At 72.3% G+C, this 114,171-nt stretch carries 100 protein-coding genes (2 of these 100 only partly in view); 56 read left to right on the forward strand and 44 right to left on the reverse strand.

The features are described 5' to 3' along the window. The 3 genes from ASE15_RS16220 to ASE15_RS16230 form a co-directional block, all read left to right on the forward strand. Window positions 1–1,097, forward strand: partial view of a CaiB/BaiF CoA-transferase family protein gene (locus tag ASE15_RS16220; RefSeq protein ID WP_056764414.1) — the 3' portion only. Its footprint begins 112 nt before the window's first position; only the last 1,097 of its 1,209 coding nucleotides appear in the window; its start codon lies beyond the left edge, outside the window; the stop codon is at window positions 1,095–1,097. Continuing rightward, window positions 1,094–1,930, forward strand: coding sequence for a CoA ester lyase (locus ASE15_RS16225; protein ID WP_056764416.1), 837 nt, complete (start codon window positions 1,094–1,096; stop codon window positions 1,928–1,930). The genes ASE15_RS16220 and ASE15_RS16225 overlap by 4 nt, the downstream gene beginning before the upstream one ends. Before the next feature lie 94 nt (window positions 1,931–2,024). Further along, entirely contained in the window at window positions 2,025–4,544 is a 2,520-nt protein-coding gene (locus tag ASE15_RS16230; RefSeq protein ID WP_056764418.1) for an alpha/beta hydrolase-fold protein, read from the forward strand. A gap of 85 nt (window positions 4,545–4,629) precedes the next feature. Here the strand turns inward: ASE15_RS16230 and ASE15_RS16235 are convergent, their stop codons facing one another. Beyond that, window positions 4,630–5,604, reverse strand: a complete 975-nt coding sequence (locus ASE15_RS16235) for a glycoside hydrolase family 19 protein (protein WP_056764425.1) — start codon at window positions 5,602–5,604, stop codon at window positions 4,630–4,632. Between the two features lie 167 nt (window positions 5,605–5,771). Between ASE15_RS16235 and ASE15_RS16240 the strand changes: the two genes are divergently transcribed. After that, window positions 5,772–6,314 (forward strand): nucleotidyltransferase family protein, encoded by a 543-nt coding sequence (locus ASE15_RS16240; protein WP_235534489.1) that lies wholly within the window; start codon window positions 5,772–5,774, stop codon window positions 6,312–6,314. Next, window positions 6,311–6,583, forward strand: coding sequence for a HepT-like ribonuclease domain-containing protein (locus ASE15_RS16245; protein ID WP_056764427.1), 273 nt, complete (start codon window positions 6,311–6,313; stop codon window positions 6,581–6,583). Before ASE15_RS16240 ends, ASE15_RS16245 begins: the two co-directional genes overlap by 4 nt. 183 nt (window positions 6,584–6,766) lie before the next feature. On the opposite strand, the gene ASE15_RS16250 is transcribed toward ASE15_RS16245, so the two are convergent. Next, window positions 6,767–7,309: a hypothetical protein gene (locus ASE15_RS16250; RefSeq protein WP_157277255.1), complete on the reverse strand. Its 543-nt coding sequence runs from the start codon at window positions 7,307–7,309 to the stop codon at window positions 6,767–6,769. Window positions 7,310–7,495: 186 nt separating this feature from the next. Between ASE15_RS16250 and ASE15_RS16255 the strand changes: the two genes are divergently transcribed. The 4 genes from ASE15_RS16255 (at window position 7,496) to ASE15_RS16270 (ending at window position 10,928) form a co-directional block, all read left to right on the forward strand. Beyond that, the gene (locus ASE15_RS16255; RefSeq protein ID WP_056764431.1) at window positions 7,496–8,584 is read left to right on the forward strand and encodes a C2 family cysteine protease; all 1,089 of its coding nucleotides are present in this window, start codon (window positions 7,496–7,498) and stop codon (window positions 8,582–8,584) included. 9 nt (window positions 8,585–8,593) lie between these two features. Continuing rightward, the gene (locus ASE15_RS16260; RefSeq protein WP_157257679.1) at window positions 8,594–8,866 is read left to right on the forward strand and encodes a hypothetical protein; all 273 of its coding nucleotides are present in this window, start codon (window positions 8,594–8,596) and stop codon (window positions 8,864–8,866) included. A 91-nt stretch (window positions 8,867–8,957) separates the two neighbouring features. Next, a complete protein-coding gene (locus ASE15_RS16265) occupies window positions 8,958–9,797 on the forward strand; it encodes a VOC family protein (RefSeq protein WP_056764433.1) in 840 nt (279 codons plus the stop codon). A gap of 327 nt (window positions 9,798–10,124) precedes the next feature. After that, window positions 10,125–10,928, forward strand: coding sequence for a restriction endonuclease (locus ASE15_RS16270; protein ID WP_235534491.1), 804 nt, complete (start codon window positions 10,125–10,127; stop codon window positions 10,926–10,928). Window positions 10,929–11,058: 130 nt separating this feature from the next. Here ASE15_RS16270 and ASE15_RS16275 read toward each other — a convergent pair whose 3' ends face one another. After that, a complete protein-coding gene (locus ASE15_RS16275; protein ID WP_056764437.1) occupies window positions 11,059–11,955 on the reverse strand; it encodes an HNH endonuclease in 897 nt (298 codons plus the stop codon). A gap of 222 nt (window positions 11,956–12,177) precedes the next feature. On the opposite strand from ASE15_RS16275, the gene ASE15_RS21685 reads away from it, so the two are divergent. The 4 genes from ASE15_RS21685 (at window position 12,178) to ASE15_RS16295 (ending at window position 15,016) form a co-directional block, all read left to right on the forward strand. Next, window positions 12,178–13,506 carry a carbohydrate-binding protein gene (locus ASE15_RS21685; RefSeq protein WP_200960565.1) on the forward strand — a complete coding sequence of 443 codons (1,329 nt, stop codon included), beginning with the start codon at window positions 12,178–12,180 and terminating at the stop codon, window positions 13,504–13,506. A gap of 80 nt (window positions 13,507–13,586) precedes the next feature. Next, entirely contained in the window at window positions 13,587–13,817 is a 231-nt protein-coding gene (locus tag ASE15_RS16285; protein ID WP_056653009.1) for a hypothetical protein, read from the forward strand. Next, window positions 13,814–14,230 (forward strand): type II toxin-antitoxin system VapC family toxin, encoded by a 417-nt coding sequence (locus ASE15_RS16290; RefSeq protein WP_082618515.1) that lies wholly within the window; start codon window positions 13,814–13,816, stop codon window positions 14,228–14,230. The genes ASE15_RS16285 and ASE15_RS16290 overlap by 4 nt, the downstream gene beginning before the upstream one ends. A 114-nt stretch (window positions 14,231–14,344) precedes the next feature. Beyond that, window positions 14,345–15,016, forward strand: coding sequence for a hypothetical protein (locus ASE15_RS16295; protein WP_056764447.1), 672 nt, complete (start codon window positions 14,345–14,347; stop codon window positions 15,014–15,016). On the opposite strand, the gene ASE15_RS16300 is transcribed toward ASE15_RS16295, so the two are convergent. Next, window positions 15,000–16,394 (reverse strand): exonuclease domain-containing protein, encoded by a 1,395-nt coding sequence (locus tag ASE15_RS16300; protein WP_200960566.1) that lies wholly within the window; start codon window positions 16,392–16,394, stop codon window positions 15,000–15,002. The two genes, ASE15_RS16295 and ASE15_RS16300, sit on opposite strands and share 17 nt — an antisense overlap. A 136-nt stretch (window positions 16,395–16,530) precedes the next feature. On the opposite strand from ASE15_RS16300, the gene ASE15_RS16305 reads away from it, so the two are divergent. Beyond that, window positions 16,531–16,821: a hypothetical protein gene (locus ASE15_RS16305; protein WP_056652996.1), complete on the forward strand. Its 291-nt coding sequence runs from the start codon at window positions 16,531–16,533 to the stop codon at window positions 16,819–16,821. A gap of 128 nt (window positions 16,822–16,949) precedes the next feature. Here the strand turns inward: ASE15_RS16305 and ASE15_RS16310 are convergent, their stop codons facing one another. The 4 genes from ASE15_RS16310 to ASE15_RS16325 all read right to left on the reverse strand — a co-directional run bounded on the left by ASE15_RS16310 (window position 16,950) and on the right by ASE15_RS16325 (window position 22,043). After that, window positions 16,950–17,780, reverse strand: coding sequence for a cohesin domain-containing protein (locus tag ASE15_RS16310; RefSeq protein WP_056764451.1), 831 nt, complete (start codon window positions 17,778–17,780; stop codon window positions 16,950–16,952). 48 nt (window positions 17,781–17,828) lie between these two features. Further along, the gene (locus tag ASE15_RS16315) at window positions 17,829–19,637 is read right to left on the reverse strand and encodes an amidase family protein (protein ID WP_056764453.1); all 1,809 of its coding nucleotides are present in this window, start codon (window positions 19,635–19,637) and stop codon (window positions 17,829–17,831) included. Between the two features lie 198 nt (window positions 19,638–19,835). Further along, window positions 19,836–20,975, reverse strand: coding sequence for a Fic family protein (locus ASE15_RS16320; RefSeq protein WP_056764456.1), 1,140 nt, complete (start codon window positions 20,973–20,975; stop codon window positions 19,836–19,838). Window positions 20,976–21,056: 81 nt separating this feature from the next. Next, the gene (locus ASE15_RS16325) at window positions 21,057–22,043 is read right to left on the reverse strand and encodes a hypothetical protein (protein ID WP_056764457.1); all 987 of its coding nucleotides are present in this window, start codon (window positions 22,041–22,043) and stop codon (window positions 21,057–21,059) included. A gap of 191 nt (window positions 22,044–22,234) precedes the next feature. Here ASE15_RS16325 and ASE15_RS16330 point away from each other — a divergent pair, with 191 nt between their 5' ends. After that, window positions 22,235–23,167 carry a hypothetical protein gene (locus ASE15_RS16330; protein ID WP_056764459.1) on the forward strand — a complete coding sequence of 311 codons (933 nt, stop codon included), beginning with the start codon at window positions 22,235–22,237 and terminating at the stop codon, window positions 23,165–23,167. 187 nt (window positions 23,168–23,354) lie between these two features. Then, a complete protein-coding gene (locus ASE15_RS16335) occupies window positions 23,355–24,200 on the forward strand; it encodes an SDR family NAD(P)-dependent oxidoreductase (protein WP_056764461.1) in 846 nt (281 codons plus the stop codon). Between the two features lie 254 nt (window positions 24,201–24,454). Here ASE15_RS16335 and ASE15_RS16340 read toward each other — a convergent pair whose 3' ends face one another. From ASE15_RS16340 to ASE15_RS16365, 6 genes are all read right to left on the reverse strand, one after another. Beyond that, on the reverse strand, window positions 24,455–24,874 hold the full coding sequence (locus tag ASE15_RS16340) for an Hsp20/alpha crystallin family protein (protein ID WP_082618517.1): 420 nt from the start codon (window positions 24,872–24,874) through the stop codon (window positions 24,455–24,457). Between the two features lie 117 nt (window positions 24,875–24,991). After that, complete coding sequence (locus ASE15_RS20940; protein ID WP_235534492.1) at window positions 24,992–25,786, reverse strand: excalibur calcium-binding domain-containing protein; 795 nt, start codon at window positions 25,784–25,786, stop codon at window positions 24,992–24,994. A gap of 148 nt (window positions 25,787–25,934) precedes the next feature. Beyond that, window positions 25,935–26,510 (reverse strand): bifunctional 2-polyprenyl-6-hydroxyphenol methylase/3-demethylubiquinol 3-O-methyltransferase UbiG, encoded by a 576-nt coding sequence (locus ASE15_RS16350; RefSeq protein WP_056764742.1) that lies wholly within the window; start codon window positions 26,508–26,510, stop codon window positions 25,935–25,937. Window positions 26,511–27,062: 552 nt separating this feature from the next. Continuing rightward, window positions 27,063–29,114: a hypothetical protein gene (locus ASE15_RS16355; protein ID WP_157277256.1), complete on the reverse strand. Its 2,052-nt coding sequence runs from the start codon at window positions 29,112–29,114 to the stop codon at window positions 27,063–27,065. 127 nt (window positions 29,115–29,241) lie between these two features. Beyond that, window positions 29,242–29,880, reverse strand: coding sequence for an SDR family oxidoreductase (locus ASE15_RS16360; protein ID WP_056764465.1), 639 nt, complete (start codon window positions 29,878–29,880; stop codon window positions 29,242–29,244). A gap of 83 nt (window positions 29,881–29,963) precedes the next feature. After that, window positions 29,964–30,386 carry an organic hydroperoxide resistance protein gene (locus tag ASE15_RS16365; RefSeq protein ID WP_056652969.1) on the reverse strand — a complete coding sequence of 141 codons (423 nt, stop codon included), beginning with the start codon at window positions 30,384–30,386 and terminating at the stop codon, window positions 29,964–29,966. A gap of 187 nt (window positions 30,387–30,573) precedes the next feature. On the opposite strand from ASE15_RS16365, the gene ASE15_RS20465 reads away from it, so the two are divergent. From ASE15_RS20465 to ASE15_RS16400, 7 genes are all read left to right on the forward strand, one after another. Continuing rightward, on the forward strand, window positions 30,574–31,671 hold the full coding sequence (locus tag ASE15_RS20465; RefSeq protein WP_082618518.1) for a DUF1524 domain-containing protein: 1,098 nt from the start codon (window positions 30,574–30,576) through the stop codon (window positions 31,669–31,671). A 375-nt stretch (window positions 31,672–32,046) separates the two neighbouring features. Then, window positions 32,047–32,385 carry a hypothetical protein gene (locus ASE15_RS16375; protein WP_157277257.1) on the forward strand — a complete coding sequence of 113 codons (339 nt, stop codon included), beginning with the start codon at window positions 32,047–32,049 and terminating at the stop codon, window positions 32,383–32,385. Beyond that, window positions 32,382–35,165, forward strand: coding sequence for a hypothetical protein (locus ASE15_RS16380; protein ID WP_157277258.1), 2,784 nt, complete (start codon window positions 32,382–32,384; stop codon window positions 35,163–35,165). The genes ASE15_RS16375 and ASE15_RS16380 overlap by 4 nt, the downstream gene beginning before the upstream one ends. A 17-nt stretch (window positions 35,166–35,182) precedes the next feature. Beyond that, complete coding sequence (locus tag ASE15_RS16385; protein ID WP_056764472.1) at window positions 35,183–38,530, forward strand: tubulin-like doman-containing protein; 3,348 nt, start codon at window positions 35,183–35,185, stop codon at window positions 38,528–38,530. After that, window positions 38,527–41,403, forward strand: a complete 2,877-nt coding sequence (locus ASE15_RS16390) for a hypothetical protein (RefSeq protein WP_157277259.1) — start codon at window positions 38,527–38,529, stop codon at window positions 41,401–41,403. Before ASE15_RS16385 ends, ASE15_RS16390 begins: the two co-directional genes overlap by 4 nt. A 131-nt stretch (window positions 41,404–41,534) precedes the next feature. Continuing rightward, window positions 41,535–43,019 carry an amino acid permease gene (locus ASE15_RS16395; RefSeq protein ID WP_082618519.1) on the forward strand — a complete coding sequence of 495 codons (1,485 nt, stop codon included), beginning with the start codon at window positions 41,535–41,537 and terminating at the stop codon, window positions 43,017–43,019. Between the two features lie 78 nt (window positions 43,020–43,097). After that, window positions 43,098–45,221, forward strand: a complete 2,124-nt coding sequence (locus ASE15_RS16400; RefSeq protein ID WP_056764476.1) for an MMPL family transporter — start codon at window positions 43,098–43,100, stop codon at window positions 45,219–45,221. Window positions 45,222–45,295: 74 nt separating this feature from the next. Here the strand turns inward: ASE15_RS16400 and ASE15_RS16405 are convergent, their stop codons facing one another. Both ASE15_RS16405 and ASE15_RS16410 read right to left on the reverse strand, forming a co-directional pair. Continuing rightward, window positions 45,296–46,243 carry a lysylphosphatidylglycerol synthase transmembrane domain-containing protein gene (locus tag ASE15_RS16405; protein ID WP_056764478.1) on the reverse strand — a complete coding sequence of 316 codons (948 nt, stop codon included), beginning with the start codon at window positions 46,241–46,243 and terminating at the stop codon, window positions 45,296–45,298. Between the two features lie 140 nt (window positions 46,244–46,383). Beyond that, the gene (locus ASE15_RS16410) at window positions 46,384–47,736 is read right to left on the reverse strand and encodes an NAD(P)/FAD-dependent oxidoreductase (protein ID WP_056764480.1); all 1,353 of its coding nucleotides are present in this window, start codon (window positions 47,734–47,736) and stop codon (window positions 46,384–46,386) included. Window positions 47,737–48,034: 298 nt separating this feature from the next. Between ASE15_RS16410 and ASE15_RS16415 the strand changes: the two genes are divergently transcribed. The 3 genes from ASE15_RS16415 (at window position 48,035) to ASE15_RS16425 (ending at window position 52,164) form a co-directional block, all read left to right on the forward strand. Beyond that, on the forward strand, window positions 48,035–48,988 hold the full coding sequence (locus ASE15_RS16415) for an ATP-binding cassette domain-containing protein (RefSeq protein WP_235534495.1): 954 nt from the start codon (window positions 48,035–48,037) through the stop codon (window positions 48,986–48,988). 91 nt (window positions 48,989–49,079) lie between these two features. Beyond that, the gene (locus ASE15_RS16420) at window positions 49,080–51,410 is read left to right on the forward strand and encodes a YhgE/Pip domain-containing protein (protein ID WP_056764482.1); all 2,331 of its coding nucleotides are present in this window, start codon (window positions 49,080–49,082) and stop codon (window positions 51,408–51,410) included. Between the two features lie 22 nt (window positions 51,411–51,432). After that, entirely contained in the window at window positions 51,433–52,164 is a 732-nt protein-coding gene (locus tag ASE15_RS16425) for a TetR/AcrR family transcriptional regulator (RefSeq protein ID WP_235534497.1), read from the forward strand. Between the two features lie 300 nt (window positions 52,165–52,464). Here ASE15_RS16425 and ASE15_RS16430 read toward each other — a convergent pair whose 3' ends face one another. Continuing rightward, window positions 52,465–53,202, reverse strand: coding sequence for an MIP/aquaporin family protein (locus ASE15_RS16430; protein WP_056652954.1), 738 nt, complete (start codon window positions 53,200–53,202; stop codon window positions 52,465–52,467). A 249-nt stretch (window positions 53,203–53,451) separates the two neighbouring features. Here ASE15_RS16430 and ASE15_RS16435 point away from each other — a divergent pair, with 249 nt between their 5' ends. Then, a complete protein-coding gene (locus ASE15_RS16435) occupies window positions 53,452–55,185 on the forward strand; it encodes a M20/M25/M40 family metallo-hydrolase (RefSeq protein WP_235534499.1) in 1,734 nt (577 codons plus the stop codon). 250 nt (window positions 55,186–55,435) lie between these two features. Here the strand turns inward: ASE15_RS16435 and ASE15_RS16440 are convergent, their stop codons facing one another. Continuing rightward, window positions 55,436–56,983, reverse strand: coding sequence for an APC family permease (locus tag ASE15_RS16440; RefSeq protein WP_056652949.1), 1,548 nt, complete (start codon window positions 56,981–56,983; stop codon window positions 55,436–55,438). 98 nt (window positions 56,984–57,081) lie between these two features. Here ASE15_RS16440 and ASE15_RS16445 point away from each other — a divergent pair, with 98 nt between their 5' ends. After that, window positions 57,082–57,783 carry an MOSC domain-containing protein gene (locus ASE15_RS16445; protein ID WP_056764484.1) on the forward strand — a complete coding sequence of 234 codons (702 nt, stop codon included), beginning with the start codon at window positions 57,082–57,084 and terminating at the stop codon, window positions 57,781–57,783. Between the two features lie 72 nt (window positions 57,784–57,855). Here the strand turns inward: ASE15_RS16445 and ASE15_RS16450 are convergent, their stop codons facing one another. Then, window positions 57,856–58,377: a PH domain-containing protein gene (locus ASE15_RS16450; protein ID WP_056764748.1), complete on the reverse strand. Its 522-nt coding sequence runs from the start codon at window positions 58,375–58,377 to the stop codon at window positions 57,856–57,858. 18 nt (window positions 58,378–58,395) lie between these two features. Then, window positions 58,396–59,016, reverse strand: a complete 621-nt coding sequence (locus ASE15_RS16455; RefSeq protein ID WP_056764486.1) for a histidine phosphatase family protein — start codon at window positions 59,014–59,016, stop codon at window positions 58,396–58,398. Window positions 59,017–59,181: 165 nt separating this feature from the next. Between ASE15_RS16455 and ASE15_RS16460 the strand changes: the two genes are divergently transcribed. Then, window positions 59,182–59,376: a hypothetical protein gene (locus tag ASE15_RS16460; protein ID WP_056652938.1), complete on the forward strand. Its 195-nt coding sequence runs from the start codon at window positions 59,182–59,184 to the stop codon at window positions 59,374–59,376. Between the two features lie 11 nt (window positions 59,377–59,387). On the opposite strand, the gene ASE15_RS16465 is transcribed toward ASE15_RS16460, so the two are convergent. Continuing rightward, on the reverse strand, window positions 59,388–60,035 hold the full coding sequence (locus ASE15_RS16465; RefSeq protein WP_082618521.1) for a GNAT family N-acetyltransferase: 648 nt from the start codon (window positions 60,033–60,035) through the stop codon (window positions 59,388–59,390). Between the two features lie 208 nt (window positions 60,036–60,243). Here ASE15_RS16465 and ASE15_RS16470 point away from each other — a divergent pair, with 208 nt between their 5' ends. The 4 genes from ASE15_RS16470 to ASE15_RS16485 all read left to right on the forward strand — a co-directional run bounded on the left by ASE15_RS16470 (window position 60,244) and on the right by ASE15_RS16485 (window position 65,032). Next, window positions 60,244–61,542 carry an ROK family transcriptional regulator gene (locus ASE15_RS16470; RefSeq protein WP_056652935.1) on the forward strand — a complete coding sequence of 433 codons (1,299 nt, stop codon included), beginning with the start codon at window positions 60,244–60,246 and terminating at the stop codon, window positions 61,540–61,542. A gap of 142 nt (window positions 61,543–61,684) precedes the next feature. Further along, entirely contained in the window at window positions 61,685–63,079 is a 1,395-nt protein-coding gene (locus ASE15_RS16475; RefSeq protein ID WP_082609092.1) for an extracellular solute-binding protein, read from the forward strand. A gap of 2 nt (window positions 63,080–63,081) precedes the next feature. Then, window positions 63,082–64,089 carry a carbohydrate ABC transporter permease gene (locus ASE15_RS16480; protein WP_082609046.1) on the forward strand — a complete coding sequence of 336 codons (1,008 nt, stop codon included), beginning with the start codon at window positions 63,082–63,084 and terminating at the stop codon, window positions 64,087–64,089. A 1-nt stretch (window position 64,090) separates the two neighbouring features. Beyond that, window positions 64,091–65,032, forward strand: coding sequence for a carbohydrate ABC transporter permease (locus tag ASE15_RS16485; protein ID WP_056652932.1), 942 nt, complete (start codon window positions 64,091–64,093; stop codon window positions 65,030–65,032). Between the two features lie 400 nt (window positions 65,033–65,432). On the opposite strand, the gene ASE15_RS16490 is transcribed toward ASE15_RS16485, so the two are convergent. Continuing rightward, entirely contained in the window at window positions 65,433–67,298 is a 1,866-nt protein-coding gene (locus tag ASE15_RS16490; RefSeq protein ID WP_056764488.1) for an FAD-dependent oxidoreductase, read from the reverse strand. Between the two features lie 74 nt (window positions 67,299–67,372). Between ASE15_RS16490 and ASE15_RS16495 the strand changes: the two genes are divergently transcribed. From ASE15_RS16495 to ASE15_RS16505, 3 genes are read left to right on the forward strand one after another with little or no spacing between them, the layout of a single operon-like run. Beyond that, window positions 67,373–67,558 (forward strand): hypothetical protein, encoded by a 186-nt coding sequence (locus ASE15_RS16495; protein ID WP_056652926.1) that lies wholly within the window; start codon window positions 67,373–67,375, stop codon window positions 67,556–67,558. Next, entirely contained in the window at window positions 67,555–68,046 is a 492-nt protein-coding gene (locus ASE15_RS16500) for a hypothetical protein (protein WP_056652923.1), read from the forward strand. The genes ASE15_RS16495 and ASE15_RS16500 overlap by 4 nt, the downstream gene beginning before the upstream one ends. After that, on the forward strand, window positions 68,022–68,282 hold the full coding sequence (locus ASE15_RS16505; protein ID WP_056652920.1) for a metal-sensitive transcriptional regulator: 261 nt from the start codon (window positions 68,022–68,024) through the stop codon (window positions 68,280–68,282). The genes ASE15_RS16500 and ASE15_RS16505 overlap by 25 nt, the downstream gene beginning before the upstream one ends. Here ASE15_RS16505 and ASE15_RS16510 read toward each other — a convergent pair. Both ASE15_RS16510 and bla read right to left on the reverse strand, forming a co-directional pair. Further along, window positions 68,279–68,857 (reverse strand): hypothetical protein, encoded by a 579-nt coding sequence (locus ASE15_RS16510; protein WP_157257677.1) that lies wholly within the window; start codon window positions 68,855–68,857, stop codon window positions 68,279–68,281. The genes ASE15_RS16505 and ASE15_RS16510 overlap by 4 nt on opposite strands. Beyond that, window positions 68,854–69,786, reverse strand: coding sequence for a class A beta-lactamase (gene bla / locus ASE15_RS16515; protein WP_056764490.1), 933 nt, complete (start codon window positions 69,784–69,786; stop codon window positions 68,854–68,856). The genes ASE15_RS16510 and bla overlap by 4 nt, the downstream gene beginning before the upstream one ends. Before the next feature lie 72 nt (window positions 69,787–69,858). Here bla and ASE15_RS16520 point away from each other — a divergent pair, with 72 nt between their 5' ends. From ASE15_RS16520 to ASE15_RS20945, 5 genes are all read left to right on the forward strand, one after another. Then, the gene (locus ASE15_RS16520) at window positions 69,859–70,794 is read left to right on the forward strand and encodes a LysR family transcriptional regulator (RefSeq protein ID WP_056764491.1); all 936 of its coding nucleotides are present in this window, start codon (window positions 69,859–69,861) and stop codon (window positions 70,792–70,794) included. After that, on the forward strand, window positions 70,787–71,689 hold the full coding sequence (locus ASE15_RS16525) for a serine hydrolase (RefSeq protein WP_157257676.1): 903 nt from the start codon (window positions 70,787–70,789) through the stop codon (window positions 71,687–71,689). Before ASE15_RS16520 ends, ASE15_RS16525 begins: the two co-directional genes overlap by 8 nt. A 122-nt stretch (window positions 71,690–71,811) precedes the next feature. Then, window positions 71,812–72,420, forward strand: coding sequence for a DinB family protein (locus tag ASE15_RS16530; RefSeq protein WP_056764493.1), 609 nt, complete (start codon window positions 71,812–71,814; stop codon window positions 72,418–72,420). A gap of 115 nt (window positions 72,421–72,535) precedes the next feature. Next, complete coding sequence (locus ASE15_RS16535; RefSeq protein ID WP_056652905.1) at window positions 72,536–73,207, forward strand: DsbA family protein; 672 nt, start codon at window positions 72,536–72,538, stop codon at window positions 73,205–73,207. A 218-nt stretch (window positions 73,208–73,425) separates the two neighbouring features. After that, window positions 73,426–73,587, forward strand: a complete 162-nt coding sequence (locus ASE15_RS20945) for a hypothetical protein (protein ID WP_157257675.1) — start codon at window positions 73,426–73,428, stop codon at window positions 73,585–73,587. 81 nt (window positions 73,588–73,668) lie between these two features. Here ASE15_RS20945 and ASE15_RS16540 read toward each other — a convergent pair whose 3' ends face one another. The 7 genes from ASE15_RS16540 to ASE15_RS16570 form a co-directional block, all read right to left on the reverse strand. After that, window positions 73,669–74,580: an ABC transporter ATP-binding protein gene (locus ASE15_RS16540; RefSeq protein ID WP_082618522.1), complete on the reverse strand. Its 912-nt coding sequence runs from the start codon at window positions 74,578–74,580 to the stop codon at window positions 73,669–73,671. Between the two features lie 2 nt (window positions 74,581–74,582). Beyond that, window positions 74,583–75,662: an iron chelate uptake ABC transporter family permease subunit gene (locus ASE15_RS16545; RefSeq protein WP_235534501.1), complete on the reverse strand. Its 1,080-nt coding sequence runs from the start codon at window positions 75,660–75,662 to the stop codon at window positions 74,583–74,585. Further along, the gene (locus tag ASE15_RS16550; RefSeq protein ID WP_056764496.1) at window positions 75,659–76,717 is read right to left on the reverse strand and encodes an iron ABC transporter permease; all 1,059 of its coding nucleotides are present in this window, start codon (window positions 76,715–76,717) and stop codon (window positions 75,659–75,661) included. Before ASE15_RS16550 ends, ASE15_RS16545 begins: the two co-directional genes overlap by 4 nt. A gap of 13 nt (window positions 76,718–76,730) precedes the next feature. Further along, on the reverse strand, window positions 76,731–77,792 hold the full coding sequence (locus tag ASE15_RS16555) for an iron-siderophore ABC transporter substrate-binding protein (RefSeq protein ID WP_056652900.1): 1,062 nt from the start codon (window positions 77,790–77,792) through the stop codon (window positions 76,731–76,733). 287 nt (window positions 77,793–78,079) lie between these two features. Continuing rightward, entirely contained in the window at window positions 78,080–79,069 is a 990-nt protein-coding gene (locus ASE15_RS16560) for a DNA-3-methyladenine glycosylase (protein ID WP_235534502.1), read from the reverse strand. Between the two features lie 216 nt (window positions 79,070–79,285). After that, entirely contained in the window at window positions 79,286–79,876 is a 591-nt protein-coding gene (locus tag ASE15_RS16565; RefSeq protein WP_082618523.1) for a ribonuclease H, read from the reverse strand. A gap of 279 nt (window positions 79,877–80,155) precedes the next feature. Continuing rightward, the gene (locus tag ASE15_RS16570; protein ID WP_056652896.1) at window positions 80,156–80,533 is read right to left on the reverse strand and encodes an FKBP-type peptidyl-prolyl cis-trans isomerase; all 378 of its coding nucleotides are present in this window, start codon (window positions 80,531–80,533) and stop codon (window positions 80,156–80,158) included. 153 nt (window positions 80,534–80,686) lie between these two features. Between ASE15_RS16570 and ASE15_RS16575 the strand changes: the two genes are divergently transcribed. The 3 genes from ASE15_RS16575 to ASE15_RS21245 all read left to right on the forward strand — a co-directional run bounded on the left by ASE15_RS16575 (window position 80,687) and on the right by ASE15_RS21245 (window position 84,536). After that, window positions 80,687–81,775 carry a VIT1/CCC1 family protein gene (locus ASE15_RS16575; protein ID WP_056652893.1) on the forward strand — a complete coding sequence of 363 codons (1,089 nt, stop codon included), beginning with the start codon at window positions 80,687–80,689 and terminating at the stop codon, window positions 81,773–81,775. Between the two features lie 107 nt (window positions 81,776–81,882). After that, window positions 81,883–83,037, forward strand: a complete 1,155-nt coding sequence (locus tag ASE15_RS16580; RefSeq protein ID WP_157277260.1) for a hypothetical protein — start codon at window positions 81,883–81,885, stop codon at window positions 83,035–83,037. A 92-nt stretch (window positions 83,038–83,129) separates the two neighbouring features. Next, window positions 83,130–84,536: a hypothetical protein gene (locus ASE15_RS21245; protein WP_056764500.1), complete on the forward strand. Its 1,407-nt coding sequence runs from the start codon at window positions 83,130–83,132 to the stop codon at window positions 84,534–84,536. 278 nt (window positions 84,537–84,814) lie between these two features. On the opposite strand, the gene ASE15_RS16590 is transcribed toward ASE15_RS21245, so the two are convergent. Together ASE15_RS16590 and ASE15_RS16595 are read right to left on the reverse strand one after the other, a co-directional pair. Next, the gene (locus tag ASE15_RS16590; protein ID WP_056764502.1) at window positions 84,815–86,227 is read right to left on the reverse strand and encodes a gluconate:H+ symporter; all 1,413 of its coding nucleotides are present in this window, start codon (window positions 86,225–86,227) and stop codon (window positions 84,815–84,817) included. Next, window positions 86,224–86,889: a gluconokinase gene (locus ASE15_RS16595; protein WP_200960567.1), complete on the reverse strand. Its 666-nt coding sequence runs from the start codon at window positions 86,887–86,889 to the stop codon at window positions 86,224–86,226. Before ASE15_RS16595 ends, ASE15_RS16590 begins: the two co-directional genes overlap by 4 nt. A gap of 134 nt (window positions 86,890–87,023) precedes the next feature. Here ASE15_RS16595 and ASE15_RS16600 point away from each other — a divergent pair, with 134 nt between their 5' ends. From ASE15_RS16600 to ASE15_RS16615, 4 genes are all read left to right on the forward strand, one after another. Further along, window positions 87,024–87,710 (forward strand): FadR/GntR family transcriptional regulator, encoded by a 687-nt coding sequence (locus ASE15_RS16600; RefSeq protein WP_056764504.1) that lies wholly within the window; start codon window positions 87,024–87,026, stop codon window positions 87,708–87,710. A 124-nt stretch (window positions 87,711–87,834) separates the two neighbouring features. Next, a complete protein-coding gene (locus ASE15_RS16605; RefSeq protein ID WP_056764505.1) occupies window positions 87,835–89,214 on the forward strand; it encodes an MFS transporter in 1,380 nt (459 codons plus the stop codon). A gap of 157 nt (window positions 89,215–89,371) precedes the next feature. Next, entirely contained in the window at window positions 89,372–90,007 is a 636-nt protein-coding gene (locus tag ASE15_RS16610) for a hypothetical protein (RefSeq protein WP_157277261.1), read from the forward strand. Window positions 90,008–90,089: 82 nt separating this feature from the next. Continuing rightward, entirely contained in the window at window positions 90,090–91,577 is a 1,488-nt protein-coding gene (locus tag ASE15_RS16615; RefSeq protein ID WP_082609042.1) for a sugar porter family MFS transporter, read from the forward strand. A gap of 95 nt (window positions 91,578–91,672) precedes the next feature. On the opposite strand, the gene ASE15_RS16620 is transcribed toward ASE15_RS16615, so the two are convergent. Both ASE15_RS16620 and ASE15_RS16625 read right to left on the reverse strand, forming a co-directional pair. Then, window positions 91,673–92,392 (reverse strand): response regulator transcription factor, encoded by a 720-nt coding sequence (locus ASE15_RS16620; protein WP_056764509.1) that lies wholly within the window; start codon window positions 92,390–92,392, stop codon window positions 91,673–91,675. Further along, complete coding sequence (locus ASE15_RS16625) at window positions 92,389–94,197, reverse strand: histidine kinase (RefSeq protein ID WP_157277262.1); 1,809 nt, start codon at window positions 94,195–94,197, stop codon at window positions 92,389–92,391. Before ASE15_RS16625 ends, ASE15_RS16620 begins: the two co-directional genes overlap by 4 nt. A gap of 126 nt (window positions 94,198–94,323) precedes the next feature. On the opposite strand from ASE15_RS16625, the gene ASE15_RS16630 reads away from it, so the two are divergent. Both ASE15_RS16630 and ASE15_RS16635 read left to right on the forward strand, forming a co-directional pair. Then, complete coding sequence (locus tag ASE15_RS16630) at window positions 94,324–95,139, forward strand: GAP family protein (RefSeq protein ID WP_056764514.1); 816 nt, start codon at window positions 94,324–94,326, stop codon at window positions 95,137–95,139. Between the two features lie 110 nt (window positions 95,140–95,249). Next, window positions 95,250–95,945, forward strand: a complete 696-nt coding sequence (locus tag ASE15_RS16635; protein ID WP_082618526.1) for a bifunctional 2-polyprenyl-6-hydroxyphenol methylase/3-demethylubiquinol 3-O-methyltransferase UbiG — start codon at window positions 95,250–95,252, stop codon at window positions 95,943–95,945. A 12-nt stretch (window positions 95,946–95,957) separates the two neighbouring features. Here the strand turns inward: ASE15_RS16635 and ASE15_RS21575 are convergent, their stop codons facing one another. From ASE15_RS21575 to ASE15_RS16655, 4 genes are all read right to left on the reverse strand, one after another. Beyond that, a complete protein-coding gene (locus tag ASE15_RS21575; RefSeq protein WP_056764515.1) occupies window positions 95,958–96,509 on the reverse strand; it encodes a DivIVA domain-containing protein in 552 nt (183 codons plus the stop codon). 118 nt (window positions 96,510–96,627) lie between these two features. Then, a complete protein-coding gene (locus ASE15_RS16645; RefSeq protein WP_056764517.1) occupies window positions 96,628–98,115 on the reverse strand; it encodes a flotillin family protein in 1,488 nt (495 codons plus the stop codon). 155 nt (window positions 98,116–98,270) lie between these two features. Next, the gene (locus ASE15_RS16650; RefSeq protein WP_056652860.1) at window positions 98,271–98,741 is read right to left on the reverse strand and encodes an NfeD family protein; all 471 of its coding nucleotides are present in this window, start codon (window positions 98,739–98,741) and stop codon (window positions 98,271–98,273) included. 236 nt (window positions 98,742–98,977) lie between these two features. Further along, a complete protein-coding gene (locus ASE15_RS16655) occupies window positions 98,978–100,066 on the reverse strand; it encodes a phosphotransferase family protein (RefSeq protein WP_056764520.1) in 1,089 nt (362 codons plus the stop codon). A gap of 158 nt (window positions 100,067–100,224) precedes the next feature. On the opposite strand from ASE15_RS16655, the gene ASE15_RS16660 reads away from it, so the two are divergent. Further along, entirely contained in the window at window positions 100,225–100,719 is a 495-nt protein-coding gene (locus ASE15_RS16660) for a hypothetical protein (protein WP_056764523.1), read from the forward strand. Then, complete coding sequence (locus tag ASE15_RS16665; protein WP_056652850.1) at window positions 100,716–101,018, forward strand: transcriptional regulator; 303 nt, start codon at window positions 100,716–100,718, stop codon at window positions 101,016–101,018. Before ASE15_RS16660 ends, ASE15_RS16665 begins: the two co-directional genes overlap by 4 nt. A gap of 145 nt (window positions 101,019–101,163) precedes the next feature. On the opposite strand, the gene ASE15_RS16670 is transcribed toward ASE15_RS16665, so the two are convergent. Continuing rightward, on the reverse strand, window positions 101,164–102,951 hold the full coding sequence (locus ASE15_RS16670; RefSeq protein WP_056764525.1) for a pyruvate dehydrogenase: 1,788 nt from the start codon (window positions 102,949–102,951) through the stop codon (window positions 101,164–101,166). Between the two features lie 282 nt (window positions 102,952–103,233). Continuing rightward, window positions 103,234–104,529, reverse strand: coding sequence for an MFS transporter (locus tag ASE15_RS16675; protein WP_056764527.1), 1,296 nt, complete (start codon window positions 104,527–104,529; stop codon window positions 103,234–103,236). Between the two features lie 146 nt (window positions 104,530–104,675). On the opposite strand from ASE15_RS16675, the gene ASE15_RS16680 reads away from it, so the two are divergent. Next, window positions 104,676–104,975: a GNAT family N-acetyltransferase gene (locus ASE15_RS16680; protein WP_068623464.1), complete on the forward strand. Its 300-nt coding sequence runs from the start codon at window positions 104,676–104,678 to the stop codon at window positions 104,973–104,975. Window positions 104,976–105,055: 80 nt separating this feature from the next. Here the strand turns inward: ASE15_RS16680 and ASE15_RS16685 are convergent, their stop codons facing one another. Both ASE15_RS16685 and pgm read right to left on the reverse strand, forming a co-directional pair. Further along, window positions 105,056–105,766 (reverse strand): hypothetical protein, encoded by a 711-nt coding sequence (locus ASE15_RS16685; RefSeq protein WP_056764529.1) that lies wholly within the window; start codon window positions 105,764–105,766, stop codon window positions 105,056–105,058. 210 nt (window positions 105,767–105,976) lie between these two features. Further along, entirely contained in the window at window positions 105,977–107,659 is a 1,683-nt protein-coding gene (gene pgm / locus ASE15_RS16690; RefSeq protein ID WP_056764531.1) for a phosphoglucomutase (alpha-D-glucose-1,6-bisphosphate-dependent), read from the reverse strand. Window positions 107,660–107,774: 115 nt separating this feature from the next. Between pgm and ASE15_RS16695 the strand changes: the two genes are divergently transcribed. The 3 genes from ASE15_RS16695 (at window position 107,775) to ASE15_RS16705 (ending at window position 110,109) form a co-directional block, all read left to right on the forward strand. Continuing rightward, window positions 107,775–108,098, forward strand: a complete 324-nt coding sequence (locus tag ASE15_RS16695) for a rhodanese-like domain-containing protein (RefSeq protein ID WP_056652836.1) — start codon at window positions 107,775–107,777, stop codon at window positions 108,096–108,098. 42 nt (window positions 108,099–108,140) lie between these two features. Next, entirely contained in the window at window positions 108,141–108,965 is an 825-nt protein-coding gene (locus ASE15_RS16700) for a DUF5926 family protein (RefSeq protein WP_056764533.1), read from the forward strand. Between the two features lie 265 nt (window positions 108,966–109,230). Beyond that, window positions 109,231–110,109: a glycosyltransferase gene (locus ASE15_RS16705; RefSeq protein WP_369800633.1), complete on the forward strand. Its 879-nt coding sequence runs from the start codon at window positions 109,231–109,233 to the stop codon at window positions 110,107–110,109. A gap of 48 nt (window positions 110,110–110,157) precedes the next feature. On the opposite strand, the gene ASE15_RS16710 is transcribed toward ASE15_RS16705, so the two are convergent. Further along, window positions 110,158–114,171: the 3' portion of a hypothetical protein gene (locus ASE15_RS16710; RefSeq protein ID WP_056764535.1), read on the reverse strand. It continues 813 nt past the right edge of the window; only the last 4,014 of its 4,827 coding nucleotides appear in the window; its start codon lies off the right edge, out of view; its stop codon occupies window positions 110,158–110,160.

Genomic DNA, 114,171 nt, shown 5'->3' on the forward strand with positions numbered 1-114,171 from the left:
CCGACGTGATCAAGGTCGAGCACCCCACCAAGCCCGACCCCTCGCGCGGGCACGGCGCCTCGAAGGACGGCGTCAACCTCTGGTGGAAGACGCTCGGGCGCAACAAGCGCGCCGTGACCGTGAACCTGTCGAGCGACGGCGGGCGCGAGGTCTTCCTGGCGCTCGCGGCCGAGGCCGACGTCGTGATCGAGAACTTCCGCCCCGGGACCCTCGAGCGCTGGGGCCTGGGCTACGACGAGCTCTCGGCCCGCAACCCGCGCCTCGTGCTCGCGCGCATCAGCGGGTTCGGGCAGGTGGGGCCGTACCGCTCGCGGCCCGGGTTCGGCACGCTCGCCGAGGCCATGAGCGGCTTCGCGGCCATGACGGGCGAGCCCGACGGCCCGCCGACCCTGCCGCCGTTCGGCCTCGCCGACGGCGTCGCGTCGCTCGCGACCGCGTTCGCGGTCATGGTCGCGCTCCAGAGCCGCGAGAACTCAGGGCGCGGCCAGGTCGTCGACACCGCGATCATCGAGCCCATCCTCGCGATGCTCGGCCCGCAGATCACGCGGTGGGACCAGCTGCGGACCGTGCAGCCGCGCACGGGAAACCGCTCGGCCAACAACGCGCCGCGCAACACCTACCGGACGCGTGACGGCCAGTGGGTCGCGGTCTCGACGTCGGCGCAGTCGATCGCGGAGCGCGTCATGCGGCTCGTCGGGCACCCCGAGGTCATCGACGAGCCGTGGTTCGCGGTGGGGGCCGAGCGCGCCCAGCACGCCGACGAGCTCGACGCGGCCGTGGGCGGGTGGATCGCCGAGCGCACGCGCGACGAGGTCGTGGCCGCGTTCGAGGAGGCCCAGGCCGCGGTCGCGCCCATCTACGACGCGCAGGACATCGTGGGCGACCCGCAGTTCCAGGCGCTCGGCACGCTCCACGAGATCGAGGACCCCGAGCTCGGTCCGATGCTCATGCAGGGCCCGCTGTTCCGGCTCTCGGACCACGACGGCGTGATCGGGTTCACGGGCCGCCACCACGGGGCGGACACCGACGAGGTGCTGGGCGAGCTGGGCTTCGACGCGGCCCGGGTCGCCGCGCTGCGGGAGGCGGGGGCCGTATGAGCACCCCGCCGCTCACGCTGCTCTACGCCCCGGCCGACCGCCCCGACCGGGTCGCCAAGGCGCTCGCGACGTCCGCCGACGTCGTGATCGTCGACCTCGAGGACGCGGTCGCCCCCGCGGGCAAGGAGGCCGCGCGCCGCGAGGCCGTCGCCCTGCTCGCGGCGACCTCGCGCCGGGTCCAGGTCCGCGTCAACCAGCGCGGCACGCCCTGGCACGCCGACGACGTCGCGGCGGTCGCGAGGCTGCCTCTCGCCGTGGGGGCGCGCGTGCCCAAGGTCGAGTCGGCCGACGAGGTCCGCGGGCTCGCGGCCGCGCTGCCCGGGCGCGACGTGCACCTGCTGATCGAGTCGGCGCTCGGGGTCGAGCGCGCGTTCGAGATCGCGTCGGCGTCGCCCCAGGTCGCGTCGGTCGGCCTCGGCGAGGCCGACCTGCGCTCGGACCTGCGCGTGGACGACGACGGCGCGCTGGCCTGGGTGCGCAGCCGCCTCGTGGTCGCGGCGCGGGCCGCGGGCCTGCCGTCGCCGTCCATGTCGGCGTACACGCACGTCAAGGACGTCGACGGGCTCGTGGCCTCGTGCCGCGCGGGCCGCGCGCTCGGCTTCCTGGGACGCACCGCGATCCACCCCGTGCAGCTCGACCCCATCCGCGAGGCGTTCCTCCCGAGCGCCGAGGAGGTCGACCGGGCGCGCGAGGTGCTCGACCGCGTCGGCGCCGCGGCCGCGCGCGGGGTCGGGGCGATCGCGCTCGCTGACGGCACGTTCCTCGACGTCGCGATGGTCGAGCGCGCGCGCTCGGTCCTCGCGGTCGCGGGGGACCCCCAGCCCCATCGCTGAGTGCGGAGTTTCTTGTGCGACACGCCGGGCGTGTCGCACAAGAGCTCCGCACTCAGCGGCTCAGTGAAACAACTGCTTCTCAAAGGAGAGAACCATGACCTCAGCCCTCCCGGCGACGCCCCCACGCGTCCCTCGTTCGCGGCGGCGGATCGCCGCCCTCCTCGCCGGGGTGGTGGGAGCGGGCGGCGCCGTCGTCGGGCTGCCGCTCGTCGCGGCCGGGCCGGTCGCGGCCGCGGAGCAGGGCACGCTCGTGCCCGGCAGCGCGCCCTCCGAGGCGCTCGGCGCGGGCGGGGCCGTCGACTACACGGTGTACCTCCCGCCGGGCTACGACGAGGACGCCGAGCAGCGCTACCCGACCGTCTACCTGCTGCACGGGCGCGGCGACACGCAGGCCGCGTGGCAGCGCGTCGCGACCGACCTCGACGAGCTGATCGGGACCGAGGCGATCCAGCCCCTGGTCGTCGTCATGCCCGACGCGCCCTGGAACGACCGGGGGAGCTGGTACACCGACTCGGCCTACGAGGGTTCCGCGGACTCCGGCACCGGCGCAGGCTTCCAGGTCGAGACCGCGCTCACGCGCGACCTGGTCGGGCACGTCGACGCGACCTACCGGACCGTGGCCGACCGCGAGGCGCGCGCCGTGGGCGGCTACTCGATGGGCGGGGCGGGCGCGCTGCGCCTGACGCTCGCGCACCAGGACGAGTTCTCGGCGGGCATCGTGCTGAGCCCCGCGGTGTACGTCCCCCAGCCACCTGCGGACTCGTCCGTCCGTGACCACGGGGGCTACGGCGTCGGGCACGAGCTGTTCTCGCCCGAGCGGTACACCGAGCTCTCCTACCCGGCGGCGCTCGCCGCGCTCGATCCTGCCCTGCCCGTGCACCTGTTCGTCGCGGTCGGCGACGACGAGTGGGCCAACCCCGACCCCGCCGAGGCGAGTCACGACATCGACTTCGAGTCGGCCCGGCTCTACAACACCGCGCGCCGCGTGCCGGGAGTCACGGCCGAGCTGCGGGTCATGAACGGGGGCCACGACTGGGACGTCTGGCAGCCCGCGTTCCGCGAGGCGATCGTCGACGTGTCCTCGCGCCTGCGCACCGAGCCCACGGTGCCGTGGGACGCCGAGCTGCTCGGCTCCGCGGGCGACGACCGCGCGGGCGGCATCCTCGCCGCGCCCGACGGCGGCACGACCGTCGCCCTCAACCTCGCCGGGGCCTGGGCCGGGTCGCAGCCCGCGGGCGGACTCGACGTCGTGCTGGCACGCCGCGACGCGGACGGGGCCACGCTGTGGCAGCACCCGGTCGCGACGCCCGCCGACGAGCGCGCGTACGGCGTGGCCGCCGGGCGGGCCGGGACGACCCTCGTCGCCGGGTACACCAAGGGAGACCTCGACGGGAAGCACGCGGGCTCGACGCGCGACGACGGGTTCGTGGCGGCCGTGACCGCCGCGGGAGAGCGCGCCTGGACGCTCCAGACGGGCGACCCCGCCGCAGCCGACCGCTTCTACGCCCTCTCGTCCGACGGGGCCGGCGGCGCGTACGTCGCCGGGTACACGAGCGGGACCATCCCTGGCGGGACGAGCGCGGGCGACAAGGACGCGATCGTCGGGCGCGTGTCGGCGACCGGCGAGCTCCTGTGGCTCCGCCAGGTCGGCGGGCCGGGCGAGGACAAGGCGCTCGCGGTCGCTCCCGGGCCCGACGGGTCCGTGTACGTGGGCGGGGTCGCGGGGCAGGGCATGCCGGGCGCGCAGGCGGCCGGGGCCAACGACGGGTGGGTCGCGCGGTACGACGGCGCGGGCTCGCTCTCGTGGATGCGAGGGGTCGCCACGTCGGCCAACGACCAGGTGAGCGGGCTCGTGGCACGGGCCGACGGGTCGGTCGTCGCCGTGGGGCACACGCGCGGGGCGCTCGGCGGGGCGTCCGCGGGGGACAACGACGTGTTCGCGCGGGCGTTCGACGCCCGCGGCGAGGTCCTGTGGACGACGCAGACCGGCACGGCGACCGACGACCGCGGCGTGACGGGTGTCGCGGGTGCCGACGGCACGGTGCTCGTCGTGGGCACGACGTACGGGGCGCTCGGCACCCCGGTCGGCGGCGTGGACGTGTTCACGCTCGCGCTCGCGGCCGACGGTACGCCCGGGGCCGTGAGCCAGCTCGGCACGAGGGAGCGCGACGGGGCCGACGAGTGGGACGACGCGAACCTGTTCGCCGCGCCCGGGGTCGACGGTGCGTGGCTGAGCGGTCTGACGTTCGGGGCGCCGTTCGGCGCGGTGAACGCCGGGGCCGGGGACGTGTTCGTGACCCGGGTCGACTTCGCCACGGGGCCGGGCGTGCCCACGACCGCGGTGGGCGTCGAGGCCACGGCGCGCTGCGTCGCGGGCCGGGCGCAGGTCTCGGTGCGGGCGCTCAACGGTGGTGACCAGGCGGTGAGCCTCGAGGTGTCGACGCCGTTCGGGACCAAGTCGTTCGCGGGGGTGGCCGCCGGCAAGAGCGCGCAGCAGACGTTCGCGACGCGGGTGGCCGCGATCGAGGCCGGCGAGGTCACGGTCACGGTGCAGGAACCGGCGGGGCCGGTCGAGGTCGTCGCGCGGTACGCGGCGACGGACTGCGCGGCCTGACGGGTCGCGCCCTCTGCCCGCCCGACGACGGAGCGCACCTTCCCTGCGGAAGGTGCGCTCCGTCGTCGGGCAGCAGGGCAGGGGCTCAGCAGGTGAGGTTGGACCCCGTGGTCGTGCCGAGGATCTGCGCGAAGCGCTGGAACGCCGCGATGCGGCTCTGCACCTGCGCGGGGTTGCCGCCGTTGCACTCGAGCGTGCCGTTGATCGAGCGGATCGTCTCGCCGAAGCCCGCGCCGTTGACGATGGCCTGGTGGCCCGACATGGTGCCCGGACCCGACTGCGTGTTCCAGTACCAGAGGCCCGTCTTCCAGGCCACGGCCGGGTCGGTCTCGACCAGGTACGGGTTGTTCAGCAGGTCGATGCCCAGGGCGTCACCGGCAGCCTTGTAGTTGTAGTTCCACGAGAGCTGGATGGGGCCCTTGCCGTAGTACGCGGACTGGCCCGCGGGGCAGCCGTAGGACTGGCTCGGGTCGCAGTAGTGCGAGTAGTTCGCGGTGTTGCTCTCCTTGACGTAGACCAGCGCGCCCGTCTCGTGGTTCACGTTGGCGAGGAAGGCGGCGGCCTCGCGCTTGGCGACCTCGGAGCCGCCCGACGTGGCGAACTGCGGGTACGCGCTCAGGGCGTTGACCAGGCCCTGGTACGTGTAGAACGGGTTCCGGTTGGGGAACATCTGGTTGAACTGGGCCTCGGTCACGACGAAGCCGGTCTGGTTGCCGCCCCCGTTGTCACCACCCGTGGTGCCGCCGGTCTCGCCCGTGGTGCCGCCGGTCGAGCCGCCGCACGTGCCCTGGTCGCGCCACACTCCCCACTGGCCCGTGGTGCCGGGTGTCTCGCCCTGCGTCCACCAGCCGGCCTTCCAGTTGTGGCCCGCGGTCGAGACGACCGCGCCGCCCGTGTAGACCGCGGACGCGCTCCACGGTGCGGCGCAGGGCTCGGCGGCCGAGGCGCGGGGGGCGAGGACGGTCGCGGTGACCGACAGCGCCGCGAGGGCGGTCGTGAGGAGCAGGGCGAGCAGGGCCAGCGTCGTCGCTGGCCGTCGGATCGTGTGCGCGGTGCGCATGTTCGTACCTCTCGTCGATGACAGGGGACGACTGCGAGCCTGACGGGGGATTTGTCCGATGGTCAACGCACGTAGGGGGTACTACGTAGGTGAGGGGAGGTCGGTGGCCGACGGTGCTTCTTGTGCTTCGGTCTGCCTGATAGGTTCTCCTATCAGGAGGTGGTTCCATGGCCGAGGTGTCCGAGTCGCAGGTCGAGCGAGCCTTCGCCGCCCACCTCGGGCGAGTGGCGGGGCGCGCGGATGCGGCGCGCGACGAGGCGCGTCGAGCGCTCGTGCGTGCTGTCGAGCAGGCCACCTCCCTCGGGTGGAGCCAACGCAGGATCGGAATGGCGATCGGGCGGAGTCAGCCAGAGGTTCATCGCTTGCAACGGATCGCGATCAAGCAGGCGGATGACTCGTCCGGCGGCACTCCGGGGGGCCACGAGGTCACGCTCCTTGATCGTGTGATGGAAGAGCGAGCCGCGGTGGTTCGCGTCGCGGCGCGGTACGGGGTGGCGAACGTCAGACTCTTCGGGTCGGTGGCGCGAGGCGAGGACAGCGTCGATTCGGATGTCGACCTCCTGGTCGACCTCGACCCTCAGGTCGGGCTGTTCACCCTGGCGGCGTTGGAAGCCGAGCTCGGGGAGATGCTCGGGCGCACGGTCGACGTCGTGCCGGCACGGTCGCTCCGACCTGAGGTCGCGGCGACCGTCGACTCGATCGCGCTGTGAAGCGCGGAGATCGAGAGCTGGTCCTCGACGCGGTGTGCCTGCGCCTGGCGGCGGCCATCGATGCCGTGGCTGGGCTGAGTGTCCCGGTCCGGGAGCAGGCGTTCGGTCGTCGCTGGCAAGTGATCTGGGCGACGAGGAACCGGATCGTGCATGCCTACACGGTCGTCGATCCTGCGATCATCGCGGCCACGGTCAAGCACGACCTCGAGGGTTTCGAGTCGGCCCTGCGGTCGATCGAGCAGAAGCTCCGTCCGTCAGGGATGTCGTAGAGCGTGGCGTGGACCGGACACGCTCGGTGTCTGGGTGAGGGAGTGTTTTCTGCGCAGCCACCACAATTGTGGTGGCTGCGCAGAAAACACTCCCCTGGGTAGTCGCGCCCTGCGGGTGGGGCGACATGGGCCCGGGCCGCGGTGCGAAGGGCTCAAGCGTCGCGCCGCCTGAGCCATACCACCCTAGGACCGCCCGAGCTCCGCGTCGTCGCACGTCTCCGACAGCACCGGAGCGTTCAGGCGGACGACGGACGTCTGCTCGGACGAGACGACGAGCTCGGCCCCTGCGTCGTCGGTCGACGACACCTCGACCGCCCCACCGTCCGCGAACACGGTCTGACCCAGCGCGGCGAACCCGTGCTGCGCGAGGACCGGGTCCAGCGCCGCGCGGACCGCCGCGAAGTCGTCGCCCTCGACGTAGAGGTACTGCGCCGAGCCGGCGGCCGGCAGGACCAGGGTGCACGCCGAGCCCTCCTCGGAGAGGGAGGCCGTCCCGCTCGACTCCCACGGCGCGGCCGGGTCGAGCGACGACAGCGCCGCGAGGACGTCGTCGCGCACCACCGTGTACGTGTCGAGCGCCTCGGCAGGGCTCGCGCCCGGCGTGCTCGCGGTCGGAGCCGCGGCGGGAGAGGTACCGCACCCTGCCGCGAGCTGCCCGACGACGACCACCACCAGCAGCACCCCCGCGGTGCGCAGCCGCTTCCTCGACGATCCGGCGTCTCTCACGCGGTGCCCCCTCGCTGGGTCGGTCGACGCGCAGGGTGCGCGGCGTCGTCGAACCTAGCAGCGACGAGGCGCCCGCCGGGTGACGTCGCATGGGGACCGCTGCCCATGGCCTGCCCGCCGCGTGGTCGATAGCGTGGGTCGGCGACGCACCGGGACCAAGGCGGTCCCGCAGCCACGAGGGGGGACATGCGCACCATGTTCGGCGCCGACGTCGAGGCGCTCGCAGGGCTCGGCAGCAGCTTCGTGGAGAGCGCCGAGACGCTCGAGACGGCCCGGCGGCAGGTCGACGGGATCGTCGCCGCCGCGGGCTGGGTGGGGCCCGACGCCGAGGAGTTCCGGCAGGACTGGTCCCGGCGGCTGGCCCCCGCGCTCGCCTCCTGCCTCGGTGCGCTCCGCGACAACGCCGAGGTGCTCCGGCGGAACGCCGAGGACCAGGCCCGCACCAGCGCGGCCGACGGTGGAGCGGGACCCAGCCTCGACCGGGGCGGTGCACCGGGGGCCGGGGATGGCGGCGACCGCTCCGGCGACGGTGGGAAGGACCGTCCGGGCAACCCTGACCTCTCGGGCCACGGACCGTGGGTCGACGTCCCGCCCACGATCCCGCTCGACGACGCGGCGCTCGACCCGAACATGATCAACCAGCAGGGCCTCGGCGACTGCTGGCTCCTCGCGGGCCTGGGCGCGGTCGCCCGCGACGACCCCCAGTTCATCCGCGACCACATGAGGCTCAACGCCGACGGGACCTGGACCGTGACGATGTACAAGGACGGCGATCCCGTCGAGATCACGGTCGAGCCCGAGGTCGCGCAGGACGGCGTCATGGACCCGAGCGGGAACCCGAGCTGGGCGTCGATCTACGAGAAGGCGGCCGCCGAGTACTGGGGCGGCAGCTACGACGACATCGACGGGGGCTACTCGAGCGACGCGTTCGCGGCGATCACCGGTGCGACCCCCTCCAAGACCGGCGAGGGGAACCTCTCCGACCTGAAGGACCGCCTCGCTGACGGCCCGGTCGCGCTCGGGACGGAGGACGAGCCGTCGTGGTGGCCGTTCGGCGACGAGGTCGACGACTCCCGGGTCGTGCCCAACCACGCGTACATCGTCGACAAGGTCGAGGAGCGCGACGGCGAGCTCAAGGTCCACGTCATCAATCCGTGGGGACCCGGCGCCCACCTCCAGAACGACGGGTCCGACAAGGTCGGCGACATGTGGCTCACGGAGAAGCAGTACAAGGAGAACTTCGACACCGTCTACGCCGTCCCCTCCACTCGATAGGACCCACCTGTGACAACGGTCAGGAATGCTCGGCAGGGCTCGCAACCCACCTTCGGGGTGCTGCGGGTCGGGATCATGCGCGTCGGCCTCGTCGACGGCACGCCCCTCGCGCAGCTCGCGCTGCGCACCCCCTCGGACGAGGCCGTCGTCGTGCTCGACGAGGGAGACGCGTTCGAGCTCGACGGCGTCGGGACGCTCCACCTCGACGAGATCCGGGCGAGCGAAGGCACGGTCCGTGGCGAGGTCACGCTGCGGTTCGAGGAGATCGACGACGCCGACTGACCGGACGGTCCTCCCCGGAGGCCGGTGTCAGCGGCGGCTGGGAAGGTGGAACGCGGGAGGCCTCGCACCCGGCGGGGCCGGGAAGGCAGAGATGAGCTCACCGACGCAGCCCCGCACGTACCCGCACGGGGTGCCGTGCTGGGTGGACACCGAGCAGCCCGACGTCGACGCCGCCACCGCGTTCTACGGCGCCCTGTTCGGATGGACGTTCACCGACAAGATGCCGCCCGACGCGCCCGGGCGCTACGTCGTCGCCTCGCTCGACGGGCAGGACGTCGCGGCGATCGCCTCCCCGCCCGAGGGCGGCGACGCGCCACCCGAGTGGATCACCTACGTCGCGGTCGACGACGTCGGTGCGACGGCCGGGGCTGTCGCAGCCGACGGTGGCGTGCTGCTCTCCGGACCTGAGACGGTCGGCCCGCCCGGACGCATGGCGTCCGTCCAGGACCCACAGGGTGCACGGTTCCGGCTGTGGCAGGCGGGCACGCGCCTCGGGGCGCAGCGCGTCAACGAGCCGGGCACCTGGAACTTCAGCAACCTCCTCACGCCGGACCCGGACCGGGCCCTCGACTTCTACGGACCGCTGCTCGGCTGGGAGCTCGATCCCGCGCTCGGCGCCGGGATGTTCCGCGTCCCGGGGTACGGCGACCACCTCGCCCACACGATCGACCCCGGGATCTTCGAACGGCAGGAGTTCGCGCCGCCAGGGTTCGCCGACGTCGCTGCCGGGCTGGCGCGCGTCGAGGGGCCGGCTCGGTGGGACGTGGCGTTCTCCGTCGCGGACCGTGACGAGAGCGCAGCCGCGGCCGAGCGGGCCGGTGGGATCGTGCTGTCGACGAGCGAGAACGAGTGGACGCGCGAGGCCGTGGTGCGCGACCCGCAGGGAGCGCAGCTCACGCTGTCGCAGTTCGCGCCGCAGGAGTGGGGGTAGGCGAGAGGCACTGCGGGTTGGGTGGACACGCGCAGGCCCGGGTACACGTCCATCCCGGGAAAACCTGGGACCCTCTGCACGGGAGGTGTCATGGTCACAGCGTGGGTTGTCCGTGCCGGTAGGTTTGGTGAGCGAGACCAGTGGGCTCTGGAGAACGGGGTGTCTGGAGGAGGCTGGAGAGAACTGCCCGATCTCACGCCTTGCCGGACACGCAAGGACGTGGCGGGCGTTATCGCTCAGACATACCCGGATCTCGGAGCTCCCGCCCAGGCGAACTACACCGGGCAAACATGGGCGCTCCGTGCCCGAATTCAGCCAGGTGACCTGATGGTCATGCCTCTGAAGACGACGAAGCAGATCGCCATGGGGCACGTGGCCAGCGGCTATGTCTACCGGTCAGGGGAGCTAGAGCCGGACAAGCGACATGTCGTCGGGGTCGACTGGAAGGTCACCGACGTTTCGCGTGCAGCCGTCAAGCAGGACTTGCTGTACTCACTAGGTAGCGCGCTATCCATCTTTGCGCCCACGAAGAGCCACGCCGTTGAGCGCCTCCAGAGGCTGCTGGAGGTTGGTGAGGATCCCGGCACAGCTCCATTCAGCTCTCCGGTCAAGCTCGCTGGGCTGACCTCAGACGATGACGTTGACGAACCGGAGCTTCACGCCGACATCGTTGAAGTGGCCAGGGATCGCATCACGGCCCGCATCGCCGAGGAGTTCGCCGGACACGAGTTGGCTCTGCTGGTGACCGCAATCCTGGAGGCCGAGGGATTCGTGTGCACCATGTCGCCTCCGGGCGCAGATCGGGGGATCGATATCGTCGCAGGCCGGGGAATCCTGGGGATGGACTCTCCTCGACTGATCGTCCAGGTGAAGTCCGGCGCGCAGATCTCGGACATCGTGGTTCGGGATCTGAGCGGCGTCATCCACTCACAAGGAGCGGAACAAGGCCTGTTGGTCGCGTGGGGAGGGCTGACCAAGCCCGCCCGAGACTCGGTGTACGGGCAGCAGTTCCGGATTCGGGTATGGACCGCCGAGGATGTCGTCGATGCCGTGACCCGGGTCTACGACGATCTACCCGAGGAGATTCGATCGCGACTTCCGCTCAAGCGCGTATGGATGATGGCCGAGTAGACGTATCGCGCCACGAGTAGGAGCGTGACAAGGCCTGCTGCTGGGTCCAGAACGGATTGGGTACCTCCGCCAGCTCCCACCTTCCCGCGGCCCGGTTGCTCGAAATAATGGCAAGCTACGGCGTCGAGCGTCAGATGCTCGGGTGTTGTCCGAAGCGTTCGAAGCGTGAGGCGAGGAGCTCGGGATCCGGGCGTTCTCCGCGTCGTCGCGGAACGGTGATCTGGCGTCCGTGCATCTCCTGAAGGCCATGTTTGAGCATGGGGCCGTCGATCTCTTCGAGGAGATCGACGGCAATGCGGACTTCGTAGTCCGGCGTGACACCGAGCATGTTGTGGTCGTACGCGGCGTGGTGGATCTTGCACAGAGCGAGACCGTTGCTCACAGTGGGAAGGCCACGTTCGTCGCTGTCCGGGATGATGTGAGCGGCATCGAGGAGTGCGCCGTGCTTGAGATTGCAGACGGCGCACTGGGTCTCGTAGGCGACGAGCACGCGCGTGCGGAATGCCGGCTGGTGCAGTCGCTGTTTCGCAAGCCGAAGCGCATACGCACGTTGGGGTGCCGTCAAGTGGCCAGGATCGGGGATGAATTTGAATGCCTCATCGAGGGCGATGAGGAACTGGCGATTCTCGGGCTCGTCGTCGACGACGTAGACCGGGGCAACGGGCGTGTAGATGTTCGGGACTTCCTTGCGGAAGAGGATCATCGGCATGCCAGTCTCCATCGCGTGTCGGAGCTTTCGGTTGTCTCCCGTCCATGGGTCGCCCGCGCGATAGGCGTAGTGGAGCAGCCCATCGTCGGACTCGGCATCGTCGTACGGGCCGTCTGCGACGCTCACGATCGACAGCGTTGAAGAGAAGGTCCTTGGGTTGCGGATCCCGCGTGAATAGTCGATGACGGGGAGCTTCCCGCCGTCGATGTGGAAGTCGAGCAGCTCGTCACGATGAAGGAAGCCACCGTTCATGTCTGCTCGCTGGTGGACCCACTGGATGATTCGCGCTCGGAGGGCGGCTTCGACGGCTGAGTCCATGGCGGAAGCTCATCAGCCCCGCGACGCACTTTCAAGCTTCAGAAGGGTGAAGTATGGGCGGAACGTCCAGATCATCGGTGACCACGATGCATGGGCGGTGCGAGTCGGAGGCCGACCCGCGAACGGGAGGCACCGCCGGACCGCACCGGCGCACTACGTAGTTCCCACACTCTTCCGGGCAACCCGTTGACCACCCGCCAACGGCGCGAGCATCCTCCACGCATGACCACACCGCCCGCGTGGCAACGGCGCCGCGCTCCGCTCGCGACCCGCCGCGCTCCACTCACCGCGCTCACCACGCCCACCATCACCACCAACACGGTCGCCCACCGCAGACGGGCCCTCGCCGCAGCCGCCACCGCTGCGACCCTCGCCCTCCTCGCGGTCACCGTCGCGTCACCCCGGCAGGCGGCCGCCGCCGAGACCGTCTCCGTCTCGACCGCGGCCCAGCTCAAGTCCGCCCTCGCGGCAGCCGCCCCGGGCCAGACCATCCACCTCGCCGACGGTGTCTACACGGGCAACTTCAAGGTCACGGGACGCCCGGCCACGGCATCGGCCCCGATCAACCTCGAGGGTTCCGCGAACGCCGTCCTGCGCACCTCGAGCGGCGGCGGCAACGTCCTCCAGCTCACCGACGCCGACCACTGGACGGTCCGCGGCATCACGGTCCAGAACGCCCAGAAGGGCATCATGGTCGACTCGTCCGACCACGTCACGATCGACGGCGTCACGGTCCACGACCTCACCATGGAGGGCGTGCACTTCCGCACGTCGAGCAGCTACGGCGTCCTGCAGAGCTCGCGCATCTTCGACACCGGGCAGGACGGGCGCGGCATGGGCGAGGGCGTCTACGTCGGGTCCGCCAACACCTACAGCGACACGTCCGACCACGTCCAGATCCTCGACAACGTCATCGGCCCGCTGGTGCGCGGCGAGAACGTCGACATCAAGGAGGGCACGCGTGGCGGCCGCATCGCGGGCAACACCTTCTACGGCGACGGCCTGACGGGCGCCAACTACGACGACTCGTGGGTCGACATCAAGGGCAACGGCTACGTCGTCGAGGACAACGTTGGCATCGGGACCACCAGGTCCGGCTTCCAGACGCACCAGCAGTCGCCCGGCTGGGGCTGCGGCACGACGTTCCGGAACAACTCCTCGGACCTGAGCGGCGCCGTCGGGCCCGGGCGGTACGCGATCGAGGTGACCGTGTACGACGCGGCGACCTGTCCGGTGACGGTGACGAGCGACAACACGGTCGTCGGGGGAGACGGCCTGGTCAACCCGGGCATCCCCGTCTCGCCGCTGGGCGGCGGCCCGGGACCGGAACCGAGCCCGACGCCGGAGCCCACCCCGAGCCCGACGCCCTCACCCTCGCCGAGTCCCACCACGCCCGCGTGCACCGCTCCGGCCTGGAGCGCGAGCGCCGTCTACACGGGCGGAGCCACGGTCTCGCACGCCGGCAGCACCTACACGGCCAGGTGGTGGACCCAGGGCGAGACGCCCGGGACGTCGCAGTGGGGAGCGTGGGCGGTGGTCGGGACCTGCTGATCGGCTTCCAGCATCCGGTGTGTCTCACCCTGTCGTCCCACGTGCTGCTAGATCAGCAGCATCAGCAGTAGAGTGCAGGCATGGTCTCGATCACGATCCGCGACGTCCCGCAGGAGGTGCGCGACGAGCTCGCCTCGCGTGCGGCCGCCTCAGGGCGATCGCTGCAGGAGTACCTCGCCCAGGCCCTCGACGACCTGGCGGCCAAGCCGTCGCTCGAGGGCGTCCTCGTCGACATCCGTCGCAACGCCCGGGGCTTCCCTGCGCTCGAGATGGACTCGTTGACCGCGGACCTCGCCGCCGACCGCCGGTGAGTCAGCACCGTCAGGGCGGTCTCGTCGTCCCGGATGCGTCGGCGGTCGTCGTGCTGCTCATCGACCCGTCGACGCGGGGCGATACGGTTGCCCAGCTGCTCCGTGGCGCCACGTTGTTCGCTCCGTCGCTCCTTCCGTACGAGGTCACGAACGTGCTGCGCCGTCGCCGCGCAGCAGGACTGCTGTCGGACGGCGAGGCGCGCATCGCGTTCGACGCTCTGCGTCGCCTGCCCGTCGAGCTCTGGCCCTTCGAGGTGCTGGCCGCCCGAGCCTGGGAGCTCGGCCCCAACCTGAGCACGTACGACGCCGCCTACGTCGCGCTCGCGGAACATCTCGACGCCACCCTCGTCACGACGGATGCGCGGCTCGCGCGCGCGCCCGGCCCCCGCTGCACGATCGAGCTCGTCGCGTAGGACGGGCCATCGGCCCCTGTGGACAACCCTGGCTCCGCCCCTCGACGCCGACACGATGGTCCCGGTCGATGCAGCGCGCACCCGGCGCGATGCGATCGAGCAGGGGGAGTCAGCATGGGCAGGGTCGTCACATGGCTGTGGGGCGTCGCGGGCGCGGTCCTCGCAGCTTTCGTCGTCGCAGGTGCCCGCACGGTCCTGGTGTCGTGGATCGTGGGTGTGGGGCACGGTGACGAGGACCTCGCGTATCACGGGGCGGTCAACGCGATGGCGCTCGCGGTCTACCTGCCGTGGTTCTTCACGCACTACTGGGTGCGACCGACCCTGCCCTGTCTGCTGCTGCCGTTCGTCGGTGTGCTGCTCGCTCCGTACCTCCTCGTGCTCCTGTTGTTGTTCACGATGGAGACGCCCGGGGTCACGGAGCACCTGCGGACGGTCGCGTTCGGCACCATGGTCGCCGCCACGATCGCGGGGCCGGTGTGGTTCGTGGCACGGTGCCGCCGCCGGTGGGCACGCATGGTCGCGCTGGCCGCGACGGTCCAGGGCGGTCGGGTCGTCGAGGTCGTCGAGTCCGTCCACCACGGGCAGTGCACCGCGGTCTGCCTCGTCGACGTCCGGACCGGTGAGCGGGAGCAGACGCCTCTGTGGGGGCACTTCAGCCGAGGCGACGTGTGCGTGGTCGACGGCTCGCTCACCGTCCTGGATCACACCGCCGCGATCGTCCGGGGGTTCGGCGCGCCACGCGTCCGGATCCGCCCGACGACGCACGACATCACCGCACCCCGGTGACCTCGACCCGCCCCAGCAGCTCCTCGAGCACGCTCTCGCTGACCACGGGGATCCCGTACCGCCGCGCGGTCCGGGCCTTCCCTGACAGCGAGTCCGGGTCGGCCGCGATCACGACGCGCGTGCGCTTGGTGACGTTCGGCCAGGGTGCCAGCCCGGCCGCGCGCGCCTCGCGCTCCCAGTCCTCGCGGGGCCGCGTCATGGCCCCGGTCAGCACGATCTCGTCGCCCCGAGCCAGCGCGAACCGCGGCCGCGCGGCCACGGTCGCGACGGCCCCACCCAGCGCGGCGCCCCGGGCAGCCCCACCCAGCGCGTCAGCCCCGCTCAGCGCGGCGGCTCCACCAGCTTCGCCATCCCCACGCGGCCCGACGGCGCCGCTCGCCTCCGCGCGCAGGTGCGCTCCGTCGTCGGGCAGAGAAGCGAGCACCGGACCAGACGCCGCGCGCTCGACCGCTGCCGCGACGTCGTCGGCGTCCATGCCGAGCTGGCCGGCGACCTCGTGGAGGTCCGCGACCTCGGCGTCCGAGAGCATGCCGTCCTCGAGCGCGACCCGCGCGAGCGCGTCGAGGTACCCGCGGTGCAGCGACTCGACCTGCGCACGGCCGAGCCCGGCCTCCTCGGCGGCGGCGAGGAGCGCGCCGCGCTCGGTGAAGGACACGTACCGGTCGAGCAGGGCCAGGTCGAGGAGCGCGAGGTAGTCGTCGGCCTCGACGGGGAAGGGCACGCGGTCGAGTCGGTCGGACAGGCCCGAGAGCCAGTGGCCCGTGGGGCGGCTCGCGCCACGCAGCACGGGGGAGAAGCCGTCGGGGACCGCGAGGCCGGGCCACGAGTGCGTGGCCGACGCCTCGTGGGCCTGGGCCCAGAGCGGGTCGGCGTCGTCGAGCCCCAGGTAGTGCTCGAGGAGACCCGCAGTGGCGCGGGCGTCGCCGAGAGCCGAGTGGGCGCCGTCGTGCACCACGCCCGCGAGCTCGCAGCAGATCGCGAGCCCGCGCGGCGCCGACGGCAGGAAGGTCCCTGCCAGGCGCATGGTGCACAGGCACGCGAGCGGGTCGATCCCCACGGGCAGGCCCACGCGCCCGAACTCGGCGCGCAGGAAGCGCGTGTCGAAGCTCGCGTTGTGGGCGACGATCACGCGCCCCTCAAGGAGCCGCGCGAGGTGCGGCGCGACGACCGCGAACGTGGGCGCGAGACTCACGTCGGCCGCGCTGATGCCGTGCACGTGCTGCGGGCCCAGGTCGCGCTCAGGGTTGACGAGCGTGCACCACTCGTCCTGGACGCGGCCGGCGGTGTCCGTCAGGACGACGGCGACCTCGGCGATGCGGTCGTGCTGGCGGGGCGAGAACCCAGTGGTCTCGAGGTCGATCACGGCGAATCCGGGCACGGGGACCAGGGTGCCAGGTGGGGCGCGAGACGACGAAGTCGTCCACAGGGTTCGTGGGTGCGGAGGGCGTTCGACGCGCGCGTCCGTCGAATCGTTTCTAACCTGGACAGGCATACCAACTCAGGGGAGATCTGCTGTGCGTACTGCTGCCATCACGGCCAGCGTCCTGGTGTCCGTCGGACTGCTCGCGGGGTGCAAGGGAGGCACGGGCTCGGGTCCCGCGTCACCCTCACCGACCGCGACCGACCCGTCACCGACCGACCCGTCCACCGAGCCCACGAGCCCGCCGCCGGTCGACCCGACCGACGGGCCGTCGCCCGAACCGACCGACACAGCCACGACGGCACCGTCCGAGTCTCCGGACCCCGGTGACGTCTCGATCGAGGTGTACATCCCGGAGCGCACGGCCCCGCCGTCGAGCGACTGAGGCCCCGGAGCGGCACGACGCACGACGGGCCGGACCTCGTCTCCGAGGCCCGGCCCGTCGCTCCGTCGAGCACGCCCCCCACGGGCGCGCTCCGCGCTCCTACCCCTGTGCCGGGGGCGGGAGCGGCGCTATGCGGCGCCGCCCTCCGACCGGCGGGCGCGGTGGCGGCGCGCCGCGAGGACGAGCCCGACGCCGACCAGCAGCGCGAGGAACGCCGCGCCGGCGGCGAGCCCGACGGTCGCACCGGTCGAGGCGAGCGAGCCCGTGCCTCCCGTCGACCAGGGGTCCGACCCACCGTCCGAGTCGACGAGCGTCGCGTCGTCGGTGGGCTCACCGGCGCCCGGCTCGTCGGTACCCGGGCCGCCCGTCCCCGGGTCGTCCGTGGGAGGGTCGGTCGGCTCGACGGCCACGGCCGTCACGGTGATCGGCGCGGTCCCGAGGTCCGTGACCTCGGTCGCCTGGGTCGCGGCGTCGACGAGCGTGGCGCGCTCGGCGGTCACGCCCCCGTCCCCGGCGCCCACGGCCACGAAGTCGAGGGTCGCGAGCGTCAGGTCTCCCTCGGCGGCCGGCGAGGTGCCGAGCCTGGTCTGCGTGAGCACGACCGAGGACCCGTCGGGACCGAGCGTCGCCTCGTGGAACCCCGGGATGTCGGTGGTCCCGCTGCCGTCGACGTACTCGAGCACCTCGGGGTCGAAGCCCACCGTGAGCTCGTACGCGAACAGGTCGCTGACCCCGGTGGCGGCCACGGTCACCGAGACGGTGTCGCCGACCTCGACCGCAGGGGCCGAGGCCGTGACCGTGTACGAGCCGACGGTCGTCGCGGCGCTCGCCGCTCCGGCGCCGCCGAGGAGCGTCGCCCCCGCGAGCGTCAGCGTCGCCGCACCGGTGACGACCCGCCGGGCGGCGCGCCGCCCTGCGCCGGCCCGCTGCGGTGCCCGTGATCCAACGGCTCGGTCCATGGTGGTCGTCCTCTCGAACAGTGAAGCAGGTGTCGTGATCCGCACGGCTCAGCCCTCCAGCTCGGGGAACAGCGCGGGTGCGTGGCGGTTGAGCGAGCCCTGCTCGTACCCGTAGGCCAGGCCGAGCAGCGTCCCCTCGTCGTAAGCACGGCCGATGAACTCGAGGCCGATCGGTGCGCCGTCGCTCGTCGAGCCGTCGAGAGCGGCCGACGCGAAGCCCATGGGCACGGTCACGGCGGGCAGGGCCGAGAAGGGGCTGAGGCGGTTGTTGGAGCCGCTCGAGTATCCGGTCGGCCCCGAGGTCGACGGGTAGATGATCGCGTCGACGTCGTGCGCGTCCATGGTTCCCTCGATGGCCCGGCGGCCGAACGCGATCTCGCCGTCGTGCTGGGTCCTCCAGGCGTCGTACGTCTCCTGGGTCACGAGCGAGCGGGTGCGCAGGGTGCCCGCCAGCGCGGGGAGGTAGTCGCCGTCCGACGCCACGATGTCCTGGAGCGACCGGTACGGCACGGCCGGGGCGGCGAACTTCGTCAGGTACGCGTTGAGGTCGTGGCCGAACTCGTTGGTGCTGCCCGAGGACCAGGTCTGGATCGTCGCCATGTCCGTGATGGCCAGCGGCACGACCTCGGCCCCGCGGGCCTCGAGGTCGGCGACGGCGTCGGTGAACAGGCGCTGGGCGGTCGCGTTGGTGCCGATCGTCGTCGGGTCGTAGCCGATGCGGGCGCCGTCGAGGCTGTCGGCGTCGAGGAACGAGGTGTAGGAGGCGGGCCGACGGGAGTCGGTCAGCGCGGTCGCGGCGTCCTCGGGGTCGGAGCCCGCGACGGCGTCGAGCGCGATGGCCGCGTCGGTCACGGTGCGGGTCATGGGGCCGCCCGTGTCCTGGGACAGCGCGAGCGGGACGATCCCGTCGCGGCTCGTGAGCCCCACGGTCGAGCGCACGCCCACGAGCGCGTTCCACGACGAGGGGATGCGGATCGAGCCGCCCGTGTCCGTGCCGAGCCCGATCACCGCGAAGTTGGCGGCGATCGACGCCCCGGACCCACCGCTCGACCCGCCCGAGGTCTTGCCGGGCGCGTACGGGTTGGTCGTGGTGCCGCCCAGCGAGCTGTCGGTCGTGGTGCTGACCGCGAACTCGTAGAGGTTGGCCTTGGCGAGGATCACGGCACCGTCGGCCCGCAGGTTCTCGATCATCTGGGCGTCCGACGACGTCTGGTTCGCCCGGAGGCACGTGCACCCGGCCGTGGTCGGCATGTCGACGGTGTTGTAGTTGTCCTTCGCGATCACGGGGATGCCGTGCAGCATGCTGCGCGGGCCGCCCGCGGCGCGTTCCTTGTCGAGCTCGGCCGCGATCTCGAGCGCGTGCGGGTTGACCGTGATGATCGAGTTGATCTGGTCGTCGTACGCCTCGATCCGGTCGAGGTACATCTGCGTGAGCTCGACCGCGGTCAGCTCGCCCGAGGCCATGGCCTTCTGGATGTCCACCGTGCTCGCCTCGAGGAGCGTGAAGGCGCCGTCGTCGTAGAGCATGCGCTGGGACAGGGCCGCGACGTCGGTCACGTCGATCGTGCCGCTGCCGTCGAGGTCGGCGGCCGCGACGTCGGACCAGCCGGCGTCGGTGCTCGTTGTCCCGACCGCCGCGACGAGCAGCGACAGGTCGTCGGTGTCGACCGCGCCGTCGCCCGTCAGGTCGGCCTCGGTGTAGAAGGGCGCCCCGAACGCGAGCCCGGTCGAGGCCTGGTCGGCGGGAGCGCCGACGGCGGTGGTCGCGGTCAGGCCCACGGTGATCGGTGCGACGAGCGCGACCAGGGCGACGGGAGCGGCGGCGAGGAGGCGCCGTCGTCGTGCGTGCGTGTTCACGGAGTTGTCCCTTCCGAGTGCGCCGAGGGCAGGGCGAGGCACGCCGACGGCGGCGGTTGATCTGGGGAGGGCGCGCACCCCCGTGCGCCCACAGCGAGGCTGCCACCCGCGTGTTTCGGCGTGGTGTCGCGGCAGTTTCGACCGCTGCGCGGTCACTCAGAACCGTGTCTCGTCTACTGCCCGACCATGGTCGGCGTCCTACGAGTAGAGGCTCGCGCGGAATCCGGGGTAGGGATCCACGGTCTCGGCAGCGGACCTGCGGACGGCGACCACGGCGTCGAGTGCCGGCCCGGCGACGTAGTGCCGCCCCTTGGTGCTACCGACGGCGCGCAGCAGTGCGACGTCGGTCAGCAGCTTGAGGTCGCGGCTCGCCGTGCGCTCGTCGATCTGGGCTTCACGCACGTACGGCCCTCGCCGGACCCGCATGCCGAGTGCCGCCGAGTAGAGGACGTCGAGCGATCGATCCGGGAGCCGCTGGCTCGCCCCGAGATCGTCGAGCATGCTCCAGACTCTTGAGGCGCGCGATACGCGGTCGAGGACGGCCTGTGCCTGGAGATGGTGCGCGCGCAACGAGAACGTCACCCAGGTGGAGGCATCGTGGCCCGGGCTCCAGGTGCCGTTACTGGATCGCGCCAGGACACGGTAGTAGTCCTCGGTGTTCGCCCCGAGCCACTCCTCGATGCTCGACAGCTCGGGAGCACTCAGGCCTGCTCGGGTCAGTACCAGCGTCTGCAGAGCGCGAGCCATGCGGCCGTTGCCGTCGCGGAAGGGATGGATCATGACCAGGTTGAGATGCGCCATCGCACCGCTGACGAACGGATCGAGGTCCGGATGGTCGGCGGTCCATCTCATGAGCTCGTCGACGAGTTCTGCAACGAGGTCGGCGTCAGGCCCGGCGTAGAGGTGACGGCCGGTCGTCTCGTCCGAGACAAAGATCTCCCCGCGGCGGTACTGACCGGGGCTCTTGTCGAGAGCGTGGGACAAGAGCATGTAGTGCATGGAACGGAGGATCGATGCGTCGAGCGTGAAGTTCTCGTCGCCGGCGGTCGCCAGGATGAACCCGAGCGCCTGGCGATAGCCGGCGATCTCACGGAACGTCTGGACGTCAGCGCTGATCGGTTCGTCGCCCTCGATCGCGGCGTCGGCGTCGTCGAGGGCGACGTTGTACCCCTCGATGCTGTTCGACCCTTGGATCGCCCGTGCGACGGCCGTCCTACGAAGCCTCCCTACCCACCGCCGGGGCGTGCGGATCTGATCGGCGAGCGCACTGCGCATCGTCGAGAGCTCGCCGAGGACGCGTTCGTCGTCGGCAGTCAGTACGGGGAGGGGGTAGAGCATGACCCAATGTCCTTAATCTAGAGACACACGGTCTCACGCAACACGCCGTGTCGCAAGAATTGAGACATCGAGACATCCTGTTCACGCTTGTGCGCGCAGCGCCCGACGGCGTCGCCTCGCCTCCTCGGCGCGACCCTCCGCGGCCTCGAGGTCGGCGTCCACGCCGGCCAGCTCTTCCTCGGCCGCGGCGAGCGCCGCGCGCGCCTCGTCGAGCGCGCGGTGCGCGTCGTCGCGCTCGGCGGTCAGCCGGGCGATCTGCTCGTCCAGCGCGGCCAGGCGCGCATCCAGGGGCCCGACGGCGTCGCTCGCCTCCCGCACGGAGTCGGCGGCCTGGTCGCGGCGACCTTCGAGCCGGTCGATGTCCGCGGCCGCCTCGGCGACCATGCGCTCGGCGGAGTCCAGGGCGGTATCCGATCCCGGGTGCTCGCCGTCGGACGACGCGTCGGCGGGCGCCTCGACGTGAGGCTCCCCGGCGCGTCCCGGCGGCTCCGCAGCCGCAGGACGCCGCGCACCGGAACCCCTCCGGGCCTCGCGCTCGGCGCTCAACGACACGACGTCGGCCGTCTCGCCGCTCTCGTCGACGATCCCGAACCCGACGTACTGGAGCGCCTGCGTGAGTCGCCCGGCTCGGACGAGCGCCCCGGCGTCGCGGTCCATGACCGCCGCGGTGAGGGTCTCGCCGAGCCGGCGCGCCGCCTCGCCCGACACCGACCTGCCGCCCACGCCTGCCGACGACACCTCGGCGACCAGGGCGTCGACCTGGCGTCGGCGCTCGCGGTCGAGCTCGGTGAGCCGCGCGCGGTCACGGTCCTCGGTCGCGGCGCGCAGCTCGTCGCCGAGCGCCACGAGGTCGTCGATCGCCTGCCCGTGCGCGCGGGCGACCTGGTTGACGACCCACGCCGCGACGGTCGGCTTGGCCAGCCCGCGCAGCCGGGCCGCGCCCACGGAGTCGCCCGCCGCGGTGGCCTGCTTGGCAGCGACGTTCCTGGCCGCGACGAACTCGTCGAGAGGCAGCGCGAACAGGTGATCGACCGCCTGCTCGCCGCTCGCCGCGGGGTCCTCGCTCATCGGTCCAGCGTCGCACCGTTCCTCAGGCCGTGCCGAGCATGCGGTTGTCGTCCAGGATCAGGCCGGATCGGACGATAACCGCATGCTCGTGGAACGACAACCGCATGCTCGGCACCTCCGATAGTCTCCGGAGTCGAGCGCACCGGGCACACGGCCCGGGAGCGCGGATCGCCGCCGACCCAGGGGAGCCCGTGGACAAGGACCTATCGCTCGGCTCGACCGCGGCCTCGGCACCGGACGTCGCAGCCGACCCGGCCCCCACCGACACCGACGCCTCGCCAGACCCAGCCACCGCCTCCGCTGCACCCGCCGACCCGACCGGAGCGCCGCCGTCGGGCCTCGCGGACACCCCCGCGAAGCCCGGGCTCGACGACCTGGTCGCGGGCTGGGTGGGCCGCGCCCTGGACGTCTATCCGCGCCCGGGCCTGCCGCTCACCGCGCACTGGGACGCCTCGGCAGCGGGCCTCGTGCGCCAGGTCCCGTACGTTCCGCGCTTCGCGACCAAGCCCCTCGAGCTGCTCGACCGGTTCGGGGCCGTGCACGTGGGCCCGCGGGAGGTCGGGTTCGACGGCGACGCGGTCGACTGGGACCGTGTGATCGAGCTGCGCACGCACCCCGCCTGGTCGAGCCTGTCGGCTGACGCGCTCGAGGCGAACTTCGCGCAGTACCTGAGCGTGATCCCGCGCCTGCCGGGGCGCGGCTGGGTCCTGGGCAAGGTCTCGGAGCTGCTCGTGTCGCTGTACCTGGCGGTCGTGCCCCTGCCCGACGACGTCGCGCGCCTCCTCGAGGTCGGCGACACCTCGGACGACGACACCGAGGAGGGGCCCGAGGAGGTCGCGGAACGCGACCTGTTCACCCGGCGGACCGTGACCGAGATCGTCTACAAGCGTCGCTTCGGCGAGGGCGAGCGGCAGGCGTGCACGACGTCCGTCCTGCTGCAGCTCGCGTTCCCCGAGTCGACCGACGCCATACTGGCGCTCGCGGCCGAGCGGGGGGTGCGGGTCGTGCACGTCCCGGTCGACGAGGGCGAGATGGGCGCGACGATCAAGCGCGCCGCGTCGTGGCGGTCGGCCGCGCTGGGGCTGCGGGAACGCTTCGCACGCGCAGAGGGCCCGACGGCGTAGGTCGCCCGGGCGGCGATCGTCTCCGGGGCGACGGGGGAGGGGAGACGCGGCGGTCCGTGCCGTCACGCGGTCCGGTTCCCGCGCGCGGTCTACGCTCCGAGGGGACCGCGTGGTGGGCGAGGGCCGGCCGCACGGCGAGGGCGCGCCGGGACGAGCGCCGGCGGCACGACACGAGGCGAGGCAGCACATGGCACGCAGGACCATCGTCATCACCGGGGCGAGCGACGGGATCGGCGCGGCCGCGGCCCGGCAGCTCGCGGCGGACGGGCACCGGGTGGTGGTCGTCGGGCGCTCGCCCGAGAAGACCGCCGCGGTGGCCGGGGAGGTCGGGGCTGACTTCTTCGTGGCCGACTTCGCGCGCCTGGCCGAGGTGCGGGCGCTCGCCGCCGACCTGCGCGAGCGCTACGAGAGGATCGACGTCCTCGCGAACAACGCGGGCGGCATCATGGCCGACCGCCAGGTCTCCGAGGACGGCCACGAGCTGACGTTCCAGGTGAACTACCTGGCGCCGTTCCTCCTCACCACGCTGCTGCTCGACCGCTTGGAGGAGAGCCACGCGAGCGTCATCAGCACGAGCAGCGCCGCGCACCGCCTGTTCAGCGACTTCCACCTCGACGACCTCGAGGCCGAGCGGTCGTACGCGCCCAACGCCGCGTACGGGAACGCCAAGCTCGCGGTCAACCTGTTCACGCGCGAGCTCGACCGCCGGTACCGCGCGTCGGGGATCTCGGCCGCGGCCTTCCACCCGGGCGTGGTCGCGACGAACTTCGCGGCCACGTCGACGAGCGGTATGCGGGTCATGTACCAGACCGTGCTGAGCCGCTTCCTCACGTCGTCGGCCAAGGGGGCCGACACCCTGGTCTGGCTCGCGACGACGACCCCGGGCGTCGACTGGGAGCCGGGGAACTACTACGTCAAGCGCAAGATCGCGACGACCCACCCGCTCGTGGGCGACGCGCGGCTCGCGGCCGAGCTCTGGGACCGGAGCGTGGAGATGGTGGCCGGGGCCGACGAGCCGGGGACGGCGGCCTGACGGAGGCGGCCTCTGGGCTCTGGACCTCGGCGGATCGGGCCTCACCCCTTCGGTGCCGACCATGCGGTTGTCGTCGGTTTCGTCCGCGTTATGAACGCCCACCGCATGCTCGAGTGACGCCGACCGCATGCTCGTGAGCGCCGCGCGTCCCCGGACAGCACGACGGGCCCGGTGCTCTCGCAACCGGGCCCGTCGATCTCACCGCGCCGCAGGCCGAAGGGGGGTGACCTGCGACGGGGAGGCTGGGAGGACCGTCAGGACGCCGAGGTCGTGACCTCGATGCGCTGCGGCGTCGTGCCGGCGTAGACGCCGGCGACGGTGACGGTCAGGACGCCTGCGTCGTACCGGGCGCTGATCGCGTCCGCGCTGGTGGCCTGGGGGAGCGTCACGACGCGGTGGAACGCGCCGTAGCGGACCTCGCGGACACGGCGGCCCTCGGTCTCCTCGGCCCGCTCGTCCTTGCGCTCGCCGCGCACGACGAGCTTGCGGCCCTCGACCTCGACCGTGACGTCCTGCGCGGGGTCGATGCCCGGCAGGTCGAAGCGGGCGACGAGGTCGTCGCCGTCCTGGAAGACGTCGGCGTGGGCCGGGACGCCCGCCACGGGTCGGGCGGTGAGCAGGTCGCGCAGGGCGCGGTCGAAGGTGGGGGCGGGGGTGGTCAGGGTGGTCGTCATGGTGACTCCTTCAGTCGTGATGGAACCTCTGACGGATACAACTTGAGTCACCCACGCTCAATTCCGGAACCGCGTTCGCCCTGGACGAACGACCGCGCCCGTGGGGCGGGGCTCGGCCTACTCGCAGCCCACCCCGTCGCCGTCGCGGTCCAGCTTCTTGCTGTACCCGGGCTCGCCGACGCGGATCGGTGCCTTGCCCGCCGCTCGGACCGCGTCGCAGTTCGCGTACGAGACGTTGCCGCCGCCCCCGCCGACGATTCCCGCCGGGGCGTCCTGCGTCGTCTCCTTCGGGGTGCTGGACGAGGTCCCCGAGCGACCTGCTGCCGCACTCCGGGCCTGGAGGTCGGCCTCGGCGGTGGCGACCGCGCTCTCCCGGCCTTCCACCACGGTCAGGCGAGACTGCAGGTCGGTCTCCGCGGCCGCTGCAGCGGACTCGCGGGTCACGAGCTCGGCCTCCTTGGTCCCCACGGCACCCTCCCGCTCGGTCACCGTCGCCTGGGCCGCGGTGAGGTCCTCCTGAGACGTGAGGAGCTCCGCCTTGTCCTCCTCGACGCGGGCTCGCTCCGCCTGCACCTCTTCGAGCGTGGTCTCGGCGGCGGCGAGCTGCGCACCCGCTCGGCCCTTGCCGAGGAGGAGGCCGAGGACCAGGAACGCGAGGCACAGGAAGGCGATGAGCACGATGCGCCGGGTGCGGTTGTCCTGACGAGCGCCGGTGGTCGGGCCGACGCTCGAGAGTCCCGCGAGCGGCAGGAGCATCGTCTCCTCGCGCGGCTCGGTCACCGTGTCGTCGATCCACATCGGCCACCCGGCAGGAGGTGCCGGCCAGCTGGGATCGGGTTCCCAGGTCGAGTCGGGGATCCATCCGGCGGGCGGGACGGGCCAGCCGGGAGGCGGGTTGAAACGAGCGCTCATGGCACTGCTCCTCGTCGAGGTGGCACACGCGCGGTGGCGGTGCCGAGCACGGCCGTCCATCGGCCGACTACCCCGGAGGGTAGGGGAGCGGCTGCGGCGGGGCAGCATCCGCAGCCGGGTGAAATCCGCCGCGGACGCTGCCGCGTGCTCAGGCCTGGGGTGCTCCCAGGACCGCGACCAGGAAGTCGCCGCCCTCGGTGAACTGCCGCAGGTCCCACGTCGACAGCGTGAGCTGAACCTCGAGCCCGGCCTCGGCGGCGTCGGAGAAGAAGGCGTCGAACGCGTAGCCGCGCCCCGCGCCGAACCCGACGACGGCCCGCCCGCCCGGTGCCAGGTGGGCCCGGAAACGGCGCAGCACCTCGACCTCGGTCCCCGGCGCCAGGAACGTCACGACGTTCCCGGCGCACACGATCAGGTCGAACGGTTCGTCGACCCCCATCGTGGGCAGGTCGAGCTCGGCGATGTCCGCGACGAGCCACGTCGAGCCGGGATGGTCTGTCTCGGCGGCCTCGATGAGGACGGGATCGACGTCGACCCCCACGACCGTGTGCCCGCGCGCCGCGAGCTCGGCGCCCACGCGACCCGGGCCACAGCCGGCGTCGAGGATCCGGGCCCCGCGCGGGAGCATGGCGTCGACGAGCCGCGCCTCGCCCGCGAGGTCCGCGCCCTGCGCAGCCATCGCGCGGAAACGCTCGACGTACCACGTCGAGTGCGCGGGATTCATGGCGGTCTTCTGCTCCCAGCGCGTGGGGTTGGCCTTGCTCACCGGTGCTCCTCGGGGTCGGGCGGGGGTGTGATGGGTCGGACGGGCCGTGCGGGTGGAGAGGTCGGGCAGGTCTGGCGGTCCGGTCGGGTCGGCGGGCGCGTCCAGGGCCGGCGGGACGGTCCGACGAATCAGCTGACTGGCTGGCTGACTGACCGGCTGGCCGGCTGACCGGCCGACCTGGCGCGAGCCTCGACCGTACCTCTGCGGCGACCGCTGTCGGCAGCGGTCCAGGTCCGGGGCGACGGGGTCTCAGCGGCCGGGACCGACGGCGCCGGCCGGACAGGAACGACCCGCTGCCCACGCCGCCCGGCCCCGCTGCCGGCTTTCTGGACCGACGACCCGCCGACCACGAGGTTCCGTGCAGTCGAGCACGAGGTTGAGTTCGCCAACAGCTCCATAACGACCGCAACCTCGTTCTCGGCACGCACCACCCGGCACCACCGAGCCCTCGGCACCAGCCGCCGTACCAAATCAGGATCACCAGCCCCGCACCGACCCGGAAAGGAACCCCTACGGCTCCACGTCGTCGTGCAGCACCACGCGCGACAGCTCGATCCGGTCCCCGCGCTTCCAGTAGTGCAGCCTGCGGGCCGACGCACGCTTGCTCTGGAGTGAGGCCCGCCAGCACGTCGCGCCGTCCTCGCGCACGATCGCGGGGCTGCTGCCGCCCTCGTTGACGCGCAGCGGGTGCAGCTCGCGGCCTGCGATGTGCTCGGCGTCCCCGGTCAGCACCTCGACCACGACGTCGACGACCTTGGCCCGCGAGACGCCTTCGATCGTCGCGAGCGACGGCAGGAACCTGTCCCCGAGCGCGTACGGCGCGAGCGGCTTGCTCGCCTTCTCGGCAGCCGGGACGCGCCGGACCCATGCGAGCTGGACCTCGAACCGGAACTGCTCGACAGGGTCGAGGAAGACCGCGCCGTCGTCGGGGGCCGGGCCGCCGTGGCTCGCGGCCTTCTCGGCCTTCTTGAGCTGCTGCCGGCTGAGGTCGGCCTTGCGGTACCGGGTGCGGAAGTTCTCGGCCCGGGTGAGGGCCTCGGCCAGGTCCCGGTCGAGCTCGGCCGCACGCAACCGCAGCCCGCCGAGCTCGACCGCGGTCGCCTGCGCGGACGCGCGCAGCAGCCCGACCTCGGCGGTCGCCGCAGCGAGGTCCGCCTCGAGCGTGCGGGCGCGGGTGCGGCTCGCCTCGAGCGCGAGGCTCATGTCGCGCAGCGCTCCCCGGGAGGGCGCAGCGGGGGCGTCGCGTCGCGGCGCGTTGGCGATCAGGTCCAGCGGGGTCCGACGGCGCAGCCCGCCCTCGGCGCTAGGCCCCGGCTCGGCGGTGCCCTGCTCGGCATCGGTGAGCACCTCGGTGGGCGCCTCCGTGAGCATCTCCGTGGGCGGCCCCTCGACCGATCCCGCCTCGGGGGGCAGCTCGGGCAGGCGCAGCGGCGGCAGCACGGGCAGCGACCGGGGCGGGGCCGGGCGGCTGAGGTCCGGGAGCACGAGCCACGGCGGGCCGCCGTCGAGCAGGCTCGGGGCGGGCACCGGTGCGTCGTCGCTGTCGGAGTCGTCGTCGACGTCGTCGAGCCGCAGCCGCCACGGCGCGGTCGACACGACGCGCGCGAGCACGACCTCACCCATGGTGAAGAGGTCGGTCAGCTCGTCGGCGGGGTTCCCGGTCACGTCGTCGCGCGGCACGACGACCTCGAGCCCGGGGACGAGCCGCAGGTGCACGGTCGCGGGGGCGACCGCGGTCACGTCGGCGAGCACCACCTGCCCGACGGCGTACCCGCCCAGGTGCGTGTCCTCGCCCGGTGACGTGGCGCCGTCGGGCACGAGGAGCGCACCGCGCACGTCCAGCCGGCGGCTCTCCCGGTCCAGCGTCCCTGCGACCCGCTGCCCGACGACCAGCAGCCGCGCGAGCGAGACCCCCGGGACGGTGAGCTCCTCGGCGATGCTCGCGAGCGAGTCGTCGTCGAGGGTCACGAACGCGCGCGGCCCGAGGATGGACCGGACCGTGCCCTCGACGAGGGGCGCGTCGGGGTCGTGCGACGTCCCGAGCAGTCCCGCACTGAGGGCCGCGGTCAGGGTGTCGTGCGTGAGGTGGTCGTGCAGGCGCCGTGCGTCGGCGTCCGAGTAGGCGAAGCGCAGCTTGCTGCGCCGCGGCAGGCCGACCCACTCGTGGTCGACCGGGTAGACGCGCGCAGCCCCGCCGTAGACCTGCGTCGAGGGGGGCATCACGGCCGAGAACGCCCATGAGGCGTCGCCCGTGGGCAGGACGACGACCTCGGCCAGCCCCGAGACCTCCTCGAGCAGGCCGTCGAGGTCCACATAGGGGGCGTCGTGCCCTGCGGCGACCGAGATCGCGACCACGGGCCAGGGACGGCCCGGGGTCAGGAGGTGCGCGGCGAGGACCCGTGCGCCCTCGACGTCGGTGACCCAGCGCGCGCCGGACGGCGGCCTGCGGGGAGCCCCGCGGCGTGGGGCCGGAGCGTCGCCCGCGGGGCCGTCCGGAGCGCTGCCGGGCGCCGGGGAAGAGCCCGCCCTGGCCCGTTCCTTCGTCCTGTTGCGTCTGACCACGTGCTCACCTCCTCGTATGCCGTGGGGCACACCGTAACGGCTGGCGCCCACGTCGGGGCGCAGGTGCTGTGGTGTGGGGGCGACGGGAGCGGACGAGGCGCGCAGGGAGGGATCGGCAGGGCGACTGCTAGCGGCCGAACACCTCCAGGACGGGTGTGGCGCCGTCGACGAACCGGATGAACTGACCCACGGTCGAGGGGGACCGCAGGACCTGCGCGGCCACCAGCGCGACGTTGCCGCGCGACGTCTCGCCGTTCTCGGCGTCGACGTCGATCGTGCCGGTCGCCGCGTGGTTCGTCAGGGTTCCGGGGCCCAGGATCGTCCAGTCGAGGTCGGTGCCGCGCAGGTGGTCGTCGGCTGCGAGCTTGGCGTCGGCGTACGGGAAGAAGCTGTTGTCCTTCGCGATGCCGTGGTCCGGCACCGAGCCGATCCACGACACCATGACGTAGCGCGAGACCCCTGCGGCCGCGGCCGCGTCCATCGAGCGGATCGCGGCGTCCCGGTCGATCGCGTAGGTCCGTTCGGGGTCCCCGCCGCCGGCGCCCGCGGACCACACGACCGCGTCGTGCCCGCGCAGGGCCTCGGTCATCTCCTCGGTCGAGGCCTGCTCGATGTCGAGCAGGACCGGCGTCCCGCCGAGCTCCTCGACGAGCGGGAGCTGCGACTCGAGGCGCACGATCCCGCTCACGGCGTTGTCGTGGTCCGTGAGGATCGGGACGAGCAGGCGGCCCACCTTGCCGTGGGCTCCGATCAGGGCGACGTTCATGGTTCTCCTCGGTTCATCGGGTGCGGTGCTCCCTCCACGGTGCACCGAGGAGGCGCGGGTCGCCTGCTGGGGGATCGGGCGGGCTACTCCTCGACGACCGCCACGGTCACGTCGATGTTGCCTCGCGTCGCGTTCGAGTACGGGCAGACCTGGTGCGCTGCCTCGACGAGCTCCTGGGCGACGGCGCGCTCGACGCCGGGCAGGCTCGCCTCGAGGTGCACCGCGAGCGTGTAGCCGCCGGCGTCGAGCGGCCCGATCGAGACGCTCGCACCGATCGCCGAGTCCGCGACCGAGACCTTGCGCTGGCGTGCGACGCCCAGCAGGGCCGAGTGGAAGCAGGCCGCGTAGCCCGCGGCGAAGAGCTGCTCGGGGTTGGACCCGTCGCCGCTGCCGCCCATCTCCTTGGGCACGGCGACGTCGAGGTCGACCCGCCCGTCGGTCGAGCGGACGTGGCCGTTGCGGCCCTCTCCGGTGGCGAGTGCTTCGGCGGTGTAGAGAACCTTCATCGTGCTACCTCCAGGGTCGGCTGACGGACGAACCCCTCGAACGTATGTCGCTCCGGGCAACTGTGCGTGGTCGGTTCGCCCAGGGCGCAGCGACGTCCGACCGGAGGCCCGTCCCCAGGTACCGTGGAGGCCCCGTACTTCTCACCGAGGGACCCCAGGTGCAGCCTCTCGACCCCCATCGATCGACATGCGGTTGACGCCGCGACCCAAGCGGGTCGCGGGCTGGTATGTCGACCCGCAGACGCCGATGGTCGAGCGTCGTTGGGACGGATCGTCCTGGACCGATGAGACACGGCCGCTGCTCGATCTCCACGACGCGCCGCCGCCACTGATCGACTGGTCGGAGCGTACGTCGACCGACCACGAACCCGACGGCGGGGTGGGGGCGCCGAGCGCCCTCTTCGACGACAGCCCGCGCACTGGTGCGGACCTACCGGGTCTGACAACGCGCTCGACCTGGCGTCGGCGCGCACTCCTCGGGGTGTCCGGCGCCATCCTGATCGCCGGGGCCGCAACTCTCGTGGTGGGCCGCCCGTCGCCGGACGGGCCCGCCGAGGTGGCAGGAGGCGGCTCGCCTGCGCCCTCGGTCACGCAAGAGGATGTCGCCCCGATCCATGAGCCCGAAGCGCCGCCCGACCTGGTACCGACCCCGGGACAGGGGGGAACCGGGGATCCGCCCGCAGACGATGACGGCCCACCCACGACCGGTGCGGGGTGGCTCTCGGTGCTCGCAACCCTTCAGGTCGATGGACGGGCTCCTCTGACCGGGTACGACCGTGAGCTCTTCGGACAGGCATGGTCGGACGTGGACCGTAACGGGTGCGACACCCGCAACGACATCCTCCGGCGGGACCTGACCGATGTGGTGCTCAAGCCCGGCACCTCGGGCTGCGTGGTCCTGAGCGGGCGCCTCGTCGAGCCGTACAGCGGCCTCGAGATGATTTTCGAGCGTGGTCAGGAGACCTCAGGCCTGATCCAGATCGACCACGTGGTTGCGCTCGCCGACGCGTGGCAGAAGGGTGCGCAGGGGTGGGATGCTGCCACCCGCGAAGCGTTCGCCAACGACCCCCTGAATCTCGTCGCGGCCGACGGGACGCTCAACCAGGAGAAGGGTGCCGGCGACGTGGCGACGTGGCTCCCGCCCGACCGCGACATCTGGTGCGGGTACTCGGCGCAGGTCGTGGCGGTCAAGAGCCGGTACTCGCTGACGGTGACGCAGGCCGAGGCCACCCGGCTGAGTGAGATCCTCTCGGACTGCAAGGACGTCGCGCTGATCGCGAGGTGAGGGGCCTCATAGGGTGAATGTTCGCGTGGCCATCGGGTGAAATCGAGGATGACCAAGCGCGGGAAGGTCCGAAGGCGCAGGGAACTCGCGAGTGCCCCTCGGACCGGCTTCCAGGTCGCGCATTTCCCCAATGCAGTGGAAAGTTGGGCCAGAACTCGACATTCTGCCCGAGAGATCCTCTCCAACGAGTCAATCAGAACCCTTCTTCGGCCCAGTGCGATGAACGAACTCGGCGTGGGACGGTCGCGGCCAGGAGTTGGTACTTCCGAGCAGAAACTGTGGGATCGGTCATAAAGTTCGGAAGCACGCATCACCTGCGCGCTTCGAACGAGCGTGCATCGGTCTCGCTGCTCGCCAGCCGACCCGGAGGTTGGTATGGATTTCTCCGCACCGTCCGCTGCACGAACCCAGGCCCCGCGCTGGCCGGCCCTGGCCATGGCGGCCGTCGTACTGACCGCCGTCGGGCTGCTCGTAGCTCAACGGGTCGACGACGGTCAGGTCCGACTCGTGGCGGCCATCGTGGGATACGCGCTCGGAGCGCTCGCAGCGACTGCCCTCGCGAGTGTCTACCGGGCCGGGGCGAACACGGCGCGCCTGAGCACCGAGTTCCGCCCGATCCCCTGGCTGGACCGCATGGTGACGGCCCTGCTGGTCCTGGGTCTGGTCGTCGGGCTTGCCCAAGCGTTCTTCATCGCGACGGAGATGGCCAAATGAGCATGAACGGCAACGGCGGGGTCGTCAGGCGCAGGCGCGTCGCGACCGCCTCCGTGGCGACGGTCTCACTCCTCGCGACCGCCCTGCTCGTCGGGACGATGACCGCACCCGGCGCGGTCGCGTCCACCGGGGACCTCAGCGACGCGGGCGCTCGTGGTTTCGCCGATGTCGCGAGCTGTGCGGCAGGTGCGGACCATCTGCTCGCAGCTGTCGTGGTCGACGAGTCGGGCAGCCTTCAGCAGACGGACCCGGACGACCTGCGCGTTGGTGCGATCCTGACTGCGCTCGACTCGCTCGCCGGCCTGCAGACGTCGGCGGGGGATCGCATGAGCGTCGAGGCCAATCTCGGCGTGTTCGGGACGACCTACAGCGAGCTGGTCGGCTGGGGGCCGGTGACAGGGCCCCACGGGGACGAGCTCGCGAGTGCCGCCGACGAGCAGATTCCCTCCCGGAACAAGGCGAAGACCACGGACTACCGCGCGGCTCTTCGCGGCGCCCAGGCTTCGCTCGATGCGCGTGGATCGTCCCTCGGGGGCGAGACGTGCAAGGTCGTCCTGTGGTTCACCGACGGCAAGCTCGATCTGGGAGACATCAGCAAGGACGGGCTCGCCGGACCGGCCACCGAGGCCGCCAGGACCGAGCTCTGCTCTGCGCAAGGAATCGCTGACGTGCTGCGTGGTGACGGGATCGCCATCGTCGCGCTGGCCCTGTTCACCGAAGGGGCGGGCAGCACGGTCACGGAGCTGGACCGTGAACAGCTCCGCGCCGTGGCCGAGGGGACAGGAGGAAGTGGGACCTCGTGCGGGACAGTTCCGGTGTCGGCCCACGACACCGGCGGCGCCTACCTGCGTGCCGATCAACCCGATGCTCTGCGGAGGCTGTTCGCAGGGGCCGGGGCGCTGATCGAGGGCGGGACTCCGGGACTCTCGGTCAACTGCCCGGACGCGCTCTGCGTCGACGGGGTGCTGCCCATCGCGACCGACATCGGTGTCGGTCGCTTCCGCGCCGTCCTCGAGGTGGCTACCGGTGCGCAGACGCCCACCCTGTTCGCACCGGACGGGTCACAGGTCCCCTTGGCGGCCGGGACGTCACAGCTTGCTGGAGCGGATGTCGTCACCACCTCTCGTGACGGTCTCATCACGGTGGACGTGGTCTTTCCCGGCCACGGGTCGGCAGGGGGCCAGTGGCGTCTGACGACCGATCCAGCGACATCGACCGTGATCGACCTGTACTACTTCTGGGGCATCGCTCTCGACGTCCAGGCTCCCGACGGCTTGGTGATCGGTGAGACGCACGATGTGACGGTCACCCCGCGTCACGGTGACGGTGAGCCGGTGGACCCGACGATGCTCGGAACGCTCGATGTCTCGCTGCTCGTGGACGGGAGCGACGTGCCGCTCTCCGGGCGAGACGACGGCACGTTCGTCGCATCGGTGGCGATCCCCGGAGGGGGTGCGGCATCAGAGATCGCGGTCGAGGCGACCGCGAGGGCGACCACCGTCCCGAGCAACATCGCGCTGGGGCCCGTCACAACGTCGATCACGATGCCGACGGCTCTTCCGCCGTCGTACCCCTCCGTCACACCCACGAGCCTCGTACTCCCGGCCATGGTCGGTGACGAGGCGGCGACCGGGACCATCACCTTGACGGGGAGCGATCGAGGCGACACCCGGGCGTGCTTCGGGGCGTCGGCACTCGAGGGGCCGCAGGACGCGGGAACCGTCACTGCATCGGCCGACGAGCCGTGCGTCGACGTGCCTTCCGGCGAGACGGTGACCGTCGGCGTCTCGCTCAGTGCGGAACATCCGGCTGATGGTCGCGTGCAGGGCGTCCTGCCGGTCACCCTGACGGGTGTGGACGCCGCGCAGGACATCACGGTGGACCTTGCCGTGTCGTCGTCCATGGTCCGACCGGTCGACGAGGGCAAGCGATGGGGCTTCACTGCCGGGCTCGTCCTGCTCGCGCTGCTGATCGCCTACCTGGTGGCACATCTCAGTCGGTTGGTCTCCGACCGTTACTCCCTCGGTGGCATGCCTCATGCCGCGAGCATCCCGGTGACGGTGAGCAACAGCGGTGTCGTGCGGAGTGACGAGCCGACGGCGGACCTGCCGGGCGTCGACGACTTCCATCGGTTCCACGTTGCAGGACGAACCGGCCGGTTCGACATCGCTGGACTGCACTTCGGCCGTTCGTTCTCGTGGGTCAACCCCTGGTCGTCCGCGAGGTGCTTCGTCCGCGGAGCGAGCGGGGACATCGTCGTGACGAACGGCCGAAACGGATACGTCGACGACGAGTACGCGACGCGGGCACCGGTCACCCTCCCCGGCGTCCGCCAGTTCTATCTGGTCGTCACTCCGGGACGTCCTGATGCGTCGACAGTCGACGCCCGCCTGGTCCTCCTCGTGGACGGGACTCGGGGGCTAGCCGAGCCGAGCGCGGCATGGAGGGAGCGACTGGCGGACTATCCGTCCTGGCCGGAGGTCTTCTCGGCGATCGTGACGGCGCGGGCGGCCCGTTCGGAGCGTGCCGCAGAGGCTCGACCTGGCCGCGCCGACGGCGCCAGGAGTCCGGCCGGGACTGCGGGTTCCCCTGCTCCTGCCCCGGCGATGGACCGCACGGCGGCTCCACCGTCGATCTTCGATTCCTCGAGTGCTGGGCAGGTTGATCCCCCGCCGGGCGCTCGATCCGACCGGTCGAGCACAGCACCTCTTGGTCCACCGGGTGGCACGGAGCTCTCGAGCGACGACCGTCGCCCACCTTCCATCTTCGACAACGACTGACCCAAGGACGGCACATCATGCTTCGCCCCTTTCTTCTGATCGGCGTCGGTGGTTCCGGCGGCAAGACACTCCGCGTCGTCCGGGAGGACCTGGTCCGGCGACTCGCCCAGGCCGGATGGACGGGGGGACTGCCACAGGCCTGGCAGTTCATCCACATCGACGTGCCGACGCATGCGGACGGCAACGACCCGGACCTCCCTGAACAGCTGCCGGATGCGGACTATCAGGGTCTCGTGGCCAGCGGCGTCGACTACCGCACGATCGATGCCGCCCTCGTCCAGAGCGGCGGCGAGCACCTCCGTGACGGCATCGCGACGTGGAGGCCCGACCCGAACAGGGTGAACATCCCGGCGAGCAAGGGGGCCGGGCAGTACCGCACGCTCGGTCGCATCATCACGATCGCGGGGCTCGACAGGATCAACGGGGCCCTTCAGCAGGCACGGCGATCGCTCTCAGGGGCGGAGGTCGTCGGTGAGCTCGCCGAAGCGACCCGGGTGCTCGGCGGCAAGCCGTCGGGCAAGATGCCCGACCCGACGGTCGTCGTGGTCTCGTCGATCGCCGGAGGATCGGGATCGGGTGCCGTCGTTGACGTATGCGACGCGGTGCGCGCCTTTCCCGAGAAGTGGGCGGACGAGATCGTCGGGCTGCTCTATGCACCCGATGTCTTCGACTATCTCCCCGAGGAGGCGCGGCGTGGTGTCCGGCCCAACTCCCTCGCTGCCCTGGCAGAGATTCTCAGTGGGTTCTGGAACTCGAACGGACCGTCGGACTCGACCAACGAGCTCTTCCAGCGGTACGGCATCACGGTCAGCGCTGCCCGCCGTTCCGGCCCTCGATACCCGTTCCTCGTGGGTAGCCGCAACAAGGACGTGACGTACCAGACGCAGAACGACATCTACCGGGCGCTTGGCCGTTCGCTCGCCTCGTGGGTCGGCAGCCCGGCGCTCCAGGACCGCATCACGGGCTACCTGCAGGGCAACTGGTCGCAGTCGGCCTCGTCCGTACCCGACCGTCTCCCCCTCCACATCTCCGGCACCGAGACCCCGTTCTCGGCGCTGGGTTCGTCGAGAGTGGGGCTCGGCAGGGACCGTTTCCTGGACTACGCCTCCGAACATCTCGCACGCTCGGCCGTCGAGCGCTTCGCTGACCACCACCAGCGGCAGAGGCTCGCGGGCGACGACCGTACGGAGTCCGAGCTGGTCCGTGACACCTCGGACACGTTGTTCGGCGGTTTCCTCCGGTACTCGCACCTGGACGAGCGCGGTGAGGACAGGAACGACGTCATCGACGCCCTGCGGCCGGTGAACCAGCGAGAGGACGCTCTCGCGCTCTCACGTGAGATCGAGACGCGTGTCCGGGAGGGGATTCCTGCGAAGGGGGAGAAGGTTGAGCGAGTCCGACAGATCGTCGTGCACACCGTGAACGACAGATCGGCAGCGTTCCTCTCTGCGCAGCGCGAGGCACGGTACGCGCGTGCACGCGTCTGGGTCGGTGACATCCAGGAGCACCTGACCTCGCAGGCGGCTCTTCAGGTCTCGTTGCACGGCGCCCCGGTCACGGCACAGCTCTTCCACAAGCTTGTCGCCGAGCTCGCATCGGTGCGCGAGGAGCTGCAGAACGAGGCGACCCAGCATCGTCGATGGGCCGCCTCGATGGTGGACGAGGTGGCGAAGGCGTTCAACGACCCCGACGGCGTGACCGTCATGTCCACGACCGACTCGATCCGCTCCGGCGTCCAGCGTGCCGTCCAGACCCTGCACTGGCAAGCGGAGGCCGAGGTGCGTGAGCTGGCGATCTCGCTGCTCCCCGACCTCGTGGAGAACGTCATCGAACCACTGGTGACAGCCGTCAAGTACTCGTCCGAGTCGGTCAGCCAGGAACGGAGCTCCGTCGTCGACGGTCGACGCGCTGCGATCGCCGGATGGCCAGAGGGCGACGAGGTACCGATCCGCCTCAAGGCGGCGCCGAACGAGTTCCTCCTGGATCCCACGGACGACTACCCCAAGATCCTCGACCAGCTCGTCGTCAGGTCCGTGAGCAGCGCGAGCTCCAGCGAAGCGCGCCAGGAGGCCGAGGTGCAGATCCTGCTCGGTGCGGTGGACGGTGAGGGCGTGCGGCAGACGCTGGTCGAGCGGTCGAAGGACTGGGTCCCACGGGACCACTTCGTGACCTCCTCGGTGACTGCGGTCCCGTCGCGGGCCACCTTCCGGATCAACGCCAAGGCAGACCAGGTGCTGCAGCGCTCGTCCGCCTGGCTGACCAAGGAAGGCACGGCGGTCGGGCGCTACATGGCCGAGGGGCTTCGTGACCACCTGAACCCCGAAGAGGTCTCACCGGCCGAGCACGACCGCAGGCTGCGTCGGTTCGAGGGGCAGCTCGTCGCTGCGCTCAACGCCGCCGCGCCGCTCGTGAGCATCAACTCGTCCGTCCTCGTCCAGGTGCACAACAAGCACGAGCCGCTCTCTCAGACGGCGTTCTCCGAGATCCCGATCTCCGAGAAGTCGCCGGCCTATGGTGTCGTCCGTCGGGTGCTCGAGGGGCGCGGCCAGTGGAACGAGCAGGTCGCGCAAGCGTTCAGTGACGGACGCGGTGGATTCGTCGACATCTTCACGCACCTCGGTGAACCCTACGAGCCGGTGGTCTTCGACAGCTTGATGCGCCCGATCGCGAGTGACTGGGCGCAGAAGTCCAAGGCTGCAGACTCCCGAGCGGAGTTCTGGCGCTGGCGGAGGTCCCGGACCTTGACGGAGTTCCTCCCGATGTCCCCAGACGTCCTCGACGCGATGATCCGAGGCTGGTTCGTCGCAGGCACGCTCCAGCACCTCGAGCTCACGGAGACGGACGCGAAGATCTTCGTGCCCGCTGAGGTCGGCACGGGCGGAAACCTCTTCGAGTTCCCGAGCCCGACGCTGCGCAACATCGAGCTGAACGGGCCCGAAGGGCTCGCGGTCATTCTCGAGTCGATCGTGCTCGCCCTGGTCGACATCAACACCAAGGAGTCCCTCGACCCGATCAAGGCGTACACCCGTCTTGCTGACCTCGGCGGCACCTCGGGTTCGGCCGGCGACGACGACCTGCGCAGCGGTGAGCTCCGCCGCTGGATCCTCGACGGTGTGAACACCAAGCCGGGGGTCACCGCGTCGTCCGCCGATCAGGAGACTCGGCGCGAGAACGCGTTGCTTCGGTTCTCCCAGCTCGAGACCCAGTACAACGCGTACTTCACCAAGGTGGCGAACCGTGCCGAGATGATCGAGTTCCCAGTGAGCTTCGACCTGCGGCACCAGATCATCGCAGCGCTGGGTGACCTGCGACGGTTCGTGGAGGACATCGAGACGAGCGCCGGTGGGATCGAAGGATGGGCATGAGCGACCTGACGGTCTTCGTCGTCGGTGACGGCGAGCGCGGACGAGCGGTGCGGGACCTGGTCACGGCCTGGACGGCCGAGGGCATCTGCGACAGCTCCGTGTGGGTCAGCCCCCACGGGATCACCCAGCTGGACTCGGGCCCCCCGCGGGTCGTCGCGCAGGTGGTCTCAGCCGACGGGATCGACGACGACGACCTCTTCCGGGTCGTCGGGCGGCGCCGCCTCGAGGTGGTGCGTGTCGTCGTCGGACAGCTGATCCTGCTGGGCGACGAGCCCGACCTCGAGCTCGTCGAGGCCGGGCGAATCGTCGCTGACCAGATCCAGCGCTCCTTGCCGCGTTCGAACCACGACGCCGAGGCCCGCAACACCCGGCTTCACCGAGCGAACGTCATGGTGCCGGTCAGCGGCGCTGTCTCGCTCGACCCTCAAGCCGTCATCGGCGGGTGGGACGTCAATGCGGTCGTCTCCGCCGAGGACCGCCCGGACATCGACCGCGCGAGCGTGTACGTGCGCCATCCGGGCAACTTCGACGGACATGCAGCGGCCGCTCTCGCCGCCGTGGGGGCTGTGCTGCCCGGGATCCCCGAGGGTGCGCTCGAAGCGATCGAGACCGATTCGACGACCTTCGAGGACGACCTGGTCCTGGCGCGCTTCTCGGTGCGCGCCGTGATCGGGGACGACACGGTCCGACGGCTGGCCGCGAAGGCGTTGGAGACCACGTCGACGGACCCCACCGGCGCGACGGGATTCGTGACCTGGGGGCGGCCCGCGGCGGACCCGAACCGGCTGGTCGAGGACGTCGTGGGTCACCTCACGACCTCGACACCCTGGGTTTCCGGGGATCCGCTGGAAGTGCCCTCTGCGCATCGAAGGGTGCAAGGCTTCGCGGAGGCGTTCGCCGACGGCGCGCGATTCAACCTGCGCACCTTCGGGACGGTCGCCGGTTGGGCGTTCGGTGCGAGCCGCTCCAGCCTCGAGGAATCGGCGACAGGAGCGCTCGTCGGACACCAGGGGGACACGCTCGTTCGGCTCGCTCCCCAGACACCGGCCGAGATCCATGCGGAGTCCGTGCGCTGGCTGGCGGACAAGAGCGCGATCGTCAGATCCTCGGAGCTCGAGCGAGAGGCCGCGGCTGTCTCGATCCCCGACCCGTCGACGTGGAAGGCGCTCCGCGACGTAGCCTTCGCCGTTGCGGACGGCAGTGCCCTGCCGGACACGATCCCCGAGCCGCAGTACGCAGGGGTTCGTGAACTCCTCCCACCCGTCTTCGTGGCGCCTGACCCGCAGCAGGCCTTCGAAGTCTCCTCGGGCAAGGTCCTCGTGGCCGGCGATCCGATCGCGGTACGTACGTACGACCGAGAGCTGGGAACGAAGATCTCGCAGGCTCGCGAGGAGGTCGCGAAGGCCGAGGTCGAGATCGCCCGTGCAGTCGCCCCGGTCGAACAGGCGGCGGACCGGTCTGCCCCGGATGCGACGACCACTGCCACCGGGAAGAAGGAAGGCGCAGCGTCGGACGCCACGACGAGCCGCCAGACCGGGCTCGACCCCAAGGACGTTCGCTTCCAGGCCCGTCAGCAGGCGCAGCGTCGGCTCGCCGACCTCCAGGGAGAGCAACGTGCGCTCGCGACCTGGGTCAAGGGGACGTCTCGTTCGGTCCTCTGGCGGCTCGCGGACGACGTCGGGCGCAGGATGTTCGATCTCCAGGACCGGCACGACGCGGCACGCTTCGACGGGTCGCTCGAGGCGCCCCCGCACCAGGAGCTCGTCGCTGCGCAGAGGAACCTCGTCCGCTGGTGGAGAGGAACGCTTCTCGCGTGGGTGGTGGCGACACTCGTCGCGGTGGCGTTGCTCTTGTCGAACGACGCGGACGCCATGGCGTGGAGCGTCACTCTCGTCGCCCTGGTGGTGCTCGCGGTCGTCGTCCTCGTGACGGCGAACCACGCGTTCTACAAGGCGACTCGAAAGTACGAGTGGGACGTGGCGAGCGTGCTCGACCGCCGACGGAGGGCCTCGGAGGAGTTCGTCTTCTCGGGTCGCGAGTCGGCGCGTCTCGGTCAGCTCTACGGCACGCTCGTCGACTGGTCGCAGATCATCGGCTGGGTCCTGCATCATCCGTGGAGCGCGGTGTCGACCGAGTTCACCGAGATGCCGGACGAGGTGATCGAGTCGCTGCCTGCCGCGATGGGCGTCGCTCAGCCGCTCGACCTCGACGAGATGCTTCCTCCCGCCACCGTGGTCCAGGCTGTCCGGCTGCTGCACCGCAAGGGGTGGAACACGACGAACTTCGAGCGTGCGTACGAGAGGTTCCGCGAGACCCACACGATCGACGACGACGCCGGCTATCTCGCCGTCGACCTCGACACGCTCGACAGCCCGTTGAGCCCCCGGCGGCTTCTCCAGGACTTCTGGGCAGACGGACGGGCCGCAGAGGGACTCACGTCCAACGCTGTGTCGTCGGTCCGAGGGGCGGTCGACGAAGGAGCGCTCGAGCTCTCGACGCGACGTGTTCGACGGGTCGGCCAGTACGGTGACGGAGAGACCCTGTCCGAGGTCGAGTTCTTTCATGCCACGGTCGGCGAGGCCACCTCGTTCGTCACCGACATGTTCTCGCCCAGGGGGCTTCAGGGCCGGAAGCACTACACGAACCGCTCGACGGCTTGGGTCCCGAGAGCAGCAGGGTCAGCGACGAGGGCGGACGTGACGGTTCGTGACGCCGAGAGCTACGTGGCGTTGCGAGTCGACCTCTCCCGGCGAACAAGCCCGACGGACCTGGCCCTGTTCCATGGTGCGGGGGCGTCGCCAGACTCCGGCCCGGCGGTCTCGCCGGTCGAGCGGGAGCCCGACACCAGCGCGATCGCCGACACCTGGCACTGACGTCGCCTGCGGTAGGAGGTCCAGGAGCGGCCTGGACCTCCTACGGCTGACGATGCGGCCGGTGCAGTGCAGGTACCGTGGAACGTCGCCGTCTCGGCGTCCTTCCTCGACCACGGAACGACCGCACCCCCATGACCAACGCACCTTCGCCGTCGGGCACCCCTGACGGCTCGTCCTCCTCCCTGCCCGACGGCGCCACGCACCCTCCCGCGTCCCTCGCCCCCGAGGGCGAGCGGCTGGCGCACGGCCTGCGCACCCGGCACCTGACGATGATGGGCCTCGGCTCGGCGATCGGAGCGGGGCTGTTCCTCGGCAGCGGCGTCGGGATCGCGACGGCCGGACCGGCCGTCCTGGTCTCGTACGCGGTCGCGGGCCTGCTCGTGATCCTCGTGATGCGGATGCTCGCGGAGATGGCTGCGGCCGTGCCGTCGAGCGGGTCGTTCTCCGTCTACGCCGAGACCGCGCTGGGCCGCTGGGCGGGCTTCACGCTCGGCTGGCTGTACTGGTTCACGCTCATCATGGTGCTCGGCGCGGAGATCACGGGGGCCTCGCAGATCGTCTCGGGGTGGGTCCCGGGCGTGCCGCAGTGGGTCGTCGCGCTCGTGTTCGTCGCGGTGTTCGCGGTCGTGAACCTGTGGGGCGTCAAGCACTTCGGCGAGTTCGAGTTCTGGTTCGCGTTCATCAAGGTCGCGGCGATCGTCGCGTTCCTGGTGATCGGCGTCCTGCTCGTGCTGGGCTGGCTGCCGGGCACCGACCCGGTGGGCACGACCAACATCTTCGGCGACCCCGCCTCGCTCGCGGGCTTCGCACCCCACGGGCTGCCGGGCATCGCGGCCGGGCTGCTGGTCGTGGTGTTCGCGTTCGGCGGGATCGAGATCGTGACGATCGCGGCGGCCGAGGCGCGCGACCCGCAGAAGGCGATCGTGACCGCGACCCGCTCGATCGTGTGGCGCATCCTGTTCTTCTACGTCGGTGCGGTCGCGATCATGGCGCTCGTGCTGCCGTGGGACGCGCCCGAGCTGCTGAGCGGCCCGTTCGTCGCGGTGCTCGACCTCGCGGGGCTGCCGAGCGCGGCGCGGCTCATGGAGGCCGTGGTCGTCGTGGCCCTGCTGTCGGCGTTCAACGCCAACGTCTACGGCACGTCGCGCATGGCGTTCTCGCTCGCGGGCCGCGGAGACGGCCACCCGGCGCTGACCAAGGTCTCGCCGACCGGCGTCCCGTGGGTCGCGGTGCTGCTCTCGGTGTTCTTCGGGCTCGTGTCCGTGGGGCTCAACTGGCTGCTGCCGGGCGAGGTCCTGGGCATCCTGCTCAACGCGGTGGGCTCGGCGCTGCTCGTGATCTGGGTGTTCATCGCGGTGTCCCAGCTCCGGCTGCGACGCCGCCTCGAGGCCGCTGCGGGCGGCGCGGACAGGATGACGCTGCGCATGTGGGCGTACCCGTGGCTCACGTGGGCGACCCTGGCCGGGCTCGCGGGGCTGATCGTGCTCATGCTGTTCGACGACGCCGCGCGCGTCCAGCTCGTGTCGACCGTGGTGCTCGTGGGCGTGATCGTCGCGGTGTACGGGGTGCGGTCGTGGCTCCGGAAGCGGACCGAGCGGGCCTCCGTCGGGTCCTGACCCGTTGACACCCACCCCCTCGTGGGTGTGCGCTGGAATCTCGCGCCAGGGAGCACCGGGAGTCTCGGGGGAGAACCCATGTCTCGCATCGCCGGCTGGATCACGCACCGCTACGCCAAGTGGGTCGTCATCGCCTTCTGGGCGGTCGTCCTGGCCCTGACCGCGCCGCTGGCCGGCAAGCTCACGGGCGCGCAGGACAACGACGCCAAGTCCTGGCTCCCGGCCGACGCCGAGTCGACCCAGGTGCTCGACGTCGCGAGCAGCTTCACCTCGCCCAACACGATCCCGGCGGTCCTGGTCTACGTGCGCGAGTCGGGCCTGACCCCCGAGGACCTCGCGGCGGTCTCCCAGGACGTCGCGACCTTCGGTGAGCTCGACACGTTGGACGGGGACGTCGTCGGGCCGATCCCGTCCGAGGACGGGCAGGCCGCCCAGGTGGTCGTCCCCCTCGACCTGGGCAGCGAGGGCTGGAACCTCGCGGCCGACGCGGTCGCGGACCTGCGCGCGACCGCCGAGGACGGCGCGAACGGCATGGACGTCTACGTGACCGGTCCGGCGGGCGCGGCCGCGGACTCGTCCGTGGCGTTCGAGGGCATCGACTCGACGCTGCTCTACGCGGCCGCCGGGGTCGTGATCGTGATCCTGCTGCTGACCTACCGCAGCCCCACGCTGTGGCTCCTGCCCGTGGTCTCGGCGGGCGTCGCGCTGACCGTGTCGCAGGCCGTGATCTACGTGCTGGCGGACACGACGGGCCTGACCGTGAACGCCCAGAGCGCGGGCATCCTCACGGTCCTGGTCTTCGGGGCGGGGACGGACTACGCCCTGCTCCTCGTCGCGCGCTACCGGGAAGAGCTCCGTCGCCACGAGGACCGGCACGAGGCCATGGCGCTCGCGCTGCACCGTGCGGGCCCGGCGATCGTCGCGAGCGGTGCGACGGTCGCGATCGGCATGCTGTGCCTGCTGTTCGCGCAGATGAGCTCGACGGCCGGGCTGGGGCCCGTCGCGGCGGTCGGGATCGTGGTCGCGCTGCTGGTCATGCTGACGCTGCTGCCTGCGCTGCTGGTCGCGACGGGCCGGTGGGTGTTCTGGCCGCGCGTGCCGCACCTGGGCGACGACGAGCCCACCGAGCACGGCGTCTGGGCGCGGCTCGGGACACGCATCTCCCACCGGCCCCGGCGCGTGTGGGTCGTGACGTCGATCGTCCTGGCCGTGCTGGGACTGGGCATCACGCAGCTCGACGCCAACGGGCTGTCGAGCGCCGAGTCGTTCCGGGGCGAGCAGCCCTCGATCGTGGGCGAGCAGGTCCTCTCCGAGCACTTCCCGGCCGGCTCGGGCTCGCCCGTGGTCGTCGTCGCGGACGACTCGTCGCCCGACGCGGTGGCCGCGGTGCACGACGCGTTCGCGAGCACCGAGGGGATCGACGCGTCGACCGTGACCGAGCCCGTGTCCGCGGGCGGCTACGCGTACATGGAGGGCACGCTCACGTCCGAGCCGGACTCGCAGGCGGCCTACGACACGGTCGACCGGGTCCGGGACGCGGTCCATGCGGTCCCGGACGCCGACGCCCTGGTGGGCGGGGCGAGCGCGATCACGCTCGACGTCCAGCGTGCCTCGGCCGCGGACAACCAGCTCATCATCCCGATCATCCTGCTGACGGTCCTGGTCATCCTCGCGCTGCTCCTGCGCGCGATCACGGCGCCGCTCATCCTCGTCGCGACGGTCGTGCTGTCGTTCACCGCGGCCCTGGGGGTGAGCGCGCTCGTGTTCACGTACGTGTTCGGGTTCGAGGGCGCCGACACCTCGCTCCCGCTGTTCGTGTTCGTGTTCCTCGTCGCGCTCGGGATCGACTACAACATCTTCCTCATGACCCGGGTGCGCGAGGAGTCGCTGCGCGTCGGGACGCGGCGCGGCGCGCTGATCGGGCTGGCCGCGACGGGCGCGGTCATCACGTCGGCCGGGCTGGTGCTCGCGGGGACGTTCGCGGTGCTGGGCACGCTGCCCGTGGTCGCGTTCGCGGAGATCGGGTTCGCGGTCGCGTTCGGCGTCCTGCTCGACACGCTCGTGGTCCGCTCGGTGCTCGTCACGGCGCTGAACCTCGACGTGGGGCGGCACATGTGGTGGCCGAGCGCCCTGGGCCGCAAGGAGGACGTGCCGGTCGAGGAAGCGTCCGCGCTCCCGTCGGGCGCACCGGTCCGCGAGTAGCGGCCCGCCAGGACGACCCACGCCCGACGGCGGAGCGCACCTCCCGGGGGCGTGGCGCCGTCGGGCGGGTCGCGTCAGACCACGTCCTCCCGCTGCAGCAGGCGCAGCGTGACCCAGCCGATCAGGACCGGGATCCAGCACGAGATCAGGCGGTAGAGCAGGACCGCCGGCAGGGCGATCGCGGACGCGATCCCGAAGCTCACGAGCCCGCCCGTGAGCGCGGCCTCGACCACGCCCACGCCGCCCGGCGTCGGGGCCGCCGACGCGAGCGTCTGCCCGACCATGGTGGAGAAGGCCGCGGCGATCGGGTCGTTGCCGCCGCCGAGCGCGAGGAGGCAGGCCCACAGGGTCGCGGCCGAGGACAGCGTGGTGCCCATCGCACCCAGGATCGAGAGGCCGAGCCGCCGCGGGTCCTTCGCGAGCCCGCCGAGCTGACGGAACGCGGGCAGCACGTCGTCGCGGGCGTACGTGCGGACCGCGTGCCGGAACCGCGGCACCACGAGCACCGTGACGACCGTGACGACGACCGCGACGACCGCCGCGAGCAGCGCCCACCTGGCCCAGCTCGGCATGTGGTGGTCGATGCTGCGCCCCGCGACGAGTGCCAGGATGCTCAGGAGCACCAGGTGCGTGAGGACCTGCACGATGCTCTGGAGCGCGACCGTGCCGGTCGCGAGCGCGGTGCTCATGCCCGACTTCGACAGGTAGCGGACGTTGAGCGCGAGCGACCCGACGCTCGCCGGGGTCGCGGTGCCCGCGAACGCGTTCGCGAGCTGGACCCGGGTGGTCCGCAGGAACGGCAGGTGCATCGGGGAGCACGCGGCGAGCGAGGCCGCGGCCGCGAAGAACCCCGTCGCGGCGAAGAGCACGGCCAGGATCGCCCAGGCGGGCTGCGCGTCGCGCAGCGCCTTGCCCATGCGGGGGATCTCGCTGATCTCCGGGATGACCACGTAGGTGAGCCCACCGATGAGCACGAACCACACGAGCACGCGCAGGGCGTGGCTCCGGGGCGACCGGACCACCTTCGGGGCACTGTCCCCGGACGCCTGCGGCGACGTGGGCGCCGCGGCCTGGGGCTCGGGGGCGTGGTCCTGCGAGATGGGGGACTCCTTGCCGGGACGGGGACTGTCCCGCGACCCTACCGGCGGGGGAGGCGCGACGCTCAGTCGTTCGGCGTGACCTCGGGCAGCGGCGACGGACCGTCCGCGGGCACCCAGCCCTTGGGCGGTCGGATCGTGGGGACGTCGCCCACGATCGGCACCGGGCGGCGGTGGAACGGGAAGCCGTAGCGCGTCACGAGCCCGGCGAGCGTCGTGAGGCGGTTGCGGGGCCCGATCAGGCTCATGATGTGCACGAACAGCCACGCCAGCCACGCGCTGCCGCGGGTCAGCCGCAGCTTCCCGGCGATGTCCGCGACGGCCGCGCGCCGTCCGATGACGGCCATGGTGCCCTTGTCGAGGTAGGTGAGCGACGTCGTCGGGCGTCCCTGGACGAGCGCGCGGATGTTGCGCCCCGCGACCTTGCCCGACTGGATCGCGGGTTGGGCGAGCTGCGGCAGGCCCGCGGGCGAGATCGCGATGTCGCCGGCCGCGAAGTGGTCCGGCCAGCCCTCGACCTGCAGGTCGTCGCCCACGCGGATGCGCCCGCCGTCGCCCAGCGGGAGGTTCCAGCGCGAGACCTCGTCGTGCGGGGCCACGCCCGCGGCCCAGACCGTGAGGTCCGAGCGGATGAAGGTGCCGTCGGTGAGCTCGACGCCGTCGGGCAGGACCTTCGCGACGCCCGCACCCAGGTGCAGGTCGACACCGCGACGCTGGAGCTCGCGCGCCGCGTAGGTGCGGAGCTTGGCGGGGAACGGCTTGATGAGCTCGGTGCCGCGCTGGACGATCTTGACGCTGAACGCGTCGCCGTGGATCTCCGGGTACGCCGGGGCGAGGCCCTGCGTGCGCAGCTCGGCGAGCGCTCCCGCGACCTCGACCCCCGTCGACCCGCCGCCCACGACGACCACGCGGAGCCCGTCGTCGGTCTCCGGGGTGGCCGCGGACTTCTCGAGCCGCACGAACAGGGTGTCGCGGATCTTGAGCGCCTGCGAGCGCGAGTACATGGCGAACGCGTGCTCCTTGGCGCCGGGCGTGCCGAAGAAGTTGGTCGTGACGCCGTTGGCGAGGACGAGGTAGTCGTACCGGATCTCCTCGTCGTTGAGGAGCCGGAGGGTCTTGTGCTGCGGGTCGAGCCCCACGAGGTGCTCGTGCACGACACGCACGTTGGGCTGCTTGAGGCGCAGCGCGCGCAGGAAGTACGTGACGTCGCCCGGGTTCAGGCCGCCCGTGGCCACCTGGTAGAGCAGCGGCTGGAACGTGTTGTAGACGCGGCGGTCGATCAGCGTGATGCGCACCGGGGCGCCGGCGAGCGCCTTGACGGTCGCGAGGCCGGCGAACCCGCCGCCCACGACGACGACGTGGGGGAGCGCGTCGTGCGCCCCGGTGGGTGCGGGCTGCGCGGCGGTGCCGTCGTTCACTGTGTGCCTCTCGATACGTCTCGTGGTGCGACACGACGATGTGCCGGGTGGTCCGGGGCACGAGCGTATGCCGGGCGGGGGCCCGCTGCCACGGTGCCGCGCGCTGCGCGGGGGAGCGGGGCGGGGGCGACAGAGGTGTCACCAGCGGCCGGGCCGCGGGTCCGGGCGGCTCCCGTGATGCGGATCACGGGCCGTTCTATCTGACGTCGTGTGGACAACCCGGCCTCTCGGCGCGTAACTTCGAACTGACCGGTCAGTCTAAAAGAGTGGCCGGACTGGAACTTTCGGAGGAACCCCCATGAACCAGCCCGTCGCCCGACACGGCAGCGACGAGGCCACGTACCTCGTGCAGGCCACCGTGACCACGCCCGCCGGCGCCCCCGGCACCACGAACCACCAGGTGCCCGACGGCGCCGCGCACCTCCCGCAGGGCCGGCTCGCCGCCGCGGACATCGCCGACGACATGACGCTGCGCGGCCCGCTCGGCGGCGAGATCGCCGAGACCCTCGAGCCCGCCGACGGCACCCCGCTCCCCGCCGCGGCCCCGCACGCGATCAGCGCCTACGACCTCCAGCTCCACGGCCCGCGCGGCCTGGTCTACGGGCCGGTCGACCTCGAGGTCCCGGCCGGCGAGGTCGTGGTCCTCCAGGGCCCGCAGGGCGCGGGCCGCTCGAGCCTGCTCCTGACCCTCGCGGGCCGCATGGCACCCGACCACACCCCGGACGGCTGGCTCGTCGTGCTCGGCGAGAGCCTCACGGGCCGTCGTGCGCGCCGCACCGCGGTCCAGCGTCGCGCGGCGATCGCCGGCTTCCACGGGATCGACGAGCTCGACGACGCGGTCACGGTCGGCGACTCGGTGCGCGAACGCCTCACCTGGCTCGCGCCCTGGTACCGCCGCACGCCCAAGGTCACCCAGGAGGTCTACGAGCGCGTGGCCCGTCCCGTGTTCGGCCCGCGCGAGCTGCCCGCGCTCGACTCGATGGTCTGGGACCTCGACGAGGTCGACGCGATGCTCCTGCGCATCGCGATCGCCATGGCCCAAGGCCCCGAGCTGCTCGTGGTCGACGACCTCGACCAGGTCCACGACTCGGCCCGCCGCCAGATCGTCTGGGAGCGCCTCGAGGCGATCGCGACCACGGGCGTGACTGTCGTCGGCTCGGTCGCCTCCGCCGGCGAGGTCGACGCGATGCACTGGGGCCGTGCCCCGCACGTCGTGCGGCTCACGACCGGCCCGCAGCTCGTCGCGGCCTGACCCCACCACCCGGGCGACGCTCGTCGCCCCGCCCACGCTCCGCCGTCGGGCCTCATCCTTCGCACGTACAGAACGGAAAACACCTCTCGTGATGTCTTGGACCTCCACCGGTACGGAGCTGCGGCGGTTCCGCCGCGGCCTCCTGCCCAAGCTCGCCGTGGGCGCGATGATCTTCGTGCCCCTGCTCTACGGGGCCATGTACCTGTGGGCCTTCTGGGACCCGACCGGCAACCTCGACAAGCTGCCCGTCGCGATCGTCAACGCGGACACCGGCACCACGATCGCCTCGGACGACGGCGACGAGACGCTGAACGCGGGCGACGAGGTCGCGACCACGCTCGTCGACTCGGGCGACCTCGAGTGGGCCCAGGTCGACGCCGCGACGGCCGAGAAGGGCGTCAAGGACGGCACCTACTACTTCGCGCTGACCATCCCCGAGGGCTTCTCCGAGGGCATCGCGAGCGCCGCGGGCGACGACCCGCAGGCCGCGCAGCTCATGGTCACGTACAACGACGCGAACTCGTTCCTCGCCACGACCCTGGGGCGCAGCGCCATGACGCAGGTCCAGGGCGCGGTGCGCGAGGAGATCGGCGCGCAGGCCGTCGACAAGGTCCTCGTGGGCCTCGGCAGCGCGCGCGACGGGTTCGCACAGGCCTCCGACGGCTCGCTCACGCTCACGACCGCGAGCGGTCAGCTGACGGACGGTGCGACGCAGGTCGCCGACGGCGCCTCGTCCGCCGCCGACGGCGCAGGCACGCTCGCGTCCGGGATCGACCAGCTCGCCGACGGCGCGGGCAGCGCCGTGACCGGCGCGGGCAAGCTCGCGAACGGGGCGGGCGCGCTGTCCCAGGGCGCGTCCTCCGCGAGCGCGGGCGCCTCGAAGCTCGCTGCGGGCGCCTCGTCCGCGGCCGACGGGGCCTCGGCCCTCGCGGCCGGTGCGGCCACGACCCAGTCGGGCATGGTCCAGCTCGCCGACGGCGCGCACCAGCTCGCCACGGGCTTCACGGCCCCGACCGGCCTCGTGGCCGGGGCGGACAAGGCCGCCGCGGGCGCCCAGCAGGTGTCCGACGGCGTCACGCAGGTCCAGGGGCAGGTCACCTCGCTCGCGGGGAGCGTCCCGACGCTCCGCGCGCTGCTCCAGCAGAACGCCGCGGCGCTCGGCGCCTCGACCGACCCCCAGGCCCAGGCGCTCGCGGCCGCGAACAAGCAGGCTCTGGGCCAGCTCCCCTCGGACGCCGAGCTCGCGCAGAGCGCGGCCGGCCTCCAGACCCTCGCCGACGGCTCGCAGCAGGTCGCCGCGGGGCTGCCCGCCCTCTCGTCGGGCATCAAGGCCGCCTCGGCCGGGGCCGCGCAGATCGACGCCCAGCTCCACCCGGGCGCGGGCACGCAGACGGTCCGTGACGGCGTCGACGGCGTGGCCGCCGGTGCCGCGAACCTGAGCAGCGGCCTCTCGACCCTGCGCGGCGGGGCCTCCGACCTCGCGGCCGGGAACGCGTCGCTCGCGTCGGGCGCGGGCACGCTCGCGGCCGGGACCTCGTCCCTCTACTCGGGTGCCCAGCAGCTCGCGACGGGCGCGCAGTCGGCCGCGACCGGGGCGGGGGCGCTCGCCGAGGGCACCCGCACCCTGGCCGACGGGGCCACGCAGGTCGCCGACGGCGGGGCCCAGCTCACCGAGGGCGCGCAGACCCTGACCGACAAGCTCGCCGAGGGCTCCGAGGCGATCCCCGACGACGGCACGGCCCTGCGCGAGCAGCGCGCCGAGGTCATCGCGGCCCCCGTGACCGTCGCGGACACCGACCTGGCCGAGGCCGAGGGCTTCGGCGAGGGCTTCGCGCCGTTCTTCATCCCGCTCGCCCTGTTCGTGGGCGCGCTCATCACGTGGCTGCTCATGCGTCCGCTGCCCTCACGGGCCCTCGCGACGCCCGCGTCGGGGCTGCGCACCACGCTCGCCGGGTTCCTGCCCGCGCTGTGCATCGGGTTCGCGCAGGTCGCCGTGATGCTTGCGGTCATCCACTGGGGCGTGGGCCTCGACATGACCCACGCGCTCGGGACGCTCGCGTTCACGACGCTCGTCGCCGCGACGTTCCTCGCGCTCCAGCAGGCCCTCATGGCGCTGCTCGGCCCGGCCGCGGGCAAGGTCGCGATCCTGGCGCTGCTCATGCTCCAGCTCGCGTCCTCGGGCGGCACCTACCCCGTGCAGACCACGCCTGCGTTCTTCCAGGCCATCCACCCGCTGCTGCCCATGAGCTACGCGGTCGACGGCCTGCGCCAGACGATCACGGGCGGGGTCGACGGACGGCTCTGGTTCGCGGTGGTCTACCTCGGCGTGCTGCTGCTAGCGTCGCTGGCGATCAGCGCCTGGCGGGCGGGACGCATGCGCACCTGGACCCTCGACCGCCTGCACCCGGCGCTCGAGATCTGACGACGAAGAGGTTGGACGAACGATGACGACGACCGAGGCGGACCCGACGGCGGACGGACGCGACGCCGTCGGGCCCCTCGAGCCCGGCGCGCCCGCTGGCTCCGCTGGGGCCGCTGGCTCCGGCGCGCCCGCTGGGGCCGCTGCGGCCGCTGGGGCCGCTGGGCCCGACGTGCCGACGGGGACCCGGCGCGAGCAGGCCTTCGCGGCCCGCCGCGCCGGGACCCGGCAGCAGATCATCGACGCGGCCGTGAGCCTCATCGCCGACCAGGGCTTCACGGCCACGTCCGTCGAGGACATCGCGTCCGCGGCGGGCGTGGCCAAGGGCAGCGTCTACTACAACTTCGGGTCCAAGTCCGACGTGTTCGAGGCCGCGCTCGCGGGCGGGCTCGAACGGCTGACCCTCACGCTCGAGTCGGCCCGCGCCGACCTGCACGGCAAGGCAGCGCTCGCGGCGCTCATCGCGTCCCTGCTCGAGCAGATCCGCGCCCACCCGGACTTCGCGAAGCTCCTCGCGGCCGAGGTCTTCCGGGTCGGGCGCGAGTGGCAGGAGACGGTCGGGCACATCCGCGCACGCGTCATCGAGTTCTACGCGGCCGCGCTGCGCGAGGAACGACCGGGGGCCGACGTGTCGCTGCTCGCGGCGTCGGTGTTCGGGGCGACGCTCGTCGCGGGCCTCGAGTGGCTCGTGTTCCAGCCTGAGCGCGAGTTCGACGAGGTCCTGGCCGCGGTGCTGGAGCTGGTCGCGGGGCTGTGACGGGCGTCGGCCCACCGGCCTGAGCCGTGGTGCCGGCCGCACTCGCCGCCCGCGGGCGCTGGGCGCGCGACAAGCGGTGCGTGCCTTGCCGTCGGCAGCGCACTGCACAGACGGGATGCGGTGCTCCCCGGAGGCGGACGTGTTTCTGCGCAGCCACCACAATGGTGGTGGCTGCGCAGAAACACGTCCGCCCGGGACCCAGGCCTGTGCCCGGCTCGGCCGAGACGCGACGGCGGGACGCGCGTGCCTCGGGCGACCCGACGGCGGGACGCACGCTCCGCCGTCGGGCCGCTGCACTGCTCAGCCGAGCAGGAGCTTCCAGCAGCCCACCCCGATGAGCCCCGCGAGGAGCGGAGCCACGACGGGCACCCACGCGTAGCCCCAGTCGGAGGGGCCCTTGTGCTTGAGGGGCAGGAGCGCGTGCACGATGCGCGGCCCGAGGTCACGGGCCGGGTTGAGCGCAGGCCCCGTCGGCCCGCCGAGCCCCGCGACGAGCCCCCACACCAGGAAGCCGAGCGCGAGGTGCGCGAGACCGGGCTCGGTCGTCGTCAGGGGCGAGTTGATGATCGCCAGGGCGCACGAGAACAGGATGACCGAGCCGAGCAGCTCGTTCGCGAACCCGTTCAGGCGGCTGTGCGCGGCGTTGACGGTCGAGAAGGTCGCGAGCACGTCGTCGACGTTCTCGGTGCGGTCGTAGTACGGCTTGTGCGTGGCGACGATCGCGAGCTGCCCCGCCATGGCCCCGAGCATCTGCGCGACCACGTACGGCGCCACGTCGGCCCACGGGAACATGCCCCACGTCGCGAGCCCGATCGTGAACGCCGGGTTGATGTGGTTCCCGCTGATCCCGCCGAACATGAGGGCCGGGATCATGACGCCGAACCCGTAGCCCATCGCGATCAGGCTCCAGCCGCCGCCGTAGCCCTTGGACCCCTTGAGGTGCACGTTCGCGACCGTGCCGTTGCCGATGATGATGAGAATCGCCGTGCCGATGAACTCGCACGCGGCGCGCACGGCCAGGGAGTAGTCGGGATCCATGCGCACACCCTGCCAGGGGCGGGGGCCGGGCGGGCGGCGCGACACCCCGCGAGACGCGGCCTGGCGACGGGGTCGGTGAGGCCCCGTAAGTCACCTGAAAAGGGACGATGCGGTAAGTATCGTGTTAAGTCCCCGCTTTCCTCTGTCGTGTTCTGCCCGCTGCCCTTACGCTCGCGACAACCGAACTCCCCGCAACGTCGCGCCGAGTGTGCGGTCGCCTGCGTGGGGGACCAGTGGAGGAGAACGAGTGTGAGAACACGTCCGATCGTCCCGTCCGTCGCCGCGCTGAGCCTGGGGCTCGCCGCGGTGTTCGTCCCACCGGCAGCGGCAGCCCCGCCTGCCCCGCCCGCCCCGCTCGAGGACCACGTCTCGGGCGCGGCCGTCATGCAGCACCTCGAGCAGTTCCAGGCCATCGCGGACGCCAACGGCGGCAACCGCGCCATCGAGACCCCCGGCTACGAGGCCAGCGCCGCGTACGTCGAGCAGGTCCTGACCGACGCCGGGTACACGCCCGAGCGCCAGTACTTCACGTTCGAGGACCTGAACGTCGACGAGCTCTCGCTCACGGCAGCAGGGGTCGCCGTCACCGAGGACGTCTACCCCGCCGAGTTCGCCCCCGACACCCCCGCAGGAGGCGTGACGGGCCCGCTCGTCCAGCCTGTCGACGCCCTCAAGCACGGCTGCACGGCCGAGGACTGGGCCGGGGTCCAGGCCACGGGCGGCGTCGCTCTGATCAGCCGCGGCACGTGCGCGTTCGGCCTCAAGGTCCAGCTCGCCGCCGAGGCCGGTGCCTCGGCCGTCATCATCTACAACAACACGATCGGCGCCCTCAACCCGACGCTCGGTGCACCCAGCGACGACTGGGTACCCGCGGTCGGCATCCCGCAGGCCGCGGGTCAGGCCATCCTCGCGGCGCTCGCGGGCGGCCCGGCCGACGCGACCTACGTGCTCCAGACGTCGATCGTCTCGCACACGACCTTCAACATCCTCGCCGAGACGAGCACGGGCCGGGCTGACAACGTCGTCATGCTCGGTGCGCACCTCGACGGCGTGCCCGAGGGGCCGGGCATCAACGACAACGGGTCCGGCTCCGCGGCGATCCTCGAGACCGCGGTCCAGCTCGCCGAGCACGGCGGCCCGCTCGACAACCAGGTGCGCTTCGCCTGGTGGGGCGCCGAGGAGGTGGGCCTGGTCGGATCGACGCACTACGTCGACGACCTGGTCGCGAACGACCCGACGACGCTCGACCAGATCGCGACGTACCTGAACTTCGACATGGTCGGCTCGCCGAACTACGTGATCGGGGTCTACGACGCCGACGAGTCCACCTACCCGGCGCCGGTCGAGGTCCCGCCGGGCTCGCCCGAGACCGAGGACGTGTTCACGGACTACTTCGACTCGATCGGTCAGGCCTGGGTCGACTCGGAGTTCTCGGGCCGCTCGGACTACCAGGCGTTCATCGCGAACGGCGTCCCGGCCTCGGGCCTGTTCACGGGGGCCGACGACATCAAGACCGACGCGGAGGTCGCGCTGTTCGGCGGCACCGCGGGGATCTGGCAGGACCCGAACTACCACTCGGTGAACGACGACATCGAGAACATCGACCCCGTCGCGCTCGACATCAACGCCAAGGCCATCGCGCACGCCACGGCGTCGCTCGCGGCCGACACGTCGGCGATCAACGGTGTGGTCTCGCCCGTCGACCCCGAGCTCACGGGGCTCACGGCGACCGCGCGCTGCACGGGCAAGGTCGCCACGCTCTCGGTCGTCGCGACCAACGGTGAGGACCGGCCGCTCGACGTGCTCTTCTCGACGCCGTTCGGCACCAAGACGTTCAACCACGTCAACCCGGACAAGAACGTGCACCAGTCGTTCAGCGCCCGGTCCGGCTCGCTCCCGGCAGGCAGCGTGACCGTCAGGGCGTGGGACGACGCGGGCTCGCAGGAGACCTACACGGTCGACTACGCGGCGCTCACCTGCTGACCTGGTCGTGAGACCGCGGGCCACGAGATTGGGCCCACGAGGCGGTCCTCGAGATAGAGGGTCGCCGTCGAGGTAGAGGGTCGCCGTCGAGATAGAGGGTCGCCGTCGAGATAGAGGGTCGCCGTCGAGATAGAGGGTCCCGGCCCTCTACCTCGACGTGATCCCTCTACCTCGGCGGCAATGCACGACGGCGCCCCCTCCTCCGGTGAGACTCTCGCCGGAGGAGGGGGCGCCGTCGTGCACGGGAAGGTCAGGCAGGTGGGGCCGGGTCGCCCGGCGCGCCTGCCCCACCCGGCGCACCCGCAGCCTCAGCCGCCTCGCGCGCCGCCACGTTGCGCTTCGAGAGCAGGCTGTTGCGGTACCCGAACGACGCGTAGAGCACGAGCCCGATCACGACCCACACGAGGAACCGCAACCACGTGAGGGTCGTTAGGTTCGTCATGAGCCACAGGCACGCGACGCCCGAGAAGATGGGCAGCACGGGCGACCACGGGACGCGGAAGCCGCGCGCGATGTCGGGGCGCGAGCGGCGCAGGATCGGGATGCCGAAGCTCACGAGCACGAACGCCGAGAGCGTCCCGATGTTGATCATCTCCTCGAGCAGCTCGACCTGCGCGAGCCCCGCGATGAGCGCGACCACGATGCCCGCCCCGACCTGGAGACGGACCGGGGTGTGGAAGCGGTGCGAGGTCTTGGAGACGCCGCGCGGCAGCAGGCCGTCGCGGCTCATCGAGAACATGACGCGCGTGAGGCCCAGGAGCAGGACCATGATGACGGTCGTCAGGCCGATGAGGATGCCCACCGAGATGACGCGCCCGGCCCAGTCCGCGCCCACCAGGATGAAGGCCGTGGTCAGCGAGGGGTCGTCCGAGGCCGCGAGGTCGGTGTACGGGACCATGCCCGTGACCACGAGCGTCACCAGGATGTACAGCACCGTGACGACCGCGAGACCGCTGAGGATGCCCTTGGGGATGGTCTTCTGCGGGTTCTTGGCCTCCTCGGCCGTGGTCGCGACGACGTCGAACCCGATGAACGCGAAGAACACGAGCGCCGCGCCCGCGAGCAGGCCCATGACGCCGTACGTCGTGGGTTCGAGGCCCGTGAGGAACCCGAACAGGGGCTGCTCGAGCGCCGTCTTCTCGGGGGCGGGCTGCGACGGCGGGATGAACGGCGTGTAGTTCTCGGCCTTGACGTAGAAGAAGCCCACGACGATCACGAACAGCGTGATCGCGACCTTGATGATCGTGAACACGCTGTTGATGCGGCTGCTGAGCTTGGTGCCGATCGCGAGGAGCGTCGTGAAGACCCCGACGATGAACACCGGCCCCCACTCGAGGTCGACCGGGCCGATCGGGATGCTCAGCGGCAGGTCCACGCCGAACAGCGAGAACGCGTCCGCGAGGTAGATGCCCCAGAACTTCGCGATCACGGCCGCCGCGAGCAGCATCTCCAGGATGAGGTCCCAGCCGATGATCCACGCGACGAGCTCGCCCATGGTCGCGTAGGAGAACGTGTAGGCCGAGCCCGCGATGGGCAGCGCCGAGGCGAACTCGGCGTAGCACATGACGGCCAGCGCGCACACGATCGAGGCGATGACGAACGAGATGATGACCGAGGGCCCGGCGAAGTTCGCGGCGGCCGTCGCACCGACCGAGAAGATGCCCGCCCCGACCGCGACCGCGACGCCCATGACCGCGAGGTCCCAGGCGTTCAGGTCGCGCTTGAGCGAGCGTTCCGGGTCGTCGAGGGACGCGAGGGACTCCTCGACGGACTTGAGTCGCAGAACACCTTTGGCCATCGCTCCAGTCTGTCGGCCGGGTGGGCATCACGCGCGGTGGGGGCCCGACGCCGTCGGGCCGCTGTCCGCGGCGCCCGCGCACCTGGGAGAATCCTCCGATGACCACCGCAACCCCGGAACCCACCCGTCCCGGTGCGCCGCTCGGCGCGACCGGGGAGCTCCTGGCCGTGTGCCGCGTGCACGTGCTGCTGCCCGACGCGGGCGCGGTCGGCGTGACCGCGATCGACAAGCGCCCCGTCGAGGGACCGGTCCGGGTCCGGCCCCTGGGCCTGTACGCCGACGTCCAGGCGGACCGCGCGCACCACGGCGGCGAGGAGCAGGCCGTGTACGCGTACTCGCAGGAGGACGCGGACCACTGGTCAGGCGAGCTCGGCTACGAGGTTGCGCCCGGGCTGTTCGGCGAGAACTTCCGTACGCGCGGCGTCGCGGCGAGCGGGGCGCTCATCGGCGAGCGGTGGCAGGTCGGCAGCGCGGTGCTCGAGGTCACGCAGCCGCGCACGCCCTGCTCGACGTTCGCACGGCGCCTGGGCGAGGACCGCTGGGTCAAGCGCTTCACCGACGCCAACCGGACGGGCGCGTACCTGCGCGTCGTGACGACCGGGGAGGTGCAGGCGGGTGACACGGTCGAGGTCGTGTTCCGGCCTTCGCACGGCGTGACCATCGCCGACTGGTTCGGGGCGCGCGTCGCGGGGACGACGGTCGAGGTCGCGCGGCGGCTCTTGGCGTCCGCAGCAGAGGGCGAGATCCGGCTGTCGGCAGAGATGCGGGAGCGGGCCGAGCGCGCCGTCGGTCAACGTTGAGTGCATGATTCGGCTGCGACACGCCGGGTGTGTCGCAGCCGAATCATGCACTCGGCGGGAGCGCGGGGTGGCTCAGCGCGTGGGCTCGCTCGGGGGCCACTCGCCGTCGTCCGAGCCGTCGTCGGCCGCGAACAGCAGCTCGTGCAGCCGGACCTGGACCTCCTCGACGCGCGGGACGTCGGGCAGGGTCATGCCCGGCTTGGCGGTCGCGTCCGAGATGATGAGCGTCCCGCAGCCGAACATCCGGTCGACCAGGTCCTTCTCGTACGTGACGTCGTTGATGCGGTAGAGCGGGATGTCGCGGCCCGTGCGCGTGATGATGCCCGAGCGGGTCGAGAGGCGCTTGGTCGTCACGGTGTAGTTCGTGGTCAGCCACCGCAGGTGCGGCACCACGACCCAGACCACCGCCGCGACCGCGGCGACGCCGAGCGTGCCCCAGAGGACCACGGGGTGCTCGGGCGAGAACCAGAGGATGGCCGTCGCGGCGGCCACGATCAGGATCAGGACGAGGATCGGCAGGAACAGGGCCTTGGGGTGGGTCCGCAGCTCCATGACGACGGTCTCGCCCTCGGCGAGGTTCTTGTTGACGCTCATGGGGAGCATCGTGCCACCTCACGCGGTCGGCAGGTTCCAGCCCTCCATGGTGTGCAGTCCGTGCCCGTGGCCGAGCAGGCTCACGCTCGCGGTCCCGAGCTCGAACCGCGCGGCGGCCGCCGGGCCCAGCTCGAGCCACACGGCCGCGAGCACGCGCAGCAGGTGCCCGTGCGCGACGAGCAGCACGTCGCCGCCGTCGCGCAGCACGGGCTCGGCGCGGCGGACGACGGCCCGCGCACGCTCGGCGACGTCGTCGAGCGTCTCGCCGGGCCGGGCGTCCGCCGCCCCCTGTGTACCGGGGACGACGTGCACCCCGTCGCGGAAGATGAGCCAGTCCCGTCCGAGCTCGCGGCTCACTTCGTCGGCCGTGCGCCCCTCGACGGGGCCGTAGTCCCACTCGGCGAGGTTCGGGTCGGCGACCGCGTCGGGGAACCCGGCGAGCTCGGCGGTCCGCCGGGCGCGCAGCAGGGGGCTGCGGAGCTCGAGCGCGAACTCGCGCCCGGCGAGGAACGCCCCGGCGCCGCGCGCCTGCTCCTCGCCGTGCGGGGTCAGGGGGATGTCGCTCGTCCCGGTGTGCTGCCCGGTCAGGCTCCACTCGGTCTCGCCGTGCCGCAGGAGCACGAGCTGGGGGTCGGGCATGAGGGCCTCCGGGCGTCGGGACGTGGTCCCCTGAGCATCTCCCAGGCCCGACGGCGGAGCACCCGCAGGGCGCTCGCGTCGCCCCGCGCGCGGGACCGGGCGGGCGGGGGTGTGACGGAGTCGGGGGTCGTCGGATGCCGGTCGGTACCTCTAGGCTCGACCGTCATGACTACCTACTCGATCCTGACGGTCACCGCTGCGCTCCGAGGCGAACCGTTCGAGGCCGAGAGCGACGAGGCGGCGCTCGACGTCGTCCGGTCACGCAAGCGCAGCGGGAACCTGCCGCTGACGTCCTTCACGCTCCAGACCTCCGACCAGCGCACCGTGGCGTCCTGGTCCGGGGCCCACGAGGTCGTCTGACCGGTCCGGAGCTATCCGGCACGACCCTCGGCCGACCCGACCCCGTCGCGGACGGGAAGGTGCCTCCCCAGGGTGAGGGCGCCGTCGGGCCCGTCGAGCGGAGCGAGTCCCAGGCGTTCGTAGAACGCGATCGCGCCCGTGTTCTCCGACCCCACGCCGAGGTGCAGTCCGGGGACGTCGAGGGCCACCAGCTGGTCCACGAGACGCTCGACGAGCCGCCGCCCCCACCCGCCGCCCTGGGCCTCGGGCAGCAGGTCGATGTGCAGGTGTGCGGGGTGCGAAGCAGGGTCGACGAGCCAGGGGCGCACCTCGACCGACCGGTCGTGGATCTGGCGGACCAGGCCTGCGTCGGGGGACTCGTCGGCCGGGTCGGGCAGCAGGTGCCGGGTCCGCAGCTCCGGCCACCACTCCCGTTCGCACCAGTCCTCGAAGGCGAGGGTGTCGCGGCAGCCGATCAGGTACCCGACCACGCGCTCGTCGTCGGTGACGAGGACCGAGACGAGCCCCGGGTCGTGGGCCGCGTAGGGGGCGGCATAGACCTCTCCGAGGAGCCGCGGGTCGGCGAAGCGGTTGCTCGCGTCCCGGCCGTTGTCCCCCGTGCGCAGACAGATGTCGTAGAGCGCGTCCAGGTCGCTGGGCGCGTAGGGACGGATTCTCACGGTGGTGCTCCCTCGGGTCCGCGGGGTCGTCCGTCTCGGTGCTGAGGTCACGGTTCTGACTCGGCCTCTTGCGCGGGGCGACTCCGTGTGGAAGATTACTAGTCAAGTTTACAGACAATTAATTCGACCGACATCGATGGTGACGTCAGGTTCAGGCACTCTTGAGCCGGAGCACCGCAGACGTCGGGCTCGGTCAGGAGACGACGCAGTGAGCACGGACAGCACCAAGAGGGTCGGCAACGCGACCGTCCTGCGCGCCCTCAACGACGGGGCGGCGCTCGAGGCGCTGCTCCGGCACGGGCCCATGACCTCCGCAGGGCTCCAGGAACGACTCGGGCTGTCCAAGCCCGCGACCGCGACCCTCGTGGCTCGCCTCGAGGCGGCCCGGCTCGTCGAGCGGTCGGGTCACCGCGACGGCCGACCCGGTCCGCGCGCCGTCGTCTGGACGTTGCGTGCAGCCGCCGGCTACGCGGCCGGCGTCGACGTCGCGGTCGGCAAGATCTCGGTCCTCGTCGCCGACCTGAGCGGTCAGGTGGTCGGCCGGTCCGAGCGCGAGACCGAGTGGGCCGCCGAGGAGCACCCCGACGGCGCGCACCTCGCGCTGGTCCGTACCGTCGTGGAGGAGGCCTGTGCGCAGGCCGAGATCGGCCTCGCCGACCTGCTCCAGGTCGCGGTCGGCTTCCCCGGGTCGATCGACCCGGCGACCGGACGGCTCGCCTACGCGCCGCACATCGAGGTCTGGAACGACCAGGACGTCGAGGCCCAGCTGGGCGAGGTGCTGGGTGTCCCCGTCGCGGTCGAGAACGACGTCAACCTCGTCGCGCTCGCGGAGCTCGGGCGCGAGGACCTCGCGGACGTCACCGACCTCTTCGTGCTCTGGGTCGACCAGGGAGTAGGTGCTGCGACGCTCCTCGACCGGCGGATCCGCCGTGGTCGTCGGGGCGGCGCTGGCGAGATCGACCACGTCCCGGTCCCCGACCCCGCCCGCCGGGGCCGTGAGCCCGAGGGGCGTCGCAACGTCGCCAACCTCGTCCAGCTCGACGGCGTCGCGCGCCTCGCGCAGGCCTACCGCCTTCCCCCCTTCGACTCCGCACCGCTCGACACGCTGCGGATCGACCCCGCTCCGGAAGGCAGGGCGTCCGACGCCGCCCGCAGCCCCGAGGTCCGCAAGGCCGCGACGAGCGCGCTCGAGCGGGCCAGCAGCGAGCCGGTCGGCGACGCCGGGGACTTCCTCGACGACCTCGGTCGGCGTCTCGCGGTGGTCCTGAGCATGGTCGTCGGCGTCCTCGACCCCGACGCCGTGGTGCTCGGGGGCGAGGTCGCCGTCGCCGGCGGTGAGCCGCTCCGCGGCCGCGTCGCCACGGCCCTCCGCACGGAGCACGGCGCTCTTGCTCCTGTCCTCCTGTCCACCGCCCGAGGCAACGGCGTCGTCGAAGGAGCTCTCGCCGCTGCCCTCGACGAGGCAAGACGCCGCGTCTTCGGAGCGGGGAGCGTCACCCCCTCCTAGCCCGCACGGTCCGCCCGGACCGTTCGACCACCAGACCCCACACCTCACGCGACCCGGTCGACCACCCCCTGACCCGTCGCACCCTCCACCAGGCACCACGCCGTCCCGGGCTCTCTCGCGCCCATTTCTCGAAGGAACGATGATGATCCGCACCCTGAACCTCCCGTCCCGAGGCGTCCCCGCCCGGGCGGGCCGGACCACCGGACGCGTCCGCGCCCGGGTGACCTCCGCCGTCGGGACGCTCGCCGTGAGCGCCCTCGCGCTCTCCGCCTGCACCGCCGGGACCGACGGCGGCGGGGGCAGCACCGCGGCCCCCGCCGACGACGAGGAGGTGTCGATCTCGATCTGGAGCGGCTTCTCCGACCGCGAGCTCGGCATCATCGACGAAGCGGTCGCCCGCTTCGAGGCCGACCACCCCAACTACACCGTCACGAGCCAGGGCAGCCAGGACGACGACAAGCTCGCCCAGGCCATCCGCGGGGGCAACGCACCCGACGTCGCGGTGTCCTTCTCGACCGACTACGTGGGGCAGAACTGCTCGTCGGGAGCCTGGCAGGACCTCGGGCCGTTCATCGAGCGGGACGGCGTCGACCTCGAGCAGATCCCTGCGGCCGTGCGCGGCTACACCGAGTTCGAGGGCACGCGCTGCGCTCTCCCCATGCTCGCCGACGTCTACGGGCTCTACTACAACCTCGACCAGTTCGCGGCGGCAGGCGTGACCGAGCCGCCCCGCACCACGAGCGAGCTCCTCGAGACAGCCAAGAAGCTCACGCAGTTCAACGAGGACGGCTCCATCAAGGTCGCCGGGTTCGTGCCGCTCATGAACTTCTACGCCAACACCCCGCAGGTCGTCGGCCCCATGTTCGGCGCGCACTGGACCGACGACTCGGGGACGTCGAGCATCTCGACCGACCCGGCGTGGGCCGCCCTCGCGACCTGGCAGAAGGAGCTCGTCGACTGGTACGGCTACGACAAGCTGCAGAAGTTCGTCGCCGGGTCGGGGCAGCAGTACTCGGCCGACCAGGACTTCCAGACGGGCCGCATCGCGATGGCCCTCGACGGGGAGTACCGCACGGCGTTCATCGACGACGCCGCGCCCGACCTGGCCTACGCGACCGCCCCGGTCCCCGTGAGCGACGACCGGGTCGACGAGTACGGCGGCGGGTACGCGACGGGCACCGTGATCGGCATCCCGCAGGGAGCCGAGAACCCCGGGGCCGCGTTCGAGCTCGTCAAGTACCTGGCCTTCGACACGGGCTCGCTCGTGGCGATGTCCAACGGGCTCAAGAACGTCCCGACGACGCTCGACTCGCTCGAGTCGCCCGAGCTCGAGGTCACGCCTCAGTTCCAGACGTTCCTCGACGTGTTCGCCTCGGACGGGCTGTCCAACAACCCGCCGTCGGCGAACGGCGGTGCCTACCTCAAGACCGTGTCCGACTTCTTCGACAAGTGGCAGGCGGGCGGCGTGAGCGACCTCGACGCCGCTCTCGCCCAGGTCGACACGGACATCGAGAACGCCAAGGGCATCGGCGGCTGACCATGACCGTCCTGGCTCCTGGCCACCCCGGTTCCCCGGCCGCCACCGTGCGGCCGGGGGACCCGGCGGGCCCTGCTCTGCGGCGCAAGCGCTCGCGGCGCCGTGCGCTGACCGTCCTCGCCTTCATGGCGCCCTGGATCGTCGGGTTCACGCTGTTCCTGGTGTACCCGCTGGTCTCGACCGTCTACTTCTCGTTCACGAACTACGACCTCATCTCCGCCCCGACCTTCGTGGGCCTGCGCAACTACACGCACATGTTCACCGCGGACCCCATCATGTGGATCGCGATCAGGAACACTGCGTGGCTCACGGTCGCGATCACGGTGGGACGCGTGCTGTTCGCGCTCGTGACCGCGGTGACGCTGACCAAGGTCAAGCGGGCCACGGGCATCTTCCGCACCCTGTACTACCTGCCGGCCCTCGTGCCCCCCGTCGCCGGCACGCTCGCGTTCGTGTTCCTCTTCAACCCCGGTTCGGGTCCGGTCAACAAGGTGCTCGGCTGGTTCGGGATCGAAGGGCCGCTGTGGTTCCAGGACCCGGCGCTCGCCAAGCCCGCGCTGACAATGCTCGTCCTGTGGGGCGTGGGCGAGCTCATGATCATCGTCCTCGCCTCGCTGCTCGACGTCCCGACCGAGCTGTACGAGGCCGCGGGCCTCGACGGCGCGGGGGCGTGGCGGAAGTTCTGGCACGTGACCCTGCCGTCGATCGTCCCCGTCCTGCTCTTCTCGGTCGTCACGTCCGTGATCGCGGGCCTGCAGTTCTTCACGCAGGCCATGGTCGCGGGGTCGGTGGCCTCGGGTTCGTCGCAGGTCGCGGGCAGCAGCCAGCTCGCGGGCTACCCGGAGAACTCGACCATGACGTTCCCCATGTGGCTCTACCAGCAGGGATTCCAGTACTACAACATGGGCTACGCCTCCGCGATGGCGGTCGTGCTCTTCCTCGTGTCGGGCGCGTTCACGCTCCTCGTGCTGCGCCGCATGACCCGAGGCTCCGACGAGGCAGGTGCCTGACATGACCACTTCCACGACCCTGCCGGCCCCCGCCGGCTCGTCCGCTCCGCACCGTCACGGGCGCACGTCGCGCACCGCGCGCCCGTCGGCCCAGCTGCCAGGGTTCCGCCTGAGCCCGCGCGCCCAGCGGATCGCTTCCTCGGTCGCGACGCACTCGTTCGCGATCGTCCTGGCCGTGATGTTCATGGCCCCGATCGTGTTCGTGGTGCTCACGGCCTTCATGTCCGACCAGCAGGCGCTCACGGGCGCCTGGTGGCCCACGTCGTGGCACGCGGAGAACTTCGCCGCGGTCTTCGACAAGGCGCCCATGCTGCGGTACTACCTGAACTCGCTCGTCTACTCGCTGCTCGCGACGCTCGGCATGCTGCTGTCGTCGGTGCCCGTGGCGTACGCGCTCGCGCGGCTGCGCTGGAAGGGGCGCAACCTGTCGTTCGTGCTCACGGTCGTGGCGATGCTCCTGCCGCCGCAGGTCGTGGCCGTTCCGCTGTACATCCTGTGGGCGCGGCTCGACATGACCGGGACGCTGTGGCCGCTGATCGTCCCGTACTTCGTGGGAGACGCGTTCAGCATCTTCCTGCTGCGCCAGTTCTTCCTCACGATCCCCGAGTCCTACTCGGAGGCCGCGCGGCTCGACGGCCTGAGCGAGCTCGGCATCCTGCGGCGCGTGATCCTGCCCATGGCCAAGCCGGGCGTCGCGGCCGCCGCGCTGTTCACGTTCATGTACACGTGGAACGACTACTTCGGTCCGCTCCTCTACACCGGGGAGAACCCCCAGAGCTGGACGCTGTCCCTGGGCCTCGCGTCGTTCCGCGGGGTGCACCAGGTGCAGTGGAACCTGACCATGGCGGCGACGCTGCTCGCGATGATCCCCGTCGTCGCGATCTTCTTCGTCGCCCAGAAGACGTTCGTCGAAGGGATCTCCTTCTCAGGTGTGAAGGGGTAGTCCGGGAGGTGCCGCGGGGGACCGGAACTGGGCCGGGAGCCCGCGGTGGAGGTGCGGGGCCGCTCGACGTCCGCGTCGGGCGGCCCCTTCGTGCGCTCCGGCCCGACGGCGGCGCGCACCCCGGGCGGTGCGGCGCACCTCAGCCCGTGCCCGCCCCGGGCAGTCCCTGCCTCAGGCCACGCCGTCGAGGCCCACGATCGACAGGAACACCACGAGCGACCCGAGCAGGACGACGGCGACGCCCACCGAGATGAGCAGGACGGTGCGGGGACGGACGGGCATGGGGCTCCTGCCGGGGTTGCTGGCGCACGGGCTGCGCGGGTCGCGTCGTGTGGCGCGGCCGGCCGCGGGTGCGGGGACCCGACCATCGTAGGCAGCCCCGGCACCGCTGCCGGCCGGGTCAGGCCCGGGCGTCCGCGAGCTCGGACGCGCCGCTCATCCGGCGCGCGAGCATCCCGTCACGCCACGTGAGGTACCCGCCGTCGAGGTTGCGCACGTCGTAGCCGAGCTGGCTGAGCAGGCGCGCGGCCGTGTGCCCGCGCTGCCCCACCTGGCAGTGCACGACGACGGGTACCCCGGTCGGGATCTCGGCCGCGGCCCGTGCGCGCAGCTCGTCGAGCGGCACGTTGAGCGCGGGGAACGTGCCCGTACCGCCGTCGGGCTCGACGGTCCCGCGCGCGTGCTCGCCGGGCGTGCGGACGTCGACCACGGTCGCCCCCTGGGCGACGAGGTCGTCGAGCTCGTGCCACTGGACGCTGCGGGTCTCGCCCGTGCGCAGGTTGTCGGCCACGTAGCCGAGCATGTTGACGGGGTCCTTGGCCGAGCCGTACGCCGGGGCGTACGCGAGCTCGAGGTCGGCCAGGTCGGAGGCCGTGAGGCCGCCCGCGATGGCCGTGGCGAGGACGTCGATGCGCTTGTCGACGCCGTCCCGCCCGACGCCCTGGGCACCCAGGATCAGGTCGGTCTCGGGGTCGACGAGGAGCTTGAGGGCCATCTGGCTCGCCCCCGGGTAGTAGCCCGCGTGCTGGGCGGGGTGCGTGTGGATCGCGCGGTAGGGGCGCCCCTCCGCGCGCAGGCGCTTCTCGTTGCGTCCCACGGTCGCGGCCGTGAGCCCGAACACCCCGACGACGGCCGTGCCCACCGAGGGGCGCATGCCGGCGCGGCGGCCGAGGATCACGTCGGCGACGTGGCGGCCGTGCCTGTTGGCGAGGTTGGCGAGCGGGATGAGCGTGGGCTCGTCGGCCCCGGCGGGGCCCGAGCCCGCGGCGAGCCCGTCGCGCTTGGTCGCGGCGTCGCCCACGGCGAACACGTCGGGGACCGAGGTGCGCAGGTCCTCGTCGACCAGGATGCCGCCGCGGGGGCCCGTCCTCGCGCCAGCGAGGACCGCGAGCTCGACGTCGGGTCGGACGCCGACCGCGGCGACCACGAGGTCGGCCGGGACCTCTCCGCGTGGCGAGCCGTCCGCGGACGTGAGCTCGGCCGTGTCGGGGCCGAGCGCACTGACCTGCGTGGACGTGCGGACGTCCACGCCGTGGGCCTCGAGCTCCTGCCGGACGCGGTCGGCCATCTCGGGGTCGAGCGGGGCCAGGACCTGGTCGGAGAGCTCGACGAGCGTCACGGCCAGGCCCCGGTGGACGAGGTTCTCCGCGACCTCGACCCCGACGAACCCGCCGCCGATCACGACGGCCGAGCGGGCGGGCGCGCGGAGGTGGTCGGTCGAGGGCTCGCCCAGGGGCGCGGGTGCGCCGGTCGGGTCGGCTGTCTCCGACGGGTCGGCTGGGCCGACCGGCGCGTCGACGCCGGCGCCGACGGGGAAGCCATCGGCCGCGCTGCCCTCGATCGCCGCGACGATCCGGTCGACGTCGGACACGTCGCGCAGCACGAGGGCGCGCTCCATGCCGGGCGCGGGCGGGACGATCGGGCGCGCGCCGGGGCTCAGGACGAGGCGGTCGTAGGTCTCGACGTGGTCCAGGCCCGTGGTCAGGTCGCGGACGGTGACGGTGTGCGCGGCGGCATCGACCCCGGTCACGCGGTGGCGGACACGGACGTCGATCCGGAAGCGGGCGGCGAGCGACTCGGGGGTCTGGAGGAGGAGCGCGTCGCGCTCCTCGATGACTCCGCCCGCGTAGTACGGCAGACCGCAGTTGGCGAACGAGACGTGCTCGCCGGCCTCGAGGACGACGATCTGGGCGTCCTCCGAGAGACGGCGCAGACGGGTGGCCGCGGACATGCCTGCCGCGACTCCTCCGACGATGACGATCTTCATGCTTTCCTCCTGGGGTTCGGGACGACTATACCCCGGGGGGTATATTGATCATCAACCCGATCAGGAGGATCACCATGTGCAGAGCTGTGACCTGCAAGAAGTGCGGCAAGACGACGTGGGCCGGCTGCGGCCAGCACGTCGACGACGTCATGCGGGGCGTCCCGCGCAAGGACCGGTGCGAGGGGCACGCGGCCGAGCCGTCGCAGGGCTCGTCGCCCGGCTCGTTCCTCGCGAGGCTGTTCGGGTCGAACAGGTCATGACCGAGCCCGGCGTGACCGCGCCGGCGGCGCCCGGGCCGCTCGCGCCCGACGCGGCCTCCGCGCCGCTCGCGGTGCAGGTCCGGCGGCAGGTGTGGGGGAGGCGTCGGCTCGTCGTCGGCGCCTCTCTCGCACCGGGAGTGCTCTGGCTGCTCGTGCAGGCCGGAGGCGGCTGGTCGCCCGCGGTCACGCCCGGGTGGGTCGCGCTGCTCGCGGTGGTCGCCGTCGTCGGCGCACTCACGCTCGCGACCTACGTCCCGGCCCGGGGCGAGGTCTGGCGGGATACCCTCGGGTGCTCGCCGTGCGCGGTCGTCTCGGGAGGCACCGTCCTCGCCGCGGTGTTCCTGGTGGGCCAGGCGCCGCACCAGGTCGGGATGGTGCTGCCCGCGCTGGCTGTTGTCCTGTTCGGGCTGGTGCAGCGCACGAGCAGCACCCGCGACGTGTGCGTGCGACGAGAGGAAGAGTCATGGAGCTCGACAAGGACGAGATGAAGAAGGTCTCGAACCGGCTCAAGCGCGCCCAGGGGCAGCTCGCCGCGGTCGTGCGGATGGTCGACGAGGGCGGCGACTGCGCCGACCTCGTGATGCAGCTCTCCGCGGTGTCCAAGGCGCTCGACCGCGCCGGGTTCGCGATCATCGCGTCGGGCATGAAGCAGTGCCTCACGGACGACGAGAACGGCCCGGCCGACGTCCAGAAGCTCGAGAAGCTCTTCCTGTCGCTGACCTAGTGCGAGGGCATCTCGAGACAGCCGCCGTCGGCGATCGGGCCGCCTGACTCCAGCGCGAGCACGCCCGGCCGGACGTCTCCGAACACGCACCCGCCCGGGACGCTCACGCCGATCCCGAAAGCCGTCGTGCCGTCTCCCCAGACGTCCGTGTCGCCCGTGGTCTGGACCGTGGTGAAGCCCGCAGCGGTCAGGGCGTCGACGACGTCCTGCGAGCGGAACGTCGCACCGGACCCGGCGAGCGCGGCAAGCGCCGCCTCGACCGCCGGGACCGAGCGTGCCGCGAGAGCCGCGTCCTCCGGGGTGGAGCTCCGCTGCCGGTACGCGTCGTTCGAGCGCATGAGCGCTTCGGGGTCGTACGGCAGGCAGCCGGCCGGTGTGTCGTCGTCGGTCGCCGGGCAGGCCCCGGTCGGTGACGGCGAGACGGTCGGGGAGGCCGCGTCCGCGGGCTGGTTCGCCGAGCGATCGGCCCAGGAGTCGAGCTGCAGCGCGACCGCGCCCAGCACGAGGACGGCCCCGAGCGTGCCGACCGCCAGGATCGTGACCAGGCTCCCGAGCACCCAGCGTCCTGCGCTCACGAGGCCACGACGAGACGGGTGATCGCGGCGACCGCCTCGTCGTCCCAGGTCGCCCCCGGAGAGTCCGTGCGGGTCATGACGACGAGTGTCGTCGGCTCGACTCCGGGCCGCCACAGGACGCCCGCGTCGTTGACGACGCCGTAGCCGCCCGCGCCGGTCTTGTCCGCGAGCTCGTAGGTGCCGTCGAGGCCGGCGCGGAAACGCTTGCCGGACGTGGTGCTCCGCAGCATCCAGTCCCCGAGCCGTGCCGCGGTCAGGGCGCCGGCCCCGCGCTCGAGCAGGAGCGCGCCGTAGATGCGCGCGACGTCGTCCGGCGTCGAGGTGTCGCGGACGTCTCCCGGCGTCGCCTCGTTGAGCTGCGGCTCGATCCGGTCGAGGCGCGTCGCGCGCGCGCCGAGCGAGGCGGCGAAGCTCGTGACCGCCGTCGGGCCGCCGATCTCCCGCAGCACGAGGTTGCCCGCGGTGTTGTCGCTGAAGCGGAGCGCGGCGTCGGCGAGCTGCGCGGGGGTCATGCGCCACGTCGTCGTCGCGGACGTCACGGGGGAGTTCTCGACGAGGTCCTCCGGGCCGAACGCGATCTCGCGCGACCAGTACGCGTCGTCGTAGGCCTTGTCCGCGAGCAGCGCCCCCACGGCGATCGGCTTGAACAGCGAGCACATCGGGAAGCGCTCGGCCGCGCGGTAGCCGTAGTCCGCCCGGCCGCCGCCACGCACGCTCACCCCGACCGTGAGCGACCGCGACCGTTCGAGGTCGCGCAGGGCCTCGTCGAGCTCGTGTCGCCCCGCGGTCGACGGTGATCCGGAGGCCGGGGCGGCGACCGCAGGGTCCGTGCCGTGCGGAGAGCAGGCGGCCGTGAGCCCCGCAGCGGCGAGCAGGGTGAGGACGGATCGGCGGGAGACCGGTGGGGCGGTCGTGTCTCGAGGAGTCATGCCACGAGTCTCGGAGCGGCGATCGATGCAGACAAAGCACGAAATGCCCCCATCGATGCAAGAGTGGCATCCATGGGTCGATCACTCGATGTCCTGGCAGCGTGCGAGGCGTTCGTCGCCGTCGCCGACCGGGAGAGCTTCACGGCCGGCGCCCTGGCGGCGGGCATCAGCCAGTCCGTGGCGAGCCGACGCATCGGTGCCCTCGAGGCCCATCTGGGCGGGCGGCTGTTCGACCGGACGTCGCGGCGGGTCGCGCTCACCGCGCTCGGCCGCGGGGTCCTGCCCAGCGCCGCCCGGCTCGTCGGTGCGGCCGCCGACCTGGTCGACGACGCCAGGCGATCTCGTTCGCGCCCGCTGAGCGTGGGCGTCCCTCCGTCGGTGCCAGCGCTCGTGCTGGCAGAGCTGTGCGCAGCCGGTGCTGCCGGGCGGCTTCCGCTGGCCCCTGTCGCGGGGAACCCGGCCGAACGCGCCGAGGCCTTCCGGTCCGGGCGTACCTCGCTCTTCCTCGAGAACGTCCCCTCGGACCGGGCGCGCTGGACCGCACGGCTCGGGGTCGGCTCCCACCCGGACGACGACGCGACGGGGACGTTCCACCTGGGTGAGCTGCGCCCCGCGCGCGGACGACCGACGGGAGCCCTGCGACGGCTCTGGCTCCAGCCCGAGGACGACGTGCCCCACGTCCGCGACCGGATGGAGCGGGCCCGGGACGAGGCGGGCCTCGCTCCCGTCCAGGTCCGCGTCGCGGAGTCGACCGTGCGAGCGCTGTCCGAGATCCTCGTGTCCGACGACCTGGTCCTCTGCACACGGCCCGAGGCCTCGACCTACGACCTGCGTTGGTGCCCCCTCGGCGACCAGCAGCTCGTGCGGGCGTACGCGGTGGGCGCGGCCGACGAGAACCTCGCGGCGCGGTTCGTCGCACTCTGCTCGTCTGCCGTCGTGACCGTGCTCGGGGCCGACGACGCGAGCGACCGTGCGACGCAGACCGGGCTGGAGCGCGTCCGTGGGTGACGGGTCGGTGGTCGGGGAGGCCGTCCGGGTGCTCGACGCAGCGGGGCTCCGGGCCTCGGTCCTCGTGCAGGATCTCGGGACGGGCAGGGAGCTCGCGATCGAGCCGGACGTGCCCTACCCGCTCGCCTCGGTCGTCAAGCTTCCTCTCCTGGTCGCGGTCCTCGAGCGGGCAGCGGCGGGGACGATCGACCTGTCGGCGGTCGTCACGCTCGGCAGGTCCGAGCGGACGCCGGGGCCGACCGGGCTCTCGCAGTTCGCCCATCCCGCGAGCGTCGCCGTCGAGGACCTGCTGTACCTCGCCACCTGCCTGAGCGACGACACCGCGGCCGATGCCCTGTTCGCGCTGTGCCCACCGGGCGAGGTCAACACCACGCTGCGCGCGCTCGGGATCACGGACGTGACGCTGCGGCACCCCATCCACGAGCTCCACCGCACCCTCGCGAGCCGCCTCGGCCCGGACGAGCTGCATCTCGCGCTCTCCCTGGCCATCCGTTCGACGACCGAGGGACGGGGGCACCTCGTCCCGCAGCTCGACGTCACGCAGGCGAACGCGGGCACGGCCCGGGGGCTCGTCCGGCTGCTGCGTGAGGTGTGGACCGGACAGCGGCTCGACCGCGCGACGGTCGAGAGGACCCGTGCGCTCCTGGCCAGGAACGTCCTGCGGAACCGGCTCGCACCGGACCTCGAGAGCGACGCGTCGACCTGGTCGTCGAAGACCGGGACGTTCCTGCACCTGCGGCACGAGGTCGGGGTCCTCGAGCACCACGACGGCTCGACGTTCGCGATCGCCGTGCTGAGCGAGTCCACCGTGCCCGCACGGATCCAGCCGGCGGCCGAGCAGGCCCTCGGGTTCGCCGCCCGCGCGCTCCACGACGAGCTGCGATCGCGACGCTGAGCGGCGCCCCGCAGGCGGACCACCCGCGCCCCGGGGGATGATCGCGGAGGAGAGCAGGACGCCCGGGGCGCGTGACGCCGTCGGGCACGAGCGAACCCCGACCCCGCACCCAGGAGCCACCCATGAGCGACGACGCGACCTACGGCAGCCCCGACTTCGACTGGTCCGTGCTGACCGTCCCGACCCCGCTCGCCATGGTGCGCGGGCAGCTCGGCTTCTCGTGGCTCGAGGTCCTGGGACGGCTCGTGACCCTCAGCCAGGAGGAGTTCGCGTGGGAGCCCGGGCCGGACGCGCTGCGCGTCGTGCGGCGCGGCGACGAGCGCACGCCCCGCACGCTCGGGATCGGCGAGTGGGTCATGGAGTGGCCCGAGGGCTCCGACTCGCCCCAGCCGCGGACGATCGCGTGGCTCGTCGCGCACCTCACCGAGGCGTTCTTCGAGCGGTGGGAGTGGACTTTCGGCGACCGGATCGCCCGGCGAGACGCGGTCGCGTTCTCGGGCGAGGTGGACCCGGCGATCGAGGGCCTGACGCGCTGGGTGGACCTGTGGCGCACCGGCGTCGACGAGCTCCCCGAGGACCAGGTCTTCACGGTCGGGCTCAGCCAGGCGACCGAGATCGACGCGCAGGCGCCGTTCGGGCACCTCGTGCTCCACATGAACCGCGAGCTCATCCACCACGGCGCCGAGATCATGGTGCTGCAGGACATCTACCGGGCGCGGCACGCGGACTGAGCCGGCCGGTCGTCGGGCCTGGCGCAGCGCTTCACGGCCCGCCGCCGAGCCGTGCGTCGGCAGGATCACACCGCTGCGGGGAATCCCCGGGACGTCCCGGTCGTTGAAACTCGTCATGAGCGAAAAGGTGAAGGTCGACATCTGGTCCGACGTGGCGTGCCCCTGGTGCTACGTCGGCAAGCGCCGCTTCGAGACGGCGCTGGCCGGGTTCTCGGGCCGCGACGACGCCCCCGAGGTGGAGATCGAGTACCACTCGTTCGAGCTCGCACCGGACACCCCGGTCGACTTCGAGGGCACCGAGGTCGACTTCCTGGCCAAGCACAAGGGCATGCCCGCGGGTCAGGTCGAGCAGATGCTCGGACAGATGACGACGGTCGCCGCAGCCGAGGGGCTCGCGTACGACTTCGACGCCCTCCAGCACACCAAGACCCTCAAGGCGCACGAGCTGCTGCACTTCGCGAAGTCCCAGGGCAAGCAGGTCGAGATGAAGGAGCGCCTCCTCAAGGCGTACTTCGAGCAGGGCCGTCACGTCGGCCGCATCGAGGAGCTCGCGGCGCTCGCGGCCGAGGTCGGCCTGGACGCCGACGAGGTCCGCACGGTCCTCGAGAACGGTGACTTCGAGGACGACGTCGAGCAGGACATCGCGCAGGCCCGCGCCTACGGCATCAGCGGCGTCCCGTTCTTCGTGTTCAACGGCAAGTACGGGGTGTCGGGCGCGCAGGACCCGGCCGTCTTCACGCAGGTCCTCGACCAGGTCGTCGCGGACGCCGCGGAGTCGGTGGCCTGACCGTTCCCCCGGTCGTCCTCGGTCGCGGTCACCCACCTACCAGGTGGAATGCGACCGAGATCACAGGAGGAGCGGTAGCAAATGCGACCGAGTATCAGCCAGACTGTCGGGAAACCCGCAGCGTCGCTGGTCCTCGGTGGCAGCGCACCCGTCCTCCCTTCGAGACGATGCCCGCCCACCCACCACGAGCATCGCAGCACGTGACTTCAGGAGATCCCATGACTGACACCATGCAGGACAGCCCTTTCCACTCGATCGCGAACCCGCGTCGCACGACCCTCATGACGGTCTCGGCCGCCGAGGCCGCCGCGCCGTTCACGATGATGGGCAACGACGACGCCGCGGTGTGCGTCGACGGGGTGTGCGCTCTCCCGGAGTGACCCTTCCGTGCGCTCGAGCACGGGGTTGAGTCCGTTCTGCAGCTCAGAACGACCGCAACCTCGTTCTCGGGTGCGTCCCGCTCAGCCCCGGTGGTGCCGGCCCATCGGCACGAGGGTCGGCGTCCCCGTGATCGGGTCGGGCACCACGAGCGAGTCCAGGCCGAACACCTCGCGCACCATCCGAGCGTCGACGACGTCGCCCGGTGCGCCCTCGGTGTGCACCTTGCCGTCGCGCATCGCGACGAGGCGGTCGGAGTAGCGGCACGCCATGTCGAGGTCGTGCAGCACCATGACGACCGTGGTCCCGCGCGACTCGTTGAGGTCCACGAGCAGGTCCAGCACGTCGATCTGGTGGGCGATGTCGAGGAACGTCGTCGGCTCGTCGAGCAGCAGCAGGTCGGTGCGCTGCGCGAGCGCCATGGCGATCCACACGCGCTGCCGCTGCCCGCCCGACAGCTCGTCCACGGACCGCTCGGCCAGGTCGAGCGTCCCGGTCGAGGCGAGCGCGTCCGCCACGGCCTCGTCGTCGCCCGCGGTCCAGCGGCGGAACCAGCCCTGGTGGGGGTAGCGGCCGCGGCCCACGAGGTCCGCGACCGTGATGCCGTCGGGGGCCACCGGGCTCTGCGGCAGCAGGCCCAGCGTCGTCGCGACCTGCTTGGTGGGCAGCGTGCGGATGTCCTCGCCGTCGAGCAGGACGGCCCCGCCCACGGGCTTGAGCAGGCGTGCGAGGCCGCGCAGCAGCGTCGACTTGCCGCACCCGTTGGAGCCGACGATCGACGTGATCTTCCCGGCCGCGACCGTGAGGCTCAGGTCCTCGACGACGCGGCGCTCGTCGTACGCGAGCGACACGTGGTCGGCGGCGAGCGTGTGCGTCCCGGCGGCGCGCGCGCCGGCACCACCGGCCGCAGCGCGCGCGGCCCGGGCGTCGGCAGGAGGCCCGACGGCGTCGCTCGCCTCGGGCGCGCTCCCGGCGGTCTCGGGGTGGTCGGTCATTCTCAGCCTCCGCGTCCGGAACGGTTGGTGCGCACGAGCAGCCACAGCAGGTAGGGGGCGCCGACGATCCCCGTGACGACGCCGACGGGCAGCGTCACGTCGGGGATCGCGAACTGTGCGACGAGGTCGGAGCCGAGCACGAGCAGCGCGCCCACGAGCGCCGCGGGCACGAGCGCGAGCCGGCCGTCGCCCAGGGTGCGGCGGGCGATGGGGGCCGCGACGAGCGCGACGAACGCGACGGGCCCCACGACCGCGACGGCCGAGCCCGCGAGGCCCACGGCCACGAGGATCAGCAGGAGCCGGGAGCGCTCGACGCGGATGCCGAGCGCGGCCGCGGCGTCGTCGCCGAGCTCGAGCGAGCGCAGCCGCGGTGCCAGGAAGGCGGTGAGCGGCACGAGCACCGCGAAGCAGATGAGCAACGGGTTGAGCGTCGACCAGTCGGAGCGCGCGAGCGAGCCCGTGATCCACACGAGCGCGGCCTGCGCGTCACGCACGTCGCTCGTCGTGAGGACCCACGAGACCACGCTCATGCACAGGGCCGCGACGCCGATCCCGATCAGGACGAGCCGGTACCCGGCCACTCCGCCGCGCCACGCGAGCAGGTAGATCGCGACGGCCGCGACGAGCGACCCGGCGAGCACCAGACCGGTGAGCGCGAGCCCGCTGATCCCCAGGACCACGACGCCCACGACGCCCGCGGCGCTCGCGCTCTGCGTGATCCCGATGATGTCGGGGCTCGCGAGCGGGTTGCGCACGATCGACTGGAACAGCGCGCCCGACAGCCCGAGCGCGGCCCCGACGACCAGGGCCGTCAGGAGGCGGGGGAGGCGCAGCTCGACGATCACGAACTGCGTGAGGACGTCGGCTCGGCCCAGGACCGTGTCGAGGATGCCGGAGAGCGGGACGGCCGCGTCGCCCAGCGTCAGCCCGATCGCGGCGAGCACCACGAGCGCGACCGACAGCCCGGTGACCAGGCGCGCCTCGCGCGCCCGCCCGCGGTGGCGCGAGGCTCGGGCGACGTCGATGCCCTGGTGAGCGGCGCCGTCGGGCAGGCCGCGCGGGACGGTGGTCGGGGCGCTCACAGCGACACCGTCTTCCCGCGCCGCACGAGCGCGATGAACAGGGGCGCACCCACGACGGCCGTGACCACACCCACCTGGAGCTCGCCCGGCCGGGCCACGACGCGCCCGATCACGTCGCACCCGATGAGCAGCACGGGCGCCGCGACGACCGCATACGGGAGCACCCACCGGTAGTCCAGCCCGACGACGTAGCGCGCCACGTGCGGGACGACGAGCCCCACGAACGCGACGGGTCCCACGGCCGCGGTCGCGGCCCCGCACAGCAGGACGATGGCGATGCCCGCGACGACGCGCGTGCGGGTCACGTCCTGCCCGAGGCCGCGCGCGACGTCGTCGCCCAGGGCCAGGCCGTTGAGCGAGCGGCCGAGCGCGAGGGCCAGGACGAGGCCCACGACCACGAACGGCAGCACCTGCCACATGACCGTCGAGCCGCGCGCCGCGAGCGAGCCGACCTGCCAGAAGCGCATGAGGTCGAGCGCCGCGCGGTCGACCAGGAGGACCGCGGTCACGACCGACGTCAGCGCCGCCGTGACGGCCGCTCCGGCGAGCGCGAGCTTGACGGGCGTCGCGCCCTCGCGCCCCACGCTCGCGACGCCGTAGACCACGGCCGCCGCGATCGCGGCGCCCGCGAACGCGAACCACACGTAGCCGCCGACCTGCGAGACGCCGAAGAACGAGATCGCGCCGACCACGAAGAGCGAGGCTCCTGCGCTGATGCCGAGCAGGCCCGGGTCGGCGAGCGGGTTGCGCGTCAGGCCCTGCATCAGGGTTCCCGCGGCGCCGAGCGCGGCCCCCGCGACCAGGCCCACGAGCGTGCGGGGCACGCGCTTCTCGATCACCACGAGGTGGTCGGGGTTGGTCGGGTCGTAGCTCGTGAGGGCGTCCACGACGACGCTCAGGGGCAGGGCGTTGGCCCCGACCGCGAGGCTCAGCGCGCACACCGCGACCAAGGCAACGAGCAAGGTGGCGAGTCCGATGACGAGACGCCGACGACGGGCCGGGCGACGAGAGGTCGCCCGGCCCGTGCCGGCGTCAGTGCTGTGGGTCGTGCTCATGAGTGGTGCGAGACTACGACACCTTCTCGGCGGCGGCCGCGAGCTGCGGCACGTACTGGTCGAGCATCCACGGGATCGAGAGCGCGGTGGGGGCGCTCGACGCCATGACGAACGACTCGCCGACGATCGGGGCGAAGCGGCCCTCGGCCACGGTGGGCATCGCGGCGATGACCGGGTCGGCCACGAACGTGTCGACGTCGGCCTGCGTCGCGAAGTACATGATGAGGACGTCGGTGTCGATCTTGGAGACGTTCTCGTAGCTCAGCGGGTACCAGAAGGTGCCGGACGTCGGGTCGGCGTCGAGCTCCTCGACGCTCGGGGAGAGCGTCATGCCGAGGTCCTCGACGACCTGCACGCGCGGGTCCTCGGCGCGGTAGACGTTGAGCTGGTCGGCCGTGTTGGCTGCCGCGTACAGGAACGACTTGCCCTGGATGACGGGGTACGCGTCCGACTGTGCGGTGATGCCGGCGGTCGTCTCCTCGACGAGCGCGTCGGCCTCCTCCGACAGGCCCAGGGCGTCACCGACGATGTCGAGCTGCTCCTGCCAGGACAGCGCCCAGGGCTGGTCCGGGTAGGCGACGACCGGCGCGATCTTGGAGAGCTTGTCGAACTCCTCCTGGGTGATGCCCGAGTAAGGGGCCAGGATGACGTCGGGCTTGGCCGCGACGACCTCCTCGAACGGCACCTCGCTCGTGTCGCCGCCCGAGAGCAGCGTCGGCGTCTCGGCGCCCATCTCGTCGAGCTTCTCGGCGACCCAGGGGAGCACGCCGTCCTCGTTGCCGCCGTACTTGTAGGCGGGCATCGCGACGGGCACGACGCCCAGCGCCAGGACGGCGTCCTGCGTCGACCAGCCCCACGTCACGACGCGCTCGGGCTTCTCCTCGATGACGGCCTCGCCGAGCGCGCTGTCGATCGTGACGGGGAAGGCGCCCTCGGACGCGGTGCTGTCGGCTGCTGGCGACGAGGCGTCGTCGCCCGACCCGCCGGAGCAGGCGCCGAGCGCGAAGGCGGTGGCGACGGTCGCGGCGACCAGGGCCGTGGGCCGGAGCCGTCGAGAGATGGTGCGAGCGGACATGATGCTCCTCGGTCGGTGCTGCGCGGGGGATGCTGCTAGAGGTAAGGCTAACCTCATCGGCTGGGAGCGAGGGGCGGCCGTGGGCGGTGAGGGTCAGTGGGATGGTTCACAACGCGGTGTCATCTCCCGGCCGGGGCGTGTCGGGGAGCGGCCGTCCGGGGCTGGTCGGTGTGCTGGTGCTGGTGCTGGTGCGGTGCGGTGCGGTGCTGGTGCCGAGCACGAGGTTGCGGTCGTTATGACCGGCTTGGTGACCGCAACCTCGTGCTCGACCGCACGGAACCTCGTGCTCAGTTCCCCCGGTGGTCCTGGATCGAGAGCCTCGGCCCCCGCCGCGGCGCGTGCCCCAGCCCCGACACCTCGAGCAGCCGCACGACCCGGTACCGGTGGGGCGCGTAGGGCGCGAGCAGCCGCAGCATCCCGGCGTCGTCGGTCCGTTCGCCGGTCAGCGCCCAGCCGACGGCCTTGGCGAGGTGGAAGTCGCCGACCGACACCGCGTCCGCGTCTCCGAGCGCCCGCTGCCCGACCTCCGCGGCCGTCCATACCCCGACCCCGGGCACGAGCTGCAACCGCGCCTGCGCCGCGGTCGGGTCCATCGCGGTGCACTCCTCGAGCCGGCGTGCGACGCGCGCGCACTCGACGACGGTCCGCGCCCGTCGGGGGTCGACGCCGGCCCGGTGCCAGTCCCACGTGGGGATCGTGGCCCAGGTCCGGGCGTCGGGGACCACGCGCATGCCGTCGGGGGCAGGGCCCGGCGCGGGCGTCCCGTAGCGTGCGAGCAGCCAGCGCCACGCGTGGTGGGCGGTCACGGTCTGCACCTTCTGCTCGAGGACCGCAGGCACGAGCGCCTCGAGCACCCGCCCGGTACGGGGGACGCGCAGCCCGGGGTGCCTGCGGTGCGCGTCCGCGAGGCGGGCGGGAGGCGCGAAGGAGGCTGCGTCGTCGGGCTCCCCGAGGAGCGCGGGGAGCGACGCGGCGAGCTCGCCCGCCCCGGGCCCCCACGCCTGCCCGACGACGTCACGCACCCCCGCCTGCACCAGGCGGTAGGTCACGGGCCCGGTCGGGAAGAGGCTCGTGCGCCAGGTCCCAGCCTGAGGGCCGGTCGGCACCACGCGGAACGTGGGGTCGTAGGGGCCGCGCGCGAGCTTCGCGAGCGTCGAGCGCAGGTCGAGCGGGCGCTCGGAACGCAGGACGAGGGGGAGCGGTGCGGTGGAGGTGTCGACAGGGTCGGCCGGTCCTGTCCCGGCGAGCGCCGGGGCGGGGAGCGGAGACGCGGTCATCGCTCCAGTGTCGCACCGGAGCCTGAGGCTCCCGGTGGGACGATCTGCCGAGCACGAGGTTGCGGTCGTTATGAGCCGCGGAACGGACGCAACCTCGTTCTCGGCGCGCACCGGGGGATCGTGTGGAGCCGCGGACGGGGAAAGCGGGACCAGGCCCGGAACAGGGACGAGGCCGCCGCCGGACGGGCAGCGGCCTCGAACCGTTCGGGCGGAGCGTCAGTCGAAGAGCGTCGACTCGGTCCAGGCGTCCGCGGCGGCCTTGCTCGCGGCACTCGCCCCGACCTTGGTGGCCGCACGGCCCGCAGCGGCCGGCCGCTTGGCGGGCGCGACCGCGAGGTCGTCGGTGCCAGCGAGCGTGGCCCGCTCCTCGCCGCGCCCGGCGGCCCAGTCCTGCGCAGCGAGGCCTGCGAGCTGGTCGGCCCGCTCGTTGAAGTGGTTTCCGACGTGCCCCCGCACCCACCGGAACCGCACCGGTCCGGGGCGGGCCTGGATCGCGGCCTCGATGCCCTGCACGAGCTCGAGGTTCTTCACGGGGCTGCCGCCGGCCGTCCGCCAGCCCTTGCGCTTCCAGCCCTCGAGCCACTCCGACGCGCACTTGATGGCGTACTGGGAGTCGGACTCGATGAGGAGCGGCTCTGCGCTCTGGTGGGCGCGTACCGCCTCCAGCAGAGCCATGAGCTCCGCGATCTGGTTCGTCCCGGAGGCTGCGCCGCCCGAGTCGAAGGTTCCGTCGTGGTTGATCCACGCCCAACCGATCGCTCCACCCGGGTTGACCAGGCACGAGCCGTCGGTGCTGACAGTGATCACTTGTGCGTCCTCGCTCATCGGAGTCGGAAGTCCGTCGCGCCCATTGTCCCCGACTTTCGGGGGCGCCAGGACCGCTGTCTGCTCGCTGTGCGCCCGACGGCGGAGCGCACCCGTGCGCGCGTGGTGCGCTCCGTCGTCGGGCACCGGGAACGGGGTGACGGACGCCTCAGGCGAGCGACGACCGCCGGGCACGACGAGCCCAGGAACCTCCGACAGCACGACGCCCCCGCCCCCACCGGTGACCGGGGGGAGCGAGGGCGACGCGTGATCAGGCCGTGGTCAGCTGACGCCGAGCAGGTCGATCACGAAGACGAGCGTCTTGCCGGACAGGCGGTGGCCACCACCGGCCGGGCCGTACGCGAGCTCCGGGGGGCAGACGAGCTTGCGGCGCCCGCCGACCTTCATCCCCGGGATGCCCTGCTGCCAGCCGGCGATGAGGCTGCGCAGCGGGAAGTTGATGGACTGGCCACGGCTCCAGGACGAGTCGAACTCCTCGCCGGAGTCGTACTCGACGCCCAGGTAGTGGACGTTGACGGTCGAGCCGGGCTGCGCCTCGGCGCCGTCGCCGACGATCAGGTCGACGACCTCGAGCTCGGTGGGGGCCGGGCCCTCGGGGGCATCGACCTCAGGACGGGTGCGTTCGGTGTTCTCGGACATGTTCCGATCCAACCACGGGACGCCCCCGCAGCGGCTGTCGGAACTCCCGCGAACCGCAGAACCGTGCGGAAAAGTTGGGGATCCCGAAACCCACGAAGGCCCCATTCTTGCCATGATGAACGCATGACACCCCCCGCTGCCCCGAGCTCCGGCATGCCCGCGCACGCCGGCGAGGCCCGCCGTCGGACCCCTCAGGAGATCCGTCGCTGGCGCCAGTACCTGGCCGACGAGCGTGCTGAGGCCGCGTCCTACCGCGACCTCGCGTCGCGCCGCTCGGGCGAGGAGAAGGAGATCCTGCTGGCGCTCGCGGACGCCGAGAAGCGCCACGAGGACCACTGGCTCGCGCTGCTGGGCGACGACGCAGGCAAGCCCCTGCGCGGCGACTGGCGCACACGGTCGCTCGGGCTGTTCGCGCGCCGGTTCGGCGGGGTGTTCGTGCTCGCTCTCGCACAGCGGGCCGAGGCCCGCTCGACATACGAGACCGACGTCGACGCGACCGCTGCGATGGCCGCCGACGAACGCATCCACGAGGAGGTCGTGCGAGGGCTCGCGACGCGCGGGCGCATGCGCATGTCGGGGACGTTCCGTGCCGCGGTGTTCGGCGCGAACGACGGCCTGGTCTCCAACCTCGCGCTGATCCTGGGGATCGGGGCGTCGGGTGCGTCGAACGAGACCGTGCTGCTCACAGGTCTCGCGGGCTTGCTCGCCGGCGCGCTGTCGATGGGGGCGGGCGAGTACGTGTCGGTGCGGTCGCAGCGCGAGCTGCTCGACGCTTCGACGCCCAGCCCGCTGGCCTCGGCCGCGCTGCCGCACCTCGACGTCGACGCCAACGAGCTCGCGCTCGTCTACCGGGCACGTGGCCTGACGCCTGAGGAGGCCGAGAGGCACGCGGGCGAGGTGCTGTCGACGTACACCGCGGCGACCGTGATCGCCCCGGCCGCCGAGGTGGACGAGTTCGAGACGCACGGCTCCGCGATGGGGGCGGCCGTGTCGTCGTTCCTCTTCTTCGCGTCGGGCGCGCTCGTCCCGGTGCTGCCGTACCTGTTCGGCCTCCAGGGCGGGGTCGCGGTGCTCGTCGGGAGCGTCCTCGTGGGGTTGGCGCTGCTCGGGACGGGCGCAACGGTCGGGCTGCTGTCGGGGGCGTCACCCGTCAAGCGGGCGCTGCGCCAGATCGCGATCGGGTTCGGTGCGGCCGCCGCGACGTACGCGCTGGGGCTGATCTTCGGGACCACGGTCGGGTAACGGGGCGGGTCGTGGGCGCGGGTGAATCGCCCGCCGTCGGCATGCGGAGCGCGGCGGCCTCTCCTACGGTGGGAACTCGTACGACCGTTCCACCGACGAGGATGCCGATGCCCAGGTCTGCCGCAGCTCTCCCCGTGCGCTCCCGCGCGCGTCGGTGGCTCGTGCGCGGACTGGTTGCCGGTGCCGGCGCCGGGGTCGGGACGCTCCTCGCGATCGGGACGGCCGGCTCGGCTGCCGCGGCCGACGACCCGCTCGGTGTCGGTGGGCTCCTCGCCCCCGTGACGGGCACGGTCCAGCAGGTCGTGGAGCCGATCGTCACCCCCGTCGTGCACGACGTCGTCAAGCCCGTGCTCGACCCGGTCGTGCAGCAGGTCGTGACTCCCGTGGCGAAGCCGGTCGCACCGGTCGTCGAGGCGGTCGCAGCGCCGGTCGCCCCCGTGGTCAAGCCCGTGGCCGACGTCGTCGCTCCCGTCACGGGGGGCGTCGCCCAGGTCGTGGCACCGGTCGCGGAGCCCGTGGTGGATGCTGTCGCTCCGGCGGTCACGCCCGTGCTCGACGCGCTCGCCCCGGTGACCGCACCGGTCGCCGACTCGCTGGCTCCGGTGGTCGCGCCGATCCTCGAGCCGCTCGCTCCCGTGCTGAACCCGGTGCTCGATCCGCTGGCCCCCGTGGTCGGCGCGCTCGACCCGGTCCTCGGGTCGGTGCTGGATCCTCTGGCCCCGGTCGTGGACCCGATCCTCCCGGGGACGGGGCCCGGGACGGTTCCGGGTGATGGCAACGAGGTGGTCCCCTCTGTTCCCGGCGGGACGGCTCCTGGAAAGGGGGTCGACGACGTCGCGACCGTTCCGGACGCGGCACCCCACCTGGGTGGGGGAGCGACCGGTCCTGACGCGTCGCCCCCAGCACTCGGGGTGGAGACGTCGGTGGACGGGCTCGAGGCCGCGGCGCCCGGCCGTCTCCGTCTCGGCGACAGGGCGCCTTTCGGCTCGCTCGCTTCCGTCTCTGATACCTCCGCAGCTGTGCTGAGCAGCCCCACCCACGGACCCCTGGGGAGCCCTCTGTCCGGGCCCGGGGGAGTCGACTCCGCGGCGCCGTCGAGCGGTTCCAGCACCGTGTCCCCTCGTGGCGGCTCCGGTGGTGACTCGGCTCTCTCGGCCGCCTCCCTGTTCTTCGCCCCCTCGACGCTCTGGGCGCTGCCCGACGCCGAGGCGCGTGCGGCCCACTCCTCCACGTTCTTCGAGGTCCCTGTCTCCCCTGCATGACCTGGCCACGTCGCGCCCTCGCGTGCGGCACGAGCCATCCGGCGCAGCCCCCTTCGCGGCGCGCCGTCCACGTCATGCAAGGAGAAACGATCATGCACACCTACGTTCGTCGTGCGCTGCAGACAGCGCTCGTCACAGGCGGCCTGCTGGCCGTCGGGGCCGTCTCGGCCCAGGCCTCCGAGGGGGACCTCCTCGGCAACCTCGGACTCGACCTCGGGGTCGACGTCCCGCTCAGCCAGGTCGTCGGGGTCCTCCCCGACGTCGCGGTCGACGTCCCGGTGAACGTGCCGGTCAACGTCTCGGACGTCGCCGTCGGGGTCCTCGGGGACGCTGCGGTGAGCTCGCCTGCACCTGCACCTGCACCTGCACCTGCACCTGCACCCGCTCCTGCGCCGGCTCCGGTCACGGCACCCCCGACGGGTGGCCCTGCGGACATCGCGATCGACGTGCCGATCACGGTCCCGGTGGACGTCTCCGGCGTCGCCGTGGGCATCCTCGGGGACGCTGCGGTGAGCTCACCTGCACCTGCACCTGCACCTGCACCCGCACCGGCGCCTGCACCTGCACCCGCACCGGCGCCCGCTCCGGTGTCCGACGCCGAATCCGCCGGCGTCGATGTCGACGTGCCGGTCACGGTCCCCGTGAACGTCTCGGGGATCGCCGCAGGCGTCCTGGGGGACGCGACGGTCTCGTCGCCTGCTCCTGTCCAGCCGGTGGCTGCAGTGCCCGCTCCCGCGGGGAGTGAGGCGCCGTCGGGCGGTGTCTCGGTCGACATCCCCGTGACGGTGCCGGTCAGCGTGACGGACATCGCGGTGGGCGTTCTCGGAGACGCTTCAGTCAGTCCTGGTGCAGTTGCTGGTGCCGGCACAGGTACCGACGCAGGGGGCGCCACGGGGATCCCGGGCGGCCTGCTGGGTGGGCTGACCGGTGGTGGTCTGTTGGACGGCGTCCTCGGTGAGGACGGGCTCCTTGACGGGATCCTCGGGGGCGACGGCCTGCTGGGGTCACTGCCCGACGTCAGCGTGAACCTGCCGATCACCGTCCCGGTGGACGTGTCCTGCTTGGGCGTCGGCCTCCTGGGCAACGCCTCGGTCGGGTGCCCTGCCGCGGCAGTCATCGACCCCACGGACCCGACCGACCCGACCGACCCGACCGACCCGACCGACCCGACCGACCCGACCGACCCGACCGACCCGACCGACCCTACGGACCCGACGAACCCCGTCGACCCCGCTGACCCGGTCATGCCGACGATCTCGGTCGACCCCGCCGGGTCGACGGACACCGTCCAGACGGTCAGCCGTCAGGTCGTGACGGGATCTGGCACGGTCGCCGCAGCCTCGGTCACGGCGGCGAGGTCGGGATCGCTCGCGACGACCGGTGCGGACTATGGGCTGCTGGCGTTCGCCGGTGTCCTCGTCCTCCTGGGCCAGGCGGTCCGCCTCCTGGTGCGTCGACGCGAGCCGACGCGTGAAGCGGGGATCCGCTCGGTGGACTGAGCCGATCCTGTCGCGCTGATGCTCGGCTGAACCGCAGGGCCGGGCCGTTCGTCCCTCGGACGGCCCGGCCTCGAGCGCGCCTGCCTGAACCCGGCTCGGATGCTCGTGCCGCGGCGACCCGGCTGTGTCTTCTGCGGAGCCACCACACATGTGGTGGCTCCGCAGAAGACACAGCCGGGTCGCCGGGCAACACGAGCCGATGCCACCGGTCACCGCGACCCCGCCGATCAAGGCGCCCGACGGCGGACCGGTCGGCCGCCGTCGGGCAGGGAGGTGCGCTAGACGACCAGGCCCAGCAGCAGGATCACGATCAGCGCCACGACCGACAGCACGCACTCCATGACGGACCACGTCTTGAACGTCTGCCCCACGGTCATGCCGAAGTACTCCTTGATGAGCCAGAACCCGGCGTCGTTGACGTGGGACAGGAACACCGAGCCCGCGCCGATCGCGAGGACCAGCAGCGCCGCGTGCGTGGGCGAGAGGTCCGCGGCGAGCGGGGCCATGATCCCGGCGGCCGTGATGGTCGCGACCGTCGCCGAACCCGTCGCGACGCGGATGAGCGCCGCGACCAGCCATCCTGCGAGGAGCGGCGAGAGGTTCGCGTCGGAGATCCCGCTCGCGATGACGTCGCCCACTCCCGTGTCGACGAGCGTCTGCTTGAAACCGCCGCCCGCGCCCACGATCAGCAGGATGCCCGCGATCGGGGCGAAGGACTTGTCGACCAGCGTGCTGATCTCGTCGCGCGTGCGACCCATCGCGCTGCCGAACGCCACGAGCGACACGAGCGACGTGATGAGCAGCGCGACGAGCGGCGTCCCGATGAACTCGAGCCCCTTGCCGACGGGCGACTCCAAGGTCCCGGTCATCTCGACGACCGTCCGGGCCAGCATGAGGATCACGGGCAGCAGGACCACGGTGACGGCGACCGCGAAGCTCGGGCGCGGGGCGTCCTCGTCGCGCTCGGACACGCCCAGGACGGTCGTGGGCGGGGGCAGCTTGACCCAGACAGCGAGCGGCTTGGCGAGCAGGGGCCCCGCGACGATCACGGTCGGCACCGCGACGAGCAGCCCGAGCCCCAGCGTCAGGCCGAGGTTCGCGCCCAGTGCGTCGATCGCGAGCAGCGGCCCCGGGTGCGGGGGGACCAGGCCGTGCAGCGCGGACAGCCCCGCGAGGGCCGGGATGCCGACGAGGATCGGGGAGACCTTGGAGCGTCGCGCGACCATCATGACGACGGGGATGAGCAGGACCACGCCGACCTCGAAGAACAGCGGGATGCCGACCACGAACGCGATGAGCGCCATGGCCCACGGCAGCCGCTGCAGGGGCGTGCGCGCCAGGATCGTGTCGACGATCTGGTCCGCGCCGCCCGAGTCGATGAGCATCTTGCCGATGATCGCGCCGAGCGCGATGAGGACGCCGACCCCCGCGACGGTCGAGCCGAGCCCTGCCGAGAAGCTCACGAACGCGCTCACGAAGTCGATGCCCGCGACGATCGCGAGGACCGCCGAGCCGATCATGAGGGACAGGAACGGGTGGAGCTTGAGCCACACGATCAGGACGATGATCGTGGCGATCCCGAGCACCGCCGCGAGGATGAGCTGGGTCGTCCCGGCGTCGGTCGTCGGTGTCTCGGTGGCTGCGCGCAGGGCGCCCGCGGCGAGCGGGTGCGAGGCGAGGGTGAGCATCATCGCTCCTCGGGGTGGATGGAAGTACTGGTCGGGGTGCGCCGCGCTCGTCCGTCGGCGCGGGGGATCGTGGGGTGGGGCAGGGCCGTGGACTCGAGGATCCGGTCCACGAGCTCCTCGGGCGGTGCGCCGACGTCGAGCGTGATCCCGTCCTCGTCGGCCGCGAGGGGTTCGAGCGTCGCGAGCTGGGACGGCAGCAGGGACGCGGGCATGAAGTGCCCGCTGCGGTGCGTCATGCGGTCCTCGAGCAGCTCGGTGCTGCCCGTGAGGTGCACGAACCGGACACGCCCGTGCGCGGTCCGCAGCAGGTCCCGGTAGCTGTGCTTGAGCGCCGAGCACGTCACGACCGCCGAGTCGCCCTCGGCGGCCTGCTCGTCGAGCCAGTCGCGCATCGCGCGGAGCCAGGGCCAGCGGTCCTCGTCGGTGAGCGGGGTGCCCGCGCTCATCTTGTCGATGTTGGCCTGCGGGTGGAACTCGTCCGCCTCGGCGTACGGGCGGTGCGTGCGTTCCGCGAGCAGGGTCGCGACCGTGGTCTTGCCCGAGCCGGCGACACCCATGATGACGAGGTGCACGGGGGCGAGGTCGACCGCGGGAGTCCTGTCCGGGGCCGCGCCCGAAGACGGGGTGACGACCCGGTCCGGGGTGGGGCTGACGTCTGTGTCCATGAGGGGGTTCCTTGGCTGTCCGTCGACTGCTGCGTCGTGCGCGGACCTCTGTGGCCGCCCACCGAGCATGCACGATTGGTATCACCTTTGGCAAGACAATGGTGTGACCTATGAAAGGGCCGTAGGCTCGACCCATGTCCGCGACGGTGCTCCACAGCTCGGTGACCGACGTCCTCGGTCACCGCATCACCGCAGGTCACCTCCCTGCGGGCAGCACGTTGACCCTCGACGGGATCGGAACCGAGTTCGGTGTCTCGCGCACCGTGACCCGCGAGACCATGCGCCAGCTCGAAGCGCTCGGCCTCGTCCGCTCGGGGCGTCGCATCGGCCTGGTCGTGCTCCCCGAGCAGGACTGGAACGTCTACGACGCCCGGATCATCCGCTGGCGCCTCGCCGGACCCGGCCGGGACGCGCAGCTGCGCTCGCTGACCGAGCTGCGCTGCGCCGTCGAACCCCTGGCCGCCGCAGGCGCCGCACGGCACGCGACCCCCGAGGCCCGCACAGAGCTCGTCGAGCTCGCCGAGCGCATGCGCGAGCTGGGCGAGGCCGGACGCCTCGAGGAGTTCCTCGTGCTCGACATCCGCCTGCACGCGCTGCTCCTGCGGTCGTCGGGCAACGAGATGTTCGCCGCGCTGCACGAGGTCGTGGGCGAGGTCCTCGCCGGGCGCACGCACCTGGGCCTCATGCCGCAGGCCCCCGTCGCCGAGGCGCTCGACGAGCACGAGGCCGTGGCCCGCGCGGTCGCCGCGGGGGATGCCGCCGAGGCCGAGCGCGCCATGGCCGCGCTCGTCGGGGAGGTCCGGGCCGCGCTCACGGCCTGACGCACCCACGGCCTGACGCGCCCACGGCCCGACGGAGCCACGCGCCCTGCGCGGTGACCTGAAGTTCTGAGACGGTCGCCTCAGGAGACGGTTTTCCGACCGCCGCGAGGTAGCCTCGTCGATCGTGCCCCGCCTCGACGGCATCCTTGCCGACACGACCCCGCTCCGCGTCTCCCCGCCGTTCCGTCGGCTGTGGTGGGGGCTCGGGGTCTCCAACCTCGGCTCGCAGCTGACCGTCGTCGCCGTGGGGCTGCAGGTGTACGCGCTCACGGGCTCGACGCTCGCGGTCGGGGTGCTGGGCATCTTCGCGCTCGTGCCCCTCGTGGCGCTCGGCCTGTACGGGGGCGCGCTCGTCGACGCCTACGACCGCCGCAAGGTCGCGCTGCTCGCGTCGTGGGCGCTGTGGGTCGTCACGGGTCTGCTCGCGCTCCAGGCGTGGCTCGACGTCGGGTCGGTCGGGGTCCTGTACGGGCTCGTGGCGCTCCAGTCGGCCGCGTTCGCGATCAACAACCCCGCGCGCTCGGCGATCATCCCGCGCCTGGTCGAGCCCCGGCTCCTGCCCGCCGCGAACGCGCTGCAGACCATCTCGTGGAGCATCGCGCTGACCGTGGGCCCGCTGCTCGGCGCGTTCCTCGTGGCGCTGTGGGGGTACGGGATCGCGTACTCGATCGACGTGGTGCTGTTCGCCGCGGCGCTGTGGGCCGTGTGGCGGCTGCCGTCGATCCCGCCGGTCCTGTCTCCCGAGGACACGTCGTCAGAGCTGGACCGGGCTCCCCACCGGGGCACGTCTGACGACGTGGCCGGTGACGAGGCCGGGGAGCCGTCGGCGCCCCGCCGCAAGGTCGTCGGCATCAGCTCGGTCGTCGACGGCCTGCGCTACCTCGCGACCCGGCCCAACGTGCGCACGACCTTCCTGGTCGACCTCGCCGCGATGATCCTCGCGTTCCCGCGCGTGCTGCTGCCCGCGGTCGGCGTGCTCTTCATCGGTGGCGGCGAGACCACGACAGGGGTGCTGAGCGCGGCGTTCGCGGTCGGCGCGGTGCTCGCCGGGGTCTTCTCTGGCGCGCTCTCGCGCGTGCGCTGGCAGGGGCTCGTGATCGCGTGGGCCATCACGGCGTGGGGGCTGTCGATCGCGGCGTTCGGTGCCGTGCTGCTCCTCGTGGGCTCGACCGACCCGCCGCAGGTGCTCGTGGGCGGCCTGGCCGCGGCGTGCATCGCGCTCGCGCTGGCCGGGGCGTCCGACGCGGTGAGCGCGGTCTTCCGCCAGACGATCCTCCAGACCGCGACCCCCGACGACATGCGCGGCCGCCTCCAGGGCGTCTTCATCGTCGTCGTCGCGGGCGGCCCGCGCCTGGGCGAGGTGGTCCTCGGCGCCCAGGCGAGCTGGTTCGGCGAGGCGTGGGCCGCGGTCGCGGGTGGGCTGGCCTGCATCGTCGTGGTGTGGCTGATCCTGCGGACGCAGCCGCGCTTCCTCAGGTACGACGCGCTGCACCCCGAGCCGTAGGGGTGTCGGAGCGCAGCTCTCGCGCGGCGCTCGCGGGCCCGACGACGTCGGCCCGTTCGTGGGTCGGCTCGCCGAGTGTGCAGCTCAGGTCGTCGCACGCGCCGGGCGGCAGCCGAACTGCACACCCGGGGTCGCGGTGCCGCGGTACCGTCCCCTCGTGGAGATCGAGGAGGAGCTGCCGCCGTTCTGGTTCGGCCAGGAGGTCTGTGTGCTGGGGGCGACGGACGGGATCGCCGGGACCGGCGTGGTGCGCGGGGTCTCGCGTCCTGGGCCGGGTGAGCCCTGGGCCTTCGCCGTCGAGCTCGACGGCGAGGCCGACCTCGTCGGCGCCGCTGCCGAACGCCTCGTAGCGACCGGCTGGTTCCGCGACGACGAGAGGCGTCGGGCGACCGTCGAGCAGCACGAGCGCGAAGCATCCTCGCGGCCGGGCGAACGCCTGCGCCGTCGTCACGTCTCCCTCCGGACGCACGTCGAGGCAGGCGGTGCCGACGAGGCGGCAGCCAGGGCGCGCGCGGTCGTGGCCGCGCTCGGCCTCGAGCCCGTCGACGTCGACGAGCCCGTCGAGTACTGGAAGGTCCCGGGCACCTGGGTCGTCGTGACCGGGCTCGCCTGGCCGCGGGTCGCGAGCGACGACGCCGAGGCCGCCGTCCTGCACCTCGTCGCCTCGACGGGCCTCGACTGGGCTCCGGTCTCGGGGACCCCGGCGGGGTGCGACGCCGTGTGGAACCCGGGCGACGCCGTCGACCCCCGGACGAGGCACGTCACCTGGATGGTCCTCGACGCGATCGCGTGACGCTCACCACGGTCGCTTCACCGCGCGACCGCGCCCTCTCGTCACTATCGTCGAAGGGAAACCTGACACGGAGGGGGTCGTCATGACCAGCAACGACGCAGGAGCGGCGGGGGATCCCCGCGCTCAGGCGCAGGCCAAGCGGCTCAACAAGAAGGTCGTCGGGATCAGCCTCGCAGCAGCGCTCGGTGGCTTCCTGTTCGGGTTCGACACGGCGGTGATCAACGGGGCCGTCGACTCCCTGTCCGAGACGTTCGAGCTCAACGCGGCGATCACGGGCTTCGCGGTCTCGTCCGCGCTGATCGGCTGTGCGGTGGGTGCGTGGTTCGCGGGTCCGGTCGCGAACAAGATCGGCCGCATCAAGGTCATGCTCATCGCCTCGGCGCTGTTCTTCGTGTCGGCGTTCGGGTCCGGCCTCGCGTTCTCGGTCGTGGACCTGATCCTGTGGCGCGTCATCGGCGGCCTGGGGATCGGGGCCGCGTCGGTCATCGCTCCCGCGTACATCGCGGAGGTCTCCCCGGCCCGCATCCGTGGCCGGCTCGGGTCTCTGCAGCAGCTCGCGATCGTGACCGGTATCTTCGCCTCCCTCCTCACCGACGCAGCGCTGGCCGGGGCCGCGGGCGGCGCGTCGAACGTCCTGTGGCTGGGTCAGGAGGCGTGGCGCTGGATGTTCATGGCCGCGGCCGTCCCGGCGGTCGCATACGGTCTGTTCGCGCTGCGCATCCCCGAGTCGCCCCGCTACCTGGTCGCCAAGGGGGAGACCAAGAAGGCCGCCGAGGTCCTGCGGGAGTTCACGGGGGTCCAGGACGTCGACCACAAGATCGCGGACATCGAGAACTCCCTCAAGTCCGACACCAAGGCCTCGCTCAAGGACCTGCGGGGCAAGCGGCTGGGCCTCAAGCCGATCGTCTGGGTCGGCATCCTGCTCTCGGTCTTCCAGCAGTTCGTGGGCATCAACGTGATCTTCTACTACTCGACGACGCTGTGGCGGTCGGTCGGGTTCTCGGAGGACGACGCGCTCCTGACCTCGGTCATCACCTCGGTCACCAACATCGTGGTGACGATCGTCGCGATCTTGCTGATCGACCGGATCGGCCGCCGCATCCTGCTCCTCGCGGGGTCGACGGGCATGTTCGTCTCGCTGGGCATGATGGCCGTCGCGTTCACGCAGGCCACGATGACCACGGCCTCCGACGGCACGTCCACGGCCTCGCTCGACGGCGCCTGGGCCACGGTCGCGCTCATCGCGGCCAACGCGTTCGTGGTGTTCTTCGGGGCGTCGTGGGGGCCGGTCGTCTGGGTGCTGCTGGGCGAGATGTTCCCCAACCGCATCCGTGCGAGCGCGCTGGCCGTCGCCGCGGCCGCGCAGTGGGTCGCGAACTTCGCGATCTCGACGTCGTTCCCCGTCCTGGCGGACATCGGTCTGAGCTTCGCGTACGCGTTCTACGCGTTCTTCGCGTTGCTGTCGCTGTTCTTCGTCTTCTACAAGATCCCGGAGACGCGCGGCAAGGAGCTCGAGGACATGCGCGACGACTTCGTGATCAAGCGGGGCCACATCGTCGAGTCGGCCTGAGGCACAGCCCCGCCCCTGCCGAGAAGTGAGCAGATGCCCCTGATCCGCGCGGATCAGGGGCATCTGCTCACTTCTCGGCGTAGAGGCGCGGTGCGCTACGCGAGCCCCGCGTCCCGCGCGACGATCGCGGCCTGCATGCGCGTCGTGACCTGGACCTTCGCGAGCACGCGCGACACGTGCGTCTTGGCCGTGGCCTCGCTGATGAACAGCTCGTCGGCGATGCCCTGGTTCGACAGCCCCCGCCCGAGGGCCGCGAGCACGTCGACCTCGCGCGGGGTCAGCTCGCGGAGCCGCGCGGTGGTGTCGCTGCGTTGTTCGTCGGCCGGCGTCCCGCCCGCCCGTCCCGTGCCCGACGGCGCCGCTCGCCCCGCGAGGTGAGCGGCGCCGTCGGGCCTCGGGGCGGACGCGAACGCCGCCAGCAGGCGGCGCGTGACCTCGGGGGCCAGGACCCCGTCGCCCGCCGCGACCCGGCGGACCGCGTCGATGAGCGCAGCGGGCTCCGCGGTCTTGAGCAGGAACCCTGCGGCCCCGGCGCGCAGCGCCTCGTCGACGTACTCGTCGAGGTCGAACGTCGTGAGGACGAGGACCTCGGCGAGCTTCTCGGAGACGATCGTGCGCGTGGCCTCGATGCCGTCGACGCCGGGCATGCGCAGGTCCATGAGCACGACCTCGGGGCGCAGCGCGCGGGCGTTGGTGATCGCGGCCGCGCCGTCGCCGGCCTCGCCGACGACCTCGATGTCCGGGGCGGAGTCGAGCAGGAACCGGAGGCCGGCGCGGATCGCGGCGTGGTCGTCGGCGAGCAGGACGCGGATCATGCGGGGTCTCCGGGTGGGTCGGTGTGGCGTGGAGCGCTGCGACCGTGCGGGGTCGGTGAGATCCCGTCGGCCGAAGAGTTGTCAGAACTGGGCCGGTCGATACCCCGGCCTGCTTCTGACAACTGATCCGTGGCGGTCGTGGCGGTCGGGGGACCGGCCGGTCGGCCCAGGGGCAGCACGGCCCGCACGTGCCAGGCGCCCCTCGCGGCGCGGGGGCCGGAATCACGTGCGTCGACAGGGCCCGCCCTGAACGTGCCGCCCAGCGCCTCGGCGCGCTCGCGCATGGTGAGGAGCCCGGTGCGGGTGCTCAGGCTCGGCGGGAGCGGGCGGGGTTCGTCGGTGAGGGAGCTCGTGACCTCGACCGTGAGGCGGTCCGGTCCCAGCCCGAGCGTGACCAGCACCCGCCCGCCGGGCGCGTGCTTGGCGGCGTTGGTCAGGGCTTCCTGCACGATCCGGTGCGCAGCCTGGTCGACGGCCGCGGGGAGGGTCGCCGAGCGGGCGCCTTCCGGGTCCTCGACGTCGACCGTGAGCCCCTGCGCGCGTGCGGAGACGAGGACGTCGTCGAGCCGGGCGAGCCGTGCGGGGGCGGCGACGGCCTCGCCCCCGAGCACCGTGGCTCTGTTGTCAGAACTGAGCCGGTCCATACCCCGGCCACGTTCTGACAACTGATCGGCAGGGGCGAGGGGCACCCCGTCGCGCAGGTCTGGAGGACCACTGTCCGGGGACAAGTTGTCAGAACTGAGCCGGTCCATACCCCGGCCACGTTCTGACAACTGATCCACGCCCGACGCACCAGCGCGCGGCGCACCCTCCCGCGGCAGGTCCGAGCGCAGCAGCAGGATCATGGCCCGCATCTCCTCGAGCGACGTGATGCTGCTCGACCGCACGAGCTCGAGCGCGGCGCGGTCCCGCGCGGCATCGGGTGGCGACGCGAGCGCAGCCCCCGAGTGGATCGCGATGGCGGACAGGTGGGACGCGATGACGTCGTGCAGGTCGCGTGCCATCGCGGCCCTCTCCGCGCGCACGGCCTCGTGCTGCCCCAGCGTCGCGATCTGCTCGAGGTCGGCCGCACGCTGGGCCTCGAGGTCGGCGCGCTCCGCCTCGAGGTCGGCCCGCTCGGCGGCGAGGTCCGCGAGGTCGGACTTCTGCCGCACGTTCGCGGCCCACCAGAGCGGTGTCGCGAGGATCGCCGCGACCTGGATGCCGCCGACCACGAACCCTTGCACGTCCCGGTAGTGCTCACCCGTGAGCACCGCGACCGCGACGACCAGCACCCCGACGGCGACCCCCACCACCGTCCGCAGCCGCCTGCTGCCGTGCAGCCCGCTCGCGTAGAGCAGGTCCCACAGGACCAGGACCATGCCGAGGCTGCCCCCGAACGACAGGTCGACCGCGAACGCCACGGTCCCGACGCTGAGCGCGACCGCCGGATGCGCGCGCTTGAAGACCAGCGCGACGCACCCGGCGAGCAGGGGCAGCACATGCCACCAGCGCCCGTCGACCGTCACGAGTGGCGGGATCGACCACACCTGCACGACGTCGACGAGCAGGAGCAGGACCCCGATCACGAACATCCCGACGGCGTTGTACGCGTCGCCGCGCCTGCTGTCGGTGCGCAGGCCCGTGGCGACGGTGCTGACCGCGCGCCGCACGTGTGACGCACGGGGTGACGAGCCGGCGGCCCGGGCGTCCGGAGCGCCCGAGCCGCCGCCACCACCAGCGCCGTCGCCGTCGCCGGCGCCGGCGGACGCGGTCGCGGTCGCGGTCACGCCGTCCGACGCAGGAGCGGGCAGGGGATCGGGCACGTTCCCATCTCAGCACAGGGGGCCGAGCCATGGATCGCCCGAACGATGTACGGCGCGGCGCAGCGCCCGGCAAGGATCGCCCGTCCGCCCGACGACAGGCCCATCTCCGGCAGCGAGCCTTGCGACATGGAACTCCTTCCTCTCCTCGGGGCGCTCGCGGTCCTGGCCCTCGTCGACTCGACGAGCTTCGGCACCTTGCTGATCCCGGTGTGGCTGCTCATGACCCCGGGCCGGGTGCGGGTCGCGCGGATGCTCGTCTACCTGGCCACGATCGTCGGGTTCTATCTCGCGGTCGGCCTGGTCATCGCGCTCGGCGCGGGCGCGTTCGCCGACGTCCTCGGACAGGTCGTCGAGACCCGCCCGGTCAGGATCGTCGAGCTGCTGCTCGGGGTGGGCCTGGTCGCGTACAGCTTCCGGATCGACCGCCGGTCCAAGGGGGCGTCGACCGGTCAGGGGCGCGTCCTGCGTTGGCGGGCCCGCGCGATGGGGACGTCGGGCGGGGAGGGCGTGGCGCCGTCGGGCCTGGTCCCCCTGCCCGACGGCGGAGCGCACCCCGTGCGCGAGACCCCGCCCCGCGCGGGCGTCGACACCGCGCCGGAGACGGGATCCGTGACGGCCCTCATGGGCCTCGCGCTGGGCGCCGCGGCGATCGAGCTCGCGTCGATGCTCCCGTACCTCGCGGCGATCGGGCTGCTCACCCAGGCGGGCCTGGGGTGGCCGACGACCGGGCTGGTCCTCGCGGGGTACTGCATCGTCATGGTGCTGCCCGCGCTCGTCCTGCTGGCTGGTCGGGTCCTCGCGGCCCGGCAGGTGGGCCCGCTCCTCGACCGGCTCAACGAGTGGATGACGAAGAACGCGGCGTCGACCACGGCGTGGGTCGTGGGGATCGTGGGCTTCCTGCTCGCGCGCGACGCCGTGGTCTGGCTCGGCTGGATGGGCTGAATGTCCGCGGATCTTGCCGGAACGGCAACCGGACTTGCCTCGGGGTGGGGTGCGGCCGCAAGGTCGGGAGTGACGGCCGTCCCGGGCCGGCACCGACCCGAGGAGCGAACGTGACCCAGCAGCACGACCACGAGAACGACCCTGCCCACGACCACGACCACGAGCACGGCCACGGCCACCAGCAGCACCATTTCGACCAGGCCTTCTGGGACGAGCGCTACGGCTCGACGACCGCGGTGTGGAGCGGCAACCCGAACCCGCAGCTCGTACGCGAGGTCGCGGACCTGCCCACGGGCCGGGCGCTCGACGTGGGCGCGGGCGAGGGAGCCGACTCGGTGTGGCTCGCGCAGCAGGGGTGGGACGTCGTCGGGCTCGACGTGTCGCCCGTGGCGCTCGAGAAGGCTGCGTCCCACGCCGCCGCGGCAGGGGCCGAGGTCGCGGCGCGGATCGAGTGGCGCCAGGGCGACCTGCTCGGGTGGGAGCCGGCGGACGAGCGGTTCGACCTCGTGACGGCCCACTTCATGCACCTGCCGGCCGACCTGCGCCGGCAGGTCTTCCCGCGCCTCGCGCAGGCGGTCGCGCCGGGCGGGCGGCTGCTCGTCGTCGGGCACCACCCCGCGGACCACGAGACCGTGCGCAAGGACTTCGACGAGCACTTCTTCTACACGGGGGACGACCTCCTGGCCGAGCTCGACCTCGACGGGTGGGACGTCGAGACGAACACCGCGCCCGAGCGCGAGATGCTCGGCGCCGACGGGGAGCCCGTGACGATCCGCGACACGGTGCTGCGGGTGCGGCGGCCGTAGAGCAGTCCCCGCCTACGCCTGGCGCGCGGTGCGGAGCGTGATCCCCTGCGGCCCGGCCTCGAGAGCGGTCACGTGGGCCGTCGAGCCGTCGGGCAGCAGCACGACGAGCCGGTCGCTGCCGTTCGCGCGGACGCGGGCGTACTGGAGCTGGGTCGTCAGGTCGTGGACGCCGAGGGGCCGGGCGCCGTCGCCGGCAGCCGCACCGGCAGCAGGTGACGGTGGGGCGGTCGTGCCCTGCTGCCCGACGGCGTCGCTCACCGCGTCGGTCGGGTGCAGGGCCGGGGTGGGCCGGGCCTCGTAGGACTGGAGCGTGCCGACGATCGAATCGATGAGGTCGTCGACCTCGGTGACGTCGTAGCCCTCACGCCATTTCGTGGCCGAGAACCGGGCGCCTCGGGCCTCGACCGAGGTGAGCAGTCCCGGGCCGGGACGGCCGCCCGCCTCGTACGCCTTGAGCGTCGCGCTGACGTCGTCGAGGTAGATGTCGACCTGCTCGACGTCGTAGCCCTCGCGGAACTTGGTCGCGGTGAACGTCGTGTCCAGGACCTGCTGGGCGGTCAGCATGCGGGGCTCCGATGGGTGGGGTGGGACGGAGGACGGCGCCGGGGTGGACCCTCCTGCGTGAGGTGGACCCCGGCAGGGTCCACCTCACGCGCTCGGCTCCACCCCGGCGTCGGGGTCGTCAGTTGGACGATGCCGCCGACGACGTGGACGACGATCCGTTCGACACGGCCTGGCCGCTCAGGTGCCCACCGGCCAGCCCGGCGATGAGCTGGTTGATGTCGACGCCCGTGAGCTGCTTGATGACCTGCTGGCCCTCGCCCAGGACCGACGCGACGTTCTTGGTGATCGCGCTCGCGCCGTCGGTCGAGATGACGGTCATGCCCTGGATCTTGCCGATGGGCTCGGCCGCGGCGCGGACGATCTCCGGCAGGCGCTCGATGAGCTCCTGGACCAGTGCCGCCTCGCCGTACTTCTTGAGCGCCTCGGCCTTGGCGTCGGTCGCGACGGCCTCGGCGCGGCCCTCGGCCTCGACCGCGAACGCGCGTGCCTCACCCTCGGCCTTGATACCGACGGCCAGGGCGACCTGGCGGTCACGCTCGGCCTCGCCGGCGCGACGGACGGCGGCCGCGGAGGCCTCGGCGTCCTGGATCGCGGCGGTCTTGTTGGCCTCGGCGATCGTGGTGCGCTTGTACGCGTCGGCCTCGGTGGCGGCGTTCGACGAGTCACGCTGGGCGTTGGCTCGCTGGACCTCGGCGTAGGCAGCGGCCTCGGCGGGCTTGCGGATCTCGATGTCGAGGCGCTCCTGCGTCACGCGGGCCTGCTCGGACAGCGCCTCGCGCTCCTCGACCGCGACGAGCCGCTCCTGCTCGGCGCGCGCGAGCTGACCCGCGGCCTCGGCCTCGGCGTTGGCCTTGTCGGTCTCGGCCTTGATGATGGCGCGCTTGAGGTCGAGCGCCTTCTGGCGCTCGGCGATCTGCTCGGCGGCGTCGATCGCGGCGAACTCGGACGCGCGCTGGGCCTCGGCCTCGGAGACCTCGGCGACCTGGCGGGCGCGGGCGGCCTCGGCACGACCGAGGTTGGCGAGGTAGTCGGAGCCCGGGGTCGAGATGTCCGAGATGTTGAGGAGGTCGACCTGCAGGCCCTGCTCCGAGAGGTCCGTCTTGGTGGACTCGACGACGCGGTCCGAGAGGCCCTTGCGGTCGGAGATGATCTGCTCGATCGTCATGTCGCCCACGATCGAGCGCAGCGAGCCCTCGAGGGACTCCTTGATGATCTCGGTCAGCGTGCCCTGCTGGGACAGGAAGCGCTGGGCTGCGCGACGCACGCCCTCCTCGTCGCCACGGACCTTGAAGTTGATCGACGCCTTGATGGCGATCTTGATGCGGTTCTTGTCGACGCCCTCGACCGTGATGCCGATCTGGCGCTGCTCGAGCGAGATGGAGAAGCCCTGCTGGAGGATGGGCCACACGAACGTGCGGCCGCCCGTGACGACGCGCTGGCCGGTGCCGGCGGCCTCCTTGCGGCCTGCGCCGCGCCCGACGATGATCAGGGCCTCGTTCGGGGGAACGCGGCGGATGCGCTTGGCGATGAACGTGATGATCGCGAAGAACGCGATGATCAGGGCGATCGTGGCGATGATGCCGACGACGTTGGAATCTTCGAGCATGTCTGTACGCGCCTGCGGCGCGACTCCTTTCGGTGGCGGGTCGTGCGAGCGGGTCGTGCGGTGGTGCGGGTGGTGCTGCCGGGTTCCCGGGATGACGGGGTCCCTGGCGGGAGGGTCAGTCGTCGGGCGGAAGGGTGAGCCGCTGGGCCGGCGGGTCAGTCGTTGGGGTAGTGGCGCCGGACGCGGACGCGCGTGCCGGACTGCTCGAGGACCACGACGCGGGCTCCGGTCGGGATGGGCTCGTCGGCCCAGGCGAGGCGCCGTTCGAGCTCGTGCGCGGCGTCGAGCGAGACCTCGCCGGTCGCGGCGGAGATGTCGCTGGTCGCGGTGCCCTGGACGCCCACGAGGGACACGGGCACGGCGTCGTCGGACTCGCGCAGCTTCTTGGTGAGCACGTGCACGAGGAGGACCACGAGGACCGCGAGCACCGCGGAGCCGACGTACGCGAGGACGATCGGCAGGTCGTTCGACACGACGATCGCGCCGGTCGCGCCGAACACGATGGCCCCGACGCCCAGCGAGGTCCCGGACACGGCTCCGTCGCCGAGCTCGATGAACTCACCGAGGATCATCGAGAACAGGACGAGAGCCAGCCCGACGATGCCGACGACGACGAACGTGATCACCGTGAAACCCCCCTGGGGTCGGTCACGCCCCGCCGTCGAGCACTGGTCGCCCGAACACTTGACGCGATCGTGAACTTGCCCGAACTCTAGCGTGACTCAAGGGTGCCCTTCGACGAGATGGGGACTCCGCACCATGGGGTCTTCGGCCCTCGGTGGTCGGCCCGAGTGCCGAGGACGAGTTGTCAGAACCGCACCGGGGTATGGACCGGCTCAGTTCTGACAACTGAGCCGTGGCGTCAGCGGGAGAGCTGGTCGAGCAGTACGCCGAGGTTCCCCGCCGCGGTGTCCCGGTAGCCCTGCACCCATTCGCCCTGGTAGTCGCGCGGCGCGACCTCGGTCACGAGCAGCGCGCTGAGGTACGCGCGGTACAGGAGCAGGCGGACGTCGCCGGCCCCGAGCGTGCTCGCCCCGGGCCTCGCCCGCCCGACGACGTCGCGCCCGTCCGGTGCGCCGCCGTCGGGCCGGATTTCACCCGGCACGGGCGACGCGAACCACGGCTCGGCGACCGGTAGCCGGCCACCTGCGTCGCGGTAGCCCGCGAGCAGCGCGGGCGGGACCGGGCCCAGCCCGAGCTGGTCGGCTCCCGCGAGCTCGTACAGCGGGTCGCCCCACAGGCTGCGCTCGGTGTCGATCACGCCGCTCAGGCGCAGCGCCGACGACACGTCGGGGGAGAGGAAGAGGTTGCCGGGCCACAGGTCGGTGTGGACGAGCGCGGGGACCGTGACCTCGGCGAGTGCGTCGTGGTGGTCCGCGAGGGCGCCCCGCAGCGCGTCGGCGGGCAGCACGACGCCCCACGTCTCGGCGTCGGCGAGCAGGGCCTCGACCATGCGGCCGAACGCCTCGGGCCACGTCGGGGCGCTCAGGCCCGACGCCTGCGCGGGATACCCGAACGACTCTCCCGTCACGGTGTGCAGGCGGGCCATGAAGGCGCCGAGGTCGTGCCGGACCTGGGCCGTCGCGGCGTCGTCGAGCGGGGGAAGGGTGTTCCACACGTCGCCGTCGAGGAACGACACGACGAGCGCGTCGCCGTCGACCACCTCGCGGCTGAAGTCGCTGTGGACCACGCGCGGCATGAGGAGTTCGGGACGGTCGGCCGCGCGGCGGTAGACCTCCTCCTCGGTGCCGAGGATCCCGTGCTCGTAGCGCAGGAGCCGGGACGTGTCAGCGCTCGTGACCTTCACGACGCAGCGCCGCCCGTCGGTGAGGTCGACGCGGTAGGTCGAGGCGAACATCCCGCCGTCGAGGGGGCCGGCCGCAGCCACCTCGCCGAGCGGGGCGAGCAGTCGGGCGAGCTGGTCGTCGGTGACCGTCATCTTGGTGAGCACGCGGAGATCGTATCGATTCGACGGGTGGGGCGGAAGGCTCGTCGGCGCTCGGCGCTCGGCCCGCGATCGGTTGTCAGAAGTGCACCGGGGCATCGATCGGCTCAGTTCTGACAACTGATCTCTTGCCATGCTGGCAAGTCATCCATAGACTTGCCAGCATGGAAAATGACTTCCGTGAGGACGGGTCCCCGAGCGGCACGCCCGGGCTCTCCCGGGCGCAGGCGCGTGCAGCACTCGAGGGGCTCGACGCCGACGGGGCGACGCTCGCGGAGCGCGCGGTCACGCCCTGGTGGTACCACCTGACGCTCGGCACGATCGTGGCGGTGATCATCTGCACCCAGGCGCTGCCGTCCCCGGTCTCGCTCATCACGCTGCCGGTCGCCCTGTTCGCGCTGCCGGTCCTCGTCCTCGTCTACCGCCGCCGCTACGGTCTGTGGTTCAGCCAGCCGGCGGGACCTCGGTCGAAACGCATCTACCAGGTCATGCTGGCGACGATCCTGCTCTGCTTCGGCGCCATGCTGCTCGTCAGGTTCACCGAGATCGAGTACACGTGGGTGCTGGTGCCGGCGTCCGTCGGGTTCGTCGCGGCGGTCGTGCTCGGCCCGCTGTACGACAGGGCCTTCCGGCGCGAGCTGGCCGGGACGGAGCGATGAGCACCACCCCCGCGTTCAACGAGGTCGTCCACTCGCCCGTCCGCCTGCGCATCTGCGGGGTGCTCCGGCGGGGAGCGGAGCTCGAGTTCGCGGTGCTGCGCGACACGCTCGGCCTGAGCGACGCGAACCTGTCCAAGAACCTCCGGGTGCTCAGCGACGCCGGGTTCGTCACGGTGCGCAAGGAGAGCTCACCGGACCGGAGCGACGCGCGCCGCCTCACCTGGGTCACGCTCACCCCGGACGGCCGACGCGCGGTCGAGGCCCACCTCGCCGCGCTCGCGCAGATCGCCGCCGGCTGAGCCCGGCCCCGCCTGCGCGTCGGGCCCACCTGGCACTGCTCGCCTGCGCTCGGTTGTCAGAAGCGCACCGGGGTATCGACCGGCTCAGTTCTGACAACCAATCCAATGCCGGGCCCGTGGGCAGCGACGCCGTCGACGTGCAGCCCTACAGCCGCGGCACGTTGCGCAGGTTCGCCCGGGCCATCGACACGACCTCTCCCATGCCGCCGCCCAGGACCTCCTTGCTCATCGCGACCGCGAAGCCGCGCACCTGCCCGGCCGTGATGGTGGGTGGCAGGGACAGCGCGCGCGGGTCGGTCACGACGTCGACCAGGGCCGGCCCCGGGCGCGAGAGGGCCCCGCGCAGCGCGCCGCGCACGTCCTTGGCGCGCTCGACGCGCACCGACGGGATCCCGATCGCGTTCGCCACTGCGGCGTAGTCGATGTGCGGCGACTCGGTGCCGAACATGGGCAGCCCGTCGACGAGCATCTCGAGGCGCACCATCCCGAGGCTCGCGTTGTCGAACAGCACGATCTTGACGGGCAGCTCGTAGGCCTTGATCGTGATGAGCTCGCCCAGGAGCATCGAGAGCCCGCCGTCGCCGGCCATCGCGACGACCTGCCGGTCCGGCTGGGCGGCCGCGACGCCGATCGCGTGCGGCACCGCGTTGGCCATGGACCCGTGCAGGAACGACCCGATCACGCGGCGCTTGCCGTTGGGGCTGATGTACCGGGCGGCCCAGACGTTGCACATGCCCGTGTCCACGGTGAAGACCGCGTCGTCGGCGGCCTCCTGGTCCAGGAGGTCCGCGACGTACTCGGGGTGGATGGGCGAGTGCTTCTCGACGTCCTTGGTGTAGGCACCGACCACGCCCGTCATCGACTTCTCGTGCTTGGCGACCATGCCGTCGAGGAACGAGCGGTTCTTGGCCGTGCTGACGAGCGGCATGAGGAGCCGCACGGTCTCGCCCACGTCGCCGACCACGGCGACGTCGAGCCGCGTCCGCCGGCCCAGGTGCGTGGGGTCGGTGTCGACCTGGGCGGTGCGCACGGACTCGGGCAGGAACTGGTCGTACGGGAAGTCGGTGCCGAGCAGGACCAGGAGGTCGGCCTCCTGCATGGCGTCGTGCGCGGCGCCGTAGCCGAGCAGCCCGCTCATCCCGACGTCGAACGGGTTGTCGTACTGGATCCACTCCTTGCCGCGCAGCGAGTGGCCGATCGGCGCCGCGATCTTGTCGGCGAGCGCGATCACGTCGTCGTGCGCGCCGCGCGTCCCGGCACCCGCGAAGATCGTGACCTTCTTGGCCTTGTTGATCGCGTCGGCCAGCGTCTGCAGCGCGTCGGGGTCCGGGACGATCCGCGGCCTGGCCGGGTGGACCGCGACGTCGATGATCTCGGCTGCGGCGTCGAGGTCCGCGACGTCGCCGGGGATCGTCAGGACCGCGACTCCCGGGGCGCCGTACGCGTGGTGGATCGCGGAGTTGATGACGCGCGGCGCCTGCTGGGAGGACGAGATCATCTCGGAGTACACCGAGCACTCGGTGAACAGGCGGTCGGGGTGCGTCTCCTGGAAGAAGCTCGTGCCGATCTGCGCGCTGGGGATGTGGCTCGCGATCGCGAGGACGGGCACCTTGGAGCGGTTGGCGTCGTAGAGCCCGTTGATGAGGTGCAGGTTGCCCGGGCCGCACGAGCCCGCGCACACCGCGAGCTTCCCGGTGACCTCGGCCTCGGCCGCGGCGGCGAACGCCGCGGACTCCTCGTGGCGCACGTGCACCCACTCGATGCCCTTGCCCTTCCCCTTCTGGCTGCGCCGGACCGCGTCGACCACGGGGTTGAGGCTGTCGCCCACGATCCCGTAGATGCGTTCGACCCCGGCCTCGATGAGCTGGGCGACGAGCAGGTCGGCGACCGTCCTGTTCCGCTTGTCCTGGGGACGACCGAGACCGAGTGCCATGGGAGAACCTCCGCACGAGGGGAAAGGGGACCTTTCCATCGTGCGCTCGATGGCGCCCGGATGCAGCCGCTGGGGCCGTTCCGCTCGTCACGTCCGTGCGTCACAGCGCGGTGCGGACGGTCGCGCGGTCGTGCAGGGCGGTGGCCCGACGGCGCAGCTCACCTCGAGCGGTCCGCTCGCCCAGCGCGGTCGTGGCGTCGGGCGGGGTACCCGCCCCGGGGTGCCTGCCTGCGGCCGGTACGCGCACCGCCTGGGGTGCGCTCCGCCGTCGGGCGACGGCGCTCAGGCCGTCGCGGGGCCCTGCTCCGGGGCCTCGTCGTCCGGGACGTCCGCGGTCTCTGCAGCGTCGTCGCGCGGCGCGCCGCGGCGCAGGACCCGCGTCGAGGCGAGGACCGCGAGGACCGCGACGCCCGCCGCGATCATCACGACCTGGAAGCCCGCGTGCGCGCCCGCTGCGTCGATCCGCGACCCCGCGATCGACGCGCCGAACGAGACGCCCACGCCCAGGGAGGTCCCGACCCAGGCGAGCCCCTCGGTGAGCTGGTGCGGGGTCACGAGGTTCTGGACCAGAGCGTTGCCGTTGATGAGCGTCGGGGCGATCGTGAAGCCCGTGACGAACATGACGACCGCGAGCATCGGCAGCGACGTGACGACGAAGAACAGGGACACGCCCAGCGCGAGCGCGACCATGCCGATCGTGAACCGCTTCCACAGCGGCGAGACCCAGTGGCGCGCGCCGTACGCGAGACCCGAGATGAGCGAGCCCATCGCGAAGACGCCCAGGATGAGACCCGACGCCGACTTGGAGCCCTGCTCCTCGGCGAACGCGATGGTCGAGACGTCGGTCGCGCCGAAGATGAGGCCCATCGCGACGAACACGACCGCGAGCACGATCATGCCGGGCGAACGCATCGCGGAGCGGTGCTTGACCCCGGGGACCGCGGGCATGACCGGGGGTTCGGTGCGGCGCTGCGAGAGGAACCAGACGCCGCCCACCACGGCCGCGACCATGGGGACGATGATCCCGGCCGAGTCGGTGACCTCGGTCGCGAGCAGGGTTGCGAGGACGGGCCCGACGACGAAGACGAGCTCGTCGAGCGCCGACTCGAGCGAGTAGGCCGTGTGGAGCTGGCGCGGGTCGTTCACGGCATGGGTCCAGCGGGCGCGGACCATCGAGCCGTACGAGCCGATGCTCGCGCCCGCGATGATCGCGGTCGCGTAGAGCCACACCTCGGGCGCCTGGTTGACCGCCGAGAGGACGAGGCCGAGCAGGCCCAGCGTGCTCACGACGAGCATGGGGCGCATGACCTTGGCCTGGCCCACGCGGTCGACGTAGCGGGCGATCTGCGGCGAGGCGATGGCCTGCGCGATCACGTAGGCCGCGGAGACGCGCCCGGCCAGGGCGTACGAGCCGTAGATGCCCTGGATCATCAGGACGATCCCGATCCCGACCATGGACATCGGGAGCCGGGCCACGACGGCCGCGGCCGAGAAGTTCAGCGCCCCCGGCTTGCTGAGGACGACGCGGTAGGGGTTGCGGGAGTCGTCTGCCGCTGCACGGGGGGAGTCTTGGACCACCGTCTCAGTCTCCCATCGGTTGCCGCGTCGCCGAGCGTCTGCGGGGCGTGATCCTCAGCGCAGTGCCGGCCTCGACGAGGGCCCCTTCGTAGTGTCACCGCTCGACCGGACGCGCGCGAACCGCAGGCGGCCCGCATGATGAACGGGTGAGCGAGCAGACGCAGGCGATCACGATCGTCGACAACCCGGCGCAGGAGCGGTTCGAGGCGCGCACGCCCGAGGGCGACGTGGCGGGGTTCGCGGCGTACGTCCGACAACCCGGCCAGGTCGTGTTCACGCACACCGAGGTCGACGACGTCTACGCGGGCAACGGGATCGGGTCCTCGCTCGCCCGCGGCGCGCTCGACCAGGTGCGCGCGTCGGGGGACAAGGTGGTGCCGTTGTGCCCGTTCATCCGGGCGTTCGTGCAGCTCCACGAGGAGTACCAGGACCTGGTCGCGCGCTGACGCCTGCCGTCCCGTGAACGACCGAGCGGGGCGGGTCCTCGTCGGTGACGAGAGCCCGCCCCGCTCGGGGTCCGCCCGGATCAGGCGATGGTCGCGGAGAGCGCGACCTCCTGGCGCAGGTCGTGGTTCAGGTCACCCGCGGCGTCCGCCGGGGTCAGCGTGACCTCGAACTCGATGGGCGAGCCGGGCTGGTGCTTGAAGTTCTCGCCGTAGGCGACGGACTGCCCCGGCGCGAGGACGAACGGCGCCTCGCCCGAGCCCGGGGCGATCGGGGAGTCGACGACCCCGGCCGCCTCGAAGAGCGCCTTGTCGACGATGCTGTCCATGCCCTGCATGTAGGGCCAGTCGGCGTAGCGCGCGTCGACGCCCACGATCGAGTAGGTCAGCGGCAGGTCGGCGTCGCCCGTGTTGGTCAGGACGTAGTTGACGAACACGATCGGGTCGCCCGGGTTGAGGATCGGCTTGCCCGACTCGTCCGCGAACTGGCCGGTCTTCGTCGCGACCGCGGTGCTCACCTGGTAGATGTCCACGGTGAAGCCGTCGCCCTCGGCCGTGCCGAGCTTGGTGCCGACGACCTCGTTGGACGCGGCCCACGCGGGCTTGTCGCCCGTGGCGGCGGGCTCTGCCTCGGCCTCGGCCTCCTCCGCGGGGGTCTCCTCGGTGTCCGGCGTCTCGACGCTCGTCGAGGCCGAGGTGGTCTCCTCGGGGGCGGCGTCGCCCGAGCAGGCGGACAGGCCGAGGACGGCGACGAGGGCCAGGGGCAGGGCGAGAGCAGCTCGTGACGTGCGCATGGGAACTCCAGAGGATCGACGAGGGGACGCTTCGATACTAGGAGTAGAGGTCCGCGGCAGACCGTGTTTCTGATGGTGAGAAGTGCCCATGTGAGATACCCGACGGAGATCTCCGGGGCCAGGGGCTGCGCGGTGCCGTGAGGCGAGACGGAGAAGCGGTGAGGTGCCCGACGACGGCGCGCGCCGCCGTCGGGCACCTCACCCCGGGCGTCAGCCGCCCAGGGCGTCCGAGACGACCTGCTTGGCCTCGTCCTGCACCTGCGCGAGGTGCTCGGCCGAGACGAACGACTCGGCGTAGATCTTGTACACGTTCTCCGTGCCCGAGGGGCGCGCCGCGAACCACGCGTTCTCCGTGGTGACCTTGAGGCCGCCGATCGCCGCGCCGTTGCCCGGCGCCGTGGTCAGCTTCGCGGTGATCTCCTCGCCCGCGAGCGTCGTCGACGTGACCTGCTCCGGGCTGAGCCTCGCGAGCGCCGACTTCTCCTCGAGCGAGGCCGGGGCGTCGACCCGGGCGTACCAGGACTCGCCGTACTGCTCGACGAGCCGGGCGTGGTGCTGGGACGGCGTCTGGCCCGTGGTCGCGAGGATCTCCGAGGCGAGCAGCGCGAGCAGCAGGCCGTCCTTGTCCGTGGTCCACACCCCGCCGTTCGTGCGCAGGAACGAGGCGCCCGCGGACTCCTCGCCGCCGAACCCGACCGAGCCGTCGAGCAGGCCCGGCACGAACCACTTGAAGCCGACCGGCACCTCCTCGACGCGGCGACCGATCCCCGCCCCCACCCGGTCGATGAGCGACGAGGACACGAGCGTCTTGCCGATCGCGGCGTCCGGACGCCAGCCCGGACGGGCCCCGCCGTACAGGTAGTCGATCGCGACCGCCAGGTAGTGGTTGGGGTTCATGAGGCCCGCGTCCGGGGTCACGATCCCGTGGCGGTCCGAGTCCGCGTCGTTGCCCGTCGCGATGTCGAACGTCGAGGTCGCGTCCGGGTCCGTCATCTTCTGCACGAGCGAGGCCATGGCGTACGGCGACGAGCAGTCCATACGGATCTTGCCGTCCCAGTCGAGCGTCATGAAGGCCCAGCGCGGGTCGACCTGCGGGTTCACGACCGTCAGGTCCAGCCCGTAGCGCTCGCCGATCTCGCCCCAGTACTCGACCGACGCCCCGCCCAGGGGGTCGGCGCCGATCGCGACGCCCGCGCCGCGGATGGCCTCGAGGTCCAGGACCGAGGCCAGGTCGTCGACGTACGCCGTGAGGAAGTCGTGGCGGTGCGTGGTCTCGGCCGTCAGTGCGCGCTCGAGCGGGACCCTCTTGACCTGCCCGACGCCCGAGCGCAGGATCTCGTTCGCGCGGTCCGCGATCCAGCCCGTGGCCTCGGAGTCCGCGGGCCCGCCGTGCGGCGGGTTGTACTTGAAGCCGCCGTCGCGCGGGGGGTTGTGCGACGGCGTCACGACGATCCCGTCCGCGAGCTCGGGGCCCGTGGTGCGGACCCCTGCCTCGGTGGCTGCGCCGTTGTGCAGCAGGATCGACTGGGACACGGCAGGGGTCGGGGTGTAGGAGTCGCGCGCGTCGATGTACGTCTGGACGCCCGCGGCCGTGAGGACCTCGATCGCGGTCTGCCACGCAGGCAGCGACAGCGCGTGCGTGTCACGGCCGATGAAGAGAGGGCCGTCGGTGCCCTGGGCGCGCCGGTACTCGACGATCGCCGCGGTGATCGCGATGATGTGCGCCTCGTTGAACGCGTGGTCCAGGCTCGACCCGCGGTGGCCCGACGTCCCGAACACCACCTTCTGCGCCGGGTCGTCGACGTCGGGGGAGAGGTCGTAGTAGGCGCCGACCACGGCGTCCACGTCGATGAGGTCCTGGGGCTGGGCGAGGGTTCCGGCGCGGGGGTCCATGCGACGATCCTGCCACTGGTCAGGGCGTCGCGGGAGGTCTGTCCCGGGACGGGAGACCGGCGCGGCGCACGACCACGATCCGACGACGTCTCGTCAGAAACGTAGGCTGGTCACCATGTTCCCGCCCCAGGTACCCACGACCGACGTGTCCGAGCTCGACGCCGAGCGCCCCGTGCCCGAGGGCGTGGTGCTCCTCGACGTGCGCGAGCAGGACGAGTGGGACGCGGGACACGCGCCCGACGCCGTCCACATCCCCCTGGGCGAGCTGCCCGTCCGTTGGGGCGAGCTGGACCCCGAGGTCCCGATCCTCGTGATCTGCCACTCGGGCGGACGCTCGGCGCGCGCCGCGGCGTGGCTCAACCAGGGCGACTTCGACGCGACGAACCTCGACGGCGGCATGGTCGCGTGGTCGCAGCGAGGGTTCCCGGTCGAGCGGTAGGAGCCCGCCGGCCCCGCAGCCCGCTCCCACTACACTTTCCCCATGGCCAAGAACTCGACGCCCGACTTCGTGCTGCGCCCCTTCGAGGGTCTCCCCGGCGAGACCGACTGGGTCGCCCTGCGGGAGGTCGTCCCCTCGGCCTCGGCACCTGCTCGCACAACGGAGGAGTACGGTGCTCGCGACGTGCTCGTCGTGACGATCCTCCCGGCCGGCTGGGCCGCTCTGCACCGTCAGGACGGCACCATCCTCCTGGCGCTCCAGACCCTCGCGGGCTCGGGCGACACGAGCCGCGACCTCGCGTCGGTCCTGCTCGAGGCCATCGAGGCCGAGCCGGGCACGTCGATCGAGCTCGGCGAGCTGCCGGGCCCGGGTCCGCGCCTGCAGGACGTCCTGGACCTGTCGGTGCCGTTCGAGGTCACGGTCCACGACGACTTCTCGTTCTGGCTCGACCCCACCACGGACGTCACGCCGGACCTCAAGGCGTCGCTCGACCAGGCGTCGGAGTCGATCGTGCCCACGGTCAAGCTCGAGTCGGTCGAGTCGGCCTACTGGTGCTCCATGAGCCGCGAGTTCCTGCGCTGGGCCTGGCCCGTGGGCGAGGAGGCGCTGATCGACGCGATCTCGCGCCTGCACGCCAAGCGCGAGTCGGGGCTGGGCGGCGGCAAGTTCGTCGGCGCGTTCCGGTCGTCGGGCCTGCTGGTCCCCGTCTGGGAGCTGCCGCGCGGCACCGAGGCCGCAGACCTCGAGGAGCCCGCCAAGGAGCTCAAGGCGAAGATCGACGCGGCGCTCGCGGTCACCGAGCCGCTCGACGCCAACGAGCGTCGTGCGCGAGCGGGCATCGTGTCCCGCCAGGTCACGCTCCGCTGACGAGCCCCTCACCACGGGCAGCGCGCCGGCACCGCAGCAGCAGCACCACGGCACCACCCCGAGACCGACGGGCGGCGGCATCGTCGCCCCCGCCCGTCGGCCTCGGGCAGGTCACGTCCGGCGACCCGGAACCACAGACGCCAGGCTGACCGAGAGATACCTCGGCAAGAACCCGAGAACACCGTTCTCTGGGACATCCCCGTGACTTTGCCACCTGGAGTGTGGCAAACTGCGGGAAACTCTTTGCACTACTAGGCTGGATTGCGTGAACGCGGACCATCGGTCGACCGAGTCAGGACTGAACACCGGAACCACCGGGGACGTGTCGGGCGTCCCCGCCAACGGGACGCACGCGCTCCCGGTGGCGAAGACCCCGCGCCCGGCCCCGCTGCACGGCGGTTCACGGCAGAAGCAGCGCGTGGCGGTGATCATCCCCGCCAAGGACGAGGCGCGTCGCATCGCGGCCACGGTCCGGGCGGCCAAGGCCATCCCCCACGTCGACCTGGTGCTCGTCGTGGACGACGGCAGCGAGGACACCACGCAGCACGTCGCCCGCGAGGCGGGGGCCGTGGTCGTGCGCCACTCCCACAACCGCGGCAAGGCGGCAGCCATGGAGACGGGCGCAGCCGTCGTCGCGATGCGTGACGTCGCGGACCGCCCCCCGCGCCTCCTGCTCTTCATCGACGGCGACCTGGGCGAGACCGCGGTCAACACGGCCCCGCTCGTGCCCCCGGTGCTCGACGGCCTGGCGGACATGTCCATCGCCCTGCTCCCGCCGCAGCCCGGCGCGGGCGGTCGCGGGATCGTCGTGGGTGCCGCGCGTCGTGCCATCCAGTCCATGACGGGCTGGACGCCCACGCAGCCGTTGTCCGGCATGCGCTGCCTGACGCGCGAGGCCTTCGAGGCCGCGACGCCGCTGGCCCGTGGCTGGGGAGTCGAGACGGGTCTGACGATCGACCTGCTCCGCAAGGGCTACGTCGCGGTCGAGGTCCCGTGCGACCTGCGCCACCGCCCGTCCGGGTCCGACCTCAAGGGGCAGATCCACCGCGCCAACCAGTACCGCGACGTGCAGCTCGCGGTCGGGGCGCGTCGCGTCCGCAGCGCGCTCGACGCGCTCGGCGGGCACAAGCACTCCGGGAAGTAGCACGCCGCACGAGGCGCCCGGGCGGACTCCGCCCGGGCGCCTCGTCGTCTACCTGCCCGACGCCGCAGGTTCCGCCGCGTCGTCGGGCGAGCCCCCGCCGTCGGGCAGGGAGGGCAGCACGCCGGACGGCCGCGCGCCCGTCCCGGAGGACACGGTGCCCGACGGCGCCGCTCCCGTCCCGGAGACCGTCCCGCCGGCCGCGTCGGGGACCTCGCCCGGGCTTCCCGGCGTCGCGCGCAGCGCGGTGAGCACCACGAGCGGCACGGCCGCGACCAGGGCGATCATCGCGATCCGGACCCCGAAGTCGTTGACGAGCGAGCCGCTCACGCACATGACCCAGATCGCGAGGATCGCGGGCCGGAAGAGGGGCCACCCGGCCTCGGACCGTGCGAACCAGGCCGGCGTGAAGCGGCGCGGCGCGAACAGCACGAGCGCGAACCAGACCAGCACCACGAGCGTGATCCACACCGGGACCCCGCCCAGCACCGAGCGGGCCGCGTACCCGGCCTTGCGCCAGAGCATCTCCCACGCGTCGCCGTCGACCACCTGACCCACGAAGCGCCCCAGGTGCGAGCGCGCGGCAGGCGGTCGAAGCCAGTCGAGCACGCCGATCGCCGCGACGACCCCCACGCCGGCCAGGCCGATCGTGAAGAACCGCCGGAACGTCAGGCGCGCGCCCGAGGTCGCGAGCAGCAGGATCGCGAAGGTCGGGACGAGGACCAGCCCGCCGCCGAGGTCGGCCCCGAGCGTGGGCCAGACGTCGACTGCCATCGCGACCACGCCGACGACCCCGACCACGAGCGTCGCCGTGCGCCGTCGCCCACGGAGCACGAGCCACTGTGCGACCCCGGCCGCGGCGAGGACCCCCGCGACCGCGTACACCGAGAACGTCGGGTTGCCGAACCCGTAGAAGCGCGCCCCGAACGTCGGCGCCGAGCCGAGCGGGCTCGCTCGGTTGAACGGGGTGCCCAGCAGTGCGTCGAGCGTCAGCACCGCGAACGTGATGCCCGCGACCAGGGCGGGGCCCGCCCAGACGGGGCGTCGAGGAGCGAGCGCCCCGAGCCCGGCGACCACGACGGTCGAGCCGATCGACACGGCGACGGCCGCGAGCATCGGGTTCTCGAACCGCCACCACGACGTCATCGACGACACGAACGCCGCGGCGGGCAAGGACGCGAGGACCAGCGCCGCTCCCTCGGCGACCCGCCGCCCGATCCGCCAGCCCCGCGAGTCCTTGCGGCGGGCGACGGGCGCCAGCAGCAGGCAGCCGGCCGCGAGGACCAGGCCCGCGTACCCCGCGTAGTCGACGAAGTACGGGTAGATCTGCCGCCGGACCTGGTCACGTGATGTCAGGTCTGCCAGGGCGTCGGCCGCCGACGCAGCGTCGACGGGTCGGGGCGAGCCGTAGGTCATGATCGACGTGTCGATCCCTGCCGGGACCTCGACGCCCAGGGCGCCCAGGATCGTCGGGGGCACGTCGAGCAGACGGACGATCCCGTCGGAGCGGGTCGCCGAGCTCGTGAGGAACCGGGGCTGGTCGGACTCGATCGAGGCCGAGGACCGGACCATGGTGACGCCCAGCGCAGGGCGGGCGCCCGGGTTGTTGACGACGTCGACCACGAGGACCGTCGCCGAGTCCGGCACGGCGTCCAGGACCCGGCCGACCGTCGCGTCGACGCCGGCGATGAGCCCGGGCCGCTCGGCGCGATACCGGGCCGAGCGCTCGGCCGGCGTCTCGCCCGGGATCGTCTCCAGCGCTGCCGGGGTCGCGTCTCCCGCGTCGATCACGGTCAGCGCGCAGCCGAACGTGTCGTTGACCGGGGCCAGGGCGGCGGGCAGGTCCTGGTAGCGCGCGACCGTCCCGTCGCGGTCCGCGAGGGCGAGCGCCGCGCGCGGCCCGACGGCCGTCGCGCAGACGCCCGCGTCCGAGATCGCCTGGCCCAGGGTGCCGAGCTCGACGGTCCGGGACTGCGCGTCCACCATGTCCTGCCATCCCTCGACCTGGACCGAGGTCGCGGGGGTCGCCACGCGCGACGACGCGACCGTGTCGACGGGCTCGTCCGTCGAGGTCGTCGTCCCGTCGGCCGCGACCGTGGTGACAGGGGCGCACGACGTCGTGCCGTCGTCGAGCAGGAGCGGGTCGTGGCGCACGTACTGCCCTGACGAGAGCGCGAGCCACCCCGACGCAGGGCACCGGCTCGCGGCCCCCGTGGGGAGCGAGTCGCCCGCGGCGCCCGCCCCCTCGGTGAGGAGCGTGCGGAGCTCGGGGGCCGTCCCGGACGAGACGTCGGGCCAGCGCAGTCCGGACGTGCCGATCACGACGAGGCTCTCGCCCTCGGGCGCGACGGGTGCACCCGTGCCGCGACGGACCTCGTCGCCCGCGACGGCGGCGCCGCTCGTCGGCACGACGGCCGCGGCGAGCAGGAGCGAGAGGAGCAGGCCGCCGCCCACCGCGAGGATCGTGGTGGGCATGCGGCGGACCGTGCCCGAGTCGGTCGAGAGCCCCGCGATGCGCGGCGCGCGCGTCCTCGGGGAGGCCGCCGCGGATGCTGCGACGGGGACCGCGGTGGGGACCGCCGTGGCGACGGCTGCGATCGACGACTCCGAGAGGAACGAGGCCACGACGGTCGCGATCGCCACGACGACGAACATGACCGCGATGATGACGCCCGAGTCGTTGAGGACCGACCCGATCCCGGCGGCAACCACGAGCGAGACCACGAGGGACCGGAGCTGGGGCCAGGCGCGGTACGCGGCAGCGACCTCGGGCAGGCGGCAGACGTCGGGGCGAAGGGCCGCGAAGGCCGTGGCCACGACGGCCACGGTCGCGAGGACTCCGGGCACGCTCGCGACCGTCGCCCAGGCGCCTGAGGCCTTGGTCGCGATCATGCTCAGCGCGTCCCCGTCGAGGAACCGCTGGACGAACCCGCCCAGGTGGGAGCTGGTCCCCGGGATCGCCCAGTCGACGACCGACACGACCACCACCACGCCGATCGTCGCGGCCGCGACCGCGAGGATCCGCCGCACGGTGATGCGCACCTGGGCGACCAGCAGGGCGAGGATCGCGAATGCGGGGATCAGGGCGAGGATCCCGCCGAAGTCAGCGCCGAACGCGGGCCAGCCGTCGACGACCGTCGTCACGATCCCGACACCGACGACCACCGCGACGCCCGCCCGTCGCCTCCCGTGCGCCGCGAGCTGGGACGCGATGCTCCCGGCGAGCAGGAGCGCGGCGGCGCCGTAGACCGCGAACGTCATGTTGTTGAAGCCGTAGAAGCGCGCCCCGAGCACGGGGGCCGGGCCCAGGAGCGACCCCTGCTGGAGCGTCGTCCCCGTCAGTCCGTCGACCGTCAGGACGAGCCACGTGACTCCCGAGACCGCCGCCGCGAGGCGCCACGGGCTGCGCGGCAGGACCCGGCTCACGAACCACGCGACGAGGGCGACCACGACGGTCGCCACGCTCACCGAGAGGATGAGCGCGAACGTCGGCGCGGGGGAGACCCACCACCGGGCGAGCGTGCTGAGCGACGACGCGGCCGGCGCGGAGGCGACCAGGAGCAGGACGGCCGACAGGACCCGGCGGCCTCGGGGGCTCGGGGGGAGCGGCGTCGTCGGGCCGGAGGGAGATCCGGCCGCGCGCCGCTCGGCCGCCCGACGCGACCACAGCGTGGCCCCGACCGCGATCACGAGCGAACCGATGAGCAGCCCCACGAACGCCGGCATGAGGTTCGGGGCGGTGTCCGACAGGACACCGAGGTAGCGACGGTTCTCGACCGTCCGCGAGATGCTCATGCGACGGTCGTCACCCGACTCGAGCGGGGCGCCGCCCTCGAACGCGGCGGTGCTGATCCCGGCGTCGGCCGCGAGCGTCGCGGTGAGGTCCGTGAGCTGGACGAGTCCCTTGAAGCGCGTCGACTCGGACTGGAGCCAGCCGTGCTCCGAGCCTGAGGCCGTCCAGTCCACGACGACCTGCAGACCGGGCTTGGCGCCCGGGGTGTCGGCGATCCCCGCCACGAGGACGCGCGAGTCGCGCGGCAGGTCCGAGGTCAGGCGCTCCAGGAC

The organism is Oerskovia sp. Root22 (assembly GCF_001429135.1).
GTDB lineage: Bacteria > Actinomycetota > Actinomycetes > Actinomycetales > Cellulomonadaceae > Oerskovia > Oerskovia enterophila.

Coding starts and splice junctions, on each gene's coding strand:
- ASE15_RS16225 (WP_056764416.1), top strand. CDS start 1,094: ATGAGCACCCCGCCGCTCACGCTGCTCTACGCCCCGGCCGACCGCCCC.
- ASE15_RS16230 (WP_056764418.1), top strand. CDS start 2,025: ATGACCTCAGCCCTCCCGGCGACGCCCCCACGCGTCCCTCGTTCGCGG.
- ASE15_RS16235 (WP_056764425.1), bottom strand. CDS start 5,604: ATGCGCACCGCGCACACGATCCGACGGCCAGCGACGACGCTGGCCCTG.
- ASE15_RS16240 (WP_235534489.1), top strand. CDS start 5,772: ATGGCCGAGGTGTCCGAGTCGCAGGTCGAGCGAGCCTTCGCCGCCCAC.
- ASE15_RS16255 (WP_056764431.1), top strand. CDS start 7,496: ATGCGCACCATGTTCGGCGCCGACGTCGAGGCGCTCGCAGGGCTCGGC.
- ASE15_RS16265 (WP_056764433.1), top strand. CDS start 8,958: ATGAGCTCACCGACGCAGCCCCGCACGTACCCGCACGGGGTGCCGTGC.
- ASE15_RS16270 (WP_235534491.1), top strand. CDS start 10,125: ATGGTCATGCCTCTGAAGACGACGAAGCAGATCGCCATGGGGCACGTG.
- ASE15_RS16275 (WP_056764437.1), bottom strand. CDS start 11,955: ATGGACTCAGCCGTCGAAGCCGCCCTCCGAGCGCGAATCATCCAGTGG.
- ASE15_RS21685 (WP_200960565.1), top strand. CDS start 12,178: ATGACCACACCGCCCGCGTGGCAACGGCGCCGCGCTCCGCTCGCGACC.
- ASE15_RS16285 (WP_056653009.1), top strand. CDS start 13,587: ATGGTCTCGATCACGATCCGCGACGTCCCGCAGGAGGTGCGCGACGAG.
- ASE15_RS16295 (WP_056764447.1), top strand. CDS start 14,345: ATGGGCAGGGTCGTCACATGGCTGTGGGGCGTCGCGGGCGCGGTCCTC.
- ASE15_RS16310 (WP_056764451.1), bottom strand. CDS start 17,780: ATGGACCGAGCCGTTGGATCACGGGCACCGCAGCGGGCCGGCGCAGGG.
- ASE15_RS16320 (WP_056764456.1), bottom strand. CDS start 20,975: ATGCTCTACCCCCTCCCCGTACTGACTGCCGACGACGAACGCGTCCTC.
- ASE15_RS16325 (WP_056764457.1), bottom strand. CDS start 22,043: ATGAGCGAGGACCCCGCGGCGAGCGGCGAGCAGGCGGTCGATCACCTG.
- ASE15_RS16335 (WP_056764461.1), top strand. CDS start 23,355: ATGGCACGCAGGACCATCGTCATCACCGGGGCGAGCGACGGGATCGGC.
- ASE15_RS16340 (WP_082618517.1), bottom strand. CDS start 24,874: ATGACGACCACCCTGACCACCCCCGCCCCCACCTTCGACCGCGCCCTG.
- ASE15_RS20940 (WP_235534492.1), bottom strand. CDS start 25,786: ATGAGCGCTCGTTTCAACCCGCCTCCCGGCTGGCCCGTCCCGCCCGCC.
- ASE15_RS16350 (WP_056764742.1), bottom strand. CDS start 26,510: ATGAATCCCGCGCACTCGACGTGGTACGTCGAGCGTTTCCGCGCGATG.
- ASE15_RS16360 (WP_056764465.1), bottom strand. CDS start 29,880: ATGAACGTCGCCCTGATCGGAGCCCACGGCAAGGTGGGCCGCCTGCTC.
- ASE15_RS16365 (WP_056652969.1), bottom strand. CDS start 30,386: ATGAAGGTTCTCTACACCGCCGAAGCACTCGCCACCGGAGAGGGCCGC.
- ASE15_RS20465 (WP_082618518.1), top strand. CDS start 30,574: ATGCGGTTGACGCCGCGACCCAAGCGGGTCGCGGGCTGGTATGTCGAC.
- ASE15_RS16375 (WP_157277257.1), top strand. CDS start 32,047: ATGGATTTCTCCGCACCGTCCGCTGCACGAACCCAGGCCCCGCGCTGG.
- ASE15_RS16380 (WP_157277258.1), top strand. CDS start 32,382: ATGAGCATGAACGGCAACGGCGGGGTCGTCAGGCGCAGGCGCGTCGCG.
- ASE15_RS16385 (WP_056764472.1), top strand. CDS start 35,183: ATGCTTCGCCCCTTTCTTCTGATCGGCGTCGGTGGTTCCGGCGGCAAG.
- ASE15_RS16390 (WP_157277259.1), top strand. CDS start 38,527: ATGAGCGACCTGACGGTCTTCGTCGTCGGTGACGGCGAGCGCGGACGA.
- ASE15_RS16395 (WP_082618519.1), top strand. CDS start 41,535: ATGACCAACGCACCTTCGCCGTCGGGCACCCCTGACGGCTCGTCCTCC.
- ASE15_RS16400 (WP_056764476.1), top strand. CDS start 43,098: ATGTCTCGCATCGCCGGCTGGATCACGCACCGCTACGCCAAGTGGGTC.
- ASE15_RS16415 (WP_235534495.1), top strand. CDS start 48,035: ATGAACCAGCCCGTCGCCCGACACGGCAGCGACGAGGCCACGTACCTC.
- ASE15_RS16420 (WP_056764482.1), top strand. CDS start 49,080: ATGTCTTGGACCTCCACCGGTACGGAGCTGCGGCGGTTCCGCCGCGGC.
- ASE15_RS16425 (WP_235534497.1), top strand. CDS start 51,433: ATGACGACGACCGAGGCGGACCCGACGGCGGACGGACGCGACGCCGTC.
- ASE15_RS16430 (WP_056652954.1), bottom strand. CDS start 53,202: ATGGATCCCGACTACTCCCTGGCCGTGCGCGCCGCGTGCGAGTTCATC.
- ASE15_RS16440 (WP_056652949.1), bottom strand. CDS start 56,983: ATGGCCAAAGGTGTTCTGCGACTCAAGTCCGTCGAGGAGTCCCTCGCG.
- ASE15_RS16445 (WP_056764484.1), top strand. CDS start 57,082: ATGACCACCGCAACCCCGGAACCCACCCGTCCCGGTGCGCCGCTCGGC.
- ASE15_RS16450 (WP_056764748.1), bottom strand. CDS start 58,377: ATGAGCGTCAACAAGAACCTCGCCGAGGGCGAGACCGTCGTCATGGAG.
- ASE15_RS16455 (WP_056764486.1), bottom strand. CDS start 59,016: ATGCCCGACCCCCAGCTCGTGCTCCTGCGGCACGGCGAGACCGAGTGG.
- ASE15_RS16460 (WP_056652938.1), top strand. CDS start 59,182: ATGACTACCTACTCGATCCTGACGGTCACCGCTGCGCTCCGAGGCGAA.
- ASE15_RS16475 (WP_082609092.1), top strand. CDS start 61,685: ATGATCCGCACCCTGAACCTCCCGTCCCGAGGCGTCCCCGCCCGGGCG.
- ASE15_RS16480 (WP_082609046.1), top strand. CDS start 63,082: ATGACCGTCCTGGCTCCTGGCCACCCCGGTTCCCCGGCCGCCACCGTG.
- ASE15_RS16485 (WP_056652932.1), top strand. CDS start 64,091: ATGACCACTTCCACGACCCTGCCGGCCCCCGCCGGCTCGTCCGCTCCG.
- ASE15_RS16490 (WP_056764488.1), bottom strand. CDS start 67,298: ATGAAGATCGTCATCGTCGGAGGAGTCGCGGCAGGCATGTCCGCGGCC.
- ASE15_RS16495 (WP_056652926.1), top strand. CDS start 67,373: ATGTGCAGAGCTGTGACCTGCAAGAAGTGCGGCAAGACGACGTGGGCC.
- ASE15_RS16500 (WP_056652923.1), top strand. CDS start 67,555: ATGACCGAGCCCGGCGTGACCGCGCCGGCGGCGCCCGGGCCGCTCGCG.
- ASE15_RS16505 (WP_056652920.1), top strand. CDS start 68,022: ATGGAGCTCGACAAGGACGAGATGAAGAAGGTCTCGAACCGGCTCAAG.
- bla (WP_056764490.1), bottom strand. CDS start 69,786: ATGACTCCTCGAGACACGACCGCCCCACCGGTCTCCCGCCGATCCGTC.
- ASE15_RS16520 (WP_056764491.1), top strand. CDS start 69,859: ATGGGTCGATCACTCGATGTCCTGGCAGCGTGCGAGGCGTTCGTCGCC.
- ASE15_RS16530 (WP_056764493.1), top strand. CDS start 71,812: ATGAGCGACGACGCGACCTACGGCAGCCCCGACTTCGACTGGTCCGTG.
- ASE15_RS16535 (WP_056652905.1), top strand. CDS start 72,536: ATGAGCGAAAAGGTGAAGGTCGACATCTGGTCCGACGTGGCGTGCCCC.
- ASE15_RS20945 (WP_157257675.1), top strand. CDS start 73,426: ATGACTGACACCATGCAGGACAGCCCTTTCCACTCGATCGCGAACCCG.
- ASE15_RS16540 (WP_082618522.1), bottom strand. CDS start 74,580: ATGACCGACCACCCCGAGACCGCCGGGAGCGCGCCCGAGGCGAGCGAC.
- ASE15_RS16550 (WP_056764496.1), bottom strand. CDS start 76,717: ATGAGCACGACCCACAGCACTGACGCCGGCACGGGCCGGGCGACCTCT.
- ASE15_RS16555 (WP_056652900.1), bottom strand. CDS start 77,792: ATGTCCGCTCGCACCATCTCTCGACGGCTCCGGCCCACGGCCCTGGTC.
- ASE15_RS16560 (WP_235534502.1), bottom strand. CDS start 79,069: ATGACCGCGTCTCCGCTCCCCGCCCCGGCGCTCGCCGGGACAGGACCG.
- ASE15_RS16570 (WP_056652896.1), bottom strand. CDS start 80,533: ATGTCCGAGAACACCGAACGCACCCGTCCTGAGGTCGATGCCCCCGAG.
- ASE15_RS16575 (WP_056652893.1), top strand. CDS start 80,687: ATGCCCGCGCACGCCGGCGAGGCCCGCCGTCGGACCCCTCAGGAGATC.
- ASE15_RS16580 (WP_157277260.1), top strand. CDS start 81,883: ATGCCCAGGTCTGCCGCAGCTCTCCCCGTGCGCTCCCGCGCGCGTCGG.
- ASE15_RS21245 (WP_056764500.1), top strand. CDS start 83,130: ATGCACACCTACGTTCGTCGTGCGCTGCAGACAGCGCTCGTCACAGGC.
- ASE15_RS16590 (WP_056764502.1), bottom strand. CDS start 86,227: ATGATGCTCACCCTCGCCTCGCACCCGCTCGCCGCGGGCGCCCTGCGC.
- ASE15_RS16595 (WP_200960567.1), bottom strand. CDS start 86,889: ATGGACACAGACGTCAGCCCCACCCCGGACCGGGTCGTCACCCCGTCT.
- ASE15_RS16600 (WP_056764504.1), top strand. CDS start 87,024: ATGTCCGCGACGGTGCTCCACAGCTCGGTGACCGACGTCCTCGGTCAC.
- ASE15_RS16615 (WP_082609042.1), top strand. CDS start 90,090: ATGACCAGCAACGACGCAGGAGCGGCGGGGGATCCCCGCGCTCAGGCG.
- ASE15_RS16620 (WP_056764509.1), bottom strand. CDS start 92,392: ATGATCCGCGTCCTGCTCGCCGACGACCACGCCGCGATCCGCGCCGGC.
- ASE15_RS16630 (WP_056764514.1), top strand. CDS start 94,324: ATGGAACTCCTTCCTCTCCTCGGGGCGCTCGCGGTCCTGGCCCTCGTC.
- ASE15_RS21575 (WP_056764515.1), bottom strand. CDS start 96,509: ATGCTGACCGCCCAGCAGGTCCTGGACACGACGTTCACCGCGACCAAG.
- ASE15_RS16645 (WP_056764517.1), bottom strand. CDS start 98,115: ATGCTCGAAGATTCCAACGTCGTCGGCATCATCGCCACGATCGCCCTG.
- ASE15_RS16660 (WP_056764523.1), top strand. CDS start 100,225: ATGGAAAATGACTTCCGTGAGGACGGGTCCCCGAGCGGCACGCCCGGG.
- ASE15_RS16665 (WP_056652850.1), top strand. CDS start 100,716: ATGAGCACCACCCCCGCGTTCAACGAGGTCGTCCACTCGCCCGTCCGC.
- ASE15_RS16670 (WP_056764525.1), bottom strand. CDS start 102,951: ATGGCACTCGGTCTCGGTCGTCCCCAGGACAAGCGGAACAGGACGGTC.
- ASE15_RS16685 (WP_056764529.1), bottom strand. CDS start 105,766: ATGCGCACGTCACGAGCTGCTCTCGCCCTGCCCCTGGCCCTCGTCGCC.
- pgm (WP_056764531.1), bottom strand. CDS start 107,659: ATGGACCCCCGCGCCGGAACCCTCGCCCAGCCCCAGGACCTCATCGAC.
- ASE15_RS16695 (WP_056652836.1), top strand. CDS start 107,775: ATGTTCCCGCCCCAGGTACCCACGACCGACGTGTCCGAGCTCGACGCC.
- ASE15_RS16700 (WP_056764533.1), top strand. CDS start 108,141: ATGGCCAAGAACTCGACGCCCGACTTCGTGCTGCGCCCCTTCGAGGGT.